The 115343-nt window shown below is 72.1% G+C and carries 89 protein-coding genes (2 of these 89 running past the window's edge); 26 read left to right on the top strand and 63 right to left on the bottom strand.

All coding sequences use genetic code 11. From position 1 onward, the window contains the following. The 3 genes from QRN56_RS04620 to QRN56_RS04610 all read right to left on the bottom strand — a co-directional run. Positions 1 to 3009, bottom strand: partial view of a GH92 family glycosyl hydrolase gene (locus tag QRN56_RS04620; protein WP_285101557.1) — the 5' portion only. 222 nt of this gene lie to the left of the window's left edge; 3009 of the gene's 3231 nt are visible here — the first part of the coding sequence; its start codon is at positions 3007 to 3009; its stop codon lies off the left edge, out of view. Positions 3010 to 3172: 163 nt separating this feature from the next. After that, positions 3173 to 4450, bottom strand: a complete 1278-nt coding sequence (locus QRN56_RS04615) for an ABC transporter substrate-binding protein (RefSeq protein WP_285101555.1) — start codon at positions 4448 to 4450, stop codon at positions 3173 to 3175. 178 nt (positions 4451 to 4628) lie between these two features. Then, positions 4629 to 7688 carry an alpha-mannosidase gene (locus QRN56_RS04610; protein ID WP_285101553.1) on the bottom strand — a complete coding sequence of 1020 codons (3060 nt, stop codon included), beginning with the start codon at positions 7686 to 7688 and terminating at the stop codon, positions 4629 to 4631. Positions 7689 to 7828: 140 nt separating this feature from the next. Here QRN56_RS04610 and QRN56_RS04605 point away from each other — a divergent pair, with 140 nt between their 5' ends. Genes QRN56_RS04605 through QRN56_RS04595 form a run of 3 tightly spaced genes read left to right on the top strand, consistent with a single transcriptional unit; the run spans position 7829 to position 9491 of the window. Next, a complete protein-coding gene (locus QRN56_RS04605; protein WP_285101551.1) occupies positions 7829 to 8206 on the top strand; it encodes a DUF1844 domain-containing protein in 378 nt (125 codons plus the stop codon). Then, positions 8206 to 8757 carry a hypothetical protein gene (locus QRN56_RS04600; protein WP_285101549.1) on the top strand — a complete coding sequence of 184 codons (552 nt, stop codon included), beginning with the start codon at positions 8206 to 8208 and terminating at the stop codon, positions 8755 to 8757. Before QRN56_RS04605 ends, QRN56_RS04600 begins: the two co-directional genes overlap by 1 nt. Continuing rightward, complete coding sequence (locus QRN56_RS04595; protein WP_285101547.1) at positions 8754 to 9491, top strand: S1 family peptidase; 738 nt, start codon at positions 8754 to 8756, stop codon at positions 9489 to 9491. Before QRN56_RS04600 ends, QRN56_RS04595 begins: the two co-directional genes overlap by 4 nt. A gap of 9 nt (positions 9492 to 9500) precedes the next feature. On the opposite strand, the gene QRN56_RS04590 is transcribed toward QRN56_RS04595, so the two are convergent. The 8 genes from QRN56_RS04590 to QRN56_RS04555 form a co-directional block, all read right to left on the bottom strand. Further along, a complete protein-coding gene (locus QRN56_RS04590; protein ID WP_285101545.1) occupies positions 9501 to 10229 on the bottom strand; it encodes an SseB family protein in 729 nt (242 codons plus the stop codon). After that, complete coding sequence (gene priA, locus QRN56_RS04585) at positions 10226 to 10963, bottom strand: bifunctional 1-(5-phosphoribosyl)-5-((5-phosphoribosylamino)methylideneamino)imidazole-4-carboxamide isomerase/phosphoribosylanthranilate isomerase PriA (protein WP_285101543.1); 738 nt, start codon at positions 10961 to 10963, stop codon at positions 10226 to 10228. Before priA ends, QRN56_RS04590 begins: the two co-directional genes overlap by 4 nt. Positions 10964 to 11054: 91 nt before the next feature. Beyond that, the gene (hisH, locus tag QRN56_RS04580; RefSeq protein ID WP_285101541.1) at positions 11055 to 11699 is read right to left on the bottom strand and encodes an imidazole glycerol phosphate synthase subunit HisH; all 645 of its coding nucleotides are present in this window, start codon (positions 11697 to 11699) and stop codon (positions 11055 to 11057) included. 2 nt (positions 11700 to 11701) lie between these two features. Continuing rightward, a complete protein-coding gene (locus QRN56_RS04575; protein WP_285101539.1) occupies positions 11702 to 12304 on the bottom strand; it encodes a hypothetical protein in 603 nt (200 codons plus the stop codon). Between the two features lie 5 nt (positions 12305 to 12309). Further along, positions 12310 to 12909: an imidazoleglycerol-phosphate dehydratase HisB gene (gene hisB / locus QRN56_RS04570; protein WP_285101537.1), complete on the bottom strand. Its 600-nt coding sequence runs from the start codon at positions 12907 to 12909 to the stop codon at positions 12310 to 12312. Beyond that, a complete protein-coding gene (locus tag QRN56_RS04565; RefSeq protein ID WP_285101665.1) occupies positions 12906 to 14099 on the bottom strand; it encodes a histidinol-phosphate transaminase in 1194 nt (397 codons plus the stop codon). The genes hisB and QRN56_RS04565 overlap by 4 nt, the downstream gene beginning before the upstream one ends. Before the next feature lie 124 nt (positions 14100 to 14223). Beyond that, positions 14224 to 16743: a RecQ family ATP-dependent DNA helicase gene (locus QRN56_RS04560; protein WP_285101535.1), complete on the bottom strand. Its 2520-nt coding sequence runs from the start codon at positions 16741 to 16743 to the stop codon at positions 14224 to 14226. Positions 16744 to 16828: 85 nt separating this feature from the next. Then, positions 16829 to 17701, bottom strand: a complete 873-nt coding sequence (locus QRN56_RS04555) for a helix-turn-helix domain-containing protein (RefSeq protein ID WP_285101533.1) — start codon at positions 17699 to 17701, stop codon at positions 16829 to 16831. A 102-nt stretch (positions 17702 to 17803) separates the two neighbouring features. Here QRN56_RS04555 and QRN56_RS04550 point away from each other — a divergent pair, with 102 nt between their 5' ends. Further along, positions 17804 to 18673, top strand: coding sequence for an oxidoreductase (locus QRN56_RS04550; protein ID WP_285101531.1), 870 nt, complete (start codon positions 17804 to 17806; stop codon positions 18671 to 18673). 101 nt (positions 18674 to 18774) lie between these two features. Here the strand turns inward: QRN56_RS04550 and QRN56_RS04545 are convergent, their stop codons facing one another. Continuing rightward, the gene (locus QRN56_RS04545; protein WP_285101529.1) at positions 18775 to 20088 is read right to left on the bottom strand and encodes a carbohydrate-binding protein; all 1314 of its coding nucleotides are present in this window, start codon (positions 20086 to 20088) and stop codon (positions 18775 to 18777) included. Between the two features lie 143 nt (positions 20089 to 20231). Between QRN56_RS04545 and QRN56_RS04540 the strand changes: the two genes are divergently transcribed. Then, positions 20232 to 20636, top strand: coding sequence for a pyridoxamine 5'-phosphate oxidase family protein (locus tag QRN56_RS04540; protein ID WP_285101528.1), 405 nt, complete (start codon positions 20232 to 20234; stop codon positions 20634 to 20636). A gap of 3 nt (positions 20637 to 20639) precedes the next feature. On the opposite strand, the gene QRN56_RS04535 is transcribed toward QRN56_RS04540, so the two are convergent. Next, on the bottom strand, positions 20640 to 20879 hold the full coding sequence (locus QRN56_RS04535) for an RNA-binding S4 domain-containing protein (protein ID WP_285101525.1): 240 nt from the start codon (positions 20877 to 20879) through the stop codon (positions 20640 to 20642). Positions 20880 to 20918: 39 nt separating this feature from the next. Here QRN56_RS04535 and hisD point away from each other — a divergent pair, with 39 nt between their 5' ends. Then, positions 20919 to 22244 (top strand): histidinol dehydrogenase, encoded by a 1326-nt coding sequence (gene hisD / locus QRN56_RS04530; RefSeq protein WP_285101523.1) that lies wholly within the window; start codon positions 20919 to 20921, stop codon positions 22242 to 22244. A gap of 9 nt (positions 22245 to 22253) precedes the next feature. Here the strand turns inward: hisD and QRN56_RS04525 are convergent, their stop codons facing one another. Continuing rightward, complete coding sequence (locus QRN56_RS04525) at positions 22254 to 22706, bottom strand: cupin domain-containing protein (protein ID WP_285101521.1); 453 nt, start codon at positions 22704 to 22706, stop codon at positions 22254 to 22256. Between the two features lie 170 nt (positions 22707 to 22876). On the opposite strand from QRN56_RS04525, the gene QRN56_RS04520 reads away from it, so the two are divergent. Then, positions 22877 to 27298: a S8 family serine peptidase gene (locus tag QRN56_RS04520; protein ID WP_285101519.1), complete on the top strand. Its 4422-nt coding sequence runs from the start codon at positions 22877 to 22879 to the stop codon at positions 27296 to 27298. Between the two features lie 73 nt (positions 27299 to 27371). On the opposite strand, the gene QRN56_RS04515 is transcribed toward QRN56_RS04520, so the two are convergent. The 22 genes from QRN56_RS04515 to QRN56_RS04410 all read right to left on the bottom strand — a co-directional run bounded on the left by QRN56_RS04515 (position 27372) and on the right by QRN56_RS04410 (position 63473). Next, complete coding sequence (locus QRN56_RS04515) at positions 27372 to 27896, bottom strand: NUDIX hydrolase (RefSeq protein WP_285101517.1); 525 nt, start codon at positions 27894 to 27896, stop codon at positions 27372 to 27374. Then, the gene (gene dnaE, locus QRN56_RS04510) at positions 27893 to 31447 is read right to left on the bottom strand and encodes a DNA polymerase III subunit alpha (protein ID WP_502928745.1); all 3555 of its coding nucleotides are present in this window, start codon (positions 31445 to 31447) and stop codon (positions 27893 to 27895) included. The genes QRN56_RS04515 and dnaE overlap by 4 nt, the downstream gene beginning before the upstream one ends. Before the next feature lie 56 nt (positions 31448 to 31503). Next, the gene (locus tag QRN56_RS04505) at positions 31504 to 32433 is read right to left on the bottom strand and encodes an RluA family pseudouridine synthase (RefSeq protein WP_285101513.1); all 930 of its coding nucleotides are present in this window, start codon (positions 32431 to 32433) and stop codon (positions 31504 to 31506) included. Further along, positions 32433 to 33113, bottom strand: a complete 681-nt coding sequence (locus tag QRN56_RS04500) for a signal peptidase II (protein ID WP_285101512.1) — start codon at positions 33111 to 33113, stop codon at positions 32433 to 32435. Before QRN56_RS04500 ends, QRN56_RS04505 begins: the two co-directional genes overlap by 1 nt. Positions 33114 to 33363: 250 nt before the next feature. Then, positions 33364 to 33870: a hypothetical protein gene (locus tag QRN56_RS04495; protein WP_285101510.1), complete on the bottom strand. Its 507-nt coding sequence runs from the start codon at positions 33868 to 33870 to the stop codon at positions 33364 to 33366. A gap of 309 nt (positions 33871 to 34179) precedes the next feature. Next, positions 34180 to 34647: a TraR/DksA family transcriptional regulator gene (locus QRN56_RS04490; RefSeq protein ID WP_036966460.1), complete on the bottom strand. Its 468-nt coding sequence runs from the start codon at positions 34645 to 34647 to the stop codon at positions 34180 to 34182. A 194-nt stretch (positions 34648 to 34841) separates the two neighbouring features. Beyond that, positions 34842 to 35483, bottom strand: coding sequence for a DivIVA domain-containing protein (locus QRN56_RS04485; protein ID WP_020016671.1), 642 nt, complete (start codon positions 35481 to 35483; stop codon positions 34842 to 34844). A gap of 264 nt (positions 35484 to 35747) precedes the next feature. Beyond that, positions 35748 to 36044: a YggT family protein gene (locus QRN56_RS04480; RefSeq protein WP_502928744.1), complete on the bottom strand. Its 297-nt coding sequence runs from the start codon at positions 36042 to 36044 to the stop codon at positions 35748 to 35750. A 123-nt stretch (positions 36045 to 36167) separates the two neighbouring features. After that, positions 36168 to 36638, bottom strand: a complete 471-nt coding sequence (locus QRN56_RS04475) for a cell division protein SepF (RefSeq protein WP_182614681.1) — start codon at positions 36636 to 36638, stop codon at positions 36168 to 36170. Positions 36639 to 36909: 271 nt separating this feature from the next. Continuing rightward, a complete protein-coding gene (gene pgeF / locus QRN56_RS04470; protein ID WP_285101506.1) occupies positions 36910 to 37704 on the bottom strand; it encodes a peptidoglycan editing factor PgeF in 795 nt (264 codons plus the stop codon). 22 nt (positions 37705 to 37726) lie between these two features. Further along, on the bottom strand, positions 37727 to 39067 hold the full coding sequence (ftsZ, locus tag QRN56_RS04465; RefSeq protein WP_285101504.1) for a cell division protein FtsZ: 1341 nt from the start codon (positions 39065 to 39067) through the stop codon (positions 37727 to 37729). Between the two features lie 226 nt (positions 39068 to 39293). Then, positions 39294 to 40289: a cell division protein FtsQ/DivIB gene (locus QRN56_RS04460; RefSeq protein ID WP_285101503.1), complete on the bottom strand. Its 996-nt coding sequence runs from the start codon at positions 40287 to 40289 to the stop codon at positions 39294 to 39296. Beyond that, entirely contained in the window at positions 40289 to 41791 is a 1503-nt protein-coding gene (gene murC / locus QRN56_RS04455) for a UDP-N-acetylmuramate--L-alanine ligase (RefSeq protein ID WP_285101501.1), read from the bottom strand. Before murC ends, QRN56_RS04460 begins: the two co-directional genes overlap by 1 nt. Beyond that, the gene (gene murG / locus QRN56_RS04450; RefSeq protein ID WP_285101499.1) at positions 41788 to 42942 is read right to left on the bottom strand and encodes an undecaprenyldiphospho-muramoylpentapeptide beta-N-acetylglucosaminyltransferase; all 1155 of its coding nucleotides are present in this window, start codon (positions 42940 to 42942) and stop codon (positions 41788 to 41790) included. The genes murC and murG overlap by 4 nt, the downstream gene beginning before the upstream one ends. Before the next feature lie 93 nt (positions 42943 to 43035). Continuing rightward, the gene (gene ftsW / locus QRN56_RS04445; RefSeq protein WP_285101497.1) at positions 43036 to 44283 is read right to left on the bottom strand and encodes a putative lipid II flippase FtsW; all 1248 of its coding nucleotides are present in this window, start codon (positions 44281 to 44283) and stop codon (positions 43036 to 43038) included. A 20-nt stretch (positions 44284 to 44303) separates the two neighbouring features. Then, positions 44304 to 45776 carry a UDP-N-acetylmuramoyl-L-alanine--D-glutamate ligase gene (gene murD, locus QRN56_RS04440; RefSeq protein WP_285101495.1) on the bottom strand — a complete coding sequence of 491 codons (1473 nt, stop codon included), beginning with the start codon at positions 45774 to 45776 and terminating at the stop codon, positions 44304 to 44306. Beyond that, complete coding sequence (gene mraY, locus QRN56_RS04435; protein WP_285101493.1) at positions 45773 to 46855, bottom strand: phospho-N-acetylmuramoyl-pentapeptide-transferase; 1083 nt, start codon at positions 46853 to 46855, stop codon at positions 45773 to 45775. Before mraY ends, murD begins: the two co-directional genes overlap by 4 nt. Beyond that, positions 46852 to 48318: a UDP-N-acetylmuramoyl-tripeptide--D-alanyl-D-alanine ligase gene (locus QRN56_RS04430; RefSeq protein WP_285101491.1), complete on the bottom strand. Its 1467-nt coding sequence runs from the start codon at positions 48316 to 48318 to the stop codon at positions 46852 to 46854. Before QRN56_RS04430 ends, mraY begins: the two co-directional genes overlap by 4 nt. Before the next feature lie 70 nt (positions 48319 to 48388). Next, complete coding sequence (locus QRN56_RS04425) at positions 48389 to 49966, bottom strand: UDP-N-acetylmuramoyl-L-alanyl-D-glutamate--2,6-diaminopimelate ligase (RefSeq protein WP_285101489.1); 1578 nt, start codon at positions 49964 to 49966, stop codon at positions 48389 to 48391. A 291-nt stretch (positions 49967 to 50257) separates the two neighbouring features. After that, the gene (locus tag QRN56_RS04420) at positions 50258 to 50875 is read right to left on the bottom strand and encodes a hypothetical protein (RefSeq protein ID WP_285101488.1); all 618 of its coding nucleotides are present in this window, start codon (positions 50873 to 50875) and stop codon (positions 50258 to 50260) included. Continuing rightward, positions 50860 to 59811 carry a polymorphic toxin-type HINT domain-containing protein gene (locus tag QRN56_RS04415; RefSeq protein WP_285101486.1) on the bottom strand — a complete coding sequence of 2984 codons (8952 nt, stop codon included), beginning with the start codon at positions 59809 to 59811 and terminating at the stop codon, positions 50860 to 50862. Before QRN56_RS04415 ends, QRN56_RS04420 begins: the two co-directional genes overlap by 16 nt. A gap of 122 nt (positions 59812 to 59933) precedes the next feature. Continuing rightward, positions 59934 to 63473 carry a LamG-like jellyroll fold domain-containing protein gene (locus tag QRN56_RS04410; RefSeq protein ID WP_285101484.1) on the bottom strand — a complete coding sequence of 1180 codons (3540 nt, stop codon included), beginning with the start codon at positions 63471 to 63473 and terminating at the stop codon, positions 59934 to 59936. On the opposite strand from QRN56_RS04410, the gene QRN56_RS04405 reads away from it, so the two are divergent. After that, positions 63461 to 63745, top strand: coding sequence for a hypothetical protein (locus tag QRN56_RS04405; RefSeq protein WP_285101482.1), 285 nt, complete (start codon positions 63461 to 63463; stop codon positions 63743 to 63745). The genes QRN56_RS04410 and QRN56_RS04405 overlap by 13 nt on opposite strands. 5 nt (positions 63746 to 63750) lie before the next feature. Further along, positions 63751 to 64017: a hypothetical protein gene (locus QRN56_RS04400; protein ID WP_285101481.1), complete on the top strand. Its 267-nt coding sequence runs from the start codon at positions 63751 to 63753 to the stop codon at positions 64015 to 64017. A 65-nt stretch (positions 64018 to 64082) separates the two neighbouring features. Here the strand turns inward: QRN56_RS04400 and QRN56_RS04395 are convergent, their stop codons facing one another. Genes QRN56_RS04395 through QRN56_RS04370 form a run of 6 tightly spaced genes read right to left on the bottom strand, consistent with a single transcriptional unit; the run spans position 64083 to position 72452 of the window. After that, positions 64083 to 65159 (bottom strand): ABC transporter ATP-binding protein, encoded by a 1077-nt coding sequence (locus QRN56_RS04395; protein ID WP_285101479.1) that lies wholly within the window; start codon positions 65157 to 65159, stop codon positions 64083 to 64085. Continuing rightward, positions 65156 to 66073 (bottom strand): ABC transporter permease, encoded by a 918-nt coding sequence (locus QRN56_RS04390; RefSeq protein WP_182614664.1) that lies wholly within the window; start codon positions 66071 to 66073, stop codon positions 65156 to 65158. The genes QRN56_RS04395 and QRN56_RS04390 overlap by 4 nt, the downstream gene beginning before the upstream one ends. Further along, entirely contained in the window at positions 66070 to 67053 is a 984-nt protein-coding gene (locus QRN56_RS04385; RefSeq protein ID WP_285101476.1) for an ABC transporter permease, read from the bottom strand. Before QRN56_RS04385 ends, QRN56_RS04390 begins: the two co-directional genes overlap by 4 nt. Next, a complete protein-coding gene (locus QRN56_RS04380; protein WP_285101474.1) occupies positions 67050 to 68153 on the bottom strand; it encodes an ABC transporter ATP-binding protein in 1104 nt (367 codons plus the stop codon). Before QRN56_RS04380 ends, QRN56_RS04385 begins: the two co-directional genes overlap by 4 nt. Beyond that, positions 68153 to 69823: an ABC transporter substrate-binding protein gene (locus tag QRN56_RS04375; protein WP_285101472.1), complete on the bottom strand. Its 1671-nt coding sequence runs from the start codon at positions 69821 to 69823 to the stop codon at positions 68153 to 68155. The genes QRN56_RS04380 and QRN56_RS04375 overlap by 1 nt, the downstream gene beginning before the upstream one ends. Before the next feature lie 46 nt (positions 69824 to 69869). After that, positions 69870 to 72452 (bottom strand): beta-d-glucosidase, encoded by a 2583-nt coding sequence (locus QRN56_RS04370; RefSeq protein ID WP_285101470.1) that lies wholly within the window; start codon positions 72450 to 72452, stop codon positions 69870 to 69872. Between the two features lie 91 nt (positions 72453 to 72543). Between QRN56_RS04370 and QRN56_RS04365 the strand changes: the two genes are divergently transcribed. After that, the gene (locus QRN56_RS04365; RefSeq protein WP_285101469.1) at positions 72544 to 73191 is read left to right on the top strand and encodes a TetR/AcrR family transcriptional regulator; all 648 of its coding nucleotides are present in this window, start codon (positions 72544 to 72546) and stop codon (positions 73189 to 73191) included. Positions 73192 to 73212: 21 nt separating this feature from the next. Here the strand turns inward: QRN56_RS04365 and QRN56_RS04360 are convergent, their stop codons facing one another. The 4 genes from QRN56_RS04360 to mraZ all read right to left on the bottom strand — a co-directional run bounded on the left by QRN56_RS04360 (position 73213) and on the right by mraZ (position 77404). Next, positions 73213 to 75312, bottom strand: a complete 2100-nt coding sequence (locus QRN56_RS04360) for a peptidoglycan D,D-transpeptidase FtsI family protein (RefSeq protein ID WP_285101468.1) — start codon at positions 75310 to 75312, stop codon at positions 73213 to 73215. Beyond that, positions 75309 to 75737, bottom strand: coding sequence for a cell division protein FtsL (gene ftsL / locus QRN56_RS04355; RefSeq protein ID WP_285101467.1), 429 nt, complete (start codon positions 75735 to 75737; stop codon positions 75309 to 75311). Before ftsL ends, QRN56_RS04360 begins: the two co-directional genes overlap by 4 nt. After that, a complete protein-coding gene (gene rsmH / locus QRN56_RS04350; RefSeq protein WP_285101466.1) occupies positions 75734 to 76777 on the bottom strand; it encodes a 16S rRNA (cytosine(1402)-N(4))-methyltransferase RsmH in 1044 nt (347 codons plus the stop codon). Before rsmH ends, ftsL begins: the two co-directional genes overlap by 4 nt. A gap of 156 nt (positions 76778 to 76933) precedes the next feature. Further along, positions 76934 to 77404 carry a division/cell wall cluster transcriptional repressor MraZ gene (mraZ, locus tag QRN56_RS04345; protein WP_285101465.1) on the bottom strand — a complete coding sequence of 157 codons (471 nt, stop codon included), beginning with the start codon at positions 77402 to 77404 and terminating at the stop codon, positions 76934 to 76936. A 396-nt stretch (positions 77405 to 77800) separates the two neighbouring features. On the opposite strand from mraZ, the gene QRN56_RS04340 reads away from it, so the two are divergent. Genes QRN56_RS04340 through QRN56_RS04330 form a run of 3 tightly spaced genes read left to right on the top strand, consistent with a single transcriptional unit; the run spans position 77801 to position 82472 of the window. Further along, the gene (locus tag QRN56_RS04340) at positions 77801 to 78850 is read left to right on the top strand and encodes an AAA family ATPase (protein ID WP_285101464.1); all 1050 of its coding nucleotides are present in this window, start codon (positions 77801 to 77803) and stop codon (positions 78848 to 78850) included. A gap of 20 nt (positions 78851 to 78870) precedes the next feature. Continuing rightward, positions 78871 to 80184 carry a DUF58 domain-containing protein gene (locus QRN56_RS04335; RefSeq protein WP_285101463.1) on the top strand — a complete coding sequence of 438 codons (1314 nt, stop codon included), beginning with the start codon at positions 78871 to 78873 and terminating at the stop codon, positions 80182 to 80184. Then, the gene (locus tag QRN56_RS04330; protein WP_285101462.1) at positions 80181 to 82472 is read left to right on the top strand and encodes a transglutaminaseTgpA domain-containing protein; all 2292 of its coding nucleotides are present in this window, start codon (positions 80181 to 80183) and stop codon (positions 82470 to 82472) included. Before QRN56_RS04335 ends, QRN56_RS04330 begins: the two co-directional genes overlap by 4 nt. A 93-nt stretch (positions 82473 to 82565) precedes the next feature. On the opposite strand, the gene QRN56_RS04325 is transcribed toward QRN56_RS04330, so the two are convergent. From QRN56_RS04325 to QRN56_RS04315, 3 genes are all read right to left on the bottom strand, one after another. After that, the gene (locus tag QRN56_RS04325; protein WP_285101461.1) at positions 82566 to 82991 is read right to left on the bottom strand and encodes an SCO2097 family morphological protein; all 426 of its coding nucleotides are present in this window, start codon (positions 82989 to 82991) and stop codon (positions 82566 to 82568) included. 106 nt (positions 82992 to 83097) lie between these two features. Beyond that, positions 83098 to 84339: a DNA polymerase IV gene (locus QRN56_RS04320; protein WP_285101460.1), complete on the bottom strand. Its 1242-nt coding sequence runs from the start codon at positions 84337 to 84339 to the stop codon at positions 83098 to 83100. 59 nt (positions 84340 to 84398) lie between these two features. Then, the gene (locus QRN56_RS04315; RefSeq protein WP_285101459.1) at positions 84399 to 84866 is read right to left on the bottom strand and encodes an SAV_6107 family HEPN domain-containing protein; all 468 of its coding nucleotides are present in this window, start codon (positions 84864 to 84866) and stop codon (positions 84399 to 84401) included. Between the two features lie 178 nt (positions 84867 to 85044). Between QRN56_RS04315 and QRN56_RS04310 the strand changes: the two genes are divergently transcribed. Continuing rightward, positions 85045 to 86004 carry a spermidine synthase gene (locus tag QRN56_RS04310; protein ID WP_285101458.1) on the top strand — a complete coding sequence of 320 codons (960 nt, stop codon included), beginning with the start codon at positions 85045 to 85047 and terminating at the stop codon, positions 86002 to 86004. A 63-nt stretch (positions 86005 to 86067) separates the two neighbouring features. Here the strand turns inward: QRN56_RS04310 and QRN56_RS04305 are convergent, their stop codons facing one another. From QRN56_RS04305 to QRN56_RS04285, 5 genes are all read right to left on the bottom strand, one after another. Continuing rightward, the gene (locus QRN56_RS04305; protein WP_020016705.1) at positions 86068 to 86271 is read right to left on the bottom strand and encodes a cold-shock protein; all 204 of its coding nucleotides are present in this window, start codon (positions 86269 to 86271) and stop codon (positions 86068 to 86070) included. A gap of 290 nt (positions 86272 to 86561) precedes the next feature. After that, positions 86562 to 87491, bottom strand: a complete 930-nt coding sequence (locus QRN56_RS04300; protein WP_285101457.1) for a proteasome assembly chaperone family protein — start codon at positions 87489 to 87491, stop codon at positions 86562 to 86564. Between the two features lie 125 nt (positions 87492 to 87616). Continuing rightward, positions 87617 to 88036, bottom strand: coding sequence for a response regulator (locus tag QRN56_RS04295; RefSeq protein ID WP_285101664.1), 420 nt, complete (start codon positions 88034 to 88036; stop codon positions 87617 to 87619). 106 nt (positions 88037 to 88142) lie between these two features. Further along, on the bottom strand, positions 88143 to 89792 hold the full coding sequence (locus QRN56_RS04290; RefSeq protein WP_285101456.1) for a sensor histidine kinase: 1650 nt from the start codon (positions 89790 to 89792) through the stop codon (positions 88143 to 88145). Further along, the gene (locus tag QRN56_RS04285; protein ID WP_285101455.1) at positions 89789 to 91168 is read right to left on the bottom strand and encodes a PP2C family protein-serine/threonine phosphatase; all 1380 of its coding nucleotides are present in this window, start codon (positions 91166 to 91168) and stop codon (positions 89789 to 89791) included. The genes QRN56_RS04290 and QRN56_RS04285 overlap by 4 nt, the downstream gene beginning before the upstream one ends. 121 nt (positions 91169 to 91289) lie before the next feature. Here QRN56_RS04285 and QRN56_RS04280 point away from each other — a divergent pair, with 121 nt between their 5' ends. After that, positions 91290 to 93560 carry a HelD family protein gene (locus QRN56_RS04280; protein WP_285101453.1) on the top strand — a complete coding sequence of 757 codons (2271 nt, stop codon included), beginning with the start codon at positions 91290 to 91292 and terminating at the stop codon, positions 93558 to 93560. A 117-nt stretch (positions 93561 to 93677) separates the two neighbouring features. Continuing rightward, a complete protein-coding gene (serA, locus tag QRN56_RS04275) occupies positions 93678 to 94916 on the top strand; it encodes a phosphoglycerate dehydrogenase (RefSeq protein ID WP_285101451.1) in 1239 nt (412 codons plus the stop codon). A gap of 45 nt (positions 94917 to 94961) precedes the next feature. Here serA and QRN56_RS04270 read toward each other — a convergent pair whose 3' ends face one another. Then, positions 94962 to 95570, bottom strand: a complete 609-nt coding sequence (locus tag QRN56_RS04270) for a TetR/AcrR family transcriptional regulator (RefSeq protein WP_285101449.1) — start codon at positions 95568 to 95570, stop codon at positions 94962 to 94964. A gap of 148 nt (positions 95571 to 95718) precedes the next feature. Between QRN56_RS04270 and QRN56_RS04265 the strand changes: the two genes are divergently transcribed. Further along, positions 95719 to 96636 (top strand): SDR family oxidoreductase, encoded by a 918-nt coding sequence (locus QRN56_RS04265; protein ID WP_285101447.1) that lies wholly within the window; start codon positions 95719 to 95721, stop codon positions 96634 to 96636. Here the strand turns inward: QRN56_RS04265 and QRN56_RS04260 are convergent. Next, a complete protein-coding gene (locus QRN56_RS04260) occupies positions 96606 to 97805 on the bottom strand; it encodes a sulfotransferase family protein (RefSeq protein ID WP_285101445.1) in 1200 nt (399 codons plus the stop codon). The two genes, QRN56_RS04265 and QRN56_RS04260, sit on opposite strands and share 31 nt — an antisense overlap. Before the next feature lie 177 nt (positions 97806 to 97982). On the opposite strand from QRN56_RS04260, the gene QRN56_RS04255 reads away from it, so the two are divergent. Then, positions 97983 to 99278, top strand: coding sequence for a cytochrome P450 (locus QRN56_RS04255; protein ID WP_285101443.1), 1296 nt, complete (start codon positions 97983 to 97985; stop codon positions 99276 to 99278). Positions 99279 to 99373: 95 nt separating this feature from the next. Here QRN56_RS04255 and map read toward each other — a convergent pair whose 3' ends face one another. After that, positions 99374 to 100150, bottom strand: coding sequence for a type I methionyl aminopeptidase (gene map, locus QRN56_RS04250; protein ID WP_285101442.1), 777 nt, complete (start codon positions 100148 to 100150; stop codon positions 99374 to 99376). A 67-nt stretch (positions 100151 to 100217) separates the two neighbouring features. Between map and QRN56_RS04245 the strand changes: the two genes are divergently transcribed. Then, positions 100218 to 100508, top strand: coding sequence for a helix-turn-helix domain-containing protein (locus tag QRN56_RS04245; RefSeq protein ID WP_285101440.1), 291 nt, complete (start codon positions 100218 to 100220; stop codon positions 100506 to 100508). Here the strand turns inward: QRN56_RS04245 and QRN56_RS04240 are convergent. The 4 genes from QRN56_RS04240 to QRN56_RS04225 form a co-directional block, all read right to left on the bottom strand. Then, entirely contained in the window at positions 100496 to 102196 is a 1701-nt protein-coding gene (locus tag QRN56_RS04240; protein WP_285101663.1) for an HNH endonuclease, read from the bottom strand. The genes QRN56_RS04245 and QRN56_RS04240 overlap by 13 nt on opposite strands. A 496-nt stretch (positions 102197 to 102692) precedes the next feature. Beyond that, a complete protein-coding gene (locus QRN56_RS04235; protein WP_285101439.1) occupies positions 102693 to 103319 on the bottom strand; it encodes a LysE family transporter in 627 nt (208 codons plus the stop codon). Positions 103320 to 103838: 519 nt separating this feature from the next. Then, the gene (locus QRN56_RS04230) at positions 103839 to 104324 is read right to left on the bottom strand and encodes a DUF1269 domain-containing protein (protein ID WP_285101438.1); all 486 of its coding nucleotides are present in this window, start codon (positions 104322 to 104324) and stop codon (positions 103839 to 103841) included. Positions 104325 to 104448: 124 nt separating this feature from the next. After that, positions 104449 to 105282, bottom strand: coding sequence for a mechanosensitive ion channel domain-containing protein (locus QRN56_RS04225; RefSeq protein ID WP_285101437.1), 834 nt, complete (start codon positions 105280 to 105282; stop codon positions 104449 to 104451). Between the two features lie 206 nt (positions 105283 to 105488). On the opposite strand from QRN56_RS04225, the gene QRN56_RS04220 reads away from it, so the two are divergent. Together QRN56_RS04220 and QRN56_RS04215 are read left to right on the top strand one after the other, a co-directional pair. Beyond that, positions 105489 to 107345, top strand: a complete 1857-nt coding sequence (locus QRN56_RS04220) for a LamG-like jellyroll fold domain-containing protein (RefSeq protein ID WP_285101435.1) — start codon at positions 105489 to 105491, stop codon at positions 107343 to 107345. 39 nt (positions 107346 to 107384) lie between these two features. Beyond that, a complete protein-coding gene (locus QRN56_RS04215; protein WP_285101433.1) occupies positions 107385 to 107576 on the top strand; it encodes a hypothetical protein in 192 nt (63 codons plus the stop codon). A gap of 52 nt (positions 107577 to 107628) precedes the next feature. On the opposite strand, the gene QRN56_RS04210 is transcribed toward QRN56_RS04215, so the two are convergent. Next, a complete protein-coding gene (locus tag QRN56_RS04210) occupies positions 107629 to 108126 on the bottom strand; it encodes an NUDIX hydrolase (RefSeq protein ID WP_285101432.1) in 498 nt (165 codons plus the stop codon). Between the two features lie 39 nt (positions 108127 to 108165). Between QRN56_RS04210 and QRN56_RS04205 the strand changes: the two genes are divergently transcribed. Next, a complete protein-coding gene (locus tag QRN56_RS04205; RefSeq protein ID WP_285101430.1) occupies positions 108166 to 108705 on the top strand; it encodes a DinB family protein in 540 nt (179 codons plus the stop codon). Between the two features lie 37 nt (positions 108706 to 108742). Here QRN56_RS04205 and QRN56_RS04200 read toward each other — a convergent pair whose 3' ends face one another. Then, positions 108743 to 109504, bottom strand: a complete 762-nt coding sequence (locus QRN56_RS04200; protein ID WP_285101428.1) for a DUF4333 domain-containing protein — start codon at positions 109502 to 109504, stop codon at positions 108743 to 108745. A 132-nt stretch (positions 109505 to 109636) separates the two neighbouring features. Here QRN56_RS04200 and arfB point away from each other — a divergent pair, with 132 nt between their 5' ends. From arfB to QRN56_RS04180, 4 genes are all read left to right on the top strand, one after another. After that, positions 109637 to 110083, top strand: a complete 447-nt coding sequence (gene arfB / locus QRN56_RS04195; RefSeq protein ID WP_285101427.1) for an alternative ribosome rescue aminoacyl-tRNA hydrolase ArfB — start codon at positions 109637 to 109639, stop codon at positions 110081 to 110083. Between the two features lie 134 nt (positions 110084 to 110217). Next, positions 110218 to 112536, top strand: a complete 2319-nt coding sequence (locus QRN56_RS04190) for an ATP-binding protein (RefSeq protein WP_285101425.1) — start codon at positions 110218 to 110220, stop codon at positions 112534 to 112536. Beyond that, a complete protein-coding gene (locus QRN56_RS04185) occupies positions 112533 to 114854 on the top strand; it encodes a helix-turn-helix domain-containing protein (RefSeq protein WP_285101423.1) in 2322 nt (773 codons plus the stop codon). Before QRN56_RS04190 ends, QRN56_RS04185 begins: the two co-directional genes overlap by 4 nt. Beyond that, positions 114851 to 115343 carry the beginning of an ATP-binding protein gene (locus tag QRN56_RS04180; RefSeq protein ID WP_285101421.1) on the top strand. It continues 1802 nt past the right edge of the window, so 493 of the gene's 2295 nt are visible here — the first part of the coding sequence; the start codon lies at positions 114851 to 114853; its stop codon lies off the right edge, out of view. Before QRN56_RS04185 ends, QRN56_RS04180 begins: the two co-directional genes overlap by 4 nt.

The raw sequence follows: 115343 nt of genomic DNA, 5'->3' as shown, positions 1-115343 counted from the left end.
CGGGCCCGAGACCAGCGTGTAGGCGCGCAGCACGGCCCCCGCCGGGACGTCGGCGGCGGGCGCCCAGTCGAGCGTGCCGTCCACCACGGCCGACGTCGTCAGGTCGCCGTCGGTCAGGTGCGGCAGCGAGCCCTCGGCACCGCGCCAGGCGCCGTCGGCGCGCCGCCACGGCCGGTCGGAAGCCAACCCGGCACCGACCTCAGCAGCACGAGCACCAGCCTCGTCGCCGTCCGCCGGCACGCCCCACCGGGTCGGGGTCTCGGACAGCGCGAACCGCAGGGTCGCTCCCCCGACGAGGTCACCGTTGTCGATCGACGGCGTCGTGACCGCCCGGGCCGCGGCCGCGTCGACACCAGCCGCGCCGTCACCACCAGTCACGTCCAGCCCCGCCACGTACTGCCGCCCGGCCGCTCCCGGTGCCTCGATCACGAGGTCGCCGTCAGGCCGGTGCACCACCGCCCGCTCGAACAGCGGTGACGTGACCGCCCACCGCGGCGAGCCGATCTCCAGCGGGTACAGCCCGAGCGCGGCCAGCACGTACCAGGCCGACATCTCGCCGTTGTCCTCGTCGCCGTGGTAGCCCTGCCCGATGTCGTTGCCGGTCCACAGGCGCGTCAGGATCTCGCGCACGACCTCCTGGGTGCGGTCCGGCCGCCCGGCGACCGACCATGTCCAGGCGATGTGGTGCGACACCTGGTTCGACTGCCCGAGCTGGCCCAGGCGCACGTCACGCGCCTCGAACATCTCGTGGATCGCGGACCCGTAGCTCCCCGGCTTGTCCGCCCGCTCCGGCGCGGCGAAGAACCGCTCCAGCAGCCGCTCCAGGCCGGCACGGCCGCCGTGCAGGGCGGCCAGCCCCGCGCCGTCGTGCACGGGGTGGAACAGGAAGTTCCAGGCGTCGGACTCGGTGTAGTCGCCGCCCCACGCGTCCGGGTCGAACGGGGCCGGGTCGAGCTCGCCGTCCCGGGCGCGCCCCCGGAAGAACCCCGTGGCGGCGTCGAAGAGGTGCACGTAGCCGAGCGCGCTCTGCCGCAGGTAGGCGGCCTCGTCGCGCAGGGCACGGCGGCGTCCCTCCGGGGTCCCGGGCGCGTCCGCGAGCGCCTGCGCCATCCGCGCCAGCCCGGCGTCGTTGATGTAGCCCTCCAGGCTCCACGACACCGACTCCTCGACGTCGCGCGGCACCCAGCCGTGGGTGAGCGCGAACTCCTGGCCCTTGCGCCCCACGCCGGACCGGGTGGGCAGCGCCGTGGCGTTGCGCAGCCCGGCGTCGTAGGTGGCCAGCGGATCGGGCAGGTCCACGCCGCGCAGGTACAGGTCGGCGAAGGCGACGTCGGACGACGTGCCCGTCATCAGGTCGGCGTACCCCGGCGACGACCAGCGGGCGACCCAGCCGCCCTCGCGGTACTGCTGCACGAACCCGTCGGCGAGCCGTGCCGCGACCTCCGGGTACAGCAGGGCGTACGCGGGCCAGCAGGTGCGGTAGGTGTCCCAGAACCCGTGGTTCACGAACATCTCGCCGGGCACCACCGGGGCGCCGTCGAGCACGGGCGAGGCGTGCACGGGCGCGCCGTCGGCCCCGACCTCCGTGTACGACGACGGGTACAGGTTGAGCCGGTACAGGTTCGAGTAGAGCGTGACCCGCTGCTCCTCGGCGGCGCCCTCGACGTCGAGCACGCCGAGCCGCTCCTCCCACTGCGCGCGGGCGGCGTCGGCGACCTCGTCGAAGGTGCCGGACACCTCGCGCTCCAGCGCGAGCCAGGCCAGCTCCTCGCTGATGTACGACGTCGCCACGCGCACCTCGACCGTGCGGCCCGCGTCGGCCCCGGCCGCGTCCGCCCCGGCGTCCAGCGCCACCGTCGCGTACGTGGCGTGGTCCCGTCCGCGGGCGCGGCCCGTGCGCAGGACCGGCCGGGAGATCCGGCCCACGACGTACATGCGGCTGCGGCCCACCGACAGCGGGCTGCCGTGGTCGCTCCAGCCGGTGAGCGTGCCGTCGTCGTGCACGGTCACGGACACGGGCGCGCCGTCCGCGCCGGAATCGCCCACGGCGTCGATCAGCAGGTGGCCCGTCGTGGCGCCGTCCGGGAACGTGAGACGGAGCACGCCGCCGTGGTCGGACGCCGCGACGGCCACGCGCGCGCCGCCGTCCAGGCCGACGTCGTACCGGTGCGGGCGGGCGGTCTCGTCGTCGTGCGAGAAACCGATCGAGCGGGCGTCGAGTCCGGCGTCCGGCACGTCGTCGCCGGGTCCCGCGGGCACGAGGTGGAACGCGAGCTGGTCGCGGTCCCCCATCCACGGGCTCGGCTCGTGCGAGATGCCCACGCCCTGCAGGCGCGGCCGGTTGTCCGGGCCGTTGTGCGCGGCCCAGGAGTACAGCCAGCGCTCGGAGGCGGCGTCGGTCAGCGGGACCCACATCGTGAAGCCGTTCGGCACCGCGGCGGCGGGCACGTTGTTGCCCCGCGAGTAGGCACCCGAGGAGTGGGTGCCGCGCCGCGTGTCCACGAGGTCCGTGCGGCCGGTGACCGTACGCGGGGCGCGTCGCCCCACCGACACCGTGTCGAACCACGCCTCGGTGCGCCCGCCGTCGGGCGCGGCGGTCACGGCGGCGGCCGCGCGCACGCGGCGGCCCGGGAGCGCCTGAGCCACGGGGCCCAGGTCCACGCGGACCAGGTTCCAGTGGTCGGGCACCAGGATCCGGGCCTCCCCCTGCCCGACGGCGGTCGCGGGCATCCCGTGCTGGTCCAGCAGGTCCCGCCCGGGGTCGGTGGCGGAGAGCCACGTGCCGTCGTCGAGCTGCAGGTCGAGCGCCACGTAGGTGGAGCGGTAGGTCAGCTTCTCGTCGAGCACGGGCAGCACGGCGTAGCGCAGCTCGGTGCCGGCCTCGACCGGCACGTCCAGCCCGTCGAGCAGCACGGTGCGGCCCTCGCCGTGGTGCCGCACGCGGGTGGCGTGCTCGCTGGTCAGGCCGGCGCCGGGGCGTCCGGCGGGGACGTGTGCGGGCCCGGTCATGCGCGGACCCATGACAGCGTTGTCGTCGCAGCGGGCGCAGCGACGTCGGAGTCGTAGACGATTGCAGTTGGCCTTTCGTCGCGGGCGAGGAGCGCCCTGGTTGCTGCCGCGGCCTCGTCCTGCGAGAAGTCCGTCGGCACCGTGATGATGGTCAGGTGCGGTCTCACTGGTCGGCGAGCAGCTTGTTGCACTCGGCGACGGCGGCGTCGAGGGCCTCCGCCGACGTCTTGTCTCCCGTGATCGCCGCCGCGAGCTGCTGGTTGATGACCGTGGTCATCGCCTCGCTGATCTCGACCGGCTGCAGCACCCGCGCCGTGGTGAGGTTGCTGAACGCGATCGCCTTGGCGTCGCCCTGCGGCGTGCCGTCGCTCCGCGCGAGGTCCGGGTTCTCCTGCGAGGCCGCCGTGGACGGGAAGACGCCGGGCACCTCGGCCGAGAACGCCTCCTGGTTGACGGCGTTCGTGACGAACCGGGCCAGCGCCACCGCCGTCGGCAGGTTCGTGGACGTGTTCGAGACCGACAGGCCCTGGACGTACAGCGGGGTGGCGCCCATGTACGGCGAGGAGGTGATCTGGCCCTCCAGCGCCGGGTTGGTCTCCAGCACGCTGTTGATGAAGTTGCCGCCGCCGGTCGACCAGGCCACCTTGCCCTCGGCGAAGAGCTGGCTGTTGCCGAGGTAGGCGTCCGTGAGCACGTCGTCGGGCATGAGGCCCTCGGCGTAGGCGTCCCGGTAGACGTCGAGCAGCTCGGCCGCCTCGGGCGAGTTGAACGTGAGCTCGGTGCCGTCGTCGGACAGCACCGGGATGCCCGCCGCCGCGAAGTCGCCCACGCCGGGTTTGCGGCTCATGAGGTACCCGCCGGTCGCGTCGTGCATGATCCGCGCCTGCGCGACGAGCTCGTCGAGGCTGGTCGGCGGCGACCCCGCGTCGAGCCCCGCCTCCTGGAACATCGCGGTGTTCCAGTAGTTCAGGTCCGTGGTCAGGTACCACGGGAAGCCGAACGTGCCCTCGAGCCCCGCGTACCGGTAGGCGGCCAGCGCCCCGGGCACGTAGGTGTCCTCCAGGGTGTCGTCCACGGTCGTGAGGTCGGTGAGCAGGCCCTCGCGGGCCAGCGTGAGCGCGAAGTCGGGCGGCAGGTTCGTGACGTCGGGCAGCTCGCCCGCGGCGGCCTGCGCGAGCACCGTGTCCGAGTAGCCGTCGCCGGGCTGGTCGAGCCACGTCACCTCGGTGCCCGGGTACTCCTGCTCGAAGTCAGCGATGACGCCCTCGACGTACTCGGTGAACCGGGGCTTGAGCGACCAGGTCTGCAGCGTGACCTCGCCGGTCACGTCCTGCGCGCCGCCGTCCGGATCCGTGGCGCCCCCGCCGTCGAGGGTGCAGCCGCCCAGGGCGGCCACGACGGCCAGGGCCGTCCCCGCGGCCCCGATCCTCGTGATGGTCATGGACAGTTCCTTCCGGCAGAGGCTTCGTCGCGTCTGGGATCGATGTCGCCGTTCCCGGTCGGCTCGAGCGGTTTGGCGCGGACCAGTGCATCGTGCCCGAGCGTACGGGTGTCAAGGTGCCCCGGCGGACCGGGCCCGCAGCTCACCCGGGTGAACTGCGGGTCCGGCCACGCGGGCGCTACGCCAGGGCGAAACGCAGCGTGCGCACCTCGAACGGGCTCAGCTCGACCGTCACGGTGCCGTCCGCCGTGACGTCGACCTCGCCGCCGTCGACGTCGTCCTCGAGGAGGCTGACGGTCCGGGCCCCGCTCACCGGCGCCGCCACCGTCACGGCGCCCGACGCGCGGCGGCCGTGCGCCTCGTAGACGCGCACCACGAGGTCGCCCGACCGGTCGTCGGCGAGCTTGACCGCCGACAGCGTCACGCCGCCGGCCACGCCGACCAGCGGCTCGAAGCCGGCCGCCCCGCGCAGCTCACGCGGCCGCGCGCCGAACGTCGCGCCGGCCTCGGTCGCCACGGCGGTGTCCGCGCCGACGACCAGGCCGTACCGGTGCGTCTGCAGGCCCTGGTCGGTCTCCGGGTCGGGGAACCGCGGCGCGCGCAGCAGCGACAGCCGCACGGTCGTCGTCACCTCCGGCACGCCCGGCGCGGGCGCCACGCCCTGCTCGGACACCTCGCGCGTCACGTCGTAGGCGTAGGACGAGTCGTTGACGAGCCCGACGCCGAAGCCCGGCTCCTCGGCCAGCAGCCACTTGTGCATCGACGTCTCGAACTTGGCGGCCTCCCAGCTCGTGTTGGTGTGCGTGACCCGCTTGTGGAAGCCGAACTGGGTCTCGGCCGCCACGTGCTCGGCCCGCACGTCGAGCGGGAAGGCGACCTTGAGGAACTTCTCGGTCTCGTGCCAGTCGGTCCGCAGGTCCACCTCGAGGGTGCGGCTGCCCGGCGCGAGCGTGATCACCTGGTCCAGGCTGGACGCCGAGAACTGCCGGTGCACCGTCACGACGGCCACGCCGTCCTCCACGGTGCCGGTCACCTTCTCGGCCTCGCGCAGGTCGGTCACCGAGTTGCGGTAGAACCGGTCCACGTCCCAGGCGTCCCACTTGTTCGGGAAGTCCTGGTGGAGCTGGAGCACGTTCGCCTCGCGGCCAGGCGCCACCGCCTCGCGGCCGGAGGCCAGGTCGACGGCGGACGTCACGTGGCCGGCGGCGTCCAGCGTGACCCGGACCTGCTCGTTGGCCAGCAAGTACCCACCGTCGGGCAGCTCCTCCAGGGTGCTCGGCGCCGCGGCCGGGGCGGACGCCGGGGCCACACCGAGGGCCGGCACGCCCGCCTGCGCGAACACCGCGGGGTTGGCCCGCAGGGCCACCTCGCCGTCGCCGACCAGGGTCCGCAGGGAGCGCTCGATGATCGCCTGCGCGCCCTCCGTGATCGCCGCGTGCTGCGCCACGGCCTCGCGGTGCACCCAGGCGATGGACGTGCCCGGCAGGATGTCGTGGAACTGGAGCAGCAGCACCTGCTGCCACAGCGAGTCGAGCTCCTCGTAGGGGTAGTCCGCCCCGGTCCGGGCCGACGCCGTGGCCGCCCAGGCCTCGGCCTCGACCAGGAGCTGCTCGTTGCGGCGGTTGCCCTGCTTGGTCCGGTGCTGCGAGGTCAGCGTCGCCCGGTGCAGCTCCAGGTAGAGCTCGCCCACCCAGACAGCGCTGTCATCCGTCCCGGACGCGACCAGCTCCTCGCGGGCGCGCTCGAAGAACGCGTCCGGGTGCTCCCAGCGCACCTTCGCGCTGCCCTCGAGGCTCGCGAGCCGCTTGGCCCGGCCCGTCATCTCGCGGGTGGTGCCGCCGCCGCCGTCGCCGTAGCCGACGGGCGCGATCGAGCCCGTGGCGCGCCGCGACTCGCGGAACTGGCGGGTCGCCTTGGCCAGCTCCTCGCCCGAGAGCTGCGAGTTGTAGGTGTCCATCGGCGGGAAGTGCGTCAGCACGCGCGAGCCGTCGATGCCCTCCCACCAGAACGTGTGGTGCGGGAAGACGTTGACCTGGTTCCAGGAGATCTTCTGCGTGAAGAACCAGTCGAACCCGGCGCGGCGCACGAGCTGCGGCAGGGCCGGCGAGTAACCGAACGAGTCCGGCAGCCACACGCCGTGCGACCGCTGCCCGAACTCCCGCTCGAAGAAGCGCTGCCCCTGCGAGAACTGGCGCACCAGCGCCTCGCCCGACGGCATCACCGTGTCGGACTCGACCCACATGCCGCCCAGCGGCAGGAACCGTCCGGAGGCGACGGCCTCCTTGACCCGGGTCCACACCTCGGGCCGGTGCTCCTTGACCCACGCGTACTGCTGCGCGGACGACATGCCGTACACGAAGTCGTCGGTGCGGCCGATGAGGTCGGCCATGGACGACGTCGTGCGCGCGACCTTGCGGATCGTCTCCCGCACGGGCCACAGCCAGGCCGAGTCGATGTGGGCGTGGCCGACGGCGGAGATCTCGTGGGCGCTGTGCTCGGCCGGGCTGGCCAGCACGTCCGCGAGCGCCGCCCGGGCCGCGGCGGCGGTCTCGGGGATGCGCTGCAGGTCGAGCACGTCGAGGGCGTCGTCGAGGGCCTGGAGCACGCGCATGCGACGCGGGCCGGTGGGCAGCTCGGCCTGCAGCTCGAGCAGCACCTCGACGTCGAGGGCGAGGTCGTGCACCTCGGACTCGAAGATCGCCAGGTCGATGCGCCGGGTCGTGTACAGGGGGTGCGGGGACGAGGTGGCGGTGTCGCCCTCCGTCGTCCGCTCGAAGACGTTGTGCCCCAGCAGCACGGGGTTGGACGCGGCCTCCAGGTAGAGCTCGACCCGCTCGCCGCCGGCCGCGGCGTCGGCCACGGGCACGTGCTGGTTGCGGGGGTTGATCGACTTCACCGGGCTGCCGTCCGGCGTGTAGACCAGCGCCTCGGCCTGGAACCCGGTCCGGTCGACGTCGAAGCCGAGGTCCACCACGGCCTCGACGGTGCGCCCGGCCCACTCGGCGGGCACGGTGCCCGTCAGCCGGAACCAGGTGGTGCCCCAGGCGGGGCCCCACGGGGTGCCCACCTCGTACGGCTGCATCGCGAGGGCCAGACCCTCGGCCGGCGGGATCGGCTCCCCCGGCAGGGCGTGCCACTCGACCTCGAGCGGGACCGACGTCTCGTGGACCGCGGGCCAGATCCGTTCGGTCAGCACCCGGTGCGCGCGCCCGGTGGTCAGTGTGATGTCGTCGTGCATCGAAAGGGCCTCCCCTGTTTCACCGTTGAACGCACGCAGGCTAACCCAGACTCGCGCCGTCGTTCGGAGGACGTTCGGCAGGCGTCGGGAGGGCGCCCGGTGGGCGTCCGCACCCCCGGGGGGATGAAAGGATGGTGCCCATGAGCACGAGCGACGAGACACCCACCGGCATCGAGGCCCCGGTGGGCCCTGACCAGGCCACGCGGGACATCGCGGAGGTCGCCGCGGTCGAGGTCATCACGACGGCCGCCGTCCACCTGATGAGCGCCGCGGCGGTCAAGTGCGGCCTGGCCGAGGGAGACGACGCCGAGGAGCTCAAGGACCTGGACGAGGCGCGCAAGCTGATCACGGCGCTGGCCGCGCTGGTGGTCGCGAGCGCTCCCGACATCGGCAACCAGCACGCCCGCTCGCTGCGCGACGGCCTGCGCAGCCTCCAGCTCGCGTTCCGGGAGGCGTCGGTGATCCCCGACGCGCCGGGCGAGGGGCCGGGCGAGAAGTACACGGGTTCCGTCGTCTGATGACCGAGGCTCCCGTCGTGGCGGCGCCTGAACCGGAGCGGGCGCCCCGGCGCCGTCGGGGTGGTTCTCGTGTGCTCGCCATCGTGCTGGTGGCGACGATCGCCGTCGGCGCCTACCTGTGGCTCACGACCGTCCGCTGGCAGCGCACGGCCACCGAGTGGGAGACCAAGGCGCACGGCTACGCCGACGAGGTCGCCTCGCTGCGGCTGCAGCTCGACGGCGCGAACGCCGAGCTGAAGGCCGCCCGGGACCAGCTCTCGACCGCGACGTCGCGCATCACGGACCTCGCGAACGAGAAGGCGCAGCTCGGTGACGAGAACGTCGCCTCGCAGCAGTACCTCGACTACCAGACGCAGGTCAGCGCAGCCGCCGCCACGGTGGCCTCGGCGCTGGGGCAGTGTGTGTCGGGCCAGGAGCAGCTCGTCGGCTACCTCAAGGAGGCCGACCAGTACGAGCCCGCGGACCTGGCCCGCTACGAGCGGGAGGTCAACGCGCTGTGCGCCGACGCGGAGGACGCCAACGAGGCCCTGCAGCGGGAGCTGCGCCAGTGAGGTGGAGCGCCCGTTCGCGCGCCGTCCTCGCGGGCCTCGTCCTGACCGGGACGCTGGGCGGCTGCGGGGTGCTGCCGCCCCTGCCGGACCCGGTGCCCGGCGACATCGTGCCGTCCACGCCGGTGGACCTGTCCCCCGCGGCCGGCGGCGACGCGCTGAGCCCGGACGGGTTCGACGCCGTCGAGCGGATGGCCGTCCGCATCCGCAACGTGGGCTGCGAGGAGCTGTCGACCGGTTCGGGCTTCGCGATCGACGAGCACACGCTGATCACCAACAAGCACGTGGTCGCGGACTCGAAGGACCTCGAGGTCAGCACCTACGACGGGCACGACATCACCGTCGGGGCCACCTCGACCGCCGGCCTCGCGGACCTCGCGGTGGTCCGCACGACCGACCCGCTGCCGTCGCACCCGGAGCTCGCTCAGGCCGACCCGGAGCGCGGCGACCCCGTCACCGTGGTGGGCTACCCCGCGGGCGGCGAGCTCACCGTCACGGAGGGCGAGGTCATGGGCACCACCCGGGACCCGCTGAACGCCAACCTGGGCGAGGTGCTCCTCACGGACGCCCCCGTCGAGCCCGGGTCGTCCGGGTCGGCCGCGCTGGACGACCAGGGCCGGGTGATCGGCGTCGTCTACGCCAAGACGGCGGACGACAACAGCCTGCTGGTGCCGCTGTCGACGCTCCAGGACATGCTGGCCGACGACACGGCGTTCACGCCGGCCAAGGGCTGCTGAGCGGAGGGCTCAGCGGGCCGCGCCGATGCGGAGCTCCAGGGAGTCCACGCGCGCGGAGATCACCTCGGACGCCGCCAGGCGGGCGTTGACCTGTCCCAGCACCGCGTCCAGCCCGGCCCGGTCCAGGCCCGGGTCCAGGGCGAGCACCACCGCGACCTCGGCCTTGCGGCCGGGCTCGGCGTGCACCCGCACCACGTGCTGCACGGGGGCAGCGGCGACCACCACCTCGGCCGCGACCTCGGGGTCGACGGCGAGCCCGTCCTCGTGCGGCACCAGGGCCGGCCGCCAGGGCTGCCCCTGTGCCAGCGCCCACACGGCCGGGCGCGGGACCAGCGCCGTCGCGGGCCCGGCGGGGTCCACGACGACCAGCGCCCAGTTCTCGTTCACCGCCGACAGGGCGGCGCGGGTCGCCTCGACCGGGACCGGCCGGGCGTCGGCACGCCACGCCTGCATGGTCGCCACGGAGGTGAACACCGGCAGGGCCCGGCGGCCGTCCGGGGCCTCCAGGGCGACGACGCCGGAGGACGCCTCCTTGTCGACGGTCAGCCCGTCCGGGTTCTGCTCGACGGCGCCGGCCTCGGCCAGCACCGGCACGAGCACGCGGGTCTCGGCCAGCCGGGCGACGACGTCGCGCAGCGGGACCGTCCCGGTCGAGTGGCCCTCCAGCAGGCGGGTCAGCTCGGCGTCGGCCGAGCCGTCGTCGCCCGCGAACTGGCTGGACGGCTGGATGGACTTCACTCGGCGGCTCCCGGCCGCCCGGCGACGTCGAGCGCCTCGGGGAGCGTGAAGGCGCCCGCGTACAGGGCCTTGCCGACCACGGCGCCCTCGATGGTGCCCAGGGCGCGCAGCGCCCGCAGGTCGTCGAGCGAGGAGATGCCGCCCGAGGCGACGACGTGCGCGGAGGTGCGCGCGGCGACGTCGGACAGCAGGTCGACGTTGGGGCCGCGCAGCGTGCCGTCCTTGGTCACGTCGGTGACCACGTAGCGCGCGCAGCCGGCCTCGTCGAGGCGGCCGAGGACCTCCCAGAGGTCGCCGCCCTCCTTGGTCCAGCCGCGCGCGGCGAGCGTGGTGCCCCGCACGTCGAGGCCGACGGCGACGCGGTCGCCGTGCTCGGCGATGACCTTGGCCGTCCAGGCCGGGTCCTCCAGGGCGGCGGTGCCGAGGTTGACGCGGCGGGCGCCGGTGGCCAGGGCGCGCTCCAGCGACTCGTCGTCGCGGATGCCGCCCGACAGCTCGACCTGCACGTCCAGCTCACCGACCACGCGCGCGAGCAGCTCGGCGTTGGACCCACGCCCGAAGGCCGCGTCGAGGTCCACGAGGTGCACCCACTCGGCGCCGCCGGACTGCCAGTCCAGGGCGGCGGTCAGCGGGTCCCCGTACGAGGTCTCCGAGCCGGCCTCCCCCTGGACGAGGCGGACGGCCTGGCCGTCGGCCACGTCGACGGCGGGCAGCAGCACGAGTCGGTCGGTCATGTCTCTCCAAGTCTGAGTTTCTGTCTGCGTCGAGTGCTGGACATTCGCCCTTCCGGGACGCCCTAGAGGGCGAAGATCCAGCACTCAACGGTCAAGCGAGGGTGGTGAGCCAGTTCTCCAGGAGCTGGGCTCCCGCGTCGCCGGACTTCTCGGGGTGGAACTGGGTCGCCGCGAGCGGGCCGTCCTCGACCGCCGCGACGAACCGGCCGCCGTGGTCCGCCCAGGTGACCTTCGGCGGCGAGAAGACGCCCACCGCGTTCTCGTCGTGACCCTTGGTGAACGTCTGGGCGGCGTACGAGTGCACGAAGTAGAAGCGCTCGTCGGCGATCCCGGCGAAGAGGGCCGAGCCCCCCGGCGCCTCGACCGGCGACCAGCCCATGTGGGGCACCACGTCGGCGTGCAGCCGCTCGACGACGCCGGGCCACTCGCCGATGCCGTCGGTGCGCTCGCCGTGCTCCACCCCGGCGTCGAACATGACCTGCATGCCCACGCAGATGCCCAGGACGGGGCGGTTGCCGGCCAGCCGCCGGCCCACGACCTCGTGGCCGCGCACCGCCGTGAGGCCGGCCATGCACGCGGCGAACGCGCCGACGCCGGGCACGACCAGGCCGTCCGCGTCCTGCGCGAGGGCCCGGTCGGCGGTGAGCGTCACGTCGGCGCCCACCCGCTCCAGGGCCCGGACGGCGGACCGGACGTTGCCGAAGCCGTAGTCGAGGACGACGACGCGCGCGCCCACGGTCAGACCCCGTCCTTGCTGTCCGGGCCTGTCTCGCCCTTGCCCATGCTCTTGCGGGCCTTGCGCGCGGCGGAGGTCAGCATCCGCATCGCCTTGAACTTGCTGATCGAGTCCGAGCCGACCACGCCGTCGACGTCGGCCACCGCCGTGGCGCCGGTCAGCAGGTCGACGACGTTCTCGGGCGCGCCGCCCAGCACGAGGCCCGGCGCGAGCTCGTCGCCGCGGACGCCGTCGGCGAACCGCACGGCCGTCATCTGCTCGCCGGTGCGCGTGACCAGGACGAGCGGGACGCCCCGCACGAGCTGGGAGATCGCCGCGGCGGCCCGCTCGGGCGCGTCGCCCGACCGGTCGCGCAGGACGCCGACCGCGCCGACCGGGGTCGGCACCGCGTCCAGGTCGAGCTGGGCCAGGGAGCTGGCCGCCGCCAGCGGCTCGGCGCCGGCGATCTGGGTGATGATCGCGGCGAACTCGGGCTCGCCGGTGCCGGTCAGGGAGGACAGGTCGTCGGGGATCTCGAGGTTCTCGAGGTCGAAGTCGGGCAGGTCGTCGCCGGCCGGCGTGGTGCTGTCGGACCCGTCGTTCGCGGGCCTGGGGCTGTCGGACATGGCTGCTAGAGCGCACCCTTCGTGGACGGGATGCCGTCGACCCGCGGGTCGACGGCGACGGCGGCGCGCAGCGCACGCGCCAGCGCCTTGAACTGAGCTTCGACGATGTGGTGGGGGTCGCGTCCGGACAGCACCCGCACGTGCAGGCAGATGCCCGCGTGGTGCGCGATGGACTCCAGCACGTGCCGCGTCAGCGACCCCGTGAAGTGACCGCCGATGAGGTGGTACTCCTGGCCCGCGGGCTCGCCCTCGTGGACCAGGTACGGCCGGCCCGACACGTCCACGACCGCCTGGGCGAGCGCCTCGTCGAGCGGCACGAGCGCGTCGCCGAACCGGGAGATGCCGGCCTTGTCGCCGAGGGCCAGGCGCAGCGCCTCGCCGATGCTGATCGCGACGTCCTCGACCGTGTGGTGGGCGTCGATGTGGGTGTCGCCGGTCGCCTGCACGGTGAGGTCGATCAGCGAGTGCTTGCCGAGCGCCGTGAGCATGTGGTCGTAGAACGGCACGCTCGTGCTGATCTCGGTGCGCCCGGTGCCGTCGAGGTCGAGCTCGACCAGCACCTTCGACTCGGACGTGGCGCGTTCCACGCGGGCTGTCCTGCTCATGCCTGTTCCTCCCCCTGCTCCCGCAGTACCTCGGTGAGCGCCGCGCGGAACGCGGCCATCTCGGCGGACGTGCCGATCGACACCCGCAGCCAGCCGTCCGGGCCGGTCTCGCGGATCAGGACCCCGCGGTCCAGCAGACCCTGCCACACGGCGTGCCGGTCGCCGAACGTACCGAACAGCACGAAGTTGGCGTCGGTGTCCGCGACGTCGAACGGGAGGCCGTCGGGGAGCCGCTGCTCGCGCAGCCAGGCGACCGTGGCGTCCCGCTCGGCGCGCAGCGTGGCGACCTGCGCCATCAGCGACTCGCGGTGGCGCAGCGCGGCCCCTGCCGCGGCCTGCGTGATGGCGCTCAGGTGGTACGGGAGGCGCACGATCCGCAGGGCGTTCACGAAGTCGGGCGACGCGACCAGGTAGCCGAGCCGCGCACCGGCTGCGGCGAACGCCTTGGACATCGTGCGCGAGACGGCCAGGTTCGGGTACCGCTCCAGCAGCGCGACCGCCGACGGCGTGCCGGGGCGCCGGAACTCCGCGTACGCCTCGTCGACCACGACGACCGGGCGGGCGCCGTCCAGGTCGACGCCGAGCGCCGCCTCGCAGACCGCCTCGATGGTGGCCGTGGGCAGCGCCGTGCCGGTCGGGTTGTTCGGGCTGGCCAGCAGGATCACCGAGGGGCGAACCTCGCGGATCGTCGCGGCGGCGTGCGCCGGGTCGAGCGTGAAGTCGTCCTCGCGGCGGCCGACCACCCAGGTGGTGTGCGTGTCCCGCGCGTACTCCGGGTACATCGAGTACGTGGGCGCGAACGACAGCGCGGTGCGGCCCGGGCCGCCGAAGGCCTGCAGTACGTGCAGCATGACCTCGTTGGACCCGTTCGCCGCCCAGACGTCGCAGTGGTCGAGGCGCACCCCCGTCTCCAGGGTGAGGTAGTCCGCCAGGTCCTGGCGCAGGGCCGTGGCGTCCCGGTCCGGGTAGCGGTTCATGCCGCGGGCGGCGCGAGCCACGTCCTCGGCGATGGTCGCGACCACGTCCTCGCTGGGCGGGTACGGGTTCTCGTTGACGTTCAGCAGCACCGGGACGTCGAGCTGCGGCGCGCCGTACGGCTCCTCGTCCGCCAGCTCGGGGCGCAGCGGCAGCCGCACCGAGGACGCCGTGGCGCTGCCCCCCGCGCCCTGCTGGTCGACGGTGTTGGTCATCACCGCACCAGTCTACGAACCGCGCGGCGCGGACCCGGCACCCGTCCGCCCACCGGGCGGGTGGTGATGGTCACCCGCCCCGGAGGAACGGCTGCCGCCACCCGCCCCGGAGGGACGACGTCCGTCATCGCACTCCCAGCACGAACGGGTACACCGCTGCCGCACCGGCCTGGCGCAGCAGGCGGGACGCGACCGTGAGGGTCCAGCCCGAGTCGGTGTAGTCGTCCACGAGCAGCACGGACCGGCCCGGCAGACCCCGCAGCGCGCCCTCGCCGAGCTGGAGCTGCAGGCGCCGGGCCACGCCGGCGAGCCGCATCGCGGAGTTCACGTCGTGCCGGCCGGGCTCCTCCTGCCCCGCGACCGGGCCGACCGCACCGATCATCGGCACACCCAGGTACTTGGCCAGCCCGGTGGCCAGGTGGAAGGAGAGCTGAGGCCGGCGGACCGAGCGGACCGCCACGACGGCCTCGATCACGAGCGGACCGGGCTCGGCCCCGCCCGGGACGTCGCCGCCGTCGGCCTCGCCCGCCGCCTCGCCGTTCTCCACCGGCCGCAGCGCGGGCCACTCGTCCAGCACCCGGGCGGCGGCGCGGCGCAGCGGCACGGGCAGCTCGCCGTCGGTCGCGCTGGGGGCGAGCAGGTCGCGCAGCGGACCGGACCAGCCGAGGCCGTCGAGCCGGGCGACGGCCCGGCCCGGCTCGGCCAGCTCGGCGGGCACGATCCTGCCCTTGAGGTCCAGGCCGATCGAGGCCAGGCCCGTGGGCCACATCTTGCGGGGCTCGACCTCCATGCCCGGACGGTCCATCTCGGCCCGCGCGGCGGCGACGGCCTCGGCGTCGGGTGCCTCGGGCAGCGCCATGGTGCCGCAGCGGTCGCAGCGGCCGCACTCCCAGCCCGGCGTCAGGTCGGGGTCGTCGAGCTGGGCGCGCAGGTAGGCCATGCGGCAGCCCGGGGTGTTCACGTAGTCGACCATCGCCTGCTGCTCGGCGGCTCGGGTCGCCGCGACGCGCGCGTACCGCTCGGCGTCGTACGACCAGGGCTGCCCGGTGGCCTCCCAGCCGCCGCGCACCCGCCGGACGGCGCCGTCGACGTCGAGCACCTTGAGCATGGTCTCCAGGCGGGAGCGGCGCAGGTCCACCTGCGTCTCCAGCACGGCCGTGGACATGGTGCCGCCGCCCGCCAGGGCGTCGAGCGTGGCCCGCACCTGCCCCTCGGCGGGGAACGCCTGCTCGCCGAACCACTCCCAGATCGCCTTGTCCTCGGTGCCGGGCAGCAGCACCACCAGCGCCTGGTCGACGCCGCGGCCCGCGCGGCCCACCTGCTGGTAGTACGCGATGGGCGACGACGGCGCACCCAGGTGTACCACGAACGCCAGGTCCGGCTTGTCGAAGCCCATGCCCAGCGCGGACGTCGCGACCAGCGCCTTGACGTCGTCGTTCTTGAGGTCGGCCTCGAGCTGCTCACGCTGCGCCGGCTCGGTGCGGCCCGTATACGCGGCCACCGCCAGGCCGTAGCCGCGCAGCTGCTCGGCCACCTGCTCCGCGGCCGAGACCGTGAGGCAGTAGACGATGCCGGACCCCTCGATGTCCTGGAGCGCCTCGGCCAGCCAGGCCACCCGGGTGGGCTGGTCGCCGAGCTCCAGCACCGCCAGGTGCAGCGACTCCCGGTCGAGCCCGCCCCGGAGCACCAGCACGTCCTCACCGGCCGCCGCCTCGCCGTGCACGGCGAGCTGCTCGGCCACGTCGGCCGTGACTCGCTCGTTCGCGGTCGCCGTGGTGGCCAGCACCGGGATGCCCGCCGGCAGGTCGGCCAGGAGCGTGCGGATCCGGCGGTAGTCGGGGCGGAAGTCGTGGCCCCAGTCCGAGATGCAGTGCGCCTCGTCGATGACCACCAGGCCGGCGTCGGCCGCCAGGCGCGGCAGCACCTCGTCGCGGAAGCCGGGGTTGTTCAGGCGCTCGGGCGAGCACAGCAGCACGTCGACCTCGCCGCGCGCGATCGACGCGTGCACCTCGTCCCACTCGGTCATGTTGGCCGAGTTGATCGTCACGGCCCGGATGCCGGCGCGCGAGGCGGCGGCGATCTGGTCGCGCATGAGCGCCAGCAGCGGCGAGACGATCACGGTGGGGCCGGCGCCCCGGGCCCGCAGCAGGCGGGTCGCCACGAAGTACACGGCCGACTTGCCCCACCCGGTGCGCTGCACCACGAGCGCCCGGCGGTGGAACGCCGCGAGCGCCTCGATCGCCGTCCACTGGTCGTCCCGCAGCCGTGCGTCGTCGCGGCCGACGAGCTCCCGCAGCGCGGCCTCGGCCTCCTCGCGCAGCGAGGCGCCGGGTGACGCGGCCGGTACCGGGCGGGCGGGCGGTGCGGCCTCCACAGGTTCTGCCTCGTCCTCGACCGGTGCCCCCGCGCCGGCCTCCGGCGCGTCCGCCTCCGGCTCCGCAGGCGGCCACCTGCGGACCGGTGCCGCGGCCGCGACGCCACCCTCGGGCAGCAGGCCGCGCAGCATCTGCAGCTTCGCCGCCTGCGCCTCCGGGGTGTTGCGTGCCGACGGCGGCAGCGCCGGGTCACCGACGTCGGTCAGGAGGGCGTCGTCGGGCGGCTCCTCCATGGCGAAGGGGAGGTCTGCGAAGGGGTCCTTGGTCACGTCATCGATCCTAGGAGCAGCCACCGACACCGCGAGCCGGTTATCCACAGCCCGCGCGCTTGGCACACTGTTCTCCGGCGATTCCCTACGTCGTCTCGGCGCGCGCTGCCGCGGCGTCGTCAGGTACGACCGCCTCCCCGGACGACGCGGCCAGCGACGCGAGCAGCGCCAGCCGCTCCCCGCTCGGCGAGTCCGGGGCGGCGTGCAGCAGCACGACCATCTGCCGGTCGGTGCCCATGATGGCGAGCTTCTCCATGTCGAGCTCCAGCTCGCCGACCTGCGGGTGCAGCATGCGGGTCTCGTGCGGCGTCCCGAGGTTCACGTCGTGGCGCGCCCACAGGGTGCGGAACCGCTCCGAGGCGAGCGAGAGCTCCCCCACGAGCCGTTCGACCCGCTCGTCGTCGGTGTCCGTGCCGATCGCCTCGCGGAACCGGGCGACGATCTTCGGCGCCACGTCGGGCCAGTCCGGGTGCATCGCCTGCTCGGCGGGGTCGAGGAACAGGTCCCGGAGCCGGTTGTGCCCCACCCGCAGGGTCGGAGAGAGCGCCTGCGCCAGCTCGTTCACCGCGAGCACGTCGAAGTAACGCCCCTCGACGTACCCCGGGATGCCCACCCGGTCCAGGAGCCGCAGCGTCCCGGCGGGCACCACCTCGCGGCGCGGCCGACGGCGCCGCCTCCGCGGCGCGGGCGCCGCCAGGTCGAGCAGGTGCCGCGTGGCCGGCTCGTCCAGGAGCAGCACGCGGGCCAGCGACTCCAGCACCTGCGCCGACGGGTTGCGGTCGCGGCCCTGCTCCAGCCGCAGGTAGTAGTCGGCGCTGATGCCCGCGAGCAGCGCGACCTCCTCGCGGCGCAGGCCCGCCACGCGCCGCACGCCGCCGTCCGGCAGCCCGACGTCGGCGGGCCGCACCAGCTCGCGGCGCGCCCGCAGGTACTCGCTCAGCTGGGTCTCCCTGGTCATGCCCACCACGGTAGGCCGGGCGCCGCGCGCGTGCCTGGTCCCCGTACTCCCAGGATCGCCCGGGCACTGCCTGTCCGCGCCGGGCCGCCGCACCGTGGAGCCATGACCACACAGACGATCCCCGGCGGCACCTTCACGCTCGCCGACCACCTGACCCTCAACCGCGTCGGCTACGGCGCCATGCAGCTCGCCGGCCCCGGGGTCTTCGGCCCGCCCGCCGACCGCGCGGCGGCCGTCGCCGTCCTGCGCGAGGCCGTCGCGCTCGGCGTCAACCACATCGACACCGCCGACTTCTACGGCCCGTACGTGACCAACGAGATCATCCGCGAGGCCCTGCACCCCTACCCCGCCGACGTGCACGTGGTCACCAAGGTGGGCGCGGTGCGCGACGCCGAGGGGCACTGGGTGCTCAGCCGCGAGCCGGACCAGCTCCGGCGGCAGGTCGAGCAGAACCTCGAGCACCTCGGCCTGGACCGCCTCGACGTGGTGAACCTGCGCGTCGGCGGGCTGGAGTCCCCGGAGCCGGGCTCGCTCGCGCCCCAGTTCACCGAGCTGGCGAGGATGCGCGACGAGGGCCTGATCAGCCACCTGGGCGTCAGCACCGTCACGGCGGAACAGGTCGCCGAGGCGCAGACGATCGCACCGGTCGTGGGCGTGCAGAACATGTACAACATCGCCAACCGCTCCGACGACATGCTGATCGACTCGCTGGCCGCGCAGGGCATCGCCTACGTGCCGTACTTCCCGCTCGGCGGCTTCTCGCCGCTGCAGTCGGCGGAGCTGAACGCCGTGGCGGCCCGGCTGGGCAGCACCCCGGCTGCCGTCGCGCAGGCCTGGCTGCTGCGACGCTCGCCGAACATCCTGCTGATCCCCGGGACGTCGTCGGTGGCCCACCTGCGCGAGAACGTCGCGGCGGCCGGGCTCACCCTGCCCGACGACGAGATCGCCGTGCTGGACGCAATCGGCGCCTGACACCCGCGCGGCGCCCGGACGGCACACGACCGGCACGCGACCGGTAAACGAACGGTGCCGGGCGGGCGGACCCGAGGTCCGCCCGCCCGGCGCCGTCGTCCCTACCGGCCCTGCAGGGCCTTGACGTTGTCGGCGAAGGTCCAGCCGCGCGACCCGTCCCAGTTGATGGACCAGGTCATGAGGCCCTTCAGCGCCCCGTTGTACGAGCCGTACGCCTGCGAGACCAGGGACGGCGCCATGTAGCCGCCGCCCGCGCCCTGCTGGGCGGGCAGGCCGGGCACCTGCTTCTCGTACGGCACGCGGATGGTGGTGCCCTGGATGACGAGGCCGTCGTCGAGGCAGTCCGTCTGCGCCTGGAAGCCAGCCACCGTCCCGGCCGCGTACGAGTTGCCGGAGCAGTCGTACATCGAGCCGTTGTAGTACTGCATGTTGAGCCACCAGAGGCGCCCGTTGTCGGCGTACTTCTTGATGATCGGCAGGTACGAGCCCCAGATCGAGCCGTAGGTGACGCTGCCGCCGGTCACGTACGCGGTCTCGGGCGCCATCGTCAGGCCGAAGCCGGCCGGCATCCCGGCGAGCACGCCGTCGATGATCCGGATCAGGTTGGCCTGCGACGTCGAGAGCTGGGTGATGGAGCCGCTGCCCGTCAGGCCCGTCTCGATGTCGATGTCGATGCCGTCGAAGTTGTACTCCCGCAGGATCGGCACGATCGTGGCGACGAACCGGTCCGCCACGGCCTGGGAGGACAGGTCGATCCCGGCGGTGGCGCCGCCGATCGACATCAGGATGGTCAGGCCGGCCTCCTTGGCGGCGCACATCTCCTCGGGGCTGGGCACCTGGACGCCGGAGTCCATGCCGTCCTCCCACAGCACCGTTCCGTCGGAGCGGATCACCGGGAACGCGAGCGTGGCCACGTTGTAGCCGTGCTGCGTGATGCGCGAGTCGGTGATCGGGATCCAGCCGAGGCCGGGGTGCACGCCGTTGCTCGCGCCGTCCCAGTTCTCCCAGTAGCCCTGCAGCACCTTGCCCGACGGGCGCGGGCGCTGGCTGCAGTCCGTCGGCGTCGGCTCGGGGTCCGGGGTCGGGTCCGTGGGGTCGGGCGTCGGGTCGGTCGGGTCGGGGTCGGGCTGCGTGGCGCACGCGCCGTCGTCCGACCAGAGGCTGGGCGTGGTGTCCGGGGTCCAGCCCGCGCCCACGTGCGCCGTGTGCGCCACGAGCGCCGTGTAGGCCCGGCCGCGGTGCGTCACGTGCGCGCCGAGAGCGTAGGAGCTGCCCTCCGCCCAGGCGGACGCCGCGCAGTCGGCGGCCGCGGCCTGGGCCACCGGCCCGGCCTGCGCGACGACGACCGGTATGGCGAGTCCGGTGACCAGCAGGGCGGTGACTCCCGCCGCCAGGAACGATGTACGCCGTCTCATGGCACTCCTCAGGACCGTGGTGTGTCGCCGTGGCATTTGTCAGGAACGCTAGCCAAATGCCGGACCCCCGGGAATACGGGGAACCCACACCCCGACCACACGGCGACGCCGGGCACTCACCCGCCCCGACCTAGACTCACGGCGTGATCCGACTCAACCCCGAGCAGCTCGTCTTCGTCACCGAGCGCCACCTCGCGACCCTCACCACCCTGCGCCCCGACGGGACGCCGCACGTGGTCCCGGTGGCCTTCACGTGGGACGCCGACGCCGGGGTCGCGCGCATCACCACCAACCGCGCGTCCTTCAAGGCGCGTCACTCCGCCCCGGGGCCCGACGGCGGGGAGCCCCGCGCCGCCCTGTGCCAGGTCTCCGGCGGCCGGTGGATCACGCTGGAGGGCACCATCGCCGTCAGCGAGGACGAGGCCGAGATCGCCGACGCCGTCGCCCGGTACGCGCGCCGCTACCGCGAGCTGGGACCGAACCCGGAGCGGGTCGTGCTGCGCGTGACGGTCGACAAGGTGATGGCGTCGACGTACATGGCGTCCTGACGCTCAGCCGACCTGCGCGGCCTCCTCGCCGGCAGGCATGAGCACGCTCACCACGTCGCCGCGCACGAGCTGGCGGCCGCGGCGCGTCTCGACCTCGCCGTTGACCCGCACCTCACCGTCGGCGATCAGGTCGCGGGCCTGGGCGCCGTCCTTGGCGAGGTCGGCGAGCTTGAGGAACTGGCCCAGCCGGATGACGTCGTCGCGGATCGGGACCTCGGGTACTGCGGACTCAGAGTTGGACACGACAGCATTGTCTCCCGCCCGCCGCCATAGACTGGCCGGGTGATCCAACGTATCGACCTCCGCGGCCGGTCCCTGGGCCGCCGCGCCCTCCTCGATGTCCTGCCCCGTGCCGAGGTCGGGGTCGACGAGGCCGTCCAGGTGGTCGAGCCGCTGCTGCGCCAGGTCCGCGAGGGCGGCGCGGCCGCCCTGCGCGAGATCGCGCTGCGGCTCGACGGGATCGCGCCCGAGCACCTGCGGGTCCCCGCGTCCGCGCTGAGCGACGCGCTCGACAGCCTCACGCCGCTGGTCCGGTCCGGCCTGGAGGAGGCCATCCGCCGCGTGCGCCGGGTGCACGCGGAGCAGCTCCCTGCCAACCACGTCACCGAGCTCGCGCCGGGCGCCGTCGTGCGGCAGCGCTGGATCCCCGTGCGGCGGGTCGGCCTGTACGCGCCGGGCGGCCTGGCCGTGTACCCGTCGTCGGTGGTGATGAACGTCGTCGCCGCGCAGGAGGCGGGCGTGCCGGGCCTGGCCGTGGCCTCCCCGCCGCAGAAGGACAACGGCGGCCTGCCCCACCCGACCATCCTCGCGGCCTGCGCCCTGCTCGGCGTCGACGAGGTCTACGCCGTGGGCGGCGCGCAGGCGGTCGCGATGTTCGCGTACGGCGCCGCGGGCAGCACGGAGCAGGACGGCGAGACCCTGTGCGAGCCCGTGGACGTCATCACCGGCCCCGGCAACGTGTACGTCGCGGCGGCCAAGCGGCTGGTGCGCGGCATCGTCGGGATCGATGCCGAGGCCGGGCCCACGGAGATCGCCGTCCTCGCCGACGGCACCGCCGACGCCGGGCACGTGGCCCTCGACCTCATCAGCCAGGCCGAGCACGACCCGATGGCCGCGTCCGTGCTGGTCACCGACTCCGTGGAGCTCGCCTCCGCGGTCGAGGCGCGGGTCCTGGACCTCGCGTCGGCCACGAAGCACGCCACGCGCGTGGCGCGCGCCCTGGACGGCCCCCAGTCCGCGATCGTGCTGGTGGACGACGTCGACGCGGGGCTCGCCGTGGTGAACGCGTACGGCGCGGAGCACCTGGAGATCCAGACGGCCGACGCCGCCGCCGTGGCCGCGCGGGTGCACAGCGCCGGCGCGATCTTCGTGGGGCCCTGGTCGCCGGTGTCGCTGGGCGACTACATGGCCGGGTCCAACCACGTGCTGCCGACGGGCGGCACCGCGCACTTCGCGAGCGGCCTGGGCGTGCACAGCTTCCTCAAGTCGGTGCAGCAGGTCGAGTACACGCGCGACGCGCTCGAGGAGCTCGCCGACCGCATCGTGGCCGTGGCCAACGACGAGGACCTGCCCGCGCACGGCGAGGCCGTGCGCGGACGGTTCCACTAGCTCGTCGGCTCAGGCCTCCGGGCGCGGCGCGCGCAGGTGCGTGCGCTGCGCCAGCTCGGACTCGGCCACCAGCTCCAGCATCGGCTTGCCCGGGGCGCACATCATGGTCACCACGAACTCGGTCCGGGCGTCGTCCAGGGCGTTGCCGTCCTGGTAGTGGATGACGTCGCCGCCCGGCTCCCAGAACGTCCCGCCGGCCTCGACGACCCGCTCGGGCTCGCCCTCCAGCTCGAACCGGACCGCGCCCTGGATGACGTACCCGAAGGCGGGCCCGGAGTGCCGGTGCGGCGGAGTGCCCGGGTCGCCCGGCTCCCACTGGACGTGCACGGTCATCGCCGAGGCGCCCTCGGGGATCGTGATCGGTGACGCGTCCTGCAGCATGGTGGCCGCCGTCATCCAGCTCGCCACCGGGCCGGCGTGCTCGCCGGCCTGGTGCAGGTGCTCCGCGTGGTTCTCAGTCATGGTGCTGCGCCTTTCGTCGTGTTCGTCTCGACGTCTCGACCGCACACCCTCCTGATCTGTGACTGGGTGAATCCTGTACAGAAGCATTGACATGGCACCGGGCGGTAAGCGAGGAATGTCGCACACCTGCACGTTGCTCGTTCCATCGCTGCCGTACCGAGGGAGCCGTCATGTCATACAGGTCCAGAACGCCCCTGCTCGCCGTGGCCGCGGTCACGGCACTAGCGGCGGCGTTCACGCCCGCGGCCGCCGCCGTGCTACCCGCGGCGCCGCCGGCCGCCGACAAGGTCGATCCCCGCGACCGCCTCGCCGAGGACCTGGTGCCGGCGGAGACCACCCCGCAGGCCGGGGTCGAGCGGGACGCCGGGATCCAGAAGTTCGCGCTCGGCCGCGGCAAGGCGGAGCGCACCTACCTGATCCGCCTGACCGATGCCGCCGTGCCCACCTACACGGGTGGCGTCGAGGGCCTGGCCTCCACGGCGCCCCGCGCGGGCCGGACGCTCGACCCGTCGACCACCCGCGTGCGCGAGTACACGGAGTTCCTCGAGGCGGAGCAGGACGACTTCGTCACCCGCATGGAGCGGAAGGTCGGGCACGACGTCGAGGTGCCCTTCACCTACCAGTTCGCCGCCAACGGCCTGTCCGCCGTCCTGACGCCGCAGGAGGCGGCCGAGATCGCGCAGGACCCGGCCGTCGCGCACATCGCGCTCGACAAGGAGCACGAGCTGCACACGGACGCCGGTCCGGCCTGGAGCAACGCCGACGCGCTGTGGAACGCCGTCGAGGAGCTCGACCTGCCGGAGGACTACAAGGGCGAGGGGGTCGTGATCGGCACCATCGACACCGGCATCCACCCCTCCAGCCCCTCGTTCGCGGAGACCGGCGACGACGGCTACACGCACACCAACCCGCTCGGGGCGGGCAACTACCTGGGCGTCTGCGACCCGGCGAACACCGACCAGTACGACCCCGACTTCCCCTGCAACGGCAAGCTCATCGGCGCCTACGGGTTCCTGAGCGCCGCCGACCGCAGCGCGCTGGACGAGGACGGCCACGGTTCGCACACGGCCTCCACCTCGGGCGGCAACGTGGTCGACGACGTGACACCGACGGCGCCGGAGGGCACGAACCCGCCGACGTTCGACGTCTCGGGCGTGGCCCCGCACGCCAACGTCATCAGCTACCGCGGCTGCTGCACGACCGCGGGCCTGACGGCCTCGATCGACCAGGCCATCGCCGACGGCGTCGACGTCATCAACTACTCGATCGGCTCCTCGTCGCCGTCGGACCTGTGGAACGACTTCGACGCGCTCGGCTTCCTCAACGCGCGCGCCGCGGGCATCTTCGTGGCCACCTCCAACGGCAACGACGGCCCCGGGTTCGCCACGACGGGCTCCCCCGCCGACGCGCCCTGGCTCACGTCGGTGGGCGCCTCGACGCACAACCGGCACATGCTCAACGCCCTGGAGAACCTGACCGGCAGCGCGGGTGACCTGCCGGACCTCACCGGCAAGTCCCTGACGGGTCCGCTCCCCGCGACCGGGATCATCGACGCGGCCTCTGTGGGCGACCCGCAGTGCACCACGACCACGGGCCACGAGGCGGACTACGCCGACAAGATCGTGGTCTGCGCCCGTGGCGGCAACGGCCGCGTGGAGAAGTCCGCCAACGTGGCGGCGCAGGGCGCCACCGGCTTCGTGCTGACGAACGACGAGGTCAACGGCGCCTCGCTGCTCGGTGACGCGTTCGCCGTCCCGGGTGTCGCCATCAGCTACGCCGACGGCGAGACCCTGCGGGCCTGGCTGGCGGAGGGCTCGGACCACACCGGGACGATCGCGGGCACCACGTTCATCACGGACGACGCGCTGGGCGACACCATGTCCAGCTTCTCGTCGCGCGGCCCCAACCGGGCCGTCGACACGATCGTCCCGTCCATCACCGCCCCCGGCGTCGACATCCTCGCCGCGTACGGCGTGGCCGACGGCGCGTACGACCACGTCGAGTACGGCATCATCTCGGGCACCTCGATGTCGAGCCCGCACGTGGCCGGCGCGGGCGCCCTGCTCACGCAGGCGCGTCCGGACTGGACCCCGGCCCAGCAGCAGTCGGCGCTCATGACCACGGCGCGCACCACCGTCAAGGACTTCGACGGCTCGCCCGCCACTCCGTACGAGCAGGGCAGCGGCCACATGGACATCGGGGCCGCCGTCGAGGCGGGCCTGCTGTTCGACGAGACCGGCGCGAACTACCTGGCCGCGAACCCGGAGGAGGGCGGCGACCCGAGCACGCTCAACCTGCCGTCCTTCGCCGACACCCAGTGCCTCGCCACCTGCTCCTGGGAGCGGACGGCGGTCGCGCCGCCCTCGGCCCCGGCAGACGTCACCTGGACGGCGTCGGTCGAGTCCGACGACGCCCTGACCCTGTCGGTGGACCTGTCGGCGGACACCGTGTCCCCTGGTGACTCGCTCGGCATCTCGGTCACCGCGGACGTCGACGGCGCCCCCGACGGCGAGACGCTGTTCGGCCGCATCACGCTCACCCCGAGCAACGACGACGTCCCCGCGGTGACCCTCCCGGTCGCCGTCGTCCCGTCCGGCGCGATCCTGCCCAGCGAGATCGACGTCACCACGCGCCGGGACACCGGTTCGCAGGCCGTGACCGGCCTGAAGTCGATCGCCATCAGCGACTTCACCGGCTCGGTGCAGGGTCTCGTCGAGGCGGACCTGCACGAGGGTTCCCTCAGCCAGGACCCGACCAACGCCGACGCGTTCGACGACCTGAGCCAGGTCGAGGTCACGACGCTGGAGGTGCCCGACGGCGCCGCGCGGCTCGTGGCCGAGATCACCGCCGCCGAGGCGCCGGACCTCGACATGTTCGTCGGCACCGGTGACACGCCGAGCCCGGCGACCCAGGTCTGCGCCTCCACGACGTCGTCCGCCGCCGAGGCGTGCGACATCCCCGACCCCGAGGCCGGGACGTGGTGGGTGCTGGTCCAGAACTGGAGCGGCACCGAGGACCAGCCCGACGCCCACACGCTGGCCACGGCCGTCGTCCCGTCCGAGGACCTCGGCAACGCCGGGGTGGCCGGGCCCGACGGCGAGGTGCCGGTGGGCGAGCCGTACGACGTGCGGCTGCACTGGAACCTGCCCACGGCCGCCGAGGGCGACCTGTTCTACGGCACTGCGGTGCTCGGCAGCTCGACGGACAGCCCGGGCGACATCGGCGAGATCCCGGTCCGGATCTCCCGCGTGGCCGACGACGTGACCAAGACGGCGTCGGTCGACGCCGCCGGCATCGGCGACACCATCGGCTACGACATCACCGTCCAGCCGAACGTCACGCCCGAGGACCTCACCTACACGGTCACCGACACGGTGCCGGACGGGCTGAGCATCGACGAGGCGTCGGTGACCGGTGACGGCGTCGTCGACGGGCAGACGATCACGTGGGAGGTGGACCTGCCCACGCAGGTGGGCGCGGTGGGCTCGTACGTGGCGTCCACGCCGGCGGACGACCCGCAGTGTGCGGCGTGGGCGGGGTTCCTGGACCTGGGCGCGGTCAACAACGGCGCTGGTATCCCGTTCAGCTCGCTCGACGGCGACACCGTCGCGGTCAACACGTTCGCCAACATCGGCCCGTTCTCGCACTACGACCAGCAGTCGCCGAGCCTCATCGTCTCCGACGACGGACTGATCACCATCGCGGGCGGGTACGGCGGCAGCCCCTGGGAGCCGCAGGAGCTTCCGAACACGGCCGCACCGAGCGGTGTGATCGCACCGCTCTGGTCGGACCTGCAGCTGTCGGTGGCGAACAACCGCGGTGTCCGGCTGGCGACCACTCCTGACGGTCAGGCCGCGGTGGCTCAGTGGGACGACCCGTTCGAGTTCGGCGGCGACCCCGCCGACCTCACCAACTCGGTCGGCACGTTCCAGGCCTGGATCTACAAGTCCGTGTCGGAGGACCGCCCCGAGATCACCTTCGAGTACCCCGACCTGGGCGCACTGCCGGAGACGGCGACGATCGGGATCGAGAACCTCGCGGGCACGCTCGGCACCGCCGTCGTGAACGCGGGCGACCCGTCGTCCGCCCTGACCGAGGGCGGGTCGATCTGCCTCGACTACGTGGCGCCGGATCTCGACCCGGTCGCCCTGTCGTACGAGGTCACGGTGGCCCCTGACGCCGTCACGGGCACGTACACCAACTCCGCCGAGCACGTCACGACCAACCCGTACGACGAGCCGGCCGTGACCTCGGTCGACGTCGACGTGACGGGCGTGCCGGACATCCCCGCCTGGGACCGCAAGGCGATCTACACCGCCGGCGACGAGGTCCTCTACGACGGCTCCGTGTGGGTCGCCCAGTGGTGGACCAAGGGCCAGAAGCCGGGCGCCACGCCGTGGGGCCCGTGGGCGGAGGTCGGGGCCGACGTCGTCTGCGGCGACGAGACGTACCAGGCCTGGACCGACTCGTGGATCTACACGGGCGGCGAGACGGTGGAGCACGAGGGCAAGCTCTGGCGGGCCACGTGGTGGACCCGCAACCAGGAGCCGGGCATCCCGTGGGGCCCGTGGCAGAAGGTGGGCACCTGCTGACGTAGCCCGCCCGTGATATGTCAGACGCTCAGGTCACCCCGGTGACCTGAGCGTCTGACACGTGGGGCGAAGGTCAGAAGCCAAACGTCAGCAGCCTGGGCATCTCGGTGCCGTGGCGGCCCGCGTCATGGACCGCGCGCAGCACGGCCAGCTCGTGCGGCACGACCGGGTCCGGCAGCCCGACGAACGGGAACCACGCCAGGTCGGCGGCCTTGTCGGGCTCCTGGATCGACGGCGTGCCGGTCCAGCGGGTCACCTCGAACATGAAGTCGACGCGCTGCTCGATCGCGGGCCCGCCCGGCTCACCACGGTGCAGCACGGTGAGCGGCCGGACGTCCGCGGGCGCGACCTCCACGCCGAGCTCCTCGCGGGCCTCGCGCACGGCGGTATCGACCACCGACTCGCCCTCCTCGACGTGCCCCGCGGCCGCGCAGGCCCAGAAGCCGTCACGGTAGCCGGTGCCCTGCCGCAGCTGGAGCAGCACCTGCCCCTCGCGCCGGAAGTAGAGGTAGGCCGCGGGCACCAGTGTGAACCGCTCGTGGTCGCGCTCGTCGTAGCGGTCGCTGCCCACCGGCGCCGTGCCAGCAGCCTCGGTCACGACAGGCAGCCCTGGCCGAGCAGCGCCTTGAGGTCGCCGAACAGCGCCGGCGACTTCTCCACGCGGAGGGTATCGGCGGCACGGATCACGGTCCGCTTGCCCGGCTCGGCCACGGCGACGTGCACCTCGGCGGAGCCGGGATGGGTGGCCAGCACCTCGCGCAGCCGCACGATGACCGGCTCGACGGCGCGGGTGTGCGGCACGGTCACGGCCAGCGGCGAGTCCGACCCCGCCGTGATGTCGGGCAGGGCCACCTCCATGGCCTGCAGCGACATCGACTCGTCGCGGCGGCGCACCTTGCCGCGCAGCACCACGACCTGGTCCTCGGCGAGCATCGTCGAGTACGCCAGATAGGTCTCGCCGAAGAACATGACCTCGACGGCGCCCTCCAGGTCCTCGACCGTCACGGCCGCCCAGGGGTTGCCGTTCTTGCTCATCTTGCGCTGCACCGAGGTGAGCAGGCCGGCCACGGTCACCACCGAGTTGTCCGGCCGGTGCTCGTCGGCCAGCAGCGACGCGATCGAGGTGTCGGCGGACCGCTGCAGCACGTGCTCCAGACCGGACAGCGGGTGGTCGCTCACGTACAGGCCGAGCATCTCGCGCTCGAACTGCAGCTTCTGCTTCTTCTCCCAGTCCGGCAGGTCGGGCACGTCGACGGAGAAACCCATGCCCTCGTCGTCGGCACCGCCGCCGAAGTCGGCGAAGAGGTCGAACTGACCCTCGGCCTCCTTGCGCTTCACGCCGATCACGGAGTCCACGGCCTGCTCGTGGATCACGAGCAGCGAGCGCCGGGTGTGGCCGAGCGAGTCGAAGGCGCCGGCCTTGATGAGCGACTCGATCGTGCGCTTGTTGCAGACGGGCGCCGGGACCTTGTCCAGGAAGTCCTGGAAGGACGTGTAGGTGCCCTTCTCCTCGCGGGCCTCGACGATCGCGTCCACGACGTTGCGGCCCACGTTCCGCACACCGGTGAGCCCGAACCGGATGTCGCCGCCCACGGCGGTGAACTTGGCGGCGGAGTCGTTGACGTCCGGCGGGAGCACCGTGATGCCCATGCGACGGCACTCGTTGAGGTAGAGCGCCATCTTGTCCTTGTTGTCGCCTACGGACTGCAGCAGGCCGGCCATGTACTCGGCGGGGTAGTTCGCCTTGAGGTACGCGGTCCAGTACGCGACGAGGCCGTAGCCGGCGGAGTGCGCCTTGTTGAAGGCGTAGCCGGCGAACGGGACCAGCGTGTCCCAGACCGCCTTGATCGCTCCGGCGCTGTACCCCTTCTCCTTGGCGCCCTTCTCGAAGTTGACGTACTCCTTGGCCAGCACCTCGGGCTTCTTCTTGCCCATGGCGCGGCGGAGCAGGTCGGCCTGTCCGAGCGAGTAGCCGGCCATGATCTGGGCGGCACGCTGCACCTGCTCCTGGTAGACGATCAGGCCGTAGGTCTCGTCGAGGATCTCCGCGAACGGCTCGACGACCTCGGCGTGGATCGCCTCGATCGGCTGCTGCTTGTTCTTGCGCAGCGCGTAGTTGATGTGCGAGTTCATGCCCATCGGCCCGGGCCGGTACAGGGCGATGACGGCGGAGACGTCCTCGAAGTTGTCGGGCCGCATCTGCCGCAGCAGGGATCGCATGGCGCCGCCGTCGAGCTGGAACACGCCGAGCGTGTTGCCGCTGGCGAGCAGCTCGTAGGTGGGCTTGTCGTCGAGCGCCACGTTCTCGATGTCGACCGGGTCCTTGCCGTTCATCACGATGTTCTCGAGCGCGTCGTCGAGGATCGTGAGGTTCCGCAGACCCAGGAAGTCCATCTTGATCAGGCCGAGGCCCTCGGACGTCGGGTAGTCGAACTGCGTGATGATCGCGCCGTCCTGCGGGCGCTTCATGATCGGGATGATGTCGATCAGCGGGTCGCTCGACATGATGACGCCGGCCGCGTGCACGCCCCACTGGCGCTTCAGGCCCTCGATACCGCGCGCGAGCTCGACCACGCGCTGGGCCTCGGGGTCGGCCTCGTGCACCTGGCGGAACTCCGCCGCCTCCGAGTACCGCTTGTCCTTCGGGTCGAAGATGCCGCTGAGGGAGATGTCCTTGCCCATGACGGCCGGCGGCATGGCCTTGGTGAGCTTCTCCCCCATGGCGTACGGCATGCCGAGCAGCCGCGCGGAGTCCTTGAGGGCCTGCTTGGCCTTGATGGTGCCGTAGGTGACGATCTGGGCCACGCGGTCGTCGCCGTACTTCTCCGTGACGTACCGGATGGCCTCACCGCGCCGACGCTCGTCGAAGTCCACGTCGACGTCGGGCATGGAGACGCGCTCCGGGTTGAGGAAGCGCTCGAAGATCAGGCCGTGCTCCAGCGGGTCCAGCTCGGTGATGCCCATCAGGTAGGACACCATCGACCCGGCGGCCGAACCACGCCCCGGCCCCACCCGGATGCCCTGGTCCTTGGACCAGTTGATGAAGTCGGCGACCACGAGGAAGTACCCCGGGAAGCCCATCTGGATGATGACCTCGACCTCGTAGTCGGCCTGCTTGCGGACCGCGTCCGAGTAGCCGTTCGGGTACCGGCGCAGCAGACCCGCCTCGACCTCCTTGATGAACCAGGAGATCTCGTCCTCGCCGTCCGGCACGGGGAAGCGCGGCATGTAGTTGGCCGAGGTGTCGAACGAGACCTCGCACTGCTCGGCGATGAGCAGCGTGTTGTCGCACGCCTCGGGAAGCTCCTTGAAGACCTTGCGCATCTCGGCGGCGGACTTCACGTAGTAGCCCGAGCCGTCGAACTTGAAGCGGTTCGGGTCGTCCAGCGTGGAGCCGGAGTTGATCGCCAGCAGCGCCTCCTGGCTGGTCGAGTCCTCCTCACGCACGTAGTGCAGGTCGTTCGTGGCCACCAGCTTGGCGCCGATCACCTTGGACAGCTCGAGGAGCTCCTTGGTCACCCGGGTCTCGATGTCGAGCCCGTGGTCCATCAGCTCGACGTAGTAGTTCTCCTTGCCGAAGATGTCCTGCAGCTCGCCGGCCTGCCGGACCGCCTCGTCCCACTGGCCCAGCCGCAGGCGTGTCTGGATCTCGCCCGACGGGCAGCCGGTCGTCGCGATGAGCCCGTCGGAGTAGCGTTCCAGCAGCTCCCGGTCCATGCGGGGCCACTTGCCCATCTGGCCCTCCAGCGAGGCCAGGGAGGACGCCCGGAACAGGTTGTGCATGCCGGTGTTGTTCTTGCTCAGCAGCGTCATGTGCGTGTACGCACCGCGCGCGGAGACGTCGTCCGACTCCTGGCCCGCCTCGCCGTAGCGCACACGCGTCTGGTCGAACCGGCTGGTGCCCGGCGTGATGTACGCCTCGACGCCGATGATCGGCTTGATGCCCGCCTTCTGCGCCTGCGCCCAGAACTCGTGCGCGCCGAACAGGTACCCGTGGTCCGTCGTCGCGATGGCGCTCTGGCCCTGCCGCGCGACCTCCCCCATGAGGTCGCCGATTCTCGCCGCGCCGTCCAGCATCGAGAACTCGGTGTGGACGTGGAGGTGGACGAAGTCGTCGCTCTTCGAGGCGGTGGCGGAGGGCATGTCCATGATCTTAGGACGGCTCTCCGACACTCCGGCCCAGCAACGCCGAGCCACATCTCACATCACTTGTACGCGCCCCGCACGACCTCGAGCGCGGCCTCCAGATCTGCCGGGTACGGCGACTCCACCTCGACCCAGCGCCCGGTCACGGGGTGCTCGAAACCCAGCCGGTGCGCGTGCAGCCACTGCCGCGTGAGCCCCACCCTGGAGGCCAGCACCGGGTCCGCGCCGTAGGTCAGGTCGCCCACGAGCGGGTGGCGCAGCGCCGCGAAGTGCACCCGGATCTGGTGGGTGCGTCCGGTCTCCAGGTGCACCTCCAGCAGGGAGGCAGCGGACAGCATCTCCAGCGTCTCGTAGTGCGTCACCGACGGCTTGCCGTCCGCCGTGACCGCGAACTTCCAGTCCGAGCTGGGGTGCCGGCCGATCGGCGCGTCGATCGTGCCCGCCGTCGGGTCGGGGTGGCCCTGGGCGAGCGCGTGGTAGACCTTGTCGACCGTGCGTTCCTTGAAGGCGCGCTTGAGGCCCGTGTACGCGACCTCCGACTTGGCCACGACCATGAGGCCCGACGTCCCGACGTCGAGCCGGTGCACGATCCCCTGCCGCTCGGCGGCGCCCGACGTCGAGACGCGGTAGCCCGCGGCGATCAGCGCGCCGACCACGGTCGGTCCGGTCCAGCCTGGCGACGGGTGCGCCGCCACGCCGACGGGCTTGTCGATCACGACCAGGTCGTCGTCGTCGTACACGATGCCCATGCCGGGCACGGGCTCCGCCACGACCTCGACGGCGGGCCGCTCCTCCGGCATGTCCACCTCGAGCCAGCCGCCCGCGACCACGCGGTCCGACTTGCCGACCTGGCGCCCGTCGAGCGAGACGGCGCCCGCCTCGGCGAGCTCCGCGGCACGCGTCCGCGAGAAGCCGAGCATGCGGGCCAGCGCCGCGTCGACGCGGTCGCCGGCGAGCCCGTCGGGGACGGGCAGGGTCCGCAGCGCCATCAGGCGGGGTCGCCCTGCTCGCCGACCGTCTTCCCGGAGGGCTTCCCGGACGTCTCGTCCGCCACCTTGTCCACCGAGGCATCGGCGGCTTCCTCCGCCGCGGCGTCGGCGGGCTCGTCACCCGTGTGCCGCTTGCCGTCCAGGCCGATCCCCCGCAGGGAGAGCAGGGCGATCAGCACGGCCGCGGCGACGACGGCGATGTCCGCCACGTTGCCCACGAAGAAGCCGGCGTAGTCGATGAAGTCCACGACGTGCCCGCGCGCGAACCCGGGCTCGCGCGCCAGGCGGTCGATGAGGTTGCCGACGGCGCCACCGAGCAGCAGGCCGAGCGCGACGGCCCAGCCCCGCGACCCGAGGCGGCCGATCGCCCGGACGATGAAGACCACGACGACCGTCACGACGATGGTCAGGATCCAGGTGTAGCCCGAGGCGATCGACAGCGCGGCGCCGGGGTTGTAGATGAGGCGCAGGCCGAGCAGGTCGCCCACGAGCGGGATCGGCTCGGCGTTCGGCGTCAGTGCGGACTCGGCCCACCACTTTGTGAGCTGGTCGGCGGCCAGGACGAGGGCCGCGAGCACGCCGGTCCAGGCAACGAGCACACGGCTGCCCGAGGGCGAGGGCGTGGCTGCGGGACTGGTCTTGTCGCCGGCCACGGCGGAGGGTTCAGCGGGAGTAGACATCAGGCAAAGTCTCCCATGCCGTGAGCCCTGCCCGACCCAGCGTCCGGCGCCGCGTCGGAGATCAGCGGAAGGACGCGGAAACATGACCCGGCGCGGACCTTGAAAACGGAGCCTACGGACAAAGGCTCCGAAATGCTGGAGCACCCCGCACAAAGGCAGCGAGGCCCTTTCCCGGATTTCCGGGAAAGGGCCTCGCCTGGTGCGACATCACCGCGTCACCGCGCGGCGACAGTCAATTGACGTCAGAACGTCAGCAAGCGGCGTAGCCGGTCACGTTGCCGGTCTGGAACAGGTTCAGCGGGCCGTCCCAGTGCCACGGCGCGACGCACACGTTGTTCAGGACGTTGACCGAGTCCTCGCCACCGATGACGGCGTCGCCCTCGTCGCAGGCCTGGTAGTCAGTCAGGTTGGCGGTGCTGCCCACGTTGCCCGGGCCCTCCCAGTACCAGGGAGCGACGCACACGTTGTTCAGCGCGTTGAAGCTGCCGTCGCCACCGATCTCGACGATCTCACCAGCCGTGGCGACCTCCTCGGGGACCATCACGCCGTCGATCCCCTCGGGGAGCTCCGCGTTCTGGGTCGCGCCGAGCACGTCCAGCGCACCGTCGGCGCCGACGACGCCGACGGCACCGTCGATCCCGCCGAGCACCTCGCTGGTCTCGGCCGAGCTGATCACGTGCGCCTCGGGCGAGTCGCCCTGGGTCAGTGCGCTGGCGCCCGACGCCGCGGCGACGACCAGACCGGCCGACATGGCCACGGCCGCACCCGCACGACACGTTGCACGGAATCCTCGGATCATTGTGTTTTCCCCCTCGAATAGCGTCCGTCGAAATAGCGGTGAACCACACGTGTGTGATTCACCTGGACGAGCATCCGGGGTGAAATTCACCCTGTCAATCGGAACGTGACGTGCCGCACGGAGCGCCCGGAGTACGAAAAACGACATTCCAGGATCGAACTCCATGGCAATGCATGAGGTATGCACGTAACTCAGACATCACAACGTTGATATCGAGTGCAGGATCCGGTGCACGGTCCGGCGTGACGCCCTCGTCACGCCAGCCGCTCAGGCCCCGCGGCGCTCCTCGCGCGCCTTCGCCTCGACCGACAGCGTGGCCCTCGGGAACGCCTGCAGCCGAGCCTTGCCGATCGGCAGGTCCGTGAGCTCGCACGTGGCGTAGGTGCCCTTCCGGATCCGGTCGAGGGCGTGGTTCGTCTGGTCCAGGAGGTCACGCATGTTGTTGACGAGCGTCAGCTCCTGCTCGCGCTCCAGGGCGCTCGAGCCGTAGTCGGCCTGGTCGTCGCCGGCGCCGTCGCCCGAGTTGCGCAGCAGGTCCGACAGCTCACGGTCGGCGACGTGCAGCTCGCGCTCCAGCCGCTCCTTGTCCTCGAGGAGCAGCGCGGCCAGCTCCTCCGCCTCACGGACGGTCCAGGGTTCTTCACCGTCACGGACGGGAAACTTCTTCACGTCTCGTGTCAGGTTCGGGAACTCCTGCTTGATCGCCGCTCGCGTCGCAGTCGAGATCTTGGTCATGGGTTCCCCTTCGCGGTCGCCCCCGGTGGTCAAGTGCACGAAGCGTAAGCACAAGCGGCCAGACGCACAACGGGGCGCGCCGTTGTGGCGCGCCCCCATGATGAGCGTGTGCCGCACAACTCGCACGGCGGCCGGACGTGAGGTGGGGACGTCCGGGCCGCCGTGCGTGTCGAGCGGGTGCTGTCAGACGGCCCTCAGATGCCCTGGGCCATCTCGGCCGGCCGGCCGGACTGCTGGTTGTTCCGCGGCGGCAGGGCCGAGCCCCGCGCGTCCAGGTCGCCCAGCAGGTTCTGCAGGAAGCTCTTCAGGCGGGTGCGGTAGTCGCGCTCGAACAGGCGCAGCTCGTCGATCTTGCGCTCCAGCAGCGAACGCTCCTGCTCGAGCTGGGAGAGCGTGCGGTGCGACGTCTCCTCGGCGTCGCGCACGATGCGCGCACCTTCGGTCTTGGCCTCCGTGATGAGGCGGTCACCCTCCTCCTGGCCGGAGCGCACGTAGTCGTCGTGCAGCTTCTGGGCCAGCTGGAGCATGCCGGTCGCCGACTCGGGCTCCGGGCCGTTGCCCTTGGGGCCGGCGGGGCCGGTCGGCATGACGGGCGCCGCGACCGGCGCGGCCTGCGCGCGGGCGGGGGCGGCGGCATCGCTGCGCGACAGCTCCGCGATGCGCCGCTCGGCGGCCGCGACCTTCTGCCGCAGGCCCTCGTTCTCCTCCTGGACGTTGGTCAGCGTCCGCACGACCTCGTCGAGGAAGTCGTCGACCTCCTCGACGTCGTAGCCCTCGCGGAACTTCGTCGCGGAGAACTTCTTGTTGAGGATGTCCTCTGCTGTAAGCAGTGCCATCGTGTCACCTCGAAAGTTAGAACGTAGGAACGCTGAACTCGGACGTCGGCGCTAGCAAGCCGCGCGCCCTTCGCCGAAGCCCACGGTAGCGGACGACATCGGCCCGGGACACCGGGAGCACCCCCGGGCACGATTTCCTCACAGAGTGTGCCGTGTCACCCCAGCCCGGATCCATGCATCGGTCAATATTCTCGTGCCTCACCTCGATGAATCGTGCGCCACTCCGACGAGAACCGGCACATCTCCACCACTTTTCCGGTGGCGTCAGCCCATCCTGGCCCAGGAACCGACAAGCTGGGAGAGGATCGAGACGCCGAAGAACAGGACGATGAAGGCCAGGTCGAGCTGGATCTGGCCCAGCCGCAGCGGCGGGATCAGCCGGCGCAGGAACCGCAGCGGCGGGTCCGTGACCGTGTAGACAGCCTCGGCAACCACGAGCAGAACACCACGCGGCCGCCAGTCCCGGGCAAAGAACTGCACCCAGTCGAAGATGAGCCGTCCGATCAGGAACAGGATGAAGAGCCACAGCAGGAAGCCGATGAACTGCAGGATCAGGATCACACGCATAACTTAACGTGTTCGCACTCCGGATCCCATGAGCCCGTGCGGATGCGATGTGGGGACAGACGTGAGCGGGGAGCGTTCGCCGTGTGGCGACCGCCCCCCGCTCAGGTCTCGTGGTGGTCAGCTCTGGTTGTAGAAGCCGCCGCGTCCGTTCGGCTTCTCGGTGGCGACCTGCTCCTCGGCCGCGATCTCCACGTGCTCGGGAGAGAGCAGGAAGACCTTGTTGGTCACCCGCTCGATCGAGCCGTGCAGGCCGAAGATGAGGCCGGCCGAGAAGTCGACCAGGCGCTTGGCGTCGGCGTCGTCCATGTCGGAGAGGTTCATGATGACGGGAGTGCCGGCGCGGAAAGCCTCGCCGATGCTCCGTGCGTCGTTGTACGAGCGCGGGTGCACGGTCGTGATGCGGCGCAGCTCCCCCGTGGAGAGCGCCTGGTGGGGCACGCCATCGCGGTGCAGCGGCGTGACCTGCGCGTGTCGGTGGTCCTCCACGTTCTCCTCCAGGCCCTCGTCGTACTCGTCGAGGTACTCCTGCTCGCCCTGATCGTCGGCGAGGCCCAGATACAGCATGGTCTTGCGAAGCGCTCCGGCCATCGCTCACTCTCCGTTCGTCGCCTGCTGTGCGTCCTTCTGTCTGTGTCCCAGCGGGCCCGTACAACAGGTCCGACCTTGACCTCCGACCGAGGTCGTCTTGACAAAAGTAGCCCGGCGCAATCCGACCCGGAAGTGCGACACGCCGTGCCACGAACAACTTTGCCAAAGTTGTTCAGCGATTGCTCGCTAAAAACGACATCCGTGTGATTTCGCAGGTCAGGGCACTGTTGTCGGCGTGTCGCGGATGTGGCGGGAATCCGCCACGGCGGGCTCAGAACAGCGCCACGACGCCCGCCTGCCGTCCGGTCGTGACGCCGGTCACGCTCGCCCGGCGGTGCGAGAACAGCTCCGGGTCCTCCAGCGTGCAGCGCTCGACCTGCGTGACCGCCACCCCCCGGGAGACGAGCTGCGCGACCACCCCTGCGGGCAGGTCGAGGCCCGGCGTGCCGTCGCTCGTGGTCGCGAAGGTCTCGGGCACGACCGCGGCCACCTCGTCGCGCATCGCGGCGGGCACCTCGTAGCACCGCCCGCACACCGCGGGCCCGACGGCGGCGCGCACGCTCTCGGGATCCGCGCCCCGGGCGACCAGCGAGTCCAGCGCCCGGTGCACCACGCCGGCCAGCACACCCTTGCGCCCGGCGTGCGCGACGGCGACCACGCGGGCCACCGGGTCGGCGAGCAGCACCGGCACGCAGTCGGCGACCAGCACCCCGAGGCCCAGCCCGCGCTCGGAGGTGACGAGGGCGTCGCCCTCCCCCGCGGTGGCCGGCGGCCGGGGCGCGGCCCACAGCGCGCGCTCGGTCGCGCCGAGCTCCAGCACGACGTCGCCGTGCACCTGGGTGGCGAACGCGACCGGCGCGCCGAGACGCTCGGCGGCACGGGACCGGTTGACCGCGACCCGCGCGTCGTCGTCGGACACGTTCAGGCCCAGGTTGAGACCTCCGCCGCCGTCCGCGGCCGCCCACGGGGCGGGCGAGACGCCGCCCGCGCTGGACGTGAAGAAGGCGTGCACCCCGTCGCCCAGGTCGACGGGGTGCACGCCTGCAAGAGTCCGGGTTTCGCTCACGGGTGCGAGGTTACCCGGCCGGTCACTTCAGGAAGTCGGGGACGTCCAGGTCCTCCGTGGAACGACGCGGGTTCTCGTCGTACAGCGGCGGGACCTCGACACGCTCGCCCTGCTCGCGCCCCACCTCCTGGCGGTTGAACGAGCCCTGCACCACGACGGCCGGCTCGTCCAGCGTGCGCGGCACGTCGTCCGAACCCTCGTCGTCGATCACGCGGGGCAGCGTGGACACGGGCGCCGGCTGGTGCGTCGGCGGGACCGACGGCGGCATGCCGTTCACCCCGGTGTGCTCGGGCGCGCGGCGGGCGGCGTCCGACACGTCGGGCAGCGGGACCGGCGCGGTGGCGGGGCTGCGCGAGCCCGTCCCGACCGCACCGGCGACCTGGCCGAGCGCGCGGTTGTCCTTGCGCTCCTTGGGCAGGCCGCCGTCGAAGCCGGCCGCGATGACGGTGACCCGCACCTCGTCGCCCAGCGCGTCGTCGATGACCGTACCGAAGATGATGTTCGCCTCCGGGTGCGCGGCCTCCTGCACCAGGCGCGCGGCCTCGTGCACCTCGAACAGGCCGAGGTCGCTGCCGCCCTGGATCGAGAGCAGCACGCCGTGCGCGCCGTCGATCGAGGCCTCGAGCAGCGGCGACGAGATCGCCAGCTCGGCGGCCTGCACCGCACGGTCCTCGCCGCGCGCGGAGCCGATGCCCATGAGCGCCGAGCCCGCACCCTGCATGACCGACTTCACGTCGGCGAAGTCGAGGTTGATCAGGCCGGGCGTGGTGATGAGGTCGGTGATGCCCTGCACGCCGGAGTGCAGCACCTGGTCCGCCGAGTGGAACGCCGCGATGGCGGACACGTTCCGGTCGGACATCGACAGGAGCCGGTCGTTCGGGATGACGATCAGCGTGTCGACCTCGTCGCGGAGGTTCTCGATGCCGCTCTCGGCCTGGACCGCGCGGCGCCGGCCCTCGAACGTGAACGGGCGCGTCACCACGCCGACGGTCAGCGCGCCGAGCGAGCGCGCGATGCGCGCCACGACCGGGGCGCCGCCCGTGCCGGTGCCGCCGCCCTCGCCCGCGGTGACGAAGACCATGTCGGCGCCGCGCAGGACGTCCTCGATCTCCTCGGCGTGGTCCTCGGCGGCCTTCTTGCCGACCTCGGGGTCCGCGCCGGCGCCGAGGCCGCGCGTGAGCTCGCGCCCGACGTCGAGCTTGACGTCGGCGTCCGACATCAGGAGCGCCTGTGCGTCGGTGTTGATCGCGATGAACTCGACGCCCTTGAGGCCGACCTCGATCATGCGGTTGACGGCGTTCACACCACCGCCGCCGATACCGACCACCTTGATTACTGCCAGGTAGTTCTGCGGAGTTGCCACGTCGTCGCCTTTCGATTCGGGTCCCGAGTCCCGACTCTCATCCCTCCCAAAGTCTCAGGTTGAGGTAGAGGGTTAGAGTTATGTCAGGTTGCTGCTGAGTTCGACGGTAGGTGTGCCGCCGGGGTGTGTCGAAGACATCGTTGCGCGTGTCGCGCAACGATGCACGCGAGAAATCACACCGATGTTATTCCTGGTCGGTGCGTGACCTGCTCGGTAGGTGGCCTGGTCAGTGCGTGACCGGCAGGCCGGGCGACGACACGTCGACGGTGGTCGCCGTCGGCTCCGCCCGCAGCAGCGTCTGCGCGACCTTCGTCTTGAGCGGTACGTCCGCGCCGCTCCCCCACCGGATCACGCGCCCGTCGGACAGCGTGGTCCGCACGTCGTCCTGCGTCGCCGCGCTCACCGTCGTGATGTCGGCCGCCAGCTTCGGCGGCAGCGCGCCGAGCACCGCGAGAGCAGCGTCCAGGGCGCGGCGGCCGGCCCCGGCGTCGGACAGCGAGGTCACGATCGAGGGCAGGCCGTCGGGCACCTCCTCGGCGGTCCCGACGCGGACACCCTCGGCGTCCATCAGCGCGTACACGTCGCCCGGCTGTGGCACCGCGGCGACCGGCTCGCGCGAGGTGAGCTCCACCGTGAGCCCGTCGGGCCAGGCCCGCGTGATCCGCACGTTCTTCACGGCGTTCATCGCGAGGATCTCCTCGCGCAGGCCCACCGTGTCCAGGCGCGGCAGGGGCACGCCCGCCTCGTCGGTCACGGCCTCGCGCACCTCGCCGACGTCGACCGTGGTGCCCTCCCCGGTGACCCGCACCTGCTCCGCGTCGAGCGCGAACAGCGGCGAGACGAGCGCCGCCCACCCGAGTCCCGCCGCGACCGCGACCGCGAACGCGGTCCAGCCGATCCGGCGCCACACGCGGTAGCGCGCCATCGCGGTGCGCTCCGCGAGCCGGTCGGCGAGCTGGTCCGAGACCACACCCACCCGGCCGCCCGCGGACGGCGTCGCGCCGGTCGCGGGACGCTCCTGCCGGGCCGGCCGCGATCGGCCCGTCTCCTGCCGGTCGCCGCCGGGCCGGCCGCCGACCGACCGGTCCCGCCGGGCCTCGTCCTGCAGGTCCCGGCCCCGGTGGTCCGCCTCCGGCCCTCCCCGGTCCTGTGTGGCCGCGCCCTGGTCCGCCGGGCGCGGCCGTGCCGTGCCCGCGGCGCGAGGGCGCGCGGGCGGGCGCATCAGTCCTCGCCCAGCCCCGGCGTACCGGTCGCCACGCGGCCCGCGAGGCGCGCCAGCACGGCGGGTCCGAGCTGGGTGACGTCGCCGGCGCCCACCGTGAGCACCACGTCGCCCGGCCGGGCGAGGTCGGCGATCACGTGCGCGGCGTCGAGCCGGTCCGGCACCGCGTAGGCGGCGCCGTGGTCGGTCATGAGGTCCACGATCGTGTTCGGCGTGACCGTCGGGTCAAGCTCCTCGCGCGCCCCGTAGATGTCCGTGACCACCACCTCGTCGGCGGCGGACAGCTCCTGCGCGAACCGGTCGGCGAACGTCTTGGTGCGCGAGTACAGGTGCGGCTGGAACAGCACGAGCACCCGGCCGCCGTCGGCGATCTCGCGGGCCGCCGTCAGCACGGCCTTGATCTCCGTGGGGTGGTGGGCGTAGTCGTCGACGACGAGCACGCCGTCGGCCTGGCCCTTCTCCTCGAAGCGGCGGCCCGTGCCGATGAACGCCTCGACGCCGGCGACCGCCTGCTCGGCGGGCACGCCGAGCAGCACCGACGCGATGACGGCGGCGGTCGCGTTGAGCACGTTGTGCTTGCCGGGGACCGACAGGCGCATCGGGATGCCGGGCACGCTGCCGGACACGCCGGCGCCGTCGGCCACCTGCTCGTTGGTGCCCAGCACGTCGCCGCGCAGCACCGCGGTGGTGCCCTCCGGCGTCGTGGAGATGTCGGTGACCCGCACGCGGGCGGTGTCGTTGGTGCCGTAGGTGATGACGTGGCCGCCGGTGGCGCAGATCGTGGCGCCCACCGACAGCGAGCCCTCGTCGTCGGCGCAGGCGATGAGCCAGCCCTCGGGCACCAGGCGGCGCGCGAACCGGATGAACGCGCCGTTGAACGCCTCCGGGGTGCCGTAGTGGTCCAGGTGGTCGGCCTCGACGTTGGTCACCACGGCGATGGTGGGCGTGTAGTTGAGGAACGAGCCGTCCGACTCGTCGGCCTCCGCCACGAGCACGTCGGACGAGCCCAGGTGGCCGCCCGGCGTCGAGCCGCTGGCGGTGCGCACCGTGCTGCCGATCGCGTACGACGGGTCCAGCCCCGCCTCGCGCAGGATCGTCGCGACCATGGCGGACGTCGTCGTCTTGCCGTGCGCGCCGGCGACGGCGACGCCGCGCGACCCCTCCATCAGCGCGGCCAGGGCCTGCGAGCGGTGGAGCACGTTGAGGCGTCGGGACCGGGCAGCGGAGAGCTCCGGGTTGTCCTCGTGCACGGCGCTGGAGATCACCACGGTGTCGGCGCCGGTGAGGTGGGCGGCGTCGTGGCCCACCCACACCTTGATGCCCTCTTCCCGCAGCGCCGCGAGGGCTTCCGACTCGGCGGCGTCGGAGCCCTGCACGGCGACCCCGCGCCCGGCGAGCAGCCGCGCGACGACGGACATGCCCGCCCCGCCGATGCCGATCATGTGGACGCGGCCGAGCTTCGCGACCTGATCCGCCATCTGATCCGTGACCGTGGTGCTCATGACCTGACCTCCGTGGTGTCGGTACCTGCTGACCGTACGGCTTGCTCGACGAGATCGACGACACGAGCCGCGCCGTCGCTGGTGCCGGCCGACCCCGCGGCCTTCGCCATGACACCGAGCCGCTCGCGGTCCGCGAGCAGCGTGGGAACGTTCTGGGCCACCCAGGCGGGCGTGACGTCGGCGTCGTCCACCAGGAGGCCGCCACCGGCCTCGACCAGCGGGGCGGCGTTCAGCCGCTGCTCGCCGTTACCGATCGGCAGCGGCACGTAGACGGCCGGGATGCCGAGCGCGGCCAGCTCGGCGACGGAGCCCGCGCCGGAGCGGCAGACCACGAGGTCGGCCACCGCGTAGGCGTGCTCCATCTGCTCGAGGTACTCGCGCACCTGGTAGCGCGCCGTGTCGACGCCGGCGACCGTCTCGAGCACCTCGTCACTCTTGCCCTTGCCCGTCAGGTGCAGCACCTGCGCACCCGCCGCGAGGATCTGGGTGGCGGCGCCCGAGACGGCGCGGTTCAGGCTCAGGGCGCCCAGCGAGCCGCCGGTGACCACGAGGGTCGGCAGCGCGGGGTCGAGGCCGAGCTCGGCGGCGGCCCGGGCGCGCACGCCGGCGGCGTCGGCCTCGCGCGCCTGGACCAGGCCCGCGATGGCCTGCCGCAGCGGCAGGCCCGTGAGGATGCCGCCGCGCAGCGGCGTGCCGGCGAAGGTGACGCCCACGCGCGAGGCCCACCGCGCGCCGAGCCGGTTGGCGAGGCCCGGGCGGGCGTTCTGCTCGTGGATCACGATGGGCACGCCCTTGCGCTTGGCCGCGAGGTAGGCCGGGGTGGCGACGTAGCCGCCGAACCCGATCACGGCCTGCGCGCCGATCTCGTCGATCGCGTCCTCCGCGGCTCGCACCGCGGCCGTCAGCCGGCCGGGCAGCCGCAGCAGCTCGGGGCTCGGGCGGCGCGGCAGCGGCACGCGCGGGATCGGGCGCAGCTCGTAGCCGCGCGACGGCACGAGGTCGGCCTCCAGGCCGGTGGTGGTGCCGAGCGCGAGCACGCGCGCGCCGGGCTCCCGGCGCCGCACCTCGTCGGCCACCGCGAGCAGGGGGTTCACGTGTCCCGCGGTGCCGCCTCCGGCAAGCACCACCGACACAACTGCTGAGCTCATCATCACCTTCTCGTCGTCGCCCGGGCCCGGGCGAATCGATCGCGACGCGGCCTGTCGTGCAGGATCTGGTCACAGATCAGGCCGCCGTGCACATTTCTACCGTCTCCTGACCGCGCCGCCCAGCACGGCCAGTGACTTGCGGACGACGCTACCGCGTGCAGCGAGTGCCTTGGCAGCCCCCGGCTCCGTCCGGGCGAACGAGATCACCATCCCGAGCGCGGCCATCGTGGTGATCAGCGCCGAGCCGCCGGCGGACACCAGCGGCAGCGGCACGCCGATCACCGGCAGCACCCCGATGACCACGCCGATGTTCACGAACGCCTGGCCCACGATCCAGCAGCCGACGGCGGCCGTGGTCACCTTGACGAACGGGTCCTTGTGCCGCTGGATCACGCGGCTCATCGCCAGGCCCAGCACGGCGAACAGCGCGAGCACCAGCACCGTGCCGAACAGGCCGAGCTCCTCGCCGATCACGGCGAAGATGAAGTCGTTGTGCGCCTCGGGCAGGTAGTTCCACTTCTCGCGGCTGCCGCCCAGCCCCACGCCCCACAGGCCGCCGGTGCCCAGCCCGAACAGGCCGTGCAGGGACTGGTAGCACTCCGAGGTCTCGTCGCACTCGGCGCCGTAGGTCGCGATGATGCGCTGGAGCCGGTCGCCCGACCCCTGCTGCAGGATGAACACGTACCCGACCACGAACGCCGCCAGCGCGCTGCCCAGCCCCATCAGTGACAAGGGCACGCCCGCGACCAGGAAGGCGCCCGCCACGAGCAGGCCCATCACCAGCGCCGTGCCGAGGTCGCCCCCGGCGAGCACCAGGCCCATGACCGCGACGGCGCCGGGCACCGCGGGCAGGATCGAGTGCGACCAGCTCCCCAGCAGCGCCTGCTTGCGGCCCAGGACCGTGCCGAGCCAGACCGCGAGCGCGAGCTTGGCCAGCTCCGAGGGCTGGAACGAGAACGGGCCGAGCTCGAGCCAGTTCTGCTGGCCGTTGCGGATCGAGCCCAGGAAGATCACCGCGACGAGCAGCGCGAGCGCCAGCACCAGGGCGGGCAGCGCGAGCCGCTTGTACCAGCGGATCGGCAGGTGGGCGGCGACCAGCAGCACGGGCAGGCCCATCAGCGCGTACTGCGCCTGGACCAGGAACGCCGCGTACGGCGACTGGCCCTCCGCGATGGAGGTCACCGTCGAGCTGGAGAGCACCATGATCAGGCCGATCACGGTCAGCAGACCGGTGGTGCCCACCAGGAGGTAGTAGCTGGTCACCGTCGAGTTCCACTGGCCGAGCCACGGGCGGTCGGGCGCCTTGCGGTCGGGTGCCTTGCGGCTCGTGGTCGTCGTGGCCATCCCCTGCCCCCTCCCCGCGCTCAGCGCGTGGTGGTGAGGTCACGCACCACGCGGACGAACTCCTCGCCGCGCTGGGCGTACGAGACGAACTGGTCCTGCGACGCGCCCGCCGGGGCCAGCAGCACGGTGTCCCCCGCCTGGGCGAGGTCGCGTGCGGCCGTCACCGCCCGGCGCATCACGGTCTCAGTGTCACCGGGATCGATCACCACAACCGGGACCTTGGGCGCGTGTCGGGCCAGCGTGTCGGCGAGCGGTCCCGGGTCGGCCCCGATCACGACGGCGGCGCGCATCCGGTCCGCGCGCGAGGAGACGAGGTCGTCGAACGTGGCGCCCTTGGCCAGCCCGCCGGCGATCCACACGACGGTGCCGTGCGCGAAGCCCGCCAGGGACGCGGCCGCGGAGTGCGCGTTCGTCGCCTTCGAGTCGTTCACGTACGTGACGCCGCCCGCCTCCGCGACGCGCTGGATCCGGTGCTCGCTGGGTCCGAAGGACCGCAGGCCGTCGCGGACGGCGGACGCGGGCACGCCGTGCGCCCGGGCCAGCGCGGCGGCGGCCAGGGCGTCCGCCACGATGTGCGTGGGCACGACGCCGTTGTGGTCGCCGAGCTGCTTCAGGTCGGCGAGGGTGCCGAGCTCCGCGGCGCTCTTGCGGCGGTCCGGGTCGTCGTGCTCGGCATGGAAGGCACGGTCCACGAGGACGTCGTCGACCAGCCCGAGGTCGCCCGGGCCGGGCGTGCCCACCGCGAAGCCGACGGCGCGGGCGCCCTCGACCACGTCGGCCTCGCGCACGAGGTCCTCGGTGGTCGGGTCCGCGACGTTGTAGACGCAGGCGACCTGGACGCGCTCGAAGATGCGGCCCTTGTCGCGGGTGTAGGCCTCGAGCGAGCCGTGCCAGTCGAGGTGGTCGGCGGACACGTTCAGCACCGCGCCGGCCTGCAGCGACATGGTGTGCGTGAAGTGGAGCTGGAAGCTGGACAGCTCCACGGCGATCACGTCGAGCGCGGGGTCCAGGACTGCCTCCACCAGCGAGCGGCCCACGTTCCCGACGGCGGCGGTGCGCAGTCCCGCGGCCCGCAAGATCGCCGCCAGCATCTCCACGGTGGTCGTCTTGCCGTTGGAGCCGGTGATCCCGAGCCACGCGGCCGGCTCGTCGGTGCCCAGGCGGTTCGCGCGCAGGCGCCAGGCGAGCTCGACCTCGCTCCACACGGGCACGCCCGCGGCGAGGGCCGCGGCGACCAGCGGGTGGTGCGGCGGGAAGCCCGGCGAGGCGACGAGCAGGTCCGCCTGCGCGACGAGGGCGGCCGCGCCATCGGCGTCGAGCCGTCCGTGGTCGGCGTCGTGCGCCTTGTCGTCCACGGTGACCAGGGACGCGACCCGCGGTTCGAGCACCCGCTGGAGCGACCGGCCGGTGACGCCAAGGCCTGCCAGGACCACGCGAGCCTCCGCCAGGGGGACGCGCGGCTCGACCGTGCCGTAGGTGTCGGCCTCGGTCACGAGGCCACCCACTCGGCGTAGAAGATGCCCATGCCCAGGCCGGCGAGCAGGCCCGCGATGAGCCAGAACCGGATGACGATGGTCACCTCGCCCCACCCGGACAGCTCGAAGTGGTGCTGCAGCGGCGCCATCTTGAACACGCGCCGGCCGGTCATCTTGAAGAAGCCCACCTGGATCACCACGGACGAGACGATGAGCACGAACATGCCGCCCAGCAGCACGGCCAGCAGCTCGGTGCGGCTCAGGATCGACAGGCCGGCCAGCGCGCCGCCCAGGGCGAGCGAGCCGGTGTCACCCATGAAGATCTTGGCGGGGTTGGCGTTCCACCACAGGAAGCCGACGCAGGCGCCCGTGACGGCGGCCGCGACGATGGCGAGGTCCTGCGGGTCGCGCACCTCGTAACACCGTGGTCCGGCCGTGGCCAGGAACTGGCACGACTGGTTGAGCTGCCAGATGCCGACCAGCACGTACGCGCCGAAGGTGATGATCGAGACGCCGGTGGCCAGGCCGTCCAGGCCGTCGGTCAGGTTCACCGCGTTGGACCAGGCCGAGACCAGCAGGTTGGCCCAGATGACGAACAGGATCAGGCCCACGGTCGCGCCGGCGAACGCCAGGTCGAACTCGGTGTCGCGCAGGAACGAGATCTTGGTGGAGGCCGGGGTGCGCGAGTTCTCGTTGGGGAACTGCAGCGCGAGCACCGCGAACGAGATGCCGACGATGCCCTGTCCGATCAGCTTGGCGCGCGCCGTCAGGCCGAGCGACCGCTGCTTGCGGATCTTGGTGAAGTCGTCGAGGAACCCGACCAGGCCGAGGCCCGCCATGAGGTAGAGCGCGAGCAGCGCGGAGACGCTCGGCAGTCGCCCCGACACCAGCATGGAGGCCGCGACGCCGACCAGGGTGGCCGCGATCATGACGACGCCGCCCATGGTGGGGGTACCGCGCTTGGTGAAGTGCCCCGTGGGGCCGTCCTCGCGGACGAACTGGCCGTAGTTCTTGTGGACCAGGAACCGGATGAAGACCGGTGTGCCCAGCAGGGCCACGAGCAGCGCCACCGCGGCGCTGACCAGGATCGCGATCACTTGTTGTTGTCCTTAGCGGTCAGAGCCATCGACAGGTGGTCGCCGAGCTCCCAGAGTCCGGAGCCGAGCGAAGACTTCACGAGCACGACGTCGCCGGGCTCCAGCGACTCGTCCAGCATTGCGCGGGCGGCGTCCAGGTCGGGCACGAAGATCGACTCCGACCCCCAGGACCCCTCCTGCATGGCGCCCTCATGGATGTGATAGGCGCCGTCGCCCACCACGACGAGCTGCTTGATGTTCAGCCGTACCACGAGGCGGCCGATCTCGTCGTGCGCGGCGCGCGCGCCTTCACCGAGCTCTCGCATCTCGCCGAGCACCGCGACGGAGCGGCGGGTACGCCCGGCCATCACCGCGAGGGTGCGCAGGGCGGCCTTCATCGAGTCCGGGTTCGCGTTGTACGCGTCGTCGATCACGGTGACGCCGTCCGGCCGCTCGGTGACGGCCATGCGGTGCGGGCTGCGGGCGGTCGCGGCGGAGAGCCGCTGCGCGACGTCAGGCAGGGACACCCCGAGGCGCAGGGCGACCGTGGCGGCCGCGAGCGCGTTGCTCACGTGGTGGGGGCCGACGAGCTGGAGGGCGACGTCAGCGCGCTGCTCGCCTTCCCCGGACGACGCGGCTCCCGCCGCGACGCGGAGCGTGAAGCTCGCGCGGCCCGTGGCGTCGACCGTGATGTCCTCGGCGCGGACGTCGGCGGACGGGATGGTGCCGAAGGTCTGCAGGGTCGTGCCGGGGGCGGCCTGGCCGGCCATGGCGGCGACCCGCAGGTCGTCGGCGTTGAGCACCACGGTGCCGCCGTCGACCACGCCGGAGACCATCTCGGCCTTGGTCTTCGCGATGGCCTCGACGCTGCCGAAGTGGCCCACGTGGGCCACGCCCACGGCGAGCACGACGCCGACGTCGGGCGGCGCGATGCGCGTGAGGTAGGCGATGTTGCCGATGCGGTCGGCGCCCATCTCGGCCACCAGGTACCGGGTCTGCCCGGTGACGCGGAGCACCGTGAGCGGCAGGCCGATCTCGTTGTTGAACGAGCCGGCGGGGACGATGATCGCGTCCTCGCCCGCTTCAGGGGCCAGGAGCTGGCCGAGCAGGTCCTTGGTGGTGGTCTTGCCGACCGAGCCGGTCACGCCGATCACCCGGGGCGCCTCGCCGTCGGCGGCCGTTTCGCGGACCGTCGCCAGCACGTACCGGGCGAGCTCGCCCAGGGCCTCCTGCGGGTCGTCCACGACGACGGTCGGCAGGCCGTCGAGCTCGCGGCCCGCCAGCACCAGCGCGGCACCCGCCGCGACCGCTCGGGCCGCGAAGTCGTGCCCGTCCACCCGCTCCCCTGGCAGGGCCACGAACAGGGCACCCGGCCCGGCCTCGCGCGAGTCGATGATCACCGCCCCCGTGACCGTGACGTCCGGGTCGGCGTGCAGCCGCCCGCCGGTGGCTGCGGCGACCTGTGCCGCAGTCAGCTCGATCATGCCTGTGTCGTCCTCTCCTGCGTGGGTCCTGCTGGGGTAGCGCGTGCTGGGTACTGCTCCGCCTGCCGGGTCACGCGCCGCGGGCCGCCAGTGCGGCGCGCGCCTCGACCCGGTCGTCGAGCACGTGGTCCACGCCGGCGATCTCCTGGATCGTCTCGTGCCCGCGACCCGCCACCAGCACGGTGTCGTCCGGACCGGCCGCCAGGATCGCGGTGCGGATGGCATCCGCGCGCGGGGCGACCTCGTGGACCTCCACCGTACGCGAGCCGTCGTCGTCCACGGTCTCCACGGTGCCGCCCGGCGCGGCGACGCCGGTCCCGGCCAGGACCTCGGTCCGCACCTTGGCGGGGTCCTCGTCGTGCGGGTCGTCGTCCGTGACGTAGACGACGTCGGCGCCGCGCACCGCCGCCGCGCCCATGAAGGGGCGCTTGCCGGGGTCGCGGTCGCCCGTGGCGCCGAAGACGACGGCGAGCCGGCCCGCCGTCGTCGGGCGCAGGGCCGCGAGGGCGAGCTCCAGGGCCTCGGTGTTGTGCGCGAAGTCCACGACCACGCGCGGGGCCGTGGCCAGCACCTCCATGCGGCCGGGCACCGTGGCGCTCAGGCCGTCGGCGGCCGCCAGCGCCTCGGTGACGTCGCGGATGTCCGAGCCGCCCTCCAGCACCATCGCGACGGCGAGGGCCGCGTTGGCCACGTTGTAGCCGCCCGGCAGCGAGGTGGAGGTGCGCAGCGTGCGGCCGTCGTGGTGCGTCAGCGTGAAGGCGGACCCGGTGCCGTGCGGCGCGACGTCGGTCACGACCCAGTCGGCGGCCTTGCCCGGCAGGGTGGTGAGCGTCGCGACCGGGATCTGGGCCTCGTTCGCCATGCGGTCGCCCCAGGCGTCGTCGACGGTGACGACGCCGCGGCGGGCGCGGGCGGGTGTGAACAGGTCGGCCTTGGTGGCGAAGTAGGACTCGAAGTCGCCGTGGAAGTCCAGGTGGTCCTGCGTCAGGTTGGTGAACCCCGCGACCCCGAACACGATGCCGTCCACGCGGTGCTGCGCCAGGGCGTGGGAGGAGACCTCCATGGCCAGGGTGCGTACGTGGTCCTCGCGCATCGCGGCGAGCAGCGCCTGGAGGTCGGCGGCCTCGGGCGTGGTCAGCGTGCTGGCGATGACCCGGTCCCCGGAGCGCGTCTCGACGGTGCCGATCAGGCCGCCGATCCAGCCCAGCGCCCGCAGCAGGTGGTCGAGCTGGTAGGTCGTGGTGGTCTTGCCGTTGGTACCGGTGACGCCGAAGGTCATCAGGTCCTCGGCGGGGTTGCCCAGCACCCAGGCGGCGACCTGGCCGAGGATGGCGCGGGGGTCGTCGGCGACGATGACCGGTGTGGTGCTGCCGGGCCCGATCAGCTCGGCCCCGCGTGCGTCCGTGAGGATCGCGGTGGCCCCGCGCCCGACGGCGTCCGCGGCGAACTGCGCACCGTGCGCGCGGGCGCCGGGCAGGGCCACGAAGAGGTCCCCCGGCTGCGCGACCCGGTTGTCCGAGGCGACGCAGGTGACCGTGGCGTCAGCGGCGTGACCTGGGGCGATGGTGAGGCCGAAGGCGACGGCGAGGTCCGAGACCTGGCGCGCTGTCGTGGCGGCCGGTCGGATCCGGTCGATCGGGGATGTCACGGAGAAGAACCTACCGTCTCTGGGGACGGGGTCTCGTCCTGGGTGTGGGCCTTGGGTGGTGGTTGTGAGGTGGTCCGGTCAGCGAGATGCCCGTGGCACTTCCTTGGCCGTGCCTACGGGGTACCGGCACGTGCAGGCTGAGCTGGTCCGGTGGGGGTACGAGGGCGATGACGAGACGGTCCGCTCGAACATGCGTGAGATGGACCTGGTGTCGTGCCAGCTGCGCCTGTGTCGCCCGATCACCACGGTCCGTGGCTAGGTGTACATGCCGCGGACTCCGATCCGGGCACCCTACTCATATTGCCGCCAGGATCTGTCGAAAGCGGCAATCGCATTAAGCAGGCCCATATCAACAACCGAATCATCGGCTTTCAAGCCGTCCACAATGCGCCTTGCTGCTTGGAGTTTGCCACGCAAGGAAAAGGCAATAGCCACCTCAAGCCTTTGTGGCGCAGAAAGCGTAAAGTCGCCGTACCCACTCAAGAGTCGATCAATGGTCGAAAACTCGTAATAGAACGGCTCGCCGAACATCTCAAGGTCTCCGACAAGTCGATCCACTGTCGCGTCGATCTGACCCACATCGCTTAACATCCAGCGAGTAGCACCTGAACCACCGTCAATCTTCCTGATCAAGTGGATCAAATCAATGCCGACAGTCGCGGTGGCATTGCGGCCCACCCACCCAACCCCTTCGGCCACTTTCTTTATCTCCGAATAGTGGACCCCGACCTTCGGCAACGGGATGATACGACTTGCCTGCTGAATCACGTCGGCAACGAAACGATTGTGACACTCACCAACACGACGCTCATAGACCGTGACATCCATGAGGCGAAGCGCCGACCAACCACGTTCACGAAGCGCTGAACTGACACGCTCGTCCCAAGCCTCCACTAACAACTTGGACATTTCCAAAGCGAAACCTCCACGTCAAGTTTGATCGTCGATCCACGGGGAAATCCGATTCCCGCGAGTTTGTCAGTGCGCACCTCAGAACCAACCGTCGACAACTGTGGATATCCGACGTATTGGTTGTCCGTAAGACCTCCGTTGTTCGTCTTGACTTCGATCGCTTTAAGCACGCCATCCGGATCGCGTGCAACAAAATCGGCACGGAACTTGGTCCCGTCTGGGGCAAGAAACGTCACTTCACTCGCAATATCGGTGTATCCATCATTAATGAGCCGATCCAATTCCGCCATTTCTCCCAGATCACCGTGGGAATAGCCCGTTATTGGGCAATTATCGTTATGTACAAGGAGTGCGGACGATCTCTCATCCGCGGCAACATAGTACGTGTGGTCGACCGCGACAGTCAGGTTGTGGACGACGGCCTTGCGCTGGGAAACGGCGATGGCGGTGACCTGTACCCAGGTGCCAACCGAGGTTTGCAACCAGTCCCCGGCGGTCAGGTCGATCGCGTCGACCCACTCGCCAAGCTCGGGCGCCCAGAACGGGTGGGCGTCCGTAGCGACGATCTGCTGGGTGTCGCCGTCGGCGTCGGTCACGGTGAGCGTGGCGAGCGTCTTGTCACCCTCACCGCGGATCAGCGCGGTAACTACACGTCCTTCGGTCGGCTCGCCGGTTTCCTCGTCTGCAGCAAGCACCTTGTCGCCAAGTTCGACGTCTTCAATCGGCTTCAGCGTTGAGTCCGCAAGCAAGACGAGAGTTCCTGGCGCGAAACTGTTGCATGCAGGCGCCTTATCTGCGCCATGGAGCGGGGCAGTTTTCGGAAGCAGCCTCTTCGTCGTGACAGCTACAGCGGCCGTCGAAATTCCGTCTGCGATCAGCCCATTTGTGTCGCCAGCCGTGACCTTTTTTTCGAACTCGCTCTTTTCTGTGAAGGCATCCTTTCCGGCTTCATACGCACCCACACTGTCATGCAGAATCACACCACTGTAGAAACATGCCGTCCCCCAACTGCATGCGGAACCAATGTTGTAGACGACCTTGGCCCGCTCCTTAACACCGTTGACGATGCTGAGGAAATTGCTCTTGAGACCTGCCCAGATCTTGCCCGGGCTGACAGGATCCCAGGAGCCCGCGTCAGACTTACTAGAATTGACCGACCAATTCCCATTGGCGTTGACCGTGCACGCGTACCACCCACCAACACATTCTTCGGGCCGCATTCCTGATGGGTCCGAGTATGTGGCGGGGTTGTTGTTGGCGTAGGCGTAAGCGTTCCACTGCTGTGGATGGGTCAGGTCAATCACCGGATCCACGGTCAGGAACCGACCAGTGGTCTCGTCATACCATCGCGCCCCCACCAACGTCAGACCAGTGCCCTCATCTCGAACCTTGCCCAGGAACTCGTGGTCGCCCGGTGCCGAGACCCCACCGCGCTGCTCACCGAACGGCAGCGTGTAGTGCTTGTCCACGCTCGTAGTGGTCCAGTTGGTGTTGTGCACCGACGCCAACGGCGTGCCGTGCGGGTCATTGATCAGCGACGTCACACCACTGAGGCCGTTCGCGGTCCGCATCGCGACCGTCTGCCCGCCGAAGCTGTAGTAGCGCGCTCCGGTGACCGTGCCGTTGGCAACCTTGGTGATCTCCTGACCACCGAGATAGACCGTGATCGAGCCGTCCGGCGCGGTCCGCACGATGCGGTCCCCGTCAGCGGTGTACAGGTTGCGGCCGGCGGTCGTCGTTGTCGTGCCCGTGCCGCGGTCCGGGCCCATTCCTGAGGACTGGTCGCCGTCGGTGTCGTCGTCCCCGGACCCTGGGTCGGGTTCCGCGTAGACAGTAGTGGCGAGGCTGGTCGAGGCCAGCTCGGTCTCGTGGTCCCAGCCCAGCGACAGCTTGGTGGTCAGGTAGTCGCGGTCCTGGATCTGGGTCAGCGTCCGGCCCGCGTTGTCGTACGTGAACGTCGACGCCGTGGACCCGCTGGGCCCGTCGGTGGTGATCGACGTGACCGCGTGCGGCCCGGCGAACTCGCCCACGTCAGTAGAGTTGCCGTTTCCGTTGAGGTCACGGCTACCCGCGTAGGAGTAGTCCATCGTGGTGGTCTGCCCACCGTCGATGTCGCCGGCAAGGCCGCGAGTGCGGTAGATCTCGCTGGTGCGGTTGCCGAGCGCGTCGTACTCGAACGAGGTCCAGTACGGCGCGGCTCCGCCCAGTGCGGGGATCGACCTCGTCAGCCCGCAGTTGCCGGTCGCCGGGGTCCACGCCTCGGTCATACGGCGCAGAGAGTCGTACTGGTAGCACTGCCGGTCTGCTGCGCGGCCCGTAGCGGTGGGCCGGTCCTTGACCGACAGCACGTCCCCGGCGTCGTCGTACGCGTAGGTGAGATCGAGCTCGGTACCACCGATCCGTTCCCGATCCAGCTTCACGCGCTGCAGTCTGCTGGTACCCGTCTCGTACCCGTATGACACCACCGTGCCATAGGTGTTGCCGAGGTCGAGGTACGCCAGCCGGCCGAAGACGTCGGTGCGGCTGGACGCAACATACGTGCCCCACCCGAACCCGCCGCCCATCCACTCGGCGACGCTCGTTTCGTCGTCGTAGTGGGTGGTCACGGTCTCCTTGCGCAGACCGCCCGCAGCCGGGTACGTGGTCGACGCGAGCTGTCCGTCTGCGGTGTACGTGACCTTCTGCTCATACGTGCCCGTCAGACCGGCCATCTTGGTGGTGTTCGGGATGACGGTCGCCGTGCCGGTCCGCCGGTACGCCGCGTCGAAACCGGTTAGTGCGGTGACAAACTCTCCGCCGCCGTCAGCCGATGTCGCCACGCGGGTCGAGCTGGTGACCTGCCCCTTCGCAATGGGCGGGTTGGGACCCGCGTAGGACGTCAGGACGTCGTAGGTCCACTTGGCCCGGACCGCGCCAGTGGTCGAGTCCTGCCGGACGGCCGTGCGACGTCCGAGCTTGTCGTAGAAGTAGTAGAGCTTCTGGCCCGCGCCGTTGCTCACCGACGTGGTCTGGCCCGCGGCGTCGTACTCGGTGACCGTCTTGCCGGCGTCCGGATCGACTGCCTCGATCTGCCGGCCGAGCTTGTCGTACTTGTACGTCCAGGTGTTGTCCTCGGTGTCCAGCACCGAGGACAGCCGCCCGGCCTTGTCGTAGCGGTACCGGGTGGTCTGCTCGTCCAGGTCCAGCACGCCGGCCAGCGTGCGAACCGCCGCATGCTCGACCGGGTCGCGCAGGAACTGGCTCAGCGCGACGGTCCGACCCCGGGCGTCGACCACGGTCTGGGTCGGGGTCGCGCCATCCGGAGGGATGACCGTGGTCGTGGCACCGTCGTAGTACGTGGTGGTGCGCCACTGCTCGTAGGCCGGGTTCATGATCGTCCCCGTGAACAGGGCCTCGGTCCGGACCCGCCCCAGGCCGTCGTACGTGTAGACCGTGGTGGCGTCCGGCTGCACGGCCGCGCCCACGAGGGTCGTACTCGGGTTGCCGGTCGCGAACCAGCCGGAGGTGACGAACGAGACCCGCCCGTTGGCGTCGTACTCCGTGTCCGTGACGATCCGGCCGTGGGTGGCCTCGTCGTCCCCGTCCAGGGACTCCGTCTGCGTCTGGACCGGACGGAGCAGACCGTCGTACAGGGCAACCGACGTGTGATAGCTGGTGCCGTCTGCAGCGAGCGTCTTGGTGGTCACCGTGTTCACGCCGTTGCGCGAAGTCGAGTACGCGTAGGTGACGTTCGCCGACTTGCCCTCGCGGTCCGGGTACGTCACGGAGAGCAGACGACCGGCGGCGTCGTAGGTCGCCGTCGTGGGGCGAAGGTTCGGGTCGCTCACCGTGGTCGGGACGCCGAGCAGCGGGTGCAGCGTGGTGGTGGAGACGTGCTCGGTCAGGGTGACGCCGTCACCATCACCGTCGCCCGTACCGTCCGGGTCCGGGCTCGTCGTGGTCACCTGGGTGAGCACCCCGTTGGCCTCGGTGTACCCGGTCTTGGACACCCGCCCCAGCAGGTCCGTCGAGCTCGTCGTCCGGCCACGGGTGTCGTACGTGGTGACGACCCCCGGTGTGGCGTCGTTGAGCACGCCGTCCTTGTCGTTCGTCTGCACCTTGGTCGGCAGACCCTTCGAGGGCGGCGCCATGTGATCGAGCCCGTCATAGCTGATCCACGACTCACCGACCAGGTCGGCAGGCCTGGTGGCGTCGGCCCCGCAGCGCACGCTCACGGTCTCCGTCGACATAGGCGCCACGATGTGCTTGTCGCCGTTGATGACGTAGTCCGTCGTGGTGCACAAGTCGTCAGACGTGGTGTTGTCCTCGGCCGACTCGGAGAAGGCCCCGTAGTCGTCGACCTCGGTGACCTGACCGTTTGCGTCATAGTCCGTGTCAGTTCGCGTCACGTACTCAAGGGACCCGTCGGCCAGATACGAGGCGTTGTACGTGTCCACGCGGGTGGTCCGGGTGGCGACCAGGAGGTCGTCCGTCCCGGCGCTCCCTGTGCTCGCCGTTTGGGTAGCCTCGGGGATCGTAATGGTCTTGGAGACCTCCATCGACCCGTTGAGCACCGTGCTGACGACCGGCATCCCGGAGAAGCGCTCGTGGTCGATGACGTTGCGCGTCGTGATCGAGTCGACGGGAAGGTCGATCGACGCACCCGTGCCCTGCAGGTACTGGGTCCGGCTCTTCGCCGCGACCGAGCCCGTCCCGGTCGTGGTGGTCACGGTCTTGTACCCGCGGTTGACCGAGAACGTCCGGTCCTTCTTGGGCGTCAGGGGGTCGTCAATCCGTGCCCACTTGATGCCCTCGCTGTAGGCGTACGACGTGACGACGGGAAGGTCGAGCCCGCTCTCGCCCGGGGACTGGGTCACCTTGGACACCATGTAGGAGTGGAAGTACTCACTCCGGGGTTTGGGCATGCCCCACGGGTGCCACACCACGGGGAAGCACCGCGACGCGTTCGCCGACTGGTTCGCAATCGGAATGTAGCCCTGCGCGACGGCGGGGTGCGTGGCCGCAGTGCACTCGGTCGAGGTGTACTCGATCGAGATATTCGCACCTGTCTCGGTGGTGATCTCCGTGACCCGGACACGGTTCATGACCGGCAGCCCGTCAGCGACCGTGTCAGCCACCCGCCCCGGCAGCGGCCGCTCGCCGTCGAACCTGATCGGGGAGAAGACGACGTCGTCGGACGTCGCGCTGCTGGGACCGTTGGCGGTGCGCTTGATCGCGTCCAGCCAGAGGATGCGGCCCGTGCCGTCGCCCGGGTCACGCCACTTCTGGGTCAGCGCGACCGTGTCCTTGGCCGTCAGCGTGCCACCGACGTTGACCTTCGTCACCACGGTCGTGAGGCGCTTGGTCGAGAAGAACGCCGGGCTCCGCACGTCCGGACAGCTGGTGCTCGACGAGCACTCCAGGTCCACGGGCGTGTCGTGCCAGCGCACCGCGCCTGCGGTCGTCCCGCGGTCGGCGATCTCGCAGTCCGTCGCGGCCACCAGGCAACGCTCGGCAACAGCGAAGTCGACCAGGTTCGGGGACCCCGCACCGCCCGCGTCGACCGGTTCGGACCCGGCGCGCGTGCCGTAGCTGATCCAGTCGAGCGTCCCGCCACGTGTGTAGGACCGCGTGGCACCCGTGTTGTTGTTCGAGCCGTACCGGTTGGTCTCGCTCGCGTACCGGTAGGTCATCGTGTTGTCCGAGGTGTCGCGGACGTAGTCGAGGTTGAACCGCCAGCCCATCACGCGCCCGGAGTCCGCAAAGGCGGCCTTGTAGCCGGGCTCGTTCGGGTGGTTGGAGTACACCGGGACGGTCCAGCGCGAGTTCTGCGCCAGCGTGTCCCCGGAGTACCGCTCGTCCTTGCCGAAGAAGTAGGTCGTGCCGTCGGTCGTGGTGACCTTCCAGTACTCCCCGGCCCAGCCCGCATCGGTCTTGGCCGCGTCCCCGGTCGGACGCCCGTACTGCTGCACGAGCGTGCCGTCGTCGGACTCCGGACGCCACTCGATGGCGCCGGTCGTCGCGGCATCGTCGTCCTTCACGAGGGCAGACGACGTCCCGTTGAACACCAGGAACGCGTTGTCGCTGTCCCAGCACAGGTCACCCGTCTTGCGGGAGGAGTTGTTCGGCGACTGCCCGCCGACCTCGTCGCGGTCCTCGGAGCACGGCACATACCGGCGCTCCACGAACCCGCTGGTCATGTCCCACCCGTCCCCGACCCACGAGGACTGGTTGTTCGTGCTGGACACCCGCCCGTCCAGGGCGGCGCTCGAGTACCCGAGCGCGAGCTCCGGCGAGGGGCCGGCGGCCGGCGACGGGACCTGGATCGGGTACGACCAGCCCAGCGAGCCCGTAGCGCCGCTGACCGACCACGAGGACGCCGACGACAGCGGGGTGGCACCCCAGTCGCCGGCACCGGAGCTGGTGCCGGCCGTGACGGCGAACGTGTCGCCGCCACCCGCCGCGAGCGCGCTCGCCTGTGTCTCGACGGCGGCGCTCTTCGTCGAGTCGGCAGACTTCTCCGCGGTGACTCCGGCGGCGGCCGAGGTCCCGGCCGCGGCCAGGTCGAGCGTCGCGGTGACGGTGCCGGCCTCGACATCGTTCGTCGACTCGACCGGCGTGGGCGAGCACTCCTCCAGGTCCGGGGTCGTGGCGTGACACTCCGGGATGCGGACGATGCCGAGACGGCCGGACCAGTCGGCGCCCGCAAGGTCGGTGAACTCGTCGTAGTCCACCTGGACGTCCACCTGCCGCACGCCGCTGGCCGGCGGGGCCTCTGCCGAGGTGTCAGTGACGTCGAGAAGCACGCCGGAGATGCCGGCGCCGATGGCCGCGGCCTGGTCAGCAACCTCGACATGCACCTCAGAGGAAGCCTCGGGCGTACCGGCGGTCGGTGCCGGGGCGCCGATTTTCAGGTCGAGCCCGCCCAGCGCATTCTCTGGGACCACTGTCAGCGTCTCAGGCACGGGGAGCGTGGCCTCGGCGGCTTCCGGCGTGTCCTGCACGGGGACGAGAGCCGGGTCGGCAGTCGGCTCCGGCGGAGTCGACACCGGCACGGGTGTCGGCGTGGCGGCGTCCGGGGCCGCGTCGTCAGCGGCCTCCTTGGCCGGATCCAGGTTCTCCGTGCGTGCCGCCAGGTCGGCGCCCTCGGCGTCCGCCGAGGTGGCCGGAGGCTCGTACTCGACGGTGAGCTTGGCGTCGTGCCGGTACCGCTTCCACCCCTGCGTCATGTCGGTCTCGTTGAGGGCCGCGAGGCCCAGGCTGAGCGTGCCGGTGTCGGTCGAGGCCAGGTTCTTCACGCCGGCCGTCGCGTCGAGGTCAACCCACCCGGCGTTGTCGCACGCCTCCTTGTGCGCGACCGTCACACGGGACAGCTCCGTACCGAAGGGAGCAATGCCCCAAGTGTCCCAGGTGGACGCCGCGTCGATCGGCCTCGTGCTGAAGAGCCGCACGGTCCGTGCGGTGCAGTCCCAGCTGTGCTCACCGAAGACACTGAACGTGGCCGACGTGATGGCACCCGGTTCGAGGAGACCGAGGTGGTCGAGGCCGGTGAACTGCCAGCCCAGGCGGAACTTGATGGTCTCGTTGCATTCGGCGACTTCGCCGACGTCGCACAGGCCAAGCCCCTGGTTGCCCTCGAACATGTACCCGCTGGTCACGTCGGGCGTGCCCTCGTGGACCATGAGCCACTCGTTGCCCGCGGACGTCACGGTCGGGTCGATCAGCGCAGGAAAGACCGTGTCCGGATCCGAGAGCAGGAAGTCGCGGTCCGGGCGGATCCGCACACCGACCGTAGAGGGTTCGGTCGCGCCCGCGGCGCCGAATCCGCCTGCCGCGTCGAGCGACTCGCCGCCCACGGACAGCTCGCCGCCGGTCAGGTCCTCTCCCGGGGCGGAGCTCAGCGGGTCGCCTCCCGGTACGGCACCCGGCGTCGCACCGGTCTCGGTGTCCGTGGTGTGCCGAGCCCTGGCGGGGACCAGGTCCACCGGCATCGGAAGCTGCTGATCGCCGAGGAGCGGGGCCGTGGCCCGAGCTTCGGGGTCGGCGGCGTCCTCGTCACTGACCTGGTCCCATCGGGATGCTCGGGTGGGCCCGGCCGTGTCCTGGGTCGCAGGCGTGCCGCTCATGCTGAACAGCCCGGACGTGCCGGTGTCTGCCGGGGCGTCCCCGGAGGCCGCGGAGTCCCACATCTTCGGCTGCGGCGCGCGGAAGATCGGCTGCCCGAAGGCGTCGACGACGTCGAACCCGCCCGCGGCGCTCTGCGTGACCGTCAGGCCGGGCGAGGTGGTGACAGGGAAGGTGAGCTCGTCCAGGCCGAGCTTTCGGTCAGCACGCTTGGCGGCGGAGCGGTCTGCCAGCCGCAGCGCCGTCGAGATGCCGGTGCCGTCGGGGTTGATGGTGACGACCAGATCGGCGCCCTCGCCCGCGACGGCGGGATAGGTGACCGACTCACCCTCGACCACGGGCTCCGTCAGGTCGAACGGGCTGTCGTAGGTCAGCGTGTGACCGTCGCGGTTGATCGTCGCCAGCGGTACACCGGCGGTTCCGTCCGAGAGCGTGATCGGATAGACCGGTGCCGAGACCGACAACGTCCCGTCGCCCGGCGTCGGGTCGGTGATCCGGTTCGAGACCGGACCCCAGGTGCCGCTGACCGCGGTACGCGTCGCAGTGGCGGTGACCTCCTGGGTCACGGTGCCGTTCTCGGTCGCGGTGAACGTCGACCACGGCGATCGAGCAGAGGCGATCTCGACGTCCTGCCCACAGGACTGCGCCAGATCGAGCGCGGTGTCCTGATCGGGCGCCGTTGCGGTCGAGGCTGACGTCAGAGCCTGGCACTCGACACCCACGATCGGGCCGACGGCGAGCGCCGGCTGGCCAACGAGGGCAAGTGCAAGGCCGCTCGCGACGGCGACCGCGCCCGTACGCCGCGCACCGGCTCGCCAAGCGGATCTCATCGTCCGCGCGGTCCTGAGGGTCACTGCGGCCACACCGCCACCCACACGTCCACCCAACCCGGTCACTCGTGTTCCCATCTGGTTCGTCAGTCGCCGCTTGCCGCCACTTGCTGCTCGGGCGGTCACTGGCCCGACTCCTCGATCGACTTGTCGCCCACCGTCGGGTCGAGGGCCGGAAGCCCCGACACGAAGTCGGTGCTGTCGGCGCCCTGGCAGAGCCGCCGAACCTTGTTCTCAGCGATGACCGTTCCTTCGAACACACGCACGTTGTCGATCTCACCGTCGAAGAAGTGAGCAGCTTCGTCGTTCCACATGCCACGTCCGATGACGGTCGCGCCTGTCGCGCGCCACATCGACGTCACGGTCGCCGTGGAATCGCTCCGGATCGGGTTCGCGGGTGCGGGGTTCTCCGGTGTTCCGATCGGACACACCCACAGGGACGCCTTGCCCGTGTCCTTGTTCCACGAGCCCGTCAGGTGCACCCACTCACCCGGGGTATAGGTGACCGCGGAGGACTGGGTGGCGCGCACGATCCCCGAGTTGAGAGCGTCTGTCTGGTACAGGTTGAACGACCAGCAGCCGCCATCGGTCCTGCACGATCCCCACCACATCAAGGCGAAAGGCGACTGGATAGTGCCGTTCTGGGAGATCACGATGTCATGGCCCGTGAGGTCCGCGTCCTGCGGAAGCCGCACATGAGCCGACACGACAAAGCTCTTGCTCGTGTCGATGCCCGCGCCAACGGTCGCGGCCCGGTCGTCCACGCCGTCAAGGGACAGCGCCTTGTCTCCGGTTCGCGATCCGAACAGTTCGTGCGGGCCGGCCACCCACGCCGGCGCGGTGCCGAGACCGTCGTCCTTGAGCGCCAGAGGTTCCTTGACCGTGACCCAAGACCCGTCCGCCACGCTGGTGCCGGTGCCTTCGTCCATCCGCCAGATGTGTGACTCCTGGGGAGCAGCAATGTCGATGAAGAACGCCGACATGTCAGAGATGTTGCCGGCACGGTCGACGGATCGGACGTACACCGTCGCAGGCCCCGGCTTGGTCGGCGTGAAGGACACCACCGCTGTCCCCGCCGACGAGGTCGCGACCGACTTGGGCGTCGCAGTGTCCGTGAAGCCGTACTTGAACCGGACCACGTCCTTGGAGCCCGCCCAGCCGAACCGGAACTTGCCGGTCAGCCCGATGCCTCCGGCCTCGATGTTCTCGTTGGTGTACACCGCCTCGACACCTTCACCGCTCGTCACGGCGTAGATGTTCGGCTTCTCGGGCTTGGTGATGTCCACGGTGAACTCGCACCATTTCGACCACCCGCCCTCTCGCCCGGTCGAGTCCTTGGCCAGGACACGCCACTTGTAGACGACGTTGGAGAACAGCTCGTTGTCCGGCACCTGGATCTTGTGGGTGCGCGCCGAGGCCAGGTATGACGACATGTAGGCGCCCCACACCTGGATACCGTTGTCGACCCGGAAGATCTGGAACCGTGCCTTGGTGGCGTTGCCGTCCGGGTCACGGATGAACGCGGACAACCTCGGCATGGTCGTGCGCAGCACCGGACGGTCCGCGCCCGTCTTGCAGGAGTAGTCCTCCTTGCTGTGCCATGTTGTCAGGCTCGACGGGATCCCGGGGGCTCGGTTGTAGGTGACGGACAGCGTCGCGCGTGGGCTGGTGCTGCCGTTGCCGTCGTTGCGGCCGATGTACCGCTTCCAGCCGACCATCGTGGACTCGTTCGCCGACCGGACACCGAGAGTGAGCGAGGACCAGTTCGACGACGCGACCTTCTTCGCGCCGGCCGTGACGTCGAACCCGACCGATCGCACCATCCCGGAGCAACCCGTGCGGTGCGTCACCAGCTCACCGGCAAGGCGCGTCGACCAGGACCCACGGTTGTTCCACGTCGTCGCGCTACTGACCGCGTTCGAGCCGGTCTGGTACACCCAGACACCTGTCTTGTCGCAGTTGTAGGAGAAGGTGGCGTTGATGTTGAAGACCGCCTTCGTCACGTCCGCGGACGCCAGGCTCCCCACTCCGCCCAGGCCGCCGAACTCGTAGAGGATCCGGTGAGTACTGGTCAGGCCGCACTGATAGCCGGCGTACGGGTCGGGCGCCAGGCAACGACCGACACCTGCGTCACCGTCGAACTGGTACGAGGAGGCGCTGTCCGGCCAGGCGCTGCGCACAGCCGTGACCTCGGACAGCGTTCCGGAGACGGCCAGGGCCGCGAACATCGGGAAGGCCGTCGTCTCGTCCTCTGCCGCAGCCACGATCGCGGCACCGACAGTTCCCTCTGTGGTGTCCCCGCCGTCGTCGGTGGGCACCTCGACCACCGCGCCGGGGGTCAACGGACCCGTGACCGGATCCGTCTGGTCGGCCGTGGTCGAGGCGGAGGGAGTGGCTGTCTCCGAGATCGCCGCACGTCCTGCGGTTGCCGCGGCGGGCTCCTCCGCAGGCGCCTCGGAGGTCCAGACCAGCGGACGGGACGACCGGAACACCTCGGGGTCATCACCGTCGGCATCGGGCTCAGCCGCGTGCGGATCGGTGACAGTGAAGGCACCGTGCTCGCGTGCGATCTCGAGGCCGGCTCCCGAGGCGTCCTTGGCGCTCACACCGAAGCCGAGATCGGCATCGAGCTCAGCGACGTGCGGGTTACGTGCCGCCGCCTCGTTCGCGAAGCGCAGCACCTGGCTGAACCCAGACCCGTCGGTGTTCACCGCGACGACCAGGTCGACGCCGGACGGCTCGCCGCCGGTTGACATGACGTCCGGGTACACGATCCGGTCACCTTCGACGGCCGGGTCGGTCAGCTCGAACGGTGCCTCGACGTCCACCACCTGGCCGTCCGCCGAGGTCATCCGCGCGAGGACGTCCGGCTCCGAGGTGGCCTCGTCGCCACCCGCGGAGAAGCTCATGGCCACCGCGGGAGCGGCAGGACTCAGGCGGCCGGACTCGTCCTCGGCCACTGCGGTCTCGATCGGCTCGAACACGCCGTCGCCATCGGCGTCGGACGCGTCCGCACTGCTCCCGATCTCCAGCCGCACCTGTCCCGACGGCTGCCCGAACGACGACTGCCAGGGCGTCTTCTCGTCGAGCGCCTCGACCTCGTGACCGCAGCGGGCGGCCGTCGCCAGCGCCACAGTCAGCGTCGGTTCCTCGACCGGGCACTCCTGGACGGGCTCGTCCCCCATCGCGGCCAGCATGCCGTCCGCGGCCCCGGTCGCGACGAGGGCGGAGGCACCTGTCGCCAGGACCACCAGCGCCGTCACCGCCGCCACCGCACTACCCGCGCGCGTCCGGAGACCCCGTGCCGCACGTCCCCACACTGTCGCCGCCGACCGGCGCACACCACCCAGGTCCGGAATATCCACAGAGAGGAGGTTATGGGCGAGAATCACCACTATTTGACCAAACAGCGGGTGATCTTTTCGATCACGTGACGAGGTTCGCCCCGGTGACCGGGTGCGACGCGACCCGCCGCCCGACCGGGACGGCGGCTTCCAGCCGTACCGACACCTTTGACCGACTACCCTTCGTCGACCTCGGCAACACCTACGGCACCGTCGCGCTACCGACCGAGGGCGATCGTCGCCGAGCGATCGCCAGCCTTGCCAAGTAACCTTGCCAACAAGTAATCTTGTGGATGGAGAGGTCAGTGGGGAAGGCACAGGGGTGGGATGCGGCGTTTGAGGCCGACGACATCGAGGAGCCGGTCATCCTTGAGCCGGCGCACCGGCATGGCGTCGCTGAGGAGGACATCCTGCACGCGTTGCGGTTCGAGCTGCATCACGTGGTTCAGGAGGACGGCATGGTGATGTTCGTCGGACCAGACCAGCAGGGCGTGTTGATCGAGGTCGGGGTCCTGGAGTGGTTCGGGCTCCTCGCAGTCGCTCATGCGATGCGCCCTGCCCGGGAGAAGTACCTGCGACGGAGGAAATGAATCAGATGCGACGAAACCTGGAAGCGCTGATCGCCAACGCTGATGCCCTTGCCGATCAGCTTGAGTCCTACGAGCCCAAGCCGGAAGACTTTGACGCGCCCGTTCCGCCGTTGATGGCGGTCAAGCTCGCAGCGTTCAAGCGGGACGCGGCCGAACGTGACCTGGCCAAGGCGGTGGAGGCTGCCCGCGAGCAAAAGGTGTCCTGGCGCAAACTCGGTGAAGCCATCGGTACCACCGGGGAGGCAGTCCGCCAGCGTTACTCCCACGCCTGACCGGCAGCACGGAGCAGCGGTCGAACAGATCTCACCGCCCGACCACTGCTCGCACGCGCCACCAACTACCGCGCCACCAGATCCGGCAGCTTCTCCCCCGCGGACAACGAGGTGTGCAGGTGGCACGCCACCAGACGCCCGTCCTCGGCCTGGGCCGTCCGGCCCAGCACCGGCAGCTCCGTGCGGCACACGTCCATGACGTGCGGGCAGCGCGGCGCGAACGGGCAGCCCGGCTCGCGCTGGGACAGGTCCGGCGGGGCGCCGGGGATGCCCGAGAGGTCGCGTCGCGGCCCGTGCAGCGGAGGGAACGAGCCGAGCAGGCCCGCGGAGTACGGGTGCCGCGGGTGCGTGTACACGTCGCGCGCGGCGGCCGTCTCCACGATCTCGCCCGCATACATGACGGCGATGCGGTCGGCCACCTCGACCAGCAGGGACACGTCGTGCGTGATGAGCACCACGGAGAACCCAAGCCGCTCGCGCAGCTCCATAACCTGCTCCAGGATCTGGCGCTGCATCACCACGTCGAGCGCCGTGGTGGGCTCGTCCATGATGAGCACCTGCGGCTCCAGGGCCAGCGCCATCGCGATCATGACGCGCTGCCGCATGCCGCCGGAGAGCTGGTGCGGGTAGGCCCGCAGGCGGTCGGCCGAGATGCCCACCAGCCGCAGCAGCTCCGCCGCCCGCTCCCGGGCCTCCCCGCGCCCCATCCGCGGCCGGTGCGCCAGGATGCCGTCGACGAGCTGCTTCTCCACCCGGAACACCGGGTTGAGCGAGCTCATCGCGCCCTGGAACACGATCGCGATGTCGCGCCAGCGGGCGGCCCGCAGCTCGGCGTCGGACAGGGCGAGCAGGTCCGCCCGCTTGCCGTCACGGTTCGTGAGCCACACCTCACCACCGGTGATGAGGCCGGGCGGGGCGAGCAGCCGCGTCGCCGCGTAGGCGAGGGTCGACTTGCCGCAGCCCGACTCCCCCGCCAGCCCCAGCACCTCGCCGCGGCGCAGCGTCAGGGAGACGTCGCGCAGCACGTGCGTGGGGTCGTCGCCGAACCCGTAGTCGACGCTGAGGTTCCGGACCTCGAGGACCGGCTCCGCCGTCGTCGTCGCCGTGCCCGTATCGGCACCAGCGCTCGTAGCCGTGCTCATGACCGCACCTCCCGCACCACCGGGGTGAACCCCACGCGCGGCCGGATGCCCCGGCGACGCAGCGAGCGCGCGTGCAGGCCGGTGGACCGCAGGCGGGGGTTGACGATCTCGTCGATACCGAAGTTGACCAGGGTCAGCGCCATGCCGAGCAGCGCGATGCACGCCCCGGCCGGCACGAACCACCACCACGCACCACGCTGCAGCGCGAGGTTGTTCTGCGCCCAGAACAGGATGGTGCCCCAGTTCCAGTCGCTGACCGGCGTGATGCCGATGAACGACAGCGTGACCTGCGACAGCACCGCGAACGTCACGGTGCCCACGAACCCGGACGCGATCACGGCCGTCAGGTTGGGCATGACCTCGGCGAGCACGAGGCGCCAGGTGCGCTCCCCGTTGGCCCGGGCCGCCTCGACGAAGTCGCGCTTGCGCAGCGACAGCGTCTGGGCGCGCAGCACGCGAGCGCCCCAGGCCCAGCCGGTGGCCCCGATGACCAGCGCGACGGTGAGCCCGCCGGCGGACGGGAGCTGCGCGGCGATCAGGATGATCAGCGGCAGCTGCGGGATGACCAGGAACATGTTCGACAGCGCGGACAGCGACTCGTCGCCGATGCCGCCGACGAACCCGGCGGTCACGCCCACGAGCACACCCACGACGGTGGCGCTCACGCCGGCGACCAGGCCGACCACCAGGACGCCGCGAGCGCCCACGATGATCTGGGACAGGATGTCGCGCCCCGTGTGGTCGGTGCCCAGCCAGTGGGTGGCGGACGGCGGGCTGAGCAGCGCGTCGCTCACCTGGTTGGGGTCGTACGGCGAGAGCCACGGGCCCACCAGGGCGAGCAGCGTGAAGAAGCCGAGGATGACCAGGCCGGTGATGACCTTGCCGTTGCGCAGGAACAGCAGCTGGTTCTTCATCGGTCCTCCGTCCGGGTGCGGGGGTCGAGCAAGGCGTAGGCGAGGTCGGCCACCATGTTCGCCACGAGGACGGACAGGGTGATGACCAGGAAGCAGCCCTGCATCAGCGGGTAGTCGTGGGTGGAGACCGCCTGGTAGAGCGTGTAGCCGATGCCCTGGTAGGAGAAGACCATCTCCATGATCAGCGTGCCGCCGACGACGAAGCCGAGGGACAGCGCGAAGCTGGAGACCTGGGGCAGCACGGCGTTGCGGGCGGCGTAGCCGAGCATGACCTGCCGCTCGGGCAGGCCCTTGGCGTGCGCGACGGTGACGTAGTCCTCGGAGGAGACGGTCACCATCATGTTGCGCATGCCGAGCACCCAGCCCGCCACGGAGGACAGCACCACGGTCAGCGCGGGCAGGAACCCGTAGTAGATGACAGAGCCGATGAACTCGCCGCTGAACGCGGGCACGAGGCCGCGGTCGTAGCTGCCGCTGGACGGGAACCAGCCGAGGTTGACCGACAGCACGGCGATGGTGATCAGGCCCAGCCAGAAGTACGGCACGGCCTGGAAGAACGTCGCCACGGGCAGCAGCCCGTCGGCCCAGGTGCCGCGGCGCCAGCCGAGGAACGTGCCGATGAGCGAGCCGATCACGAACGCGATGATCGTGGCGACGCCGACCAGCCCGACCGTCCACGGCAGCGACTGGGCCACGATGTCGGCCACGGGCGTCGGGAAGTGCGTGAACGACAGCCCGAGGTCGCCCCGCAGGAGCAGACCCCAGTAGTCGACGTACTGCTGCCAGAGACTGGTGTCCTGGTCCAGGCCGAACAGCACGCGCAGCGAGTGCTCGGCGTTGCTGTCGATGCGGCCCTGCATGCGGCCCAGCAGCGCCGTCACGGGGTCGCCCGGCAGCAGGCGCGGGATGAAGAAGTTGATGGTGATCGCGGCCCACGCGGTCAGCGCGTAGAACACGACCCTGCGCAGCAGGAACCTCACGCGGCCGCCTCCCCGTTCGTACCCGACCCGTTCGCACCCGCGTGGCGGACGGCGGGCCCGACGTCGGGCCGCCCCTCCCGCTCGCTGTACCCCCAGCACGCGGCGGACCGCCCGGGGGCGACCTCGATCAGCTCGGGGGTCTCGGTGCGGCACAGATCGGTCGCGTACGGGCAGCGCGGTGCGAACCGGCAGCCGGGCGGCGGGTCCACGAGGCTCGGCGGCTCGCCGCCGGTCCCCTGCTCCCGCACGGCCGCCGCTCCGACGCCCGCCAGGTCGTCCGGGTCGGGCGCGGAGGCGATGAGCAGCCGTGTGTAGGGGTGCAGCGGCTCCTGGGTCACGGACTCGGAGTCGCCGGTCTCCATGACCTGCCCCGCGTACAGCACGGTGGTGCGGTCAGCGAAGTACCGGGCCGAGGCGATGTCGTGGGTGATGTACAGGACCGCGATCCCGAGCCGGTCGCGCAGGTCGGCCAGCAGGTTGAGGATGCCCAGCCGGATCGAGACGTCGAGCATGGAGACGGGCTCGTCGGCGAGCAGCACCTCCGGGTCGGCGGCCAGGGCCCGCGCGATGGCGATGCGCTGCCGCTGCCCGCCGGACAGCTCGTGGGGGTACTTGTCCACGTACCGCGTGGCGGGCGTGAGGTGCACGCGCTCCAGCAGCTCGGTCAGGGCGGCCTCGAGCTCGGGGCCCCGCAGCGTGCCGCCGCTGGACTGGCGCCGGTGCAGGCGCAGCGCCCTCGTCAGGGTGTAGCGCACGGGGTGCACCGGGTTCAGGGACCCGAACGGGTCCTGGAAGATCATCTGCACGCGTCGCACGTACGCGCGGAACGCCCGCCGGCCCCGCAGGCGCACGTCGGCGCCGTCGAGCAGCACCTGCCCGCCCGTGATCGGGATCAGTCCGGCCAGCAGCCGGGCGACCGTGGACTTGCCGGAACCCGACTCCCCCACCACGGCCAGGACCTGGCCGCGGTGGAGCTCGAGGTCCACGCCGTCCACGGCGTGGATCGCCCGGGCGGGCGAGCCACCGCTGACGCGGCGCCCGCCCGCTCGGAAATGCTTGGTGAGGCCGTGCGCGGCCAGCACCGGTGTGGTCTCGCTCATCAGCCTTCCGCGGGCTTGAGGTGCATCAGGATCTGGGCGGCCTGCACACCGGTGGGCTGGGGCTGGTTGTACGGGTCCTCCTCGGACGGCCAGCCCACGTAGTTCTGCGTCGAGTACTGCGCGGTGGCCGGGCGGGTCCAGATGGCGATGCCCGGCACCTCCTCGACGAACACCTTCTGGATCGTGTCCAGCGCCTCGGTGCGCGCGGCGTCGTCCGGCGCGGCGGCGTAGTCGGCGAGCGCCTGCGTGGCGTCGTCGTTCTGGAAGCGGCCGAAGTTCCACGTGGCCGGCTCGCCCAGCTTCTTGTAGTGGGCGCCGTCCAGGATGTCGGAGTACATGTCCCAGGGGGTGGCGCCGCCGTCGGTCCAGTGCAGGGTGGCCTGGAAGTCGCCGCCGGGGATGATGTCGGCGAACCAGCCGTCCTGGTTGACGGGGTTGACGGTGGCGGTGGCGCCGAGCTCGGCGGCGGAGTTCTTGATGAGGTCCAGGGCGGTCAGGTAGTCGTTCCAGCCGGCCGGGTTGACGAGCTCGAACGTCACCTCGTCGCCGTCGGGGTCGACGAGCTTCTCGCCCTCCCAGGTGTAGCCGGCGTCCTCCAGCAGGGCGCGGGCACCCTCGACGTCGACCGCGTACTCCTGGTCGGCGTAGTCGGCGGAGAGGAACTCCTCGCCGGCGGGCAGGGGCAGGCCCGTGACGCTGGTCAGGGCGGGGTTGACGCCGGAGGTGGCGACGTCGACGAGCTCCTGGCGGTCGATGACCATGTTCAGGGCCTGGCGGAACGCCTTGTCGTCGAACGGCTTGGTCTCGTTGTTCAGGTAGAGCACGTCGATGCCGAGGCCGCCGGCGGCGTACTGGTGGTAGTGCTCCGGGTCCTGGGCGATGTAGACGTTCTCGTAGTCGGCGATGAACGTCCAGCCCCACTGCGCCTCACCGGTGGTCAGGGCCGTGGTCAGGGCGTTGTTGTCGTTGTACGACGAGTACCGGATCTCGGGGACGGCGGGCTTGCCGCCCCAGTAGTCGTCGCGGGCCACGACGGTCGCGGCCTGCGGCGTCCAGGACTCCAGCGTGTACGGGCCGGTGCCCACGGGGTCGGGGTTGGTGTCGGTGGTCGGGTCCTCGACGTCGGCCCAGATGTGCTCGGGCACCATGACCAGGTCGTACAGCTTGGACTGGTTGACGAACTGCCCGGCGGTGAAGCTGACGGTCACGGTGGTCCCGTCGGTCTCGACCGTGTCGTAGGGCAGGGCGCCGGTGTTGAGCGCCTCGAAGTCCTTGCGGAGCTGGATGGAGAACGCGACGTCGTCGGCGGTGAACTCCTCCCCGTCCGACCAGGTGACGCCCTCGCGGGGCGTGATGACGGCCTCGGTGAAGTCCTCGTTCCACTCGATGCTCTCGGCGAGCCAGGGCTCCGGGGCCTCGGAGGGCCGGGCCTGGTTGCGCATCATCAGCGGCTCGTAGATCGTGAACGCGTAGCCCAGCGAGAGCGCGGACGAGCCCGTGGCGAACGGGCTGTGGTTCTCGGTCTGGACGCCGTTCGGCATGCCGACGGTCAGGGTCTCCCCGCCGCCCGCCTGGGTGGCGGTGCCGCCACCGCCACCGCCGCTGCAGGCTGCCAGCAGCGCGACGGCCGCCGCGGCCGCCACGACGGCGACGTGCTTGTGAATCCTCACGGTGTGCCTCCTTGCACTCGTCCCGGTCGGGACAGATGGGGTCTGATCACTGGTTTCCGGCGCCGGGTTCCTCCCCGGGCCGGACGGTCAGCTCGTTGGTCAGGCGCAGGTCCGCGACGGACCTGCCCGTACGCAGCCGGTAGGTGCCCGGCGGCGTGGTCCAGCCCTTGGCCTGCGGGTCCCAGACCTGCAGCGCCCGGGTGGGAACTGGTACGCGGACGGTCGCGCTGCCCATGGCGGGCACGTCCGCCACCGCGAAGCCGCCGAGCCACCGCACGGGGCGGCTCGGGCCGCCCGCGGGCGCCTCGACGTAGACCTGGACCACCTCGCGGCCCGCACGGGACCCGGTGTTCCGGACGGTCACGTACGCGGTCAGCGTCGCGGGCGCGTCGTGGGACTGGCCCCAGGCGAGGACGGCGTCCTCGTACTCCCAGGTGGTCCAGCCCAGTCCGTGCCCGAACGGAACGGCCGGCGCCGGCGCGCCGTCCGGCCCGGCGGCCAGCCGCCGCTCCCAGGCGCGGTAGCCGACGTCGGTCCCCTCGGTGTAGTCGACGACGCCGCCCACCGGCCGCGCGTGCGGCACCGGGACGTCCTCGAAGCGTGCCGGGAGCGTCCACGGCAGGCGGCCGGACGGCTCGGTGGCGCCGGTCAGCACGTCGGCGAGCGCCGTGCCCGCCTCCTGGCCGGGCAGCCAGCCCCACAGCGCGGTCGGCACGTCGTTCAGCCAGGGCAGCAGCACGGGCGCGCCCGCGTTGACGACGACGACAGTGCGCGGGTTGGCCGCCGCGACGCGCCGCACGAGCTCGTCCTGGTTGCCCGGCAGGTCGAGGTCCGGCCGGTCGTAGCCCTCGGACTCGACCTCGGCGGTGGTGCCGACCAGCACCACGGCGACGTCGGCGGCGGCAGCGGCGTCGACCGCGGCGGCCAGCTCGGCGGCGGCCGAGGAGCCGGGCAGCCGGTGCACCAGGGCGGCGCGCACGAAGTGCCCGTAGCCCACGGCGTGCACCACCTGGACGGTCGCGTCCAGGTCGGCGGTGCCGCTCGCCTGCGCGAGCGCCGCGATCGGGTGGTTGTGCCCCGAGGAGAGCACCACGTCCTCGTCCACGCGGGTGGCGCCGGTCGCGACCTCCGCGTCGTCGACGAGCACCCGGTGCACGCCGACCGTGCCGACGCCCAGCTCGTGGGCGCCCGGCTCGTCGAGGCGGACGGTCGCCCGCAGGCGGACGGCGTCGGCGTCGGGCCGCACGTCCTCCAGCCAGCCGGTCCACTCCCGGGCGGTGCGCTCCTCGAGCGTGCTGCCGTCGGCGGCCAGGAGCTCGACGCGCAGGCCGGGCTGCCCCGTGACCGGGTCGGTGCACCGGTCGACGTCGAGCTCCGGCGGGTTGTGCAGGGCGCGGGCGCCGGCCAGCACGGTCAGCTCGGAGCCCTGCGGCAACGCGGCGCGCAGCTCGTCGGCGGGGTAGGTGAGGTGGTCGGGCTGCACGAACGAGGAGCCACCGCCCTGGAAGAACGGCTCGACGGCGGCGGGTCCGAGCAGCGCGACGCGCAGCGGGCGGGCACCCTCCTGCACCAGCGGCACGAGGCCGGCGTCGTCCTTGAGCACCACCACGGAGCGTGCGGCCAGCTCGCGCAGGAGCTCGCTCGACGCCGTGGTCGCGGCCTGGTCCGGCACGGCCTGGAGCACGAGGTGCGCACCCACGCCACCGCCGTTCCCGTCGGCGGACCCAGGCAGCACGAGCCGGCCGGTGCGACGCGCGAGCCGCAGCAGGCGCAGCACCTTGTCGTCCAGCTCCGACGCCGCGACCTCGCCGGAGCGGACGGCATCGAGCAGCCCGTCGCCCCACGCGCCGTCAGGCCCGGGCATCTGCAGGTCCAGGCCGCCCCGCACGGCGGGCACCACGGACTGCGTGGCGACCCAGTCGCTCACGAACAGGCCGTCGTAGCCCCACTCCTCCTTGAGCAGGTCGACCACGAGCGGCCGGTGCTCCAGCAGGGGCGCCGCGAGGCCCTCGGTGTCGGCGCCGTTGTAGGCGCCCATGACGGACCACGGGTTGACGTCGCGCACGAGGCGCTCGAAGGGTGCCAGGTAGGCCTCGCGCAGCGTCCGCTCGTCGAGGCGCGCGAGGTAGCGCGTGCGCTCGGTCTCGGAGTCGTTGGCGACGTAGTGCTTGACGCACATCCCGACGCCCCGCTCCTGCGCGGCGCCCACGAGCGCCACCGCGATCTCGGCGGTCAGGTGCGGGTCCTCGGAGTAGCACTCGAAGTGCCGGCCGCCCACGGGCGTGCGCTGGAGGTTCACCTGCGGGGCCAGCACCACGTCGACGCCGTGGCGGCGGGCCTCGGCGGCGAACAGCACGCCGGCGCGGCGGGCCAGCTCCAGGTCCCACGTCGCGGCCAGCGCGGACGGCGCGGGGAACATCGCGGACGTCCCGCCGTTCGGGCCGCGCACGCCGACGGGGCCGTCGGACAGCACCACCGGCTCCAGGCCGATCCGTGGCACCCCCGTGGTGGTCCACATGGACGCGCCCACGACGAGCGACACCTTCTCCTCGACCGAGAGCTGGTCCAGGAGCCGGAGCAGCTCGGGCTCCGGGGTGACGGCCTGCGTGGTAACAGCCTGCGATGACACGTGCTTCTCCGTTCGGCGGTGGACGGCTGACCGCATTCAACCACACTTACTTACTGGTAAGTAAGCCCGCAAAGTTCGGTATCGTGAGGGCATGCCAGACGCGACCGGGCAGGCTGCCCCGAAGGCCAAGCGACCCACCCGCGACGAGCGGCGGGAGGAGATCCTCGCCGCCGCCACGCGCGTGTTCGGGTCCAAGGGCTACCACCAGGGCTCGCTCGTCGACGTCGCCGCCCAGGTGGGCATCACGCACGCCGGGGTGCTGCACCACTTCGGCAGCAAGGACAAGCTGCTGTGGGAGGTGCTCGAGTACCGCGACCGCGTGGACGTGCAGCACCTGGAGGGCAAGCACATCCCGGGCGGCATGGAGCTGTTCCGGCACCTGGTCACCACCGCGAGGCTGAACGCCGACCGGCGCGGCATCGTGCAGGCCTACGCGGTGCTCACGGGCGAGTCCGTGACCGACGGGCACCCGGCGTCCACCTGGGTCGCCGAGCGCTTCTCCGTGCTGCGCGGCGAGATCTCCCAGGCCGTGCGCGAGCTGGCCGCCGAGCGGGACGTGACCCTGCCCGAGGGCGAGCCCGAGCGCGCCGCGGCCGCGGTGATCGCCGTCATGGACGGCCTCCAGCTCCAGTGGCTGCTCGACCCGGAGGCCGTCGACCTGGCGTCGGCCACGGGCTTCGCCATCGAGTCGATCCTGACGGCCACCCTCGGCGCCGCCGTGCGGATCGCGGGCTCCTGACCCGCGACCCGCACGGTCGCCTCACCACTCGGTCTTGAGCCGCCGCTTCTGGTCCTCGCTCGGCGGCACGTCCATCTTCTGCAGCGTGAAGCCCATGACGTCGCTGAACACGGGCGCCGCGACGTCACCGCCGAAGATCGAGCTGTGCGGGCTCTTGAGGAACACCGCCACGGTGTACCGGGGGTCGTCGGCAGGCGCGACGCCGATGAACGACGCCATGTACGTCCAGCCGCCGCCCGCGGGCATCTGCGCGGTACCGGTCTTGCCCGCCACCCGGTAGCCCGGCACGGCCGCATTGGTACCCGTACCGCCGTCCTCGGTCACGGCCTCCATCATCTCGACCAGGGTGTCCGCGGTCTCCTGCGAGATGACCCGCTCACCCGGCTCGCGCCCGGCCGGCGTCGTGACGCCGTCGGGGCTCGTGGAGCCCTCGAAGAGCGTCGGCGTCATCCGCACGCCGCCGTTCGCCACCGTCGAGAAGACGCTGGTGGCCTGCATCGCGTTGACGGACAGGCCCTGCCCGAACAGCACCGCGTACTGCGTGCGACCGTCCCAGTCCGCGACGTCGGCGGGCGGCATGAGGCCCACGGACTCGCCGGGCAGGCCCAGGCCCGTCGGCTCCCCGAACCCGAACTTGTACAGGTAGTCCTGCCGGGTCTGCAGCGGGATCTTCTCGCCGGCCTGCACGGTGCCCGTGTTCGACGACTGCGCCAGCACGCCCGTCAGCGTCAGCCGCTGCACGGGGTGCTCGTGCGAGTCACGGAAGGTCTGGCCGTTCGGCGTCGTGTAGGTGTACGGCACGGTGAACCTGCTGTTCGGGTTCCAGTAGCCGCCCTCCAGCGCCGCGGCCATGGTGATCACCTTGCCCGTCGAGCCCGGGTCGAACACGTCCTTCACGGCGCGCGAACCGCCCGCGACGGCCGACGTCGACCGGTCGTTCGGGTTCACCGCACCCGAGTCCGCGAGCGCCACGATCTCGCCCGTGCGCACGTCCTGCACGATGGCGATGCCGTACTCGGCGCCGGTGGTCCGCTTGGCCTCGTCGATCGAGTCCTGGGCCTTCCACTGGATGTCGTGCACCAGCGAGAGCTGGATGCTGTCGCCCGGGACCGCCGGGACCGACTCCTGGCCGGCGGCCGGGATGCGCAGGCCGTCGAGGCTGCGCTCGTACGTGTCCGAGCCCGCGGTACCCGCCAGCAGGTCGTCGTACGCCGCCTCGATGCCGCCCTGCCCGGTCTGCTCGTCGTCCACGAAGCCGACCAGCGAGCCCGCGACCGTGCCGGCCGGGTAGGTGCGCCGCGAGGTGAGGTCGGTCCGGATGTACGCCCGGATCTGCAGGTCCGCGACGGCGCGCTGCACCTGCGGCACCACGTTCTTCGCGAGCACCTTGTAGCGGGACTCGCCCACGAGCTTGGCCGCCAGCTCGTTCTTGGGCTCGTCGAGGATCGGCGCGAGGAGCTGGGCGATGCCCAGGGCGCCGTCCTGCACCTTGTTGCCCTCGGCGTCGACCCGCCCCGAGCCGCGGAAGTCCTCGATCGCGACCGGGTCGCCCACCACCGTGTACCGGTCCACCGAGGTGGCCAGCACCACCCCGTTCGCGTCCGTGATGTCGCCCCGGTGCGCGGGCGTCACCGCGGTGGCCGTGCGCGCGGCCTCGGCCTTGGCGGCCAGGCTCGGGCCCTCGATGAGCTGCACGTGGACCAGCCGCACCAGGAAGACGAGCACCACCACCGCCGCGATGCCCACGAGCCAGCGCTGCCGTACCTCCGGCCGGCCCGGCCGGGGCGGCAGCGGCCGGGCCACCCGCGACCGCGCGGGGCGCGGCTGCTGGGCGGACGCCGGGCGTGGGGCACCGGGTGCCTGAAGGCCCAGCCGGGTGCTGGTCGCACGCGGCTGGGCCTTCGTGGGCCGGGCCCTGGTCGGCTGAGTCTTGGTGGGCTGAGTCTTGGTGGGCTGAGTCTTGGTGGGCTGAGCCTTCGCGGGCCGGGACGTGGCCTGGGTGGAGCGGGCCTTCGGCGGCTGGGCCTTGCCCTTCGCCTGGCGCGGCTGGGCGGAACGCGGGCCGGCAGCGCGCCCCGACGGGGTGCGCTGCCGGCCCGAGCCCGACGTCGGACCCGTCACTGGTCCGTACCCTTCACCACCTTGCCGGTAAGGACACTGACCATGGTCGGGTTCTCCGCCGGCACCATGCCGAGGCTGCGGGCCTTGGCGGGCAGGTCCGTCTCGGCCGCGCTCAGGTCCTCCTGCAGCACCTGGACGTCCTGGGCGGTCTGCGCCACGTCGCCCTGGAGCTGCGACATCTCGTAGGAGCCGCGCGCGAGCGTGGTGTTGAGCACCAGCACCGCCACGAGCGAGCCGACCATCAGGGTGGCGCACAGCACGAAGAAGGGCACACGACTCTTCGCGTGCAACGGCGCACGGACCACGTCCAGGCGGCGGCCGCGCTGCGCGGCGCCCCCCGAGATCGCGGTCAGCGGTGCCCTGCGGGTGCGAGGCAGCTCGGCCGGACGGACTGCGCGGGCCGTCGCGGCGTTGGTAGCACTCATCGGCGGTCCTCCTTCGTTGTGTGGTGCTTGGTGGTGCGGTTCAGCAGGTGCTCGGGCGTGGGGCGCAGACGCCGCGCGGCGCGCAGCCGGACCGACGCCGAGCGCGGGTTGCGCTCCAGCTCCTCGGCGTCGGCCTCCTCCGCGCCCCGGGTGAGCGCCTCGAGATAGGGCCGGTGGGTCTCGGGCTCGACGGGCAGGCCGGGCGGGGCCGACGACGTGGTGCCCTGCGCGATGGCCCGCTTGACGATCCGGTCCTCGAGCGACTGGTACGACTCCACGACGATGCGGCCGTCCACCGCGAGCGCCTCGATCGCGGCGGGTACGGCCCGCTCGAGCACCTCGAGCTCGCCGTTCACCTCGATGCGCAGCGCCTGGAAGGTGCGCTTGCCCGGGTGACCGCCCGTCTTGCGGGTCGCGGCGGGGATGACGGCGCGCAGCAGGTCGACGAGCTCGCCGCTGCGGTCCCACTCCCGCTCGGCCCGACGCCGGACGATCGCCCGCGCGATCTTGCCCGCGAAGCGCTCCTCGCCGTACTCCCGCAGGATCCGCGCGAGGTCGCGCTCGTCGTACGTGTTGAGCACGACGGCCGCCGTCAGCTCCTGGGTGGAGTCCATGCGCATGTCGAGCGGGGCGTCCTGCGCGTAGGCGAAGCCGCGGTCGGTCTCGTCGAGCTGGAGCGAGGACACCCCGAGGTCCATGAGCACGCCCTGCACGGCGCCGCCGGCGTGCGCGTCGACCACCTCGGTGATCTCGTCGTACACCGCGTGCACCGGCGTGAACCGGTCGCCGAACCGGGCCAGCCGCTCGCCCGCGAGGGCGAGGGCCTGGGGGTCGCGGTCGATGCCGATCACGCGGGCCGCCGGGAGCTGTTCCAGCACGGCCTCGGTGTGGCCACCCATGCCCAGCGTGCAGTCCACCAGGACCGAGCCGGGCTCGGCGAGCGCGGGGGCGAGCAGGTCGACGCAGCGCTGGAGCAGCACCGGGAGGTGGCGGTCGGCGGCGTCACTGCCGGTGCCGGGGCGGTCGTCGGTCGCGTTCATCGGTGTCTCCCTCCTGCGTGGTGCTGGTCCTGCCGTGCTGGTCCTGCCTGCTGGGGGCCGCCCGGTCAGGTCTCCCTCCGCACGGTTCCGGCGGCGGGGAAGTGCGCCGGATCCTGCGGGAGGAGGCCTGGCCGTACGGCCGTCCCCTCGCCCTGCCTAGAAGCTCAGCCCGGGGAAGATCTCCTCGGCCTGGTCGATGTAGTCGGGTTCGGTCTGTTCCTGATATGTGGCCCACGCCTGCGCATCCCACACCTCCACGCGGGTTCCCACCCCGATCACGACCACATCGCGGTCGAGACCGGCGTACGCCCGCAGGTGCGTCGGGATGGAGACGCGGCCCTGCTTGTCCGGGACCTCGTCGCTCGCTCCCGCCAGGAAGTTTCGCGTGTAGTCCCGTGCTGCCTTGCTCGTCACCGGCGCCTGCCGGATCTGGGTGTAGATCTGCTGGAACTCGTCCATCGGCAGAAGAAAGAGGCACCGCTCCTGCCCTTTGGTCATCACCAGACCGTCGGACAGTCGCCCCCGGAACTTGGCGGGAAGGATCAGGCGCCCCTTCTCGTCGAGCTTCGGGGTGTACGTGCCGAGGAGCAGACCCAGACCTGCGAAACCTTCTGCCATCGCAGTCATGGGCCGACACCTCCTTCCGCTCCCGCATACTCCACGCTACTCCACTTTCCACCACCGCACTCGGAAAAACCGTGGGGAGAACTGCCCACCAGCCATCAATGCGCAGGTCAAAGAGGTAAAGAGCAGGTGGAGCAAATTCATGTCCGGCGTGGCGTGGAATGTCCCGGTAGGCGGCTCTGGTCCGCGGTCTCGCACGGGTCCGTCACCTGGCGAGACGTCGTTTCACCAGGGCGAAACAAGCCCTGGGATGTGTGAAGACCGCGTGATGCACTCAACAGAGTGCTTTACATCTCTACTAGGCTGGTCCAGCCGGGGCGAGCGACAGCCGCCCCGCTTCCGAACAGCGCGTACACGCGCGAGAAACCGGCCTGACTCCCGGCCCGATGGAGGTCCCCAGTGCACACCGAACGCGCCACGTCCGGCCTCACGGATCCTCGGTTCGGCGGAGCGCCCGCTCCGCAGGCAGTCCCCGGGCCAGGTGCGCTCGACGAGCTCGTGGAGACCATGGCCCGCGTCCGGGGTGCCGTGGAGTCCGTCGTGACGGGCCGGCCCGGCCTCGCCGACATCACCCTCGCCGTCCTCCTGGCCGAGGGCCACCTGCTCGTCGAGGACGTGCCCGGCGTCGGCAAGACCACCCTCGCCAAGGCCGTCGCGCGCAGCATCGACTGCCACGTGGGCCGCATCCAGTTCACGCCCGACCTGCTGCCGAGCGACCTCACCGGCGTCAACATCTTCCGCACCGGGAGCCACGAGTTCGAGTTCCGGCCGGGGCCGGTGTTCAGCAACATCGTCATCGGCGACGAGATCAACCGCGCCTCGCCCAAGACCCAGTCCGCGCTGCTGGAGTGCATGGAGGAGGGCCAGACCACCGTCGACGGCACCACCCACCAGCTCCCCCGGCCGTTCCTCGTGGTCGCCACCCAGAACCCGGTGGAGATGGAGGGCACGTACCCGCTGCCCGAGGCGCAGCGGGACCGGTTCATGGCCCGCATCACCGTGGGGTACCCGGACATCGACGCCGAGATGCTCATGCTCGACCGGCAGGAGGCCAGCACGCCGCTGGCGCACCTGGAGGCCGTGACCGACGGGCACACGCTGCTGCGGTTCGCGCAGCTCGTCCGGTCGCTGTACGCCTCCCCCTCGGTCAAGCGGTACGTGGTGGGGCTCGTCGGCGCCACGCGTGAGCACCCCGGCCTGCGGCTGGGCGCCTCCCCGCGGGCCTCGCTCCAGCTCCTGCGCGCCGCCAAGGCGATCGCCGCCATGGCGGGCCGCGACCACGTGCTGCCCGACGACATCCAGCGGCTCGCCCGGCCCGTGCTGGCCCACCGCCTCATCCTCACCACCGAGGCGCGTCTCGGCGGCGTGACCCCCGAGACGGTCGTCGACGAGATCGTGCAGCGCATCCCGGTGCCGGCGCTCGAGCCCGCCGACCGGCGCCAGTTCTGAGCGGCCGGGGCGGCACGGTCATGAAGTGGCGTGACACGCTCGCACGGATCAGCCGGGTCCGGCTCACCCCCCGCGGCATCGGGGCGGCCTGCGTGGGCGGGGTGCTGATCCCGCTCGGGCTGGTGCTCACCCTGCCCGACCTGGTGGGCCTCGGCGCCGCGGCGCTCATCGCCGTGGCCGTGGCCTGGCTGGTGATCGGCACCCAGCGGCTGGAGTCCGGCCGGGGCGCCCTGCACGTGACGCGGTCCGTCGCGCCCAACCCCGTGGTGCGCGACCGGACGGCGGACGTGAGCCTCCTCGTCGCCGCGCACCAGGCCTCGGGCGCGGCGTACGAGCGGCTGTCCCGCCTGCGCCTGTCCGAGCAGGCGGCGCACGAGCTCGCCGGGCACCAGGGCATCCGCGCCCGGGTCTCCGCGCGGGCCGACCGGATCACCGTCCACTACTCGCTCACGCCGATGCGCCGCGGGCGCTGGTCGCTGGGCCCGCTGCTGACCACCCGGACCGACGTGTTCGGTCTGGTCCGCGCCACCCAGCCCCTCGGCAGGGCCACGCACGTCCCGGTGTGGCCCCGCACCGTCGAGCTCGCCGTCCGCACCCGGTCGGTGGGCGACGTCGACCACTCCGCCACGGGCGCGCGCCTGCAGTCCACCGACGACTCGGTGCTGCGCGAGTACGTCGCGGGCGACGACCCGCGCCGCGTCCACTGGGCGAGCGCCGCACGCCGCGGCCAGCTCATGGTCCGCGCCGACGAGAGCGCCGGCGTGCGCCCCGTGACCGTCCTGCTCGACCGCTCGCTGCTGCCCCACTGGCAGGAGTCCGGCAGCCTGCGCCGTCCGGCGGCGGTGGACGACGGCGAGTGGGCCGTCGAGCTCGCCGCGTCGATCGCCACCTCGTTCCTCGACGCCGGCCACCCGGCCCGCCTGGTGACCACCAGCGTGGCGCCCAGCGTGGACGGCGTCCGGTTCGCCACCACCCGTGCCAGCCGGTCCGCGCTGCTGGACGCCTGCGTCGACATCCGCGGGCACCGCGGCGCGTCGGAGGGGCAGCACGCGACGAGCACCACCGCGCGAGCGCTCCGGCTCGCCCGTGTCCCGGGCGAGATCGTCGTGGCCGTGCTCGGCCCGCAGGGGCCCGACGCGCGGCACGACCTCGCCGCGCTCGGCGCCGAGGGCACCTGCTGGGGGCTGCTGGTGGCGCCGCGTGGCGCCGGGTTCCAGCACGAGCTGGACCAGACGGCCGCCGAGCTGCGCGCCTCCGGCTGGCACGTCAGCACCTGCGAGGCCCGCACCGACCCGGAGCGCGCCTGGGCCCTGCTCGCGGAGCGTGCGCCGTGATCCCCGCCCACCGCGGCCCGCTGGTCCGCACCGTCGCGTCCGGCGTGCTCGTCGCGATCGCCGTGATCGCGTCCATGCACGCGCTCACGCTCGTCATCGACCCCGGACCCTGGCTCACGGCCGGCACCACCGGCATCGTGCTCGTCTCGGCCACCACGTGCGTCGTGCGGTACCTGCTGCTGCGCAACGCCGTCGACCGCGCCGCCGCCCGCCGGGCGGCGGGCCAGGGCCCGAGCGCGGACCGGGCCGCCGACCGCGCGGCCGGAAGCGCCTCGTTCTTCGCGACGACGGCGGGCCTCGTGGTCGCCGTCTGGTTCGTCCTGGCCCGCTACGGCGGACCGGGCCAGCGGTTCGAGCCGTTCGTGGGGCCGGACTCCGTCGAGCAGGCCCTCGAACGGTTCCGCCAGGCCACCGAGCTGATGAGCACGCAGGTGGCGCCCGTCGACCCCGGCCCGGCCATCAGCATGGTCGCCGTGGGCGGCACGCTGCTGGTGCTGCTCGTGGTGGACTCCCTCGCCGGCGCCCGCATGCCGGGCTTCGCCGGGGTACCGCTCCTGCTCCTGTGGACGCCGTCGCTGACACTCATCGGGGACGTGCAGTGGCAGGTCTTCGTCATCAGCGTCACCGCGATGCTCCTGCTGCTCACCGTCGACCCGGTGGGGCTGACCCCGGGCCGGCGCAGCGACGCCGACTCCGCGGCGGTGCGCCGGGCGCAGCGGTTCCGCTCCGGGATCACGGCCCTGACGTCGGTGGCGGTCGCCGCCACCTCGCTCGGCGTCGCGACCGGCATGGCGGCGCTGCCGGCGCTGGCCGGGACGTGGAACCAGCTCATCTCCACGCCGTCCGACACGGTGGAGCTGTCCTCCGAGCTGGACATGCGCCAGCCGCTGAGCGCTCGGTCCTCCAACACCGTGCTGACGTACACGATGGCCGAGGGCGAGACGTCCGGCCCCCTGCGCGTCATGACGCTCACGGCGTTCGACGGCGTCCAGACCAACCGCAACGTGCCCACCGGCGGCCTGTCCGAGTTCGACCCGTCGACGGTCCTCGCGCCGCCCGGCGAGGGCGCCGACGGCGAACGCCGCCGGATGGACCTGCGGATCGGGCAGCTCGACGGCGCGGAGCTGCCGCTGCCGCTGGAGCCGCGCACCGTCGACGTCCGGGGCCAGTGGGCCTACGACCCGCTGCGGGACGAGGTGCGCAGCGGCGACGGCACCGAGCAGGGTGCGCCGTACACCGTCGAGATCGTCGACCGCGGGCTCACCCCCGAGCTGCTGCGGGCCACGCCCACCTCGGGCGACCCCCGGTCGGCCGGCTACACGGAGGTGCCGGACACCGAGCACCGGGACGACATCGCCGCCTACGCCCAGGAGATCGCCGGCGACGCACCCACCCGGTTCGACGCGGTGGTCGCGCTCCAGAATCACCTGCGCTCGGGCGCCGGGTTCGTGTACAACCCGGACGCCGACTACCGGGGCTCGTCGGACACCGTCTGGGACTTCCTGCAGAACAAGGAGGGGTACTGCACGCAGTACGCCCTCTCGATGATGGTCATGGCCCGCAGCCTCGACATCCCGGCCCGGATCGGCGTCGGCTGGCTGCCCGGCCGGCCCGACGGCGAGGGCAGCTACCGGGTCACGGGCCAGGACTCGCACGCCTGGCCCGAGATCTACTTCCCGTCGGTCGGCTGGGTCCGCTTCGAGCCGACGCCGCAGGTCCAGACCGGCCCGCTGCCCTCGTACGCGAACCCGGGCACGGGCAGCGCGCCCAGCGCCTCACCCACGCCGTCACGCGCCAACGAGGTGCCCCCGCAGCAGCCGTCCCAGCGCCCCGAGCAGTCGGAGCAGGGTGCCGCCGACGACGCGTCGTCGGGCAGCCAGATGTCCGACCAGACCCTGCCGGGCTGGGCCTGGGTGGTCGCGATCGTCGTCGCCCTCGGGGTGCTCGGCGGCGCCGCGTGGCTGCTGCTGCGCCGCCGGACGGAGGTCGAGGAGCTCGACCCCGAGCGGGCCTGGGCCCGCGTCCTGGCGCTGCTCGCCGAGCGGGAGGTGCGGCTCGGCCCGTCGGTCACGCTGCGCCGGGCGCCGGAGGTCATCGCGGACCAGGTACGCGCCAGGACGGGCGCGCCCCTGCCCGACGACGTCGCCGAACGGCTCACCGCCCTGGCCGACGCCGCCGAGGACGAGCGCTACGCCCGCGACTCGACGCCGCCCACGGCCGCCGAGCTCGAGGAGCTCACGGCCACGGTGACGGCGGAGCTCACGGAGGCGCTGACCCGCAAGCCCTGACCCGCATCACACAGACAGGAGCCGGGCCCCTCGGGGCCCGGCTCCTGTCATGTGCCGGTCGTCCGGTCAGGACCACCGGGAACGGTTGGCCGGCTAGCGGCCGCCCTGGTTGCGCCGGTTCTCCCAGCGCTCTTCGAGGCGGGCGAGGAAGCCGGAACGACCGCCACCACCCTGCCGCTTGCGGGCCTTGCGTGCTCCCCCGTGCGAGGGCTGGACGGTGCCGTCTTCGCCGACGACGCCGACCGGACCCTCCTGCTGCTTCTTGCGCGGTCCGAGGAACGCGAAGACCACACCCGCGAACATCAGCACGAAGCCGATGGCCCCGAGCCACGTACGCGACGTCGCTGCACCGACGACAAGAAGAAGCAGGCCGACGACTACGCCGGCCCCGGACAGCACATAACGGAGCGCGTTACCGCGACCTGTGGACTGGAGCGTGTTCGCCAGCCGCGGGTCGTCTGACGTCAGAGCACGCTCCATCTGCTCCAGCACCCGCTGCTCGTACTCGGACAGAGGCATCGAGACCCCCGGATCTCGCAAAGGAACAGTGTCCCTTCCAGGATAGGACGACCCGGCCGTCGGTGGTAGTCGACATCCCGGGCATACCCATGACTATAGGGGCAGATCAGTAAAGATGCGTGCCGTTCTTGCGATGTACACCCAGGTCGATCGCCGTTTTCCCGAACTTCTCACGCACCGCGTCGAGCGCGAGCTCCGCCTCGCGCTGCGCTCCGGAGCGTGGATCGACCGCTTCCTCGAGGGTCGGCTGCTGGGCGGAACCGTCGCGTTCCCGCAGGTTTTCACCCCGCACGCCGACCAGCCGCACCGGGAGGCCGCCCAGATCGACCGCCGCGACGAGCTCCCGCGCCACGAGGTAGATGTCCCGGGCGACGTCCGTGGGCCCGTCCAGCGTTCGCGACCGGGTGAACGTCGCGAAGTCGCTGGAGCGCACCTTCACCGACACGGTGCGGGCCAGCACACCCTGGTGCCGCAGCCGCGCCGCCACCCGGTCGGACAGCTCCAGCACCCGGCGGTTCACCGCCTCGGTGTCGTCCTGGTCGGTGCCGAAGGTGGTCTCCGCGCCGATGCTGTGCTCGCGCTGCTCGGGGACGACAGGGCGCGGGTCGCGACCCCAGGAGAGGTCGTGCAGGTGCGCGCCGCTGACCCGGCCGACGGCCGTCTGCAGGCTCGGCAGGTCCGTGCGGGCCAGCTCCGCGACCGTCGTGATCCCCCACGCGGCGAGCGACTTCTCGGTCTTCTCCCCCACGCCCCACAGGGCGCCGACGGGCAGCGTGTGCAGGAAGTCGACGGTGGCGTCCACCGGGACGAGCATCAGGCCGTCGGGCTTGGCGTGCGTGGAGGCCAGCTTGGCCACGAACTTGTTCCGGGCGATGCCGACCGAGGCCGTGACGCCGTGCTCCTCCTCGATGCGGCGGCGCAGCTCGGCGCCGATCACGGTGGGCGGGCCCAGGCGCCGCCGGGCGCCGCTGACGTCCAGGAAGGCCTCGTCCACGCTGATCTGCTCCACGAGCGGCGTGACCTCCTGCAGCATGCCCATGACCGAGCGGGACACGTCGCGGTACAGGTCGTGGTCGGGCCGGACCACGACGGCCTGCGGGCACAGCAGACGCGCCCGCGTCATCGGCATCGCGGACCGGACGCCGAACGCGCGCGCCTCGTACGTGGCGGCCAGCACGACGCCGCGCTCCTGCCCGCCCACGATGACCGGCAGGCCGCGCAGCTCCGGCCGCCGCGCCAGCTCGCAGGACGCGAAGAACGCGTCCATGTCCAGGTGCAGCACGGAGCAGCCGGACTCGTCCGACCCCCAGTCCCGCCTCGCCGCCGCTGACCGCGGCCCCTTGCTCACGAACGTGCTCCGTTCCCGCTCTTGCCCAGTGCTTGTCTGCCGGCACCCGCCGGCGCCGGTCAGGACGCCTCGGGCACCAGGGACAGGCGCTGCGTCGCGAACCCCGTCTGCGGGTCCACGAGCATCGCCACCTCGTCCCGGAAGTCCTCGGCGCACGCGAGCAGCTCGTCCGCCCGTGCGGGCTCGACCCGCTCCGGACGGCCTGCGTCCACCGCGGCCCGCAGGGGCGCGCCGGAGGCGAAGTAGCCCGACCAGGCCGCGAGGTCCGGCTCGGCGTGCGCGAGCATGTCCCACACCGTCCGCGCGCCGGAGCGCGCCGACGGGCGACCCCGCAGGGCCACGACGGCCGCGGCCGACCGGATGGCCGCGAGGTGCGCGTGCACGAACCGGTCGCCCGGGTCGGCCGCACGCGCGGCCTCGGCGAGCTCCGCGTCCGCCTTGCGCAGCAGGGCGCTGACGCCCGGCGGGACGGCGCGTGGCACGAGCATGCGTGCCGAGACCACGTCCCGCCCGCTCTGAGACTGCATGGTGCCCATCTCGAACCTCCGATCGAACCCCTTGTGCGACACTATCGAACATACGTTCTATCCTGTCAAGCGCACCGCGGGTCCGGGAGACACTGTCCTCATGGCCCGCCGCTCCGCCCGACGCCGCCCATCCTCCTCCGCACCACTGACACTCCCCGCCGAGCTGCCCGTCGGCCCCGTGCCGATCAGCACCGGCACCGCCGAGGTGGTGCCCGACCCCGACTTCCCGCAGCGGGTGACGCTGCACGTCAACGGAGTGCCGAGCTCCAGCCTCGATCTCGCCGACCCCGGTTTTCTCGACTTCGAGTACATGCAGCAGATGGCCGCGTTCGTGGCCCTCCTGCCGCCCGGGCCGCTGCGGGTGCTGCACCTCGGGGCCGCCGGCAGCGCCTTCGCACGGCACGTGGAGCACGAGCGGCCCGGCTCCCGCCAGCTCGGCGTCGACCTCGACCCCCGCCTCCTGGAGCTCGTGCGCGAGTGGTTCGCGCTGCCGCGCTCGCCCCTGCTGCGCCTGCGCGCCGACGACGCGGGGCGCGCCCTGTCCACCGCCCGCGACGCCTCCTACGACGTGGTGGTCCGGGACGTGTTCGCGGGCGACCGCACGCCGGCCCACCTGGTGGGCACGGGGTTCGCCGCCGAGGCCCACCGCGTGCTGCGTCCCGGCGGCGTCCTCCTGGTGAACTGCGCCGACCGGCCGCCGCTGACCACCGCGCGCCGTGAGGTCGCGAGCCTCGCGGAGGCGTTCGGGCCCGACGCCGCGGCGCAGGGCCGGCTCGCCGCCGTCGCCGAACCAGCGATCCTCAAGGGGCGCCGGTACGGCAACCTGGTCCTCGCGGCCGTCCGCGAGCTGCCCGAGGAGCCGGCGCACGACGACGGGTCCGACGCCCCGGAGGGCACCCGCGACGGCGTCCGGGACGACGCCCGGGCGGAAGGTCCGCACGAGGGTGCCCAGGAGGCCGCACAGAGCCCCCTGGGGACCCGCGACGTCGTCGAGCGCCCGGATCTGCGGGACCCGCGTCTGGGGCGCGCCCTGCGCACCCTGGCGGTGCCCGCCACCCTCCTGGCCGGCGCGGACGCGGCGGCGTTCGCGGGCACGGCGGCCCCGCTGGCGACCCCGGCCCCCGACCCGGCGACCTGACCCGCCACGCCACGCGAAAAGGCCGCCCTCCCCGGAGGGAGGGCGGCCTTCTCACGAGTTACGTCAGAGCGGCACGACTGCTTCCGCCTGCGGACCCTTGGGACCCTGCGTGATCTCGAACTCGACCCGCTGGGCCTCCTCGAGAGACCGGTACCCGTTGGACTGGATCGCGGAGTAGTGCACGAAGACGTCGGCGCCGCCGCCGTCCTGGGCGATGAACCCGTACCCCTTCTCCGCGTTGAACCACTTCACAGAACCCTGCGCCATGCTGTCCTTCGACCTTCCGTCCGGGATCCGACGGCGAGCCCGTTGCCCGCCCCCGTGCCGCAATGCTTTCCCGACTTGCTCACGACACGGCGGACGTGGCCTTGGTACGTCACTGCAACGTGCGCCAGTGTGGCATGGACCACTCAAATGTGCCACGGAACACGCACATTTCTGCCGCAGCTATGACACACCGGGCCGCGGAGTCACCGGGTGCGTGCCTCGTTCCTCGGCCCACACCCTGCGCTGCGAGGCCGGCTCAGACTCTGCCTTCTTGCGACTGAGCCTGCGGCTCAGTCGCCGTTCTGCTGTGCGAGGAACCGCTCGAACTCCGCGCCCAGCTCCTCCGCGCTCGGGATCGGCGTGGTCTCCGCGAGCAGGCTCGGCCGGCCGATCGACCGCGCGAAGGCGTCGTACTGCTCCTCCAGCGCCTTGACGACGGCGGCGATCTCGGTCGACTCCGCGACCTGCTTCTCCACCTCGATCTTGGCGTCGGTCGCGGCCTCCTCGAGGGCGGGGACCGCCAGGTCGAGCCCGGTCGCCCGCTCCGTGTGGTGCAGCGCGACCACCGTGGCCGGCGGGTACTGCGACTGCGCCAGGTAGTGCGGCACGTGGACGGTGAAGCCGAGCGCGTCGTGCCCCGCCTCGCCGAGCCGGTACTCGAGGAGCGCGGACAGCGAGCCCGGCACCTTCACGCTGCCGAACCACGACGTGTAGTCGTCGACCAGGCCGGGCCGGGTGGCGTGCGCCGTCAGCGACAGCGGGCGGGTGTGGGGCAGTCCCATCGGGATGCCCTGGATGCCGACCACGAGGCTCACGCCGAAGCGCTCGACGAGCTGGATCAGCCCGGCCACCACGCGTTCCCACTGCAGGTCCGGCTCGGCGCCGTGCAGCAGCAGGAAGCCCGTGCCCTCGGCGTCGGTCAGGTGGTCGACCGCGAGGTAGGGGGCCTGGTAGTCGGCCCACCGGTCGGAGTCGAAGGTCATCGTCGCCCGCTTGGAGCGGTAGTCGAGCAGCTGGTCGACGTCGAACGTCACCAGACGCTCCACGCGGAACTCGTCGATCAGGTGCTCGACGGCGAGGTCGCCCGCGCTGCCGGCGTCCACGAACCCGCGGACGGCATGGAGCAGTACGGGCCCGTCGGAGCTGCCGGGCACGCTGCGACCCAGCGTGCGCTCCACCGCTGCCTCGTCGACGTCGTAGATGCCCTGGGGGTCTAGCACGTGCGCTCCCTCGCTCGTCGGAGTACTGCCGATCACCCGATCCGAAAGGGTGTCTGCTCTGGTCCAACGTCGGGACGGCCGGGTGTCTTCCCGTTACGCCCACAGCGTCGCGAGCAGTTCCCGGCTCACCTGCCGGGCAGCCGCACCACGGACACGAAGAAGTCGTCGATCTGGCGCACCACGTCGATGAACCGGTCGAAGTCCACCGGCTTGGTCACGTACGCGTTGGCGTGCAGCGAGTAGGAGCCCACCACGTCCTCCTGGGCGTCCGACGTGGTCAGCACCACCACGGGGATGTGCCGCAGCATCGGGTCGCCCTTGGCGACGGCGAGCACCTCGAGGCCGTCCATCTTCGGCAGGTTGAGGTCGAGCAGCACCAGGTCAGGGGTCGGCACCTTGGCGTACTGCCCCTGCTTGCGCAGGAACTCCAGCGCGCTCACGCCGTCGCCGACCACGGAGACGTTGTTGGCGACGCGGTGATCCTCGAACGCCTCGCGCGTCATCAGGACGTCGCCCGGATCGTCCTCCACGAGGAGGATCTCCATCACCTTCTGACCGCTCACGTTGACCACCCGGCCCGTACCTGTCCCATGGAGTCCTCATCGGCGGGCCCCTTCGTCGCGCCCCGCCGTCGGCCCTGGTCAGGCCGCTTCATTGAAGCGTAGTCGACTGGGCCCGTTCGGTCGAAAGGCGCCCCGTCGCGGGTTGCCCCTGCCGCCGGGCCAGGGTGAACCGCACGATGGTGCCGCCGCCGTCCGCCGGCTCGATCCAGATGCGGCCCTTGTGGTACTCCACGATCCGTTTCACCAGCGAGAGGCCGATGCCGGTGCCCGCGTACTGCTCGCGCGAGTGCAGGCGCTGGAAGATGACGAACACCCGCTCCGCGTACTGGGCGTCGATGCCGATGCCGTTGTCCACCACCGAGATCTCCCAGTGCGCCCGCATGCTGCGCACCTCGATCCGCACGTTCGGCGTCCGCTCAGGGTCGCGGAACTTGAGCGAGTTGCCGATCAGGTTCACGAAGATCTGCTGCAGCAGGGCGCGCTCGCCGTGCACCACGGGCATCGGGTCGTGGACGATCTCGGCCCCCGACTCCGCGATCCGCTCCGACAGCTCGGACAGCGCCGCGGTGAGCACGCCCTCCAGCTCCACGTCCTCGCGCGGCACGCCCGTGCGGCCCACGCGCGAGAAGCTCAGCAGGTCCTGGATGAGCCGCTGCATGCGCTTCGCGCCGTCCACGGCGAACTCGATGTACTGGTCGGCGCGCTCGTCGAGCGACTCGCCGTACCGCTTCTGCAGGAGCTGCGTGAAGCTCGCGACCTTGCGCAGCGGCTCCTGGAGGTCGTGCGAGGCCACGTAGGCGAACTGCTCCAGGTCGCGGTTGGAGCGCTCCAGCTCGCGCGCCTGCTCGCTCAGCAGGGTGTGCGCGTTCTCCACCTCCTGGTGCGACAGGCGGATCTCCTCCACCTGGTGCACCAGCTCGCGGCGCATCGTCTCCACGTGCATGGCGAGCAGGGCCACCTCGCCCGTGCCGGCGGGCCGGATCTCGCGCCCGAGCACGCCGCTGCTCACCACCCGGACGGCGGCCGTCAGCTCGGTCAGCGGCCGGATCACCCAGGACTCCAGGGCGAGCCACATCATCGTGCCCATCAGCACGACCACGAGCACGAGCGTCGCCACCGCCCCCAGCAGCAGCCGCTCCCAGACCGTCCGGGTGGCCACGATCGCGTCGCGCTGCGCCCCCAGCTCGGCCAGGTAGTGGACGACGGCGGTGTTGGCGGCCGCGTACAGGGCGTCACCCTCGGCGGTCGGCGGGGCCGTGCTGAGCAGCTCCATGCGGCAGGCCACCTGGCCCGCCGGCGCCGCCTCGACGGCCGCCACCACGGGTTCGGCGTACTCGTCGAACCAGGCGTCGGTTCGCCGCACCGCCTCCTCGTAGGCCAGCGCCACCTCGGCGTCCGACTGCAGGGCGCGCCGCTCGACGTCGGCCAGGAGCATGATGCGGCCGCTCGACCCGACGGCGCGCGTCCAGGGCTCCAGGGCGGCCTCGTCGCACGTGGCGCGGTAGGCACGCAGCGACGAGTCGGCGTCGGCGAGCGCCAGGGACGCCCGCTCGCCGTCCACCAGGGCGCGGTAGTACGGGCCGTCGGCCCGGGCGTCCAGGCCGCGGGACTGGACCAGGGCGAGCACCGCGACGGCGAGCGCCAGCACGAGCATGGCCGCGACCGCGCCGAGCAGCCGCGCGAGGCGGCGACGCATCGACACACCGGTGAACCGGTGCTCGTCCGGCACCAGAGTCATGCCCGCGACCACTCCACCGAGTCGGCCAGGGTCGAGGTGCGTTCACCGGGCTCCGTGGCTCCGGCGCCGGCCCAGCCGACGAAGAGGAGCGCGGCGTCGTCGACCAGGGGGCCGCCGTGCAGCGCGCGCACCCGGCGCAGCACCCGGGTCACCACCTCGTCCGTGCCCTGGTCCATCTCGTGCTCGACGACGCTGCGCAGGCCGTGCGCGCCGAGGCGCGGCATCCGGCCGTGGGCGCTGGGTGGCAGCACGGGCGTGCCCCCGGGGTCGGCGCCGACCGCCGCCTCCACGAGCCCGTCGGTGTAGAGCACCGCGGTCCACACCTCCGGCAGGCGCACGCGGTGCGCGGTCCAGGTGCCCTCGACGGGGATGCCGAGCGCGCGGCCGCGGTCCGACGAGGGCAGCTCCTCGCACCGGTGGGTGGCGGCGGCCTCGCCGGCCGGGGTCTGCGGCACCACGAGCAGCGGCGGGAGGTGCCCGGCGAGGTAGACGTCCATGTGCGAACGGTCCGCCGAGATCACGGCCTGGCAGATGGTGACGAACACCTCGGGGCGGCCGCGCTCGGCCAGGAGCACGCGCTCCAGCAGGGGCAGCACGTCGTCCGCGGGCGTACCGGCCAGCACGAGGGTGCGCCACGCCGTGCGCATGGCGGCGCCGAGGGCGGCCTCGTCGGGGCCGTGCCCGGCGACGTCGCCGATGACCGTGACCAGGGTGCCGTCCGGTCGCTCGACGGTGTCGAAGAAGTCGCCGCCGAGCAGGCCGTTGCCGCCCGGCAGGTAGCCGACCATGACCGAGACCCGCTCGTCGGTGACGAGCTCCTTGGGCAGCAGCGCGCGCTCCAGCCGCGTGGTCTCGGCCGCGCGCACCTCGCTGCGGAAGAGCGCGATCTGCTGGGCGGCGGAGCGGCGGCGCAGCGTCGCGTAGCGCAGGCAGCGGGCGAGCCCGTCGCCGTCCACGTCACCCTTGACCAGGTAGTCGTCGGCGCCGTTGGCGACGGCGGCGGAACCCAGCTCGTTCGACGTGTTGCCGGTCAGCACCACGACGGCGGGCTGCACGGGCAGCACCTCGATGCCCTCCATGACGCGGCGCAGGGCGCCCAGCCCTTCGGCGTCGGGCAGGCCCAGGTCGAGCAGCAGGCAGTCCACCGAGACCATGGACAGGATGCCGAGCGCCTCGTCCACGGAGCGGGCACGGTGGAGGTCGGCGCGGAGGTCCGCCTCGACGTCCGCGTCGGCCAGCAGCTCGCTCACGAGGAACGCGTCGGCGTCGTCGTCCTCGACCAGGAGCACCGAGATGGGGCCGTCGAGCCGGGCCGGGCGCGCCTCGGGTCCGGACCCGCCTCCGGGCCTCGCAGATCCCGCCCCGCCCAGTGCCATGGCGGCGATCCTATCCAGCGAGATGACGCCGTGTCAGCGGACAGGCCGACGGGTGGGCAATAATGGTCGGCCGGTTGATAACGACCGGAGTTTTCTCGCTGGTGGCACACGGAGGTAGGGCGTGACGGGAATCGCGGGCGAGCTCGCCCACGAGCAAGCAGTCGTCGACACGATGTACGTCCGCTTGGACACCCTGCGCGGCACCACCGCGAACCGCCTGCGGGACGTGCGCCTGGCGGGTGCCTCGGGCACGCACCAGAACCGTTCCGAGCGGGACGCGTTCGCCACGCTGTACGAGGACCGCGCGGCGCAGCTCGACGCCGTCGAGGACCGGCTGGTCTTCGGCCGGCTCGACCTCGCCGAAGGGTCCGGGGACGGGACGGTGACCCGGTACGTGGGGCGCATCGGGCTGACCGACGCCGAGCACAGGTCCATGCTGACCGACTGGCGCGCCCCGGCGGCCGAGGCCTTCTACCGGGCCACGGCGCTGCACCCGGGCGACGTCCGGCGCCGGCGGCACCTGGTGACCAAGGGCCGTTCGGTGACGGGCCTGGAGGACGAGGTCCTGGACCTCGAGGGCGACATCGACGCGGACGCACTGTCCGGCGAGGGCGCGCTGCTGGCGGCGATGGCCCAGGGCCGCACCGGCCGGATGACGGACATCGTCGCGACCATCCAGGCCGAGCAGGACCGGATCATCCGCTCCGACCTCACCGGGGCGCTGGTGGTCCAGGGCGGTCCCGGCACCGGCAAGACCGCGGTGGCGCTGCACCGCGCGGCGTACCTCCTGTACGCGCACCGGCGCCTGCTGGAGCGCTCCGGCGTGCTGGTGGTCGGCCCGTCGAGCGCGTTCCTGCGGTACATCGACCAGGTGCTCCCCTCGCTCGGCGAGACCGGCGTGGTGTCCACCACGATCGGCGACCTCATCCCGGGGATCCGGGCGACCGCCGTGGACGAGGGGCAGGTGGCGCGGCTCAAGGGCCTGCTGCTGTGGCGCAAGGTGATCCGCCGGGCCGTGCGGGCGCGCGAGCGCGTGCCGCGGCACGACGTCGAGGTGCGGGTCGAGGGGCACGACTTCGTGATCCGCCCGCGCGACGTCGCCGACGCGATCGCGCGCGCCCGCCGCACGCACAAGCCGCACAACCTGGCCCGCGCGTCGTTCGTGCGCGACATGCTCGGCCGGCTGGCCGACCAGTACCGCGACTTCGACGGCGCCCCGCTGTCCTCGGAGGACCGCGCTGCGGTGACCGAGGACCTGCGCTCCGACCGCGACGTCCGCGTGGCGCTGAACCTCGCCTGGCTGCCGATCACGCCGGAGAAGCTGGTCGCGGACCTGTACGCCAAGCCGCACCGGCTGGCCGAGGCCGCGCCGGAGCTGTCCGAGCGCGAGCGGCGCCTGCTGGTCCGGGAGCCGGGCGCACCGTGGACGGAGTCGGACGTGCCGATCCTCGACGAGGCGTACGAGCTGCTGGGCGAGGACGACTCCGTGGCGCGGGCCGAGGCCCGCCTCCTCGAGGCCGAGCAGGCGCGCGAGGTCGAGTACGCGCGCAGCGTGCTGTCCGCGACCGGCGCGGGCGGCGGCCTGGTCGACGCCGAGACGCTCGCCTCCCGGTTCGCCGCGAGCGGTCCGTCCCTGACGACGGCGGAGCGCGCCGCCGGCGACCGCTCCTGGACCTACGGCCACGTGGTGGTCGACGAGGCGCAGGAGCTCTCTCCCATGGCCTGGCGGGCGCTGGTGCGCCGTGTGCCGACGCGGTCGATGACCATCGTCGGCGACGTCGCCCAGACCTCGTCGGCGGCGGGCGCGCGCAGCTGGGACCGCATGCTCACCCCGCTGCTGCGTGACGGCTGGCGGCTGTCCGAGCTCACGGTCTCCTACCGCACGCCGTCCACCGTGGCCGACACCGCCCAACGGGTCGCGCGGGCCGCGCGGCTGCCCGTCTCGGAGCTGCGGGCCGCGCGCGACGTCGAGGGCTCCCTCGACGTCGTCCCCACGCCGGCGGGCCCGGACGGCCTGCCGGACCACGGCGTCGTGGTCGCCCAGGCGCTCGGCCTCGTCAAGGAGCTGGTGGGGCCCGACGCCGGCCGGGTGGCCGTCGTCGCGCCCGCGGGCGCCGTCGCGCGCCTGGCCGACGTCGTGGCCGGGGCGCTCGCCTCGGCCGTCGGCGCCGAGGAGGCCGCCCGCCTGTCCGCCCAGCGGCCCGAGGACGCGCAGGTGACCGTCCTGGCGCCGCGCGAGACCAAGGGCCTGGAGTTCGACGCCGTGGTCCTGGTGGAGCCGGCCGCGATCGCCGAGGGCGAGGGCGGGACCAGCGACCTGTACGTGGCGATGACCCGCCCCACGCAGCGCCTCGTCGTGGTGCACGCGCGCGACCTGCCCGAAGGGTTCTGACCCGCGCCCGCCACGGGCGGCCCGTCGTCGGCCCCGCGTCCCACCTGCCGTCCCAGCAGGCGGGACGTGGGCCCGATCCGTTTGTCGCTACCGCTCCCCCTGGCGCACCATGGGTGCGTGCAGCGAGCCCTTCTCCTCGAGAACGTCCACCCCACCTCCGTCCCGATCCTCGAGTCGGCCGGGTACGAGGTCGACTACCGCAAGGGAGCGCTCGACGAGGACGAGCTCATCGCGGCGCTCGACGGCGTCCAGCTCCTGGGCATCCGGTCCAAGACCGAGGTGACGGCGCGCGTGCTGGCCGAGAGCGACAGCCTGGTCGGCGTCGGCGCCTTCAGCATCGGCACCAACCAGATCAACCTGACGGCGGCCGCGCACCGCGGCGTCGCGGTGTTCAACGCGCCGTTCTCCAACACCCGCTCCGTGGTGGAGCTGGCGATCGCGGAGATCATCTCCCTGACCCGCCGCATGACGGAGCGTGACCGTGCCCTGCACGCGGGCGTGTGGGACAAGTCGGCGGACGGCTCGCACGAGGTGCGCGGCCGCACCCTCGGCATCATCGGCTACGGCAACATCGGTTCGCAGCTCTCCGTGCTCGCCGAGAACCTGGGCATGTCCGTCGTCTTCTACGACACCGCGGAGAAGCTGGCGCTGGGCAACGCGCGCCGCCTGGAGACCCTGGACGAGCTGCTGGAGACGGCCGACATCGTCACGCTGCACGTGGACGGCCGCTCCGGCAACGCCGGCCTCTTCGGCGAGAAGCAGTTCGCCCGCATGAAGCCGGGCGCGATCTTCCTCAACCTGTGCCGCGGCTTCGTGGTCGACGTCGACTCGCTGGCCGAGCACATCACGTCGGGGCACCTGTCGGGCGCCGCGGTCGACGTCTTCCCGGAGGAGCCCAAGAAGCGCGGCGACACCTTCGAGTCGGTGCTGCGCGGCCTGCCGAACGTGATCCTCACGCCGCACGTGGGCGGCTCCACCGAGGAGGCGCAGGAGGCGATCGGCCAGTTCGTGGCCAAGAAGCTGAGCGACTACGTGACGACCGGGTCGACGATGCTCAGCGTCAACCTCCCCAACCTCCAGCTGGAGCACACGGGCGTGGGGCGCATCAAGCTGCTGCACCGCAACGTGCCGGGCGTGCTGGCCACCGTGAACCAGATCTTCGCCGACCACGGCGCCAACATCGAGGGCCAGATGCTCGCCACGCGCGGCGACATCGGCTACGTGGTCACGGACATCTCGGACGTGACCGAGCGGGGCGCCTCGAAGAAGCTCCAGGCCCTGGACTCGACCATCCGGCTGCGGATCCGCGACGCGTTCGAGCGCCCCGAGTTCCCGCCGGGACCGGCCGCCCGCTGACCATCCCGGCGGCGCCGGTGGCGCCGCCGGAATCGCCGGCACCGGTCAGGCCGGCCCACCGGGCACGGGCAGCGGCCGCACGCCGTCGATCGCGAGGGAGACGAGCCGCACGGCCTCGTCGGCCGCGTCGGCGTCCCCCTCGGTGACCAGCGAGACCGCGTTGACGAGGGTCAGCAGGTCGATCATGGACGTCTCGCGCCGCACCGCACCGGCGTCCTGGGCACGTCGTAGCAGCTCGCCGCCGGCGTCGAGCAGCATCGCCCCGCAGCCCGTGCCCGACGGCGGGTGGGCCGGCCCCATCCTCAGCGATGCCGCCAGCCCGCGGGTGGTCGCGCCGTAGACGGCTACCGCCCGCAGCCACGTCACGAGCGCCTCACCGGGATCGTCGCTCGTCGCGAGCTCGCGGGCCTGGGCGCACAGGGCCTCGACGCGGTCGTGGAAGACCTCCTCGAGCAGCGCCTGCCGGGTCGGGAAGTGGCGGTGCAGGGTGGCCGAGCCGACGCCTGCCTGCCGGGCGATCTCCTCGAGCGACGCGCTCGCCCCGGACCGCGCGACCTCGGCCTCCGCGGCCGCCAGGATGCGGTCGTAGTTGCGCCGGGCGTCCGCCCGGAGCGGTCGTGCCGGCGCCGCCGAGGCGGCCGCGGTGTCTGCCACACGAGCTCCAACCAGTGATCGACCGGGGTGTCCCTCCACATCGTAGCCGGGCCGCTCGTTGACAAACGGGGTGCCCCTCCATATGTTGGTCGAACAACCGGGGTGCCACCCCACTTGAGCGATGGAGATACCCGCGATGGAGATGCTGATGAGTGTGACCACCGAGCCGCGCGTGGTGCTGGTGACCGGAGCGAGCTCCGGGTTCGGCCGCCTGACCGTGGAGTCCCTGGCCCGGCGCGGTCACCAGGTGTTCGCCGCACTGCGCGGCGTGAGCGGCCGGAACGAGCGGGCCGCCGCCGAGCTGACGGCGTTCGCGGCCACAGAGGGACTGGACCTCCGGGTCGTCGAGCTCGACGTGACGGACCAGGCGTCCGCCGACCGCGCCGTCGCCGACGTCCTGCGGACGGCGGGACGGCTCGACGTGGTCGTCAACAACGCCGGCGCGATCTTCCCCGGACCCGTCGAGGCGTTCTCGGCCGACGAGGCGCAGCGGCAGCTCGACGTCAACGTGCTCGGCGCGCTCCGGGTGAACCGGGCCGCCCTTCCGCACCTCCGGGAGCAGGGTCACGGCGTGCTGGTCCAGATCGGCTCGGTCTCGAGCCGGGTGACCCTGCCGTACAGCGGCCTGTACGCCGCGAGCAAGGCCGCGCTCGGCAGCCTCACGGAGGCGTGGCGCCACGAGCTGGCGCCCTTCGGCGTCGAGTCCGTCACGGTCGAGCCCGCCCCCTACCCGACCAGCATCGGGACGAACGCCGCCCCGCCCACGGACGCGGACCGGATGATGGTCTACGGCGACGGCATGGGCCGCTTCGTCGCGGAGCTGACCGGACGCCAGGCCGAGGCGGACGAGGACCCGCGGGCGGTCGCCGACGCGCTCGTCGAGCTCGTCGAGCTGCCCGCCGGCACCCGGCCGTGGCGCACGGTCGTCGCGCCGGAGGCCCAGCGTCAGGCCGTCGAGGCCGCCGGCCGGGCAGCGGACGACGCCGCCCGGGCCGTGAGCTCCGACATGGGCGTGGCCGCCTTCCTGACCTCCGGTCAGCCGAGCACGGAGGCCGGGATCTTGTAGGCCGAGAACGCGTCGGCCACCTTGCCCTCGTCCAGGCCGTACCGCTCCAGCGTGTACGCGTGCGGGCGGTGACCGCTCCGGTCGAGGGCCGCGGCGAGGTTGGCGTCGTCCGTCGCGCCCCAGTCCAGGCCCAGGGTCTCGAAGAGCCCGTGCACCACCGTCTCGGGGTCCTTCATCAGGTCGTCGTAGACCACGTCGATCACCGCGTCGTCGGGCAGCTGCTCGCGCAGCCCGACCGCGCGCTCCACCCCGCCTGCGGAGATCTTCAGCCAGTCCTGGCCGATCCGCTCCAGGTCGATGCGGCCGGGCTTGATGTACATCGTCTCCGTCGCCTCGGCCATGGAGCAGCCGGAGGCGACGGCGGCGCCCGGCGCCCGGTGGGTCCAGACGAAGCGCGCCCCGGAGAAGGCCCGCAGGATCTCCGGCATCCGCCACAGGTCCATGGGGTGCTTGAGCACCCAGCGCTCCGGCGGCTCGCCGGCGGCCATGATCTGCAGCGCGTCGCGCAGGAAGCGGTAGTCCTCGGTGAGGTCGGCCCCGCCGACCCAGTCCAGGTAGCGCGGCGCCGGACCCCAGGTGGCGAACATCTCGGTGTGGGCGCGCAGCATGAAGTCCTCCTCCTCGCTGTCGGCGATCAGCGGGTGCAGGTGACCCCACGTGGGGCTGAGCTTGGCCACGGTCGCGTACCGCTTGCGGGCCTGCGCGACCAGCTTCTCGCGCTCCGCCTCGGGGCGCGGCAGGCCCAGGTTGTCCATCTCCCACAGCTTGGGGCCGCGGTGGCCGGGGTGCCGGGCGATCAGGTTGTACGTGAGCGTGGTCCCGGTGCGCGGCAGGCCGACGACGAACACCGGCGCCGTCACCGGCTCGTCCCGCACCTCGGGCCGGCTCGCCTGGATGTCGCGCACGATCGCGCGGTTGGTCAGCCGGGCCCGGATCTGGTCCTGCGTGCTGGACCAGCCCATGGCGCTCAGGTCGGGGTTGGCGGCGTGGTCCGCCAGCAGCAGGCGCAGGCTGTCGAGGGCCGCGAGCTCGTCGGCGCCGAGCGCGACCCGCCCGCGCTGGGCGTCCTGGAGCAGGCTCTCGAAGACGGCGTCGGGGTCCTTGCGGGTGCGCAGGCCGGGGGCGAGCAGCACGTTGAGGATACGGAGCAGAGGTGTGGCCTGGGGCATAGCGCACATCCTGCCGATGCGGCCGGGCGCCGACAAGCGCCGTCGCGCCCCTTGCCGGATCGTGACCTGCGGCATTGCCACTGGCAATCTCCGACCGCTCGCCGTTAGCATCCCGAGCGAGGGCTTGTGCCCGGTGTCACGAACGACCCGGGGCCGGCCGCCGACGAGAGGGGAAACGTGACCGCATCACCGCCGTCGGGTTCAACGGTGCGCCTGGACGACGTGACCGACCGGACGCTGCTCGTGGAGACGACGGCGGCGGCCGACGCGAACGCGGTGTACGAGCGGCTGCGGGAACGGTGGGGCTCGGTCGCGCCGGTCGACCTCGAGCCCGGGGTGCCGGCCTGGCTGGTGCTGGGGCACTCCGCGGCCGTGGGCGTGCTGCGGGACGACCGCACGTTCATCAAGGACCCCTCGATCTGGAACGGGCACGGCAAGGACCTGCTCGGCCCGGCCTCGACGCTGCACCTCGTGCTGGCGAAGACCCCGAAACCCACGCTGGCCGACGCCGACGGCCCCAAGCACGCCCGCCTGCGGCCCCCGGTCGACGACGCCCTGGAGCAGATCGACGAGACCCGGGCCGGCGCGATCACCCGCCGGCTGTGCGGCATGCTCATCGACCGGTTCCAGGACCGCGGCCGCGCCGACCTCGTGGCCGAGTACGCCGCGGTGGTCCCCTTCCTGGTGCTGTCCGAGCTCGACGGGCTGGAGCCCACGCAGGCCCAGCGCCTGCAGGAGATCACCCGGGCGATCTTCGAGGCGGGCGCGGACGCCCGCGCGCTGACCGACGAGCTGCGCGAGATCGTCACCGGGCACATCGTCTACAGCCGCGAGCGCGGCACGCGCGACATCGCCGGCGTGCTGTCGGTGCACGACAACTTCGAGAACGACCTCGAACGGGCCCAGACGCTGACGGCCATCACCGCCGCGGCGACCGAGGCGCTCATGGCGTGGATCGCCCAGACGCTCGTGCTGGTGTTGAGCGACCCGCGGTTCTCGCACCGGATCTCGGGCGGCCGCCTGCACATCGACGACGCGCTCGACGAGGTGCTGTGGCGGTCCACGACCAACCCCAACCTGATGCCGCGGTTCGCGGTGCGCGACGTGGTGATCGACGACAAGCTGATCCAGCGGGGCGACACCGTGGTGGTCGCCGTGCACGCGGCCAACCACGACCCGCTGGTGCAGTCCGACGACCCGTGGGACACCGTCGGCAACCGCGCCTACCTGTCCTTCGGCGCGGGGGTGCACCGCTGCCCCGCGCCGCGGCTCGGGCGCGTGGTCTCGCGGATCGCGGTCGCCGAGCTGCTGCAGCGCCTCCAGGTCACGCTCGTGGGCGACCCGGACGAGGTCGAGTGGGCCACCAGCCCGTGGATGCGGTTCCCGGCCCGGCTGCCGGTCACGTTCCCCTCCCCGCACGAGCAGGCCCCGTCGCCCCGACCCCTCTTCCCGACGACGGCGCCGCGCCGGTGAGCGACGAGGAAGGCCCCCGCGCGTAGCCTCGGGGGCTTCCGCTCGTACTTCCTTCGTGGACTGGGAGCCACGGCGGGCGGCGGCGGCCGGGGCCGCTACCGCGGCAGGGTGAGGATCTCCGCCCCGTCGTCCGTGATGGCGATGGTGTGCTCGCTGTGCGCGGTGCGGCAGCCGGTCGCGCTGCGCAGGGTCCAGCCGTCGCCGTCGGTCACGAGCTCGTCGGTGTCCGCCATGACCCACGGCTCCAGCGCCAGCAGCAGCCCCGGGCGCAGCCGGTAGCCGCGGCCGGGCCGCCCGGTGTTCGCGACATGCGGGTCCTGGTGCATGGTCGACCCGATGCCGTGCCCGCCGAACTCCGTGTTGATCGGGTAGCCGGCCGCGCCGAGGACGGTGCCGATGGCGTGGGACAGGTCGCCGATGCGCGCCCCGGGCCCGGCGGCGGCGATCCCCGCGGCCAGCGCGCGCTCGGTCACCTCGATCAGGGCGACACTCTCGGCGTCGGCGGCCGGGGCACCGCCCACCACGAAGCTGATCGCGGAGTCCGCGGCGATCCCGTCGAGGGACACGGCGAGGTCGAGCGTCAGCAGGTCGCCGTCGGCGAGCCGGTAGTCGTAGGGCATCCCGTGCAGGACGGCGTCGTTCACGGCCGTGCAGATGTAGTGGCCGAACGGCCCGCGGCCGAAGGACGGCGCGTAGTCGACGTAGCAGGACTGTGCCCCGGCCGCGGCGATCATCTCCCGGGTCCACCGGTCGATGTCCAAGAGGTTGGTGCCGGCCGTGGCGCGGTCCCGCAGCGACCGCAGGATGCCGGCGACCAACGCGCCCGACTCCTTGGCGCGGACCAGCTCGGCAGGGTTGAGGATCTCGATCATGGGGTGCCCTTCGCACGCTTACCAATAACTATCCCGGCCATGTTATCCCGGTATTAGTATTGGCATCATGGTCAGGTTGCCGCTCACCCCCGCCGAGGTCGAGCGCGGACAGCGCCTCGGCTCCCTTCTGCGTCGCGCCCGCGGGAACCGCTCGATGCTGGAGACCGCGCTCGACGCCCGCGTCTCGCCCGAGACCCTGCGCAAGATCGAGTCGGGCCGCGTGGCCACGCCCGCGTTCTCGACCATCGCGGCGATCGCCGGCGTGCTGGGCCTGTCCCTCGACGAGGTGTGGGCCGAGATCAGCCGGCCCGACGGCGCCCGGGCGGGCGCGGGGTCAGCAGTGCGTCAGGTGGGGTGAGTCCAGGAGAGGTCAGGTCGACGCGATCGGGCGACGGCTCGACCAGGTGGCCCGTGAGCTGGGCGCGGTTGCCGAGGTGGTGGGCTGGGTCGGTAGGCGATCGTGCCGTGGGTGGCGGTGGTGTGGCAGCCGATCTGGTAGCGGCTGCGTGGGGTGTGGCCGGGTGCGGGGCCGGTCATGCCGACTGCGGGGGTCCAGGCCGGGGTCGTGGTGCGGTCACGGTGAGACAGTGAGCCCTGGGCGCCGTCGGTCTTGTCCGTCACCGACACGTCACCGGGCGCGGCGGAGCTACGACCGGGGTCCGTGTCGCCAACCCGTGCGTCGCCGAGAACCGGTGCCTCGTCGAGAACCGATGCCTTGCCGAGAACCGAGGCCGCGTCATGCACTCGTGGCACGTTCCGGGCCGGTGCCGTGCCGCTGGTCCTGGCGGGTGTCGGTGGTGCAGGCGCGACCGAGACGTACGTGTGCCCCGTCGGGGTGATGGTCTCTACCGCATGCCGGCCGTCGAGCTGGGTGGTCTTCTGTCGCCAGCCCGATGCCTGCTTGGCGTGGTTGCACCGGGCACACAGGCCCTGCCCGTTGTCGAGACTGGTCGGGCCGCCCTCGGCGTGCGGGGTGACGTGGTCCAGGTGCCGGACCGGGGCGTCGCACCAGGGGCTCGCGCAGATTCCCTGCTCCCGGGCCCTCAAGAGGCTCGCTAGTCCCTGGGGGTGGAACCGGGACGTCGACGTGGTCGCTACCAACCGTCCGTGGGGGTTGACGTAGATCGAACGCAGCCACGCAGTGTCGGTCTCGATGGCGTGTGCCGCCAGGTTCCGGGCGATCGGGGCCGGGACCGTGCCGACCCCTGCGGGGGTGCCTTCGAGGACCACGCCGGGCTGGTCACCGTTGGCCAGGAGGGTCTCGTCGGAGACCAACAGGTTGATCGTGACCGGCACATCACCCGCGTGTCCGGGGTCGCGGCCAGTGGTGCGTTCGATCAGGGTGTCGGCCATGATCTGCCCGACCCCACGTTCGTCCCCGCCCGCCTTGGCCGTCTCGGCGTGGGTCTTGAGCTGGGCGTAGGCCTGGACGCCCTGCGCCATGGGGACCAGGGCGGTGAGGTAGACCATCAGGTCGGGTGCCGGACGGATGGAGAGCCGCCGTTCGGTCACGGCACGCGCGTTGCGGTTCACGCAGGCGTGCACGTCCAGCCGCGCCGCGAGTTCCTTGATGCGGGCGACCAGGCGGCGGGTGCCCATCCTCGCCAGCTCGGCCAGGTGTGCCGGGCCGCAGATCTCCTCGTCGATCAGGGCACGGTGTTCCAGGGACAGGTGGGAGGTCTCGCGGACCAGGAGCGTGGCGCGCCACGGGGACAGCACCCCGGCCTGCAGGGCGTTGAAGGTGTGGGGCATCTGCGTGACCCAGACCCGGGACGTGCTCACAAACCCCGCCCCCGCATGCGGGCTCACCCGCAACGCAGCACCGACCTGGTTCGGGACACCGCGTCCGCGACGCTCGGACCGGATGCTCTGCCGGGCCTCCTCGGTCCGGGTCGCCTCGTCCAACGCGACCGCCAGCCGGGCTTGGGTCGCGGTGACCGTGTCCTTCACGGCCTCCAACTCACCAAGCAGGTCCACCCACTCGGCCTGCACCGCACCGGAGACAAGAACACCCGGCCCGGTGTCAGTGGCACCGGGCAGGATCATGCCCGCCAGCAACTCCCGCACCGCCCGCACACCCGCCACGTCGACCACTCCCGCGGGCGCGGGCGCACCGGACGACACGCCACCACCGTGCTGCGGCGCACCACCGCGCTGCGGAGCACCGTCGGGCAGCACCGATCGAGCAGGCTGCTCGCCCGCCGCCATCAGCACCTCACCCGTTCGCGTCATGCCATCAACATATGGCACACCCGTTCGCACCGCTCGCCGAACGGGCCGGATCTGCCAACAGCAGAATCGGCTGCTCGCCTTGAGGGCAGGTCCTGGAGTCGGCAACCAGCGGCCCAGATCTGCCCGTCCGTCTCGTCGATCACCGCATATCGGGAGCTCGGCACCACCGGGTCGCAGGGCGTCCAGGCGCAGGACAGGCATCGCCGCACCAAGCACGCCGCCGCCACAGCCTGACCTCCTACGACCACCGACCCCGTGGAATCAACCATCGGGCCAGGCCGCCGCGTCGCGGCCAGAGCACACCGCAGGGTCAGTGCATCACGGCGAGCAGCACGCCAACGCCCACGAACAGGCTGCCGAACACGCGGTTGACGACCCGTGACCCCGCCTCGCCCGCGGTCAGCCGGCCGAGCCCGCGGGCGGTCGTGGCGAAGAAGAACCACATGACCACGACGTCGATGACGACGACGGTCGCGGCGAGCACCGCGTACTGACCGAGCAGCGGGCGGTCCGGCTGCACGAACTGCGGGACGAACGCGAGGAAGAACACGACCGCCTTCGGGTTCATCAGGTTGACCAGGAGTCCGCGCCGGAACATCGACCCGGCGGGCTCGGGCAGCCGGGCGCCGCCGACGGCGTCCGCCCCGGGACCGGTCCGGGCCAGAAACTGCCGCACGCCGAGGTAGACCAGGTACGCCGCGCCGGCGTAGCGGATGGTGTCGAAGAGCCACGGCGTGCTCGCGACGAGCACGCCCACGCCCGCCGCCACGATCACGAGGTGGACGAGCAGCGCCGCCTGCTGGCCGAGGATCCCCCAGATCGAGCGCGCCCAGCCGGACGCCATGGCGTTCGACATGGTGTTGATCGCGCCCGCGCCGGGCGTGAGGGAGATCAGGACGCCCGCCCCGACGAGGGCGAGCCAGAGGGAGAACGGCACGGCGGTCAGCGTACGGGCACACCCGGCGCCGCCGGACGGCGTTCCATGGCCGGCACGACCTGGACCCGCTCGTTAGCACAACGCTAACAATCTCGCGCTTTAAACACTAATATCCCATTCACGTTGCACTGTCCGTGTCGCCTACTTAACGTATGGAACGCGAACACTGTTCCGCTCACCGATATCGACCGGTGATTTCCCGTACCCATTGAAAGGAAGCTCTCATGAGCCTCGTTGACATCATCTCGACCCTGCTCGACAACCTGGGCCTGACCCTCGAGCAGATCCTGTGCCTGCTGGGTCTCTGACCTGGTGCTGAGCCGCTGATCCGGCGGGCCCCGACGCGGGCCGCCGGTCGCGTAGCTGGATTCACTCCCCCAGCAGACGAACTCCCCTCGCTGAAATTCCGCGAGGGGAGTTCCTGCTTTTGCGTCGCACGCAACCATCATTGCGTCCACGCATTCTTTGACGTCCGGCTGGACAATTCATCAGCGCACGCATAAAGGCGCCGAGAACAGGTCAGCTCCCGAACGTCTCCAGCAGCGTCGACCGCTCCGCCTCGGTGAGGTTGGTCGCGATCAGCTTGCCCCGCATGCCGTGGAACCGTTCGCCCACCCGGTCGATGTCGCCGTCCTGGGTCACGGCGAACAGCGCCGACGTACCGACCGTGACCTGCTCCCGGATCGTCTCGAGCTGGGTGCGGTCGATGCCCACCGCCTCGGTATGTTTCGCCAGGGCGCCGATCGCCGCACCCGCGGCCGCGCCGATGAGCGGCATGAAGAACAGCGTGCCCAGGAGCAGCCCCCAGAACGCGCCCCATCCGGTGCCGCGCCACTCGTTCTCGTGGGCCTGCTTGGTGGTGGGGGTCGCCTGCCCGACGGGCCAGGACACCACGGCGTGGTCGACCACCGTGATCAGCCCTTCCGACGCGGCCTGCTTGAGGTTCCCCGCCGCGGCCTGCGCGCCGTCGGGGTCGTCGAACTTCCACACGGTGAACGTGGTCATCGTTGATCCTCATCCTCCTGGCACCATCGAGGCCCCCGCCTCTCGATCGTCGCACCGGGGTGCCTGCCGCGCCTGCCGAACCGCGACGTGGCCCGGGCACGCGCACGGAGGCCGCGACCGCACGTCACACGGCCGGCGGCGGGACCCGTCGCTCGACGTCCGCGGGCGGAGGAGCGTCCACCGCCCAGGCGGCAGCGCGCGGGCGGAGCGCGGCGCCCAGGGCGGCGACGGTCGCCGACGACACGGCGGCGCCCTCCGTCGGACCGTGCCAGAACCGCAGCCGGAGCGTCGTCCGGGCCGGGTCGGCGGCGACGTACAGCAGGTCCGGCGGCGGAGCGAGCAGCACGCCGGGCACGGCCGACACAGCCAGCAGCACACCGTCGGTCTCGTCGTCGCGCAGGTCCGCGAGCCGCACCTCGACCTCGCTGCGGCGGGCTCCCGGCGCGGACCCGTTCACGAGCGGCTCGGCGATCACCAGGGAGTTGGGGACGTGCACCTGCACGCCGTCGTACGTCTCCAGGACCACGGTGCGGTTGTTGAGCTCCTTGACGGTGCCCACCCACGAGCCGAACGCCATCTCGTCGCCCACCACGACCGGCATCCTGGTCTGCAGCACGATCCCGGCGCCGAAGTTGTCGGCCAGGCCCCGCGCGGTCAGGACCACCACGATGCCGACCACGACCGCCACGGTGAGGATCGGCTGGGTCTGCGCGCCGAGGAACCCGAGCGCCACCCCGATGCCCGCCAGCAGCACGAGATAGTGCAGGGCACGCACCACCGCGTCCCGGACCTGCGGGTGCAGCCCCTTGATCCGCGCCGTCGCCGCGAGCGCCGCGCGGCGCGCGTACCGGGTCGCCAGCCAGGTGGCCAGCAGGGTCAGGACGGCCAGGAGGGCGTCCCAGCCGTCCAGGTCGTCCGTCGAGAAGAACTGCGCGATCGCGTCGCCCACGGCAGTCATCGGTGGGCTCCCGAGCCGTTGTCCGTCGCCACGCGCGCTCCCGTCGTCGGGTGGGCCGAACGTGCTCAGAGGCTACGTTCGGCGGGTGGTCGCCGCGCGCGGAACCCACGCGGCCCGCCTACGGCCGGGGACCGTTCAGCCCAATGGTCAGCCGCCGTTCGGCCCCGCGTCACCCCGGGGCCAACAAGCGCGGCCACGATCGGCCCGTGGAAAACAAGCTCTCTCGCCGCTCCCTGCTCCAGGCGGCCGCGGCCGTCCCGGTCCTCTCGGCGGCCGCCGCGGCCGCCGGCACGACGTCGGCGGCGGCCGCGCCGTCGTCGGCCTCCTCGAACGGCGGCCGCCCCGACGCGGCCGCCGCGCGGTTCACGATCGCCGTCCTGCCCGACACGCAGTACCTGCTGGACGACGGCGGCTCCGACGCCGAGCCCGTCCGCGCGACGCTGCGGCACCTGGTGCGCGAACGCGCGCAGGACAACATCGTGTTCATGACCCAGCTCGGCGACGTGACGGAGCACGGCACGGCCACCGAGATGCGCGCGGCGAGCCGCGCGTTCGACGCCGCCGGCCGGCTGCCGTACAGCGTGCTGGCCGGCAACCACGACGTCAGCGGTGACGACCAGCGCGGCGACTCCCCGTACCTGCGTACGTTCGGGCCGCAGCGCTTCTCCCGGATGGAGACCTACGGCGGCTCCTCCCCCGACGGCTACAACAGCTACCACGTGGTCCGCGGCGGCGGGCGGGAGTGGCTGGTCCTGGCGCTGGACTGGCGCCTGTCCGACGCCGGGCTCGCCTGGACCCAGGGCGTGCTGGACGAGCACCGCGAGCTGCCCGCGATCCTCACCACCCACGACCTCGTCTGGGCCGAGGACGACGGCCTGGCCCACCTCTCCGACAACGGCCGGCGCCTGTGGGACCGTCTCATCAAGGGCAACGACCAGATCTTCCTCGCGCTCGGCGGGCACTACTGGCCGTCCGGCCGCACCACGCTCACGAACGACGCGGGCAACCCCGTGCACCTGCACATCACCAACTACCAGGACCGCTACTACGGCGGCGCCGGCATGGTGCGGTACTACAGCTTCGACCTGGTGCGCGGCGTGATCGACGTCGAGACGTTCTCGCCCTGGCTGCTCGCCAAGAACGACCCCACGCCCCTGGAGGCGGAGCACGTCGAGCTCAGCGGCGACGTGGACCGGTTCACCGTCGAGATCGACTTCGACGAGCGCTTCGCCGCGTTCGCGCCGCCGGTGCTGCCCGCGCCGCTGCCGCCGTCGGCAGTGATGCCGCGCGGCACGGTCGCGTACTGGCGGTTCGACGCCGCCGGCCTCGCCGCCGCGGGGTCGGACGGCGCCCCGGTCGCGCCCGGCACCGTCGCCCGCGACCTCACGGGCAACGGCAACGACCTGACCTCCGAGCTCCTGCACTCCAGCGCCCCGGAGGCGCTGACCTGGTCGGCCGAGCACCACGACGCCCAGCCGGCCCGGGCGAGCCTGCGGTTCGACGGCGGCAAGGGGCCCGACCGGGGCGCCGTGCTGCGCACCGGCCCGAACGCGCCGGTCAACAGCGCGACGTTCGAGTCCGGCTACACGATCGAGACGTTCCTCAAGCTGCCGGAGCCCTTCGAGGGCGACCACTCCTGGATGGGCATCCTCAGCTGGGAGGGCCGCGCGGGCGACGCCGGCAAGCACAGCGGCTGGTCCGACGACGAGCCGACGTGCAGCCTGAACCTGTCCGGCGAGCGCTTCCTGCAGTTCGTCGTCTACCCCGTGCCGGTCGACGCCGACCCGACGTCCTGGAGCCACGCCGTGCCGGTGGGCCGCTGGATGCACGTCGCGCTCGTCAACGACGGCCGGCACACGGTGATGTACGTGGACGGCTCGAAGATCGTGCGCAACGCCGCCGAGGAGTCGCGCGGCATCTCGACGCTCGGCAAGCCGTTCGCGATCGGCGGCACGCAGTCGGCGGAGACGTACGGCCAGGGGTTCTACGGCTGGATCGGCGACACCCGGATCGTGTCGCGCGCGCTGCGGCCGGACCAGTTCCTCACGGCGCGGAGCCGCTGAGGCGCGCCCGGACCGTCGTCAGCACGCACCAGGGCACTGATGTCCGGAAAGGCCGTGCTCATGGCCGCGCAGACCGAGCACTGGGGCGCCCCGGGCGTCGAGACGATCGACTTCCAGGTCTTCGTCGAGTCGGAGAGCACCGGCGTCGTCAGCCGGTTCATGGGCGAGCTGCCCCCGGGCGAGGAGGGCCAGTTCCTCCTGGACAACTTCGTCCCCACGATCGAACCCTGATCCCCGGTTGAGCTGAGGAGAGGCGGGTCCCGGCGCGGTGCCGGGGCCCGCCTCACCCCGTGCCCGTCTCGCCCGCGAGCGCCCCCACCAACCGGTCGACGAACGCCGCCTGCGCGCTGACGACGACGCGCCGCGCGTCGTCGGGCGCGAACCAGGCGACGCGGTCGATCTCGGGGATCTCAAGGCGCTTGCCGGACCGCGGCGGCCACTCGATCTCGACCGTGTTGCTGCTGATCACGGACAGGTCGGGTCCGGGATCGGGCCACTCGCGCGCCCAGGCGTGGACCACCTTGCCGGCGCGCTGCCGCACCTCCCCGAGCGCGAGGTCCGGGCCCGACGACGGCGGCAGCTCCAGCCCGAGCTCCTCCCCCGCCTCGCGCAGGGCCGCCGCGTGGGGCTCCTCACCGGGTTCGAGCTCGCCCTTGAGCAGCGACCACGATCCCGCATCCTTGCGGGCCCAGAACGGTCCGCCCATGTGGCCGAGCAGCACCTCGACACCTCCGTCGGGCAGCCGCCGGAAGGGCAGGAGTCCCGCGCTCGTCGTCGCCATGGGGTCCAGTCTGCTTCCTGACGTCGCTACGGTTCCAGGATGACGACGATCACCGACCCCGCGGACCGCTTCGACATCCCGTTCACCGCCGACGAGAAGCAGACCCTCCTCGGGATCCTCGCGTTCCAGCGCGACACGCTGCGCTGGAAGGTCTCGGGGCTGAGCAGCACGCTGCTGGCCTACCGGCATGCGCCGAGCACCCTGTCGCTCGGCGGTCTGCTCAAGCACCTCGCCGTCATCGAGGCGGCCTGGGTCAACGTGACGTTCGCGGGGACGGTCGAGACGCCCACCTGGTACGCCCAGTACAAGGAGCAGGAGGGACGGAACGACTGGACCTTCAGCACCGCCGCGGACGACTCGCCCGAGCAGCTGCTGGCCTGGCTCGACGAGGCCCAGCGCACCACGGAGCAGATCGTCGCCGAGACGGCAGACCTCGACACGATCGCGCAGGAGAAGTTCTGGGACGGCCAGGAGGCCACGCTGCGGTGGATCCTGCTCCACCTGATCCAGGAGTACGCCCGGCACCTGGGCCACGCGGACCTGCTCCGCGAGGCGATCGACGGGTCGGTCGGTATCTAGCGCGGACGAGGACGCCCCGCTGGTCGTTGGGTACTCGTCACCTCGTCGGCCTCCGCCACGACATCTCCCCCAGCCACGACTCCAGGGTGACGGTGACGGTCTCGGGCGCCTCGCCGACCACCCCGGTCTCGCAGTCGAAGGTCTCGCCGACCCGGACGACGAGCGGGTCCGGGCAGCTCACCTGGACCGGCATGCTGCTCTCGTAGAGCGAGGTGCCGTCCCCGGTCGAGTACGAACCCTCGATCGAGGACTCGACATCGGTGGGCTCCAGCTCGACGCCGCCCGCGTATCCCACGAGCGGCGTCGCCAGGACGGAAGCGACGATCACCCCGATCCACCCCACCAGGGGCCACCAGCTCGTCCTCGTCAGCCGGATCCGGAAGATGAGGTAGAGCGGCACGAGCAGCACTCCGCAGACGTAGAGGTAGACGGGCACGCGGTGACCCGCCTGGCGCAGGAGGGTCACGTCGGCGACGAAACAGGCCAGGTTGAGGACACCACCCACGGCCAGGATCCCTCCGGTCGACGACGTGCCAGACCTCAGGAGCACGATGTCGACGAGGACCAGGACGACCTGCACGGCCGTGAACGCCCAGAGGGCAAGGCTGCTCGGCGTGTCGAACTCCGAGGCGCCGTGGTGCTCCGGGACCCACGGCCCCTCGACGGGGCGTCCCTCGTCGTCGGTCCAGAACGACCAGTCCTCGGGGGCTGCCGGCCAGTCGGGCTGGGGCCGCCAGCCGGCTGCCGGCGACCAGTCCTCCGGGGGCGTGGGCCAGCCAGGCGGTGAGCTGAAACGCATGGGGTGATGCCCTCGCAGATCATCGGGTCCGACAATGACGCCGCTGAGTATGGCAGCGCGGAGGCCCTGGTCACGCCGTCGTCGACCCGGGAGGAGCGCGGGCCACGCCCCCGCGTGCGAGACCATGGGCACATGCCCTCCCCTGTCCGCCCCGGCCTGGCCGTCAGTCCCGCGCTGACCATCCCCCGCGCCGAGCTCACCGAGCGGTTCTCCCGCTCCTCCGGCCCGGGCGGTCAGGGCGTGAACACCACCGACTCGCGCGTCGAGCTGTCCTGGGACGTGGGTCGGTCCGCCGTGCTGAGCGACACGCAGCGCCAGCGCCTCCTGGAGCGACTCGCGGGCCGCCTGGTCGACGGCGTCCTCACCGTCGTCGCCTCGGAGCACCGGGAGCAGCGCCGCAACCGCGACGCCGCCGCCACGCGCCTGGCCGCCGTCGTCGACGACGGACTGGCGCCCGGCCCGCGGAGCCGCCGCGCCACCCGCGCGACCCGCGGGTCGCAGGAGCGGCGGCTGACGGCCAAGAAGCAGCGGTCGGCCACCAAGAAGCTGCGCTCGTCGCGGCCGCGGCGCGACGACTGACGCCGCCCACGGGTGACTTGCGCGGGGCACGCCGATGTTTCACCACGGGTGTCGATCGCCACGTGGACGGCAGGTTGTCAACGATGCCGATCGGGCCATCATGACCTCAGACCGGACACCCCGAGGGAGGCTGAATGGCCAGTTCGTTCGGCCCGCTCCTGCGCGGCCTGCGGCAGTCCACCGGACTGACGATCGAGGAGCTCTCGCACGCCTCGGGCGTGAGCGTGCGTGCCATCGGCGACATGGAGCGCGGCGTCAGCCGCGGCCCGCAGCGCCGCACCGTCGAGGCACTGGCCGACGCGCTGGGGCTCGACGACGAGCAGCGAGCAGAACTCGCCGACACCGCCAGGGCCGGACGGCCGCGGGCAGCCGACCCCGCACCCGAGCAGCCAGGTTCGAACGCGCTGCCGCGCAGCCTCGGCGACTTCGTGGGCCGGACGGCGGAGCTGGAGCTGCTGGACGAACGGGCACGGACCGCCTCCGCGGACGGCCCCACCCCGGTCGTCGTGGTGCACGGCGCGGCGGGACTGGGCAAGACGGCGTGCGCGGTGCGGGCGGCCGAGCTGTTGCACGAGAGGTTCCCCGACGGCGGGCTCTACGTGGACCTGCGCGGCGTCGACCCCGAGCCGATGGCGACCACGGAGGCGCTGCGCCGACTGCTGCTGGCGTCGGGGCTGGATGCCCGCGCGATCGCCGAGGACCAGCACGAACGCGCAGGTCAGCTCAGGGCCATCCTGGCGGACCGGCGGTCCCTGGTGCTGCTGGACAACGCCGCGGACGAGGCCCAGGTGCGGCCCCTGCTGCCTGCGCACGGCGCGGGCATGGTGATCGTGACCAGCCGCCGCACGCTGGCCGGGCTGGAGGGAGTGACCCGGGTCCCGCTGGCGCCGTTCTCACCGCAGGAGTCCGCGGAGCTGTTGGAGGCCCTCGCCAACCGGACCGCCGACGGGAACGCGGTGACGGAGACGGCAGCGGAGACGGCGCGGGTGTCCGAGCTGTGCGGACGCCTGCCGCTTGCCCTGCGGATCGCCGGCACCCGCCTGGCTTCCCAGCCGGAGTGGACCATGCGGCACCTGGCCGAGCGCCTGTCGGACGAGGACCGCCGGCTGGCGAACCTCGCGGTGGGCGACGTCGGGGTGGAGGCGGCGTTCGCGCTGTCCTACGTGGCGCTGCCCGAGCAGGCCAAGGAGTGCTTCCGGCGGCTGGCGCTCGTCCCCGCCGTCGACTTCGGGGCACCGATCGCCGCGGTGCTGACCGAGACCGACCGCTACGACGCCGAGGACCAGCTCGACGAGCTGGTCGAGCTGGGCCTCCTCCAGCACGAGGGCACGGACCGTTACCGCTTTCACGACCTGATCCGGCTGTACGCGAACCAGCGCCTGCACGAGGAGGAGTCCGACGCGGCCCGGGCGACGGCCGAGCGCCGTATGACGGACTGGCTGCTGGAGACCGCGACGGCGGCCGGCCGGTGGTTCGACGGCGAATCCCCACCGGCGGGCGACGAGGGTCACGTCCGGTTCACCTCGCCGGAGGAAGCCCGGGTCTGGCTGCTGGTCGAGAAGGAGTCCTGGCTGGCTGCGCTGCGGCTCGCGGCTGTCGCAGGGCGGGACGCGCAGGTGGCCCGGTTCGGTGAGGCGATGAACTGGATCGCCAACGAGACCCAGGTGTGGGCGACCGACTGGCTGGAGGTGTTCGGGCTCACCCGCTCCGCCGCCGCGCGGCTGCCCGACCGCCGCGGGGAGCTCTGGCACACGATCCGTTATGTCTGGGCACGCCTCACCGTCGCCGCGCAGCGACGTGACGACAAGGCGTTGCGGGAGGCCGCGGAGCAGGCGATGGAGGCCTACCAGCTCGCCGAGGGCCTCGGGGCGGTCAGGGAACAGGCGGAGGCGGTCTGCAACGCGGCCGAGGCCTGGCGACTCGCGCACGACGACGACCGGTCGCTCTGGGCCTACACCCGCGGGCGAGAGCTGGCCGAGACCGCCGGCGACCAGAGCACCTACTTCTGGGCGAGTGGCGGCCTCGTGGTGGGGCTCGCCCAGGCCGGCAGGTACGACGACGCCCTCAAGGCCTTCCGCTCCATGCTCAGGACGATCGAGGAGCTCCCGGCACCGACGGCCGCGGCCGAGAACACCCGATGGTTCGCCTTGGCCCGCTTGTCCACGCTCCTCGCCGACGCGGGGCGCTACGGCGACGTCGTCGAGATCGCGAGGACGTCCGCGGCGGCCCTCCTCGAGGAGGGCAACAACTGGGCACCGCTGACGCACCGGGCGGTCGGCCGGGCGTATCTCGGGCTCGGCGCGAACGACAAGGCCCGCGAGCACCTCACTCTGGCGATCGGGCGGGGAGAGGCCCGGGGAAGGTGGCAGCCGCGGCCCGCGTTCGTCGACGAGGTGAATGCCCTGATCGCAGCTCTCGACGATGAGGCCGGAGCCCCTGAGGAGATCGGATGACCGCCCCCTTCGGACCGTACCTGCGGAGCCTGCGGCAGTCCGCGGGCCTGACGATCGAGGAGCTCTCCCACACCTCGGGCGTGAGCGTGCGCGCCATCGGCGACATGGAGCGCGGCGTCAGCCGCGGTCCGCAACGGCGCACGGTCCAGGCCCTCGCCGAGGCGCTGGGGCTCGACACCGAGCAGCAGGCCGAGCTCGCCGACGCCGCCCGGGCGGGCCGGCCGCGGGCAGCCGACCAGGTGCCGGAGCCTCCGCGCGGGTACGGGCTGCCGCGCGGCCCGGCCCACTTCGTGGGCCGGACGGCGGAGCTGGAGCTGCTGGGCGAGCACGGGCGCGCCGCCTTCGGGGACGACCGGACACCTGTCGTGGTGGTGCACGGACCGGGTGGCGTGGGCAAGACGGCGTGCGTGGTGCGGGCGGCTGAGCTGCTGCGCGAGGCGTTCCCGGACGGGCAGGTCTACGTCGACCTGCGCGGGGTAGACCCCGAGCCCATGCCGACGGCGGAGGCGCTGCGCCGGCTCCTGCTCGCCGTCGGCCTGGAACCACGGGCGGTCGCCGAGGACGAGCAGGAACGAGCAGATCAGCTCCGCGACATCCTGGCGGAGCGGCGCTGCCTCGTCGTGCTCGACAACGCCGCCGACGAGGCCCAGGTACGGCTCCTGCTGCCTGGCGACGGTCCGGGCATGGCGATCGTGACCAGCCGCCGCACGCTGGCCGGTCTGGACGGGGTCACGAGGATCCCGATCGCGCCGCTCTCGTCACGGGAGTCGGCGGAGCTGCTGCGGACCGTGTCCGGGGGCGGCCGCGAAGTGGCGGCCGGCACCGAGGAGGTGGAACCCGAGGACGAGGACGTCGCGCGCGTGGCGCGGTTGTGCGGGCACCTGCCGCTGGCGCTGCGGATCGCGGGAACCCGCCTGGCGTCCCGGCCCGGGTGGACCATGCACTACCTCGCCGAACGGCTGTCGGACGAGGACCGCCGGCTCGCGAACCTCGCCGTAGGCGACATCGGGGTGGAGGCATCCTTCTCGCTGTCCTACCTCGCGCTGCCCGATCAGGCCAGGGAGTGCTTCCGGCGGCTGGCCCTCGTCCCCGCGGTGGACTTCGGCGCACCGATCGTGGCGGTGCTCATCCAGGCCGACCTCGACGACGCCGAGGACCAGCTCGACGAGCTGGTCGACCTGGGGCTCCTGCAGCCCGAGGGGGCCGGTCGCTACCGCTTCCACGACCTGATCCGCCTGTACGCGAACCGGCGGCTGCACGAGGAGGAGACCGCCGACGCCCGCGCCACCGCCGAGCGGCGGATGGTCAGCTGGCTGCTGGAGACCGCGACGACGGCCGGCCGGGTGTTCGAGGCGGACGGCGACGTGCCACCCCACCCCGACCGCCTGGTCCCGCTCACCACGCCGGACGAAGCGAAGGCCTGGCTGCAGGCCGAGAAGGACACCTGGCTCGCCGCCCTGCGACTCGCGGCCGCCTCGGAGCGCGACGAGCTGGTGGCCGGGCTCGGCGAGTCGATGCGCTGGTTCGCCGCCGACGCGCACCAGTGGTCGAGCGACTGGCTGGAAGTGTTCGGCCTGACGCTGGCGGCGGCCGCACGGCTGCCCGACCGCCGTCGCGAGCTCTGGCACATGAACCGCCACGCCTCGGCGCTCCTCACCGTCGCCATCCAGCGGCAGTCCGGCGAGTCCGTCCTGCGGGAGCGTGTCGAGTACGCCATGGAGGCGTACCGGCTCGCCGAACACGCCGGAGCGCTCCAGGAGCAGGCCGACGCGCTCTGCAACGCGGGTGAGGGCTGGCTGCACGTCGGCGACGCCGAGCAGATGTTGGATGCGTACTCGCGCGGGCTCGAGCTCGCCCAGGCCTCGGGCTACCACCAGATCTACTCCTGGGCCACGTCCGGGATCGGAACTGCCCTGGACATCCTCGGCAGGCACGACGAGGCCGTCGACATCTACCGCGCCCTGCTGAGGTCCACCGACGGCGTTCCAGACCTCTCGGCCGCGGCGCAGCACGGGCGGGCGGGCGCCGCCTTCCGGCTGACCGAGGCGCTCCTCGCGGCAGGTCGCTTCAGGGAGGTCGTCGAGGTCGGGGAACCCGCCCTGGCCGAGCTCGTCCAGCTGGCCAGCGGCTGGACGCCGTTCCTGCACTGGACCCTCGGCCGGGCACATGCCGAGCTGGGTGCGGACCGCGAGGCCCGCCAGCACCTGGTGCGGATGATCGAGCTGGTGGAGGACCACGGGGCATGGAAGCCGAAGCCCAGCACGCTCGCGCGGGCGAAGTCCATGCTGGCGGACCTCGACGCAAAGGAGGCCGGATGACCGGTCCGTTCGGGCCGCACCTGCGCAGCCTGCGCCAGGCCGCACAGCTCACGATCGAGGAGCTCTCCCACACCTCGGGCGTGAGCGTGCGAGCGATCGGCGACATGGAGCGCGGTGTCAGCCGCGGTCCGCAACGGCGCACGGTCCAGGCCCTCGCCGAGGCGCTGGGGCTCGACGCCGAGCAGCAGGCCGAGCTCGCCGACGCCGCCCGGGCGGGCCGGCCGCGCACGGCGGATCAGCCGTCGCGACGCCCGAGCTCGTACGGGCTGCCGCGCGGCCTCACCGACTTCGTGGGCAGAGCGCCCGAGCTGGGGGCGCTGTGCGACCTGGCGCGGACGGCTTCCGCGGACGGTCCCGTGCCGGTCGCGGTGGTGCACGGAGCGGCGGGGCTGGGCAAGACGTCGTGCGCGGTGCGGGCAGCCGAGCTGCTGGCCGAGGAGTTTCCCGACGGGCAGGTCTACGTGGACCTGCGCGGTGTCGACCCCGAGC

Origin of the sequence: Promicromonospora sp. MEB111, from assembly GCF_030209445.1 — a bacterium.
GTDB lineage: Bacteria > Actinomycetota > Actinomycetes > Actinomycetales > Cellulomonadaceae > Promicromonospora.
Note: the sequence above shows the minus strand (reverse complement) of the source record. Positions and strands in the feature narration are given on the sequence as shown.

Excerpts from the sequence above, each read along its gene's own strand:
- QRN56_RS04525 (WP_285101521.1), bottom strand. The coding sequence starts at position 22,706 with ATGACTGAGAACCACGCGGAGCACCTGCACCAGGCCGGCGAGCACGCC.
- QRN56_RS04575 (WP_285101539.1), bottom strand. The coding sequence starts at position 12,304 with ATGTCCGACAGCCCCAGGCCCGCGAACGACGGGTCCGACAGCACCACG.
- QRN56_RS04225 (WP_285101437.1), bottom strand. The coding sequence starts at position 105,282 with ATGACTGCCGTGGGCGACGCGATCGCGCAGTTCTTCTCGACGGACGAC.
- QRN56_RS04295 (WP_285101664.1), bottom strand. The coding sequence starts at position 88,036 with ATGGAGATCCTCCTCGTGGAGGACGATCCGGGCGACGTCCTGATGACG.
- QRN56_RS04475 (WP_182614681.1), bottom strand. The coding sequence starts at position 36,638 with ATGGCCGGAGCGCTTCGCAAGACCATGCTGTATCTGGGCCTCGCCGAC.
- QRN56_RS04210 (WP_285101432.1), bottom strand. The coding sequence starts at position 108,126 with ATGGCGACGACGAGCGCGGGACTCCTGCCCTTCCGGCGGCTGCCCGAC.
- QRN56_RS04415 (WP_285101486.1), bottom strand. The coding sequence starts at position 59,811 with ATGAGATCCGCTTGGCGAGCCGGTGCGCGGCGTACGGGCGCGGTCGCC.
- QRN56_RS04290 (WP_285101456.1), bottom strand. The coding sequence starts at position 89,792 with ATGACTCTGGTGCCGGACGAGCACCGGTTCACCGGTGTGTCGATGCGT.
- QRN56_RS04520 (WP_285101519.1), top strand. The coding sequence starts at position 22,877 with ATGTCATACAGGTCCAGAACGCCCCTGCTCGCCGTGGCCGCGGTCACG.
- murC (WP_285101501.1), bottom strand. The coding sequence starts at position 41,791 with ATGAGCACCACGGTCACGGATCAGATGGCGGATCAGGTCGCGAAGCTC.
- QRN56_RS04230 (WP_285101438.1), bottom strand. The coding sequence starts at position 104,324 with ATGACCACGTTCACCGTGTGGAAGTTCGACGACCCCGACGGCGCGCAG.
- hisB (WP_285101537.1), bottom strand. The coding sequence starts at position 12,909 with ATGAGCAGGACAGCCCGCGTGGAACGCGCCACGTCCGAGTCGAAGGTG.
- QRN56_RS04550 (WP_285101531.1), top strand. The coding sequence starts at position 17,804 with ATGACCACACAGACGATCCCCGGCGGCACCTTCACGCTCGCCGACCAC.
- ftsL (WP_285101467.1), bottom strand. The coding sequence starts at position 75,737 with ATGAGTGCTACCAACGCCGCGACGGCCCGCGCAGTCCGTCCGGCCGAG.
- arfB (WP_285101427.1), top strand. The coding sequence starts at position 109,637 with ATGCCCTCCCCTGTCCGCCCCGGCCTGGCCGTCAGTCCCGCGCTGACC.
- QRN56_RS04335 (WP_285101463.1), top strand. The coding sequence starts at position 78,871 with ATGAAGTGGCGTGACACGCTCGCACGGATCAGCCGGGTCCGGCTCACC.
- QRN56_RS04485 (WP_020016671.1), bottom strand. The coding sequence starts at position 35,483 with ATGGCACTGCTTACAGCAGAGGACATCCTCAACAAGAAGTTCTCCGCG.
- QRN56_RS04190 (WP_285101425.1), top strand. The coding sequence starts at position 110,218 with ATGGCCAGTTCGTTCGGCCCGCTCCTGCGCGGCCTGCGGCAGTCCACC.
- rsmH (WP_285101466.1), bottom strand. The coding sequence starts at position 76,777 with ATGAACGCGACCGACGACCGCCCCGGCACCGGCAGTGACGCCGCCGAC.
- QRN56_RS04315 (WP_285101459.1), bottom strand. The coding sequence starts at position 84,866 with ATGCAGTCTCAGAGCGGGCGGGACGTGGTCTCGGCACGCATGCTCGTG.
- QRN56_RS04265 (WP_285101447.1), top strand. The coding sequence starts at position 95,719 with ATGAGTGTGACCACCGAGCCGCGCGTGGTGCTGGTGACCGGAGCGAGC.
- QRN56_RS04505 (WP_285101513.1), bottom strand. The coding sequence starts at position 32,433 with ATGGCGCTGCGGACCCTGCCCGTCCCCGACGGGCTCGCCGGCGACCGC.
- QRN56_RS04285 (WP_285101455.1), bottom strand. The coding sequence starts at position 91,168 with ATGGCACTGGGCGGGGCGGGATCTGCGAGGCCCGGAGGCGGGTCCGGA.
- murG (WP_285101499.1), bottom strand. The coding sequence starts at position 42,942 with ATGATGAGCTCAGCAGTTGTGTCGGTGGTGCTTGCCGGAGGCGGCACC.
- dnaE (WP_502928745.1), bottom strand. The coding sequence starts at position 31,447 with ATGGACATGCCCTCCGCCACCGCCTCGAAGAGCGACGACTTCGTCCAC.
- QRN56_RS04430 (WP_285101491.1), bottom strand. The coding sequence starts at position 48,318 with ATGATCGAGCTGACTGCGGCACAGGTCGCCGCAGCCACCGGCGGGCGG.
- QRN56_RS04260 (WP_285101445.1), bottom strand. The coding sequence starts at position 97,805 with ATGCCCCAGGCCACACCTCTGCTCCGTATCCTCAACGTGCTGCTCGCC.
- QRN56_RS04420 (WP_285101488.1), bottom strand. The coding sequence starts at position 50,875 with ATGTCCAAGTTGTTAGTGGAGGCTTGGGACGAGCGTGTCAGTTCAGCG.
- QRN56_RS04390 (WP_182614664.1), bottom strand. The coding sequence starts at position 66,073 with ATGAAGAACCAGCTGCTGTTCCTGCGCAACGGCAAGGTCATCACCGGC.
- QRN56_RS04600 (WP_285101549.1), top strand. The coding sequence starts at position 8,206 with ATGACCGAGGCTCCCGTCGTGGCGGCGCCTGAACCGGAGCGGGCGCCC.
- QRN56_RS04325 (WP_285101461.1), bottom strand. The coding sequence starts at position 82,991 with ATGCCTCTGTCCGAGTACGAGCAGCGGGTGCTGGAGCAGATGGAGCGT.
- QRN56_RS04565 (WP_285101665.1), bottom strand. The coding sequence starts at position 14,099 with ATGACCAACACCGTCGACCAGCAGGGCGCGGGGGGCAGCGCCACGGCG.
- QRN56_RS04490 (WP_036966460.1), bottom strand. The coding sequence starts at position 34,647 with ATGACCAAGATCTCGACTGCGACGCGAGCGGCGATCAAGCAGGAGTTC.
- QRN56_RS04185 (WP_285101423.1), top strand. The coding sequence starts at position 112,533 with ATGACCGCCCCCTTCGGACCGTACCTGCGGAGCCTGCGGCAGTCCGCG.
- map (WP_285101442.1), bottom strand. The coding sequence starts at position 100,150 with ATGATCGAGATCCTCAACCCTGCCGAGCTGGTCCGCGCCAAGGAGTCG.
- QRN56_RS04395 (WP_285101479.1), bottom strand. The coding sequence starts at position 65,159 with ATGAGCACGGCTACGAGCGCTGGTGCCGATACGGGCACGGCGACGACG.
- QRN56_RS04245 (WP_285101440.1), top strand. The coding sequence starts at position 100,218 with ATGGTCAGGTTGCCGCTCACCCCCGCCGAGGTCGAGCGCGGACAGCGC.
- ftsW (WP_285101497.1), bottom strand. The coding sequence starts at position 44,283 with ATGGCCACGACGACCACGAGCCGCAAGGCACCCGACCGCAAGGCGCCC.
- QRN56_RS04305 (WP_020016705.1), bottom strand. The coding sequence starts at position 86,271 with ATGGCGCAGGGTTCTGTGAAGTGGTTCAACGCGGAGAAGGGGTACGGG.
- QRN56_RS04555 (WP_285101533.1), bottom strand. The coding sequence starts at position 17,701 with ATGACCAGGGAGACCCAGCTGAGCGAGTACCTGCGGGCGCGCCGCGAG.
- QRN56_RS04610 (WP_285101553.1), bottom strand. The coding sequence starts at position 7,688 with ATGCACGACGACATCACACTGACCACCGGGCGCGCGCACCGGGTGCTG.
- QRN56_RS04215 (WP_285101433.1), top strand. The coding sequence starts at position 107,385 with ATGTCCGGAAAGGCCGTGCTCATGGCCGCGCAGACCGAGCACTGGGGC.
- priA (WP_285101543.1), bottom strand. The coding sequence starts at position 10,963 with ATGACCGACCGACTCGTGCTGCTGCCCGCCGTCGACGTGGCCGACGGC.
- QRN56_RS04240 (WP_285101663.1), bottom strand. The coding sequence starts at position 102,196 with ATGATCCTGCCCGGTGCCACTGACACCGGGCCGGGTGTTCTTGTCTCC.
- QRN56_RS04615 (WP_285101555.1), bottom strand. The coding sequence starts at position 4,450 with ATGACCATCACGAGGATCGGGGCCGCGGGGACGGCCCTGGCCGTCGTG.
- QRN56_RS04380 (WP_285101474.1), bottom strand. The coding sequence starts at position 68,153 with ATGAGCGAGACCACACCGGTGCTGGCCGCGCACGGCCTCACCAAGCAT.
- QRN56_RS04365 (WP_285101469.1), top strand. The coding sequence starts at position 72,544 with ATGCCAGACGCGACCGGGCAGGCTGCCCCGAAGGCCAAGCGACCCACC.
- QRN56_RS04200 (WP_285101428.1), bottom strand. The coding sequence starts at position 109,504 with ATGCGTTTCAGCTCACCGCCTGGCTGGCCCACGCCCCCGGAGGACTGG.
- QRN56_RS04500 (WP_285101512.1), bottom strand. The coding sequence starts at position 33,113 with ATGTCTACTCCCGCTGAACCCTCCGCCGTGGCCGGCGACAAGACCAGT.
- QRN56_RS04460 (WP_285101503.1), bottom strand. The coding sequence starts at position 40,289 with ATGCGCCCGCCCGCGCGCCCTCGCGCCGCGGGCACGGCACGGCCGCGC.
- QRN56_RS04545 (WP_285101529.1), bottom strand. The coding sequence starts at position 20,088 with ATGAGACGGCGTACATCGTTCCTGGCGGCGGGAGTCACCGCCCTGCTG.
- mraZ (WP_285101465.1), bottom strand. The coding sequence starts at position 77,404 with ATGACTGCGATGGCAGAAGGTTTCGCAGGTCTGGGTCTGCTCCTCGGC.
- QRN56_RS04205 (WP_285101430.1), top strand. The coding sequence starts at position 108,166 with ATGACGACGATCACCGACCCCGCGGACCGCTTCGACATCCCGTTCACC.
- QRN56_RS04400 (WP_285101481.1), top strand. The coding sequence starts at position 63,751 with ATGCGACGAAACCTGGAAGCGCTGATCGCCAACGCTGATGCCCTTGCC.
- QRN56_RS04605 (WP_285101551.1), top strand. The coding sequence starts at position 7,829 with ATGAGCACGAGCGACGAGACACCCACCGGCATCGAGGCCCCGGTGGGC.